A 111952-nucleotide genomic window follows, 5' to 3' on the forward strand; every position below is an offset into this window, starting at 1 on the left:
GCGGTCGTCGCGGTTGAGCAGCAGCGCCCCACCGATCAGGATGGCCGCGCCGAGCAGCACCGCGCGGAAGGCGTCGGTGACGATGTAGCCGAAGGTCGCCGCGACCAGGATGCCGAGCACGATCACGGTCACCGGGGACATGCTGGACCGGCCGCGGCCCAGCATCGACTCGATCGGGGAGGCGCTGTCGCCCTCACCCGGAATGATCAGCCAGGCGGCGACGTACACGAGGACGCCGATGCCGCCGAAGAAACCGAGGACGGCGATGATCACCCGCCAGAGCACCGGGTCGGTGTTGGTGGCCCGGCCGATCGCCGCGCAGACACCGGCCAGGTAGCGGCCGTCGCGCGGGCGGACCAGGCCGTACCGCGAGGTGAAGCCGGCGCCGGGCGGGGCGTACCCGCCGGGTGGCACCTGGTGGCCGGCGGCGCTCGCGCCCGGCGTGCCCGGCCAGTCGCCGGCCGGCAGCGGGTCGGCCGGGCCCCCGCCCGGTGGTGGGGCCGCGGCGCCGGTGGGGCCCGGCGCGGGTTCCGGCGGGTCGGCAGGGGTGGCCGCCGGCGGTGGTGGCGGTGGCCCGTCCGGTGGCGCCGCCCCGGGCAGGGGCGGGCGGGCGGCTTCCTCGGTCATGCCTCGATCCTGCTGCGCGGCGTGCCCGAGCGTCCTCCGGAACCGACCCTGACGCCACCCTGAGATCCCCGACCCGCGAATGTCCGGGGCGTCCCCGTGGTCCTCGCCGGCCAGCGCGTGTGACGATCGGTACCGGCGCCACCACCGGTGGACGCCGCCGCACCGCCACCCCGAACCCGGGAGCCTCCGATCAGCACGGTCAGCCAGCCACCCCGCCTCTACCGGGCGCCCGAGCACCGGATGGCGGCCGGCGTCGCCGCCGGCATCGCCGAGCATCTCGGCATCTCGGTGCTGCGGGTACGGGTCGCCTTCATGGTCCTGCTCGGGCTGAGCGGGCTGGGCCTGCTGCTCTACGCGGCCTTCTGGGCGGTGGTCCCGTTGCGCCCCGGCGAGCACGCCGCCCCGGCCCGCCGGGACATCGCCGAGCTGCTGCCGTTCGTGGCCATCGGGCTGGGTGTGCTGCTGGTCCAGGTGCTGGTCTTCGACTCGGTGGGCGCGGCCGGCACGGCCGGCTGGCTGGTCGCGATCATCGCGGTCGGCGCGGGGGTGATCTGGCACCAGTCCGCGCCGGAGCGGCGCCGGCAGTGGGGCGAGTCGATGCCGGTGCCGTGGCTGGGCGCGGTGGTGGAGGAGAGCGACCGGCGGGCCTTCGTGCTCCGGTTCATCGGCGGCGGCGTGCTGGTGGCGGTCGGCATCATCGGCGTGGTCGCCGTCTACTCGCCGGTGCAGAACTTCGACGCGGTGATCAACGGCGTGATCTTCGCGCTGGTCGGCCTGGCCGGCGTCGGGGTGGTGGCGGCACCGGTGCTGTGGCGGACCTGGAACCAGTTGCGCTCCGAGCGCGAGGGGCGCATCCGCGAGCAGGAACGCGCCGAGCTGGCGGCGATGGTGCACGACCAGGTGCTGCACACCCTCGCGTTGATCCAGCGCAACGCGGCCGACGTGAAGACCGTGCAGCGGTTGGCCCGGGGTCAGGAACGGTCGCTGCGCAACTGGCTCTACCGCCCGACCGCCTCGCCCACCGAGCGGTTCGCGGCGGCCCTGGAGCAGGCCGCGGCCGAGGTCGAGGACACCTTCGCGATCACCGTCGAGGCGGTGGTGGTCGGCGACCGGGAGACCGACGAGCGGGTCGGCGCGCTGATCGCCGCGGCCCGCGAGGCGCTGGTCAACGCGGCCCGGCACGCCGAGGTACGCACGGTCTCGCTCTACGCCGAGGTCGAGCCGGAGCAGGTGAGCGTGTTCGTCCGGGACCGGGGCAAGGGCTTCGACCTCGATACGGTGGAGGATCGCCGGCACGGGGTGCGTGGTTCGATCCTGGGCCGGATGAAGCGGCACGGCGGCCGGGCGGAGATCCGTTCCGGGCCGGGCGAGGGGACCGAGGTCCGGTTGATCCTGCCGATCACCGGCAACGGCGGCACAGCGGAGAGGGACAGATGACCATGGCCGAGCAGACTGCGGTACCGGACGAGGGCGCGGGCACGCCGGCCGGGCGCCTGCGGGTCTTCCTCGTCGACGACCACGCGATGTTCCGCGCCGGGGTCCGGGCGGAACTGGGCGGCCACGTCGACGTGGTGGGGGAGGCGAGCACGGTGACCGAGGCGGTCAGCCGGATCGCCGCGACCACGCCGGACGTGGTGCTGCTGGACGTGCACATGCCCGACGGGGGCGGCCGGGCCGTGCTGGAGGCGATGCGGCGTACCCACCCGCAGGTGCGGTTCCTGGCGTTGAGCGTCTCGGACGCGGCGGAGGACGTGATCGGGTTGATCCGGGCCGGGGCCCGGGGCTACGTCACCAAGACCATCTCGCCGGACGAGCTGACCGACGCGATCCGCCGGGTGGCCGACGGGGACGCCGTGTTCAGCCCGCGGCTGGCCGGGTTCGTGCTGGACGCCTTCGCCGCCCGGCCGGACGCGCCGGTGGCCGACCCCGAGCTGGACCAGCTCACCAACCGCGAGCGCGAGGTGCTGCGGCTGCTGGCCCGGGGGTACGCGTACAAGGAGATCGCCAAGGAGCTCTTCATCTCGATCAAGACGGTGGAGACACACGTGTCGAACGTGCTGCGCAAGCTCCAGATGTCCAACCGCTACGAGCTCTCCCGCTGGGCGGCGGACCGCCGCCTGGTCTGAAACCGGGGGGGTGCCCCAGCGGTCGCCGTCGATCTGATCGTTATCGGTCGGGCGGGGCGGCGGATTTCCCGACCGTCGGGTAACCTCGGACGGCCGGCCCAGCACCCCGGCTGCCCGGTCGAGCCGCCCATCGTCCGGACGGACAAAATCGGCCATCGAGTGGCTGACCCACGGCGGCTCAACGGGCTGGTGAGCGGCTGGGTGGTTTTCGCCCCACCGGCCCGCTCATGCCCGACTCCACGCCGTGTCTTTCCTGCTCAGACCGGTACGACCGCCTCGTTTCGTGATCTTTTCTCAGGTATCGGTGGCATGGCGGGCAACTAACGTCTTGATAACGGCACCTTCACGGAAGCGACCGGTCGGTGTCACAGTGGCAAGCACCTCACCCCCGGGTGAGGCACTCCGTACGGCAGCCGTGGACCATGGGACCCACCCCGAGGTGCGATTCCGTGGCCGTCTACCGTGCGGCGGTGCCGATGCCGAGGGGTGCTGGAAGCCCGGCGGATCGGTACATCAGGGGTGTCCCGATTTCACTGCGGTAGCCGGTGGTCCTTCGGGGCGCCGGCGGTGTCACCCCCCAAAGACGTGCGTGAAACCCACGACGGAACCAGGTCAGAAAGAGGAGGCCCCTCGGAATGAGAGTCTCGAAGCGGGCGAGCGCGGTCGCGCTGGGCGCGGCATTCGCGCTCATCGCGTCCGGCTGCTCGAGCGGCGGCAACGAAGGCGGCGAGGGCGGCAACAGCTCCGACGGCGCCGTCACCATCCACGGCGTCCAGCCGGAGAACCCCCTGGTGCCGGCGAACACCACCGAGACCGGTGGTGGCAAGATCATCGACGACCTGTGGACCGGCCTGGTCGAGTACCCGAACAACGGCGGCGCCCCGCAGAACGCGGTCGCCGAGTCGATCGAAACCACCGACTCCAAGGTCTTCAAGATCAAGATCAAGGAGAACACGAAGTTCCACGACGGCACCGTCGTCAAGGCCAAGAACTTCGTCGACGCCTGGAACTGGGCGGCCTACTCGCCCAACGGCGCGCAGAACGCCTCCTTCTTCGCCGACATCGACGGCTTCGCCGATGTCAACAAGGAGGACCCGGACGGCCCGGACGGCCCGCAGAAGGCCCCCGAGCCGACCGCCGACAAGATGTCCGGCCTGAAGGTCGTCGACGACTGGAACTTCGAGGTCACGCTCGCCGCGCCGACCGCCGTGTTCCCGACCAAGCTCGGCTACAGCGCCTTCATGCCGCTGCCGGACGCGTTCTTCTCGCAGAAGGCCGAGGACTTCGGCAAGAAGCCGATCGGTAACGGCCCGGTGAAGTTCGTGTCGTGGGAGGACGACGTCGCGATCAAGCTGACTCGCTTCGACGACTACAGCCTGCGCGACAAGATGAAGGTCAAGGACGTCACCGTCAAGCTGTACCAGGACGAGAACGCGGCCTACAACGACCTGCTCTCGGGCAACCTGGACTTCCTGGAGTCGATCCCGGTCTCCGCGCTGGCCGGTGACAAGTGGAAGTCCGACCTGGGCGACCGCGCGATGAACACCACCACGCCGACGACCGCCTTCATCGCCTTCCCGTTCTACGACAAGCGGTTCCAGAACCCGAAGCTGCGCAAGGCCGTCTCGCTGGCGATCGACCGGCAGGAGATCTCCGACAAGATCTTCTTCGGCACCCGTAAGCCGGCCGACAGCTGGGCCAACCCGCTCACCCCGGGCGCCAAGCCGGGCAACTGCACCGTCTGCAAGTTCGACGCCGCGCAGGCCAAGCAGCTGCTCACCGAGGCCGGTGGCTTCCAGGGCGAGATGGTCTTCTACTACAACGCCGACTCCAGCCACAAGGAGTGGATGGACGCGGTGGCGCAGCAGGTCAAGACCAACCTGGGCATCAACGCTCGCGCCGAGGGCATGCCGACCTTCGCGGTGTTCCGCGCGGCCGTCAACGCCCACAAGATGAAGGGCCCGTACCGCGCGGCCTGGCAGCAGGACTACCCGGACGTGGAGAACTGGGTGAACCCGCTCTTCGTCAAGGGCGGTTCCTCGAACGACGGTCTCTACAGCAACCCCGAGGTGGACCGGCTGGCCAAGGAGGCCAGTGGCGCGCCGAGCCTGGAGGCTTCGCACGAGAAGTTCGCCGAGGCCGTCGCGCTCGTCGACCAGGACGTTCCGTCCCTGCCGATCTACTTCTACGGCCTGCAGTCCGGCCACTCGGAGAAGATCAAGAAGATGGAGCTGAACAACGTGGGTGAGGCTGACATCACCACGATCGAGCTCTGATCAGCACCACGGTTTGACCCCCGGGTCGGGCTCGCCACCTCCGGTGAGCCCGACCTGGGGCCGTTCCGCGAGAGGGTGTAGCTTCCCTCGCGTTCGTCGCCACCCCGCGCGTTCGACGCCATCCCTGTCGGCCGCCCGACGCGCCCCCTTGTCAGGAGGACCACCCCATGGGCCGTTATCTGCTGAGACGGCTACTGCAACTCGTACCGGTCTTCATCGGTACGACGTTCATGATCTACTGGCTCGTCTGGTCGGTGCCGGGAGACCCCTTCGCCGGCAAGTGCGGCGAGCGGCGGTGTCCGGACACCTACATCGCGTTCATGACCGAGAAGTACCAGCTCGACCAGCCGGTATGGGTGCAGTATGCGACCTACATGAAGAACCTGCTCCAGGGGGACTTCGGCACGAAGTTCAGCGGCCAGTCGATCAACGACATCATCCTGACGTCGTACCCGAACACCCTCAAGCTGGCCCTGGTTGCCCTGGGCATCGAAGCGGTCATCGGTCTCGGCGCCGGTGTGCTGACCGGTCTGCGGCGCAACGGCTTCCTGGACAACCTGGTCCTGATCTCCACGCTGTTCCTCATCGCGCTGCCGATCTTCGTCATCGGCTTCGTCACCCAGTGGCTGTTCGGCGTCAAGTGGGGCATCGTCACCCCCACCGTGTCCAGCGAGATGCGGTTCTCGGAACTGATCCTGCCCGGCTTCGTGCTCGGCAGCGTCTCGATGGCGTACATCGCCCGGGTGGCGCGGACCAGCATCGCCGAGAACCGGCGGGGTGACTACGTACGCACCGCGATCGCCAAGGGCCTGCCCATGCGGCGGGTGGTCGGCGTGCACCTGCTGCGGAACTCGCTGATCCCGGTGGTGACCCTGCTCGGCACCGACCTCGGCGCCCTGATGGGCGGTGCGATCGTGACCGAGGGCATCTTCGGCATCAACGGCATCGGCCGGCAGGTCTACCGAGCGATCCTCACCAAGGAGAGCGCTACCGTTGTCTCCATCGTGGTGGTCCTCGTGCTGGTCTACCTGCTGATGAACCTGCTGGTCGACCTGCTCTACGCCGCCCTGGACCCGAGGATTCGTTATGAGTGACCCGAGCACCGCTTCGATCGTCAGCACCCCCCGCATCGAGGAGCCGGCGCAGACCGGCGCGCCGGCCAACGCCGGCCTGCCGGAGAGCGACCGCAGGAACAAGCCGCGCGGCCTGCTCGGCGACGCCTGGCGGGACCTGCGCCGCAAGCCGCTGTTCTGGATCTCGGCGACGTTCATCCTGATCTTCCTGGTGATGGCGGCCTTCCCGCAGCTGTTCACCTCGGGGGACGCGGTCAACGGCGCGCTGTCCCGCAGCCGGGTGGAGCCGTCGGCCGACGCCTGGTTCGGCTACGACGTGCAGGGCCGGGACGTGTACGCCCGGGTGATCTACGGTGCCCGCGCCTCGATCGTGGTGGCCGTCATCTCCGTGATCGGCACCCTGCTCATCGGCGGCACCATGGGCATCATCGCCGGTTACCGCGGCGGCTGGGTCGACGCGCTGCTGAGCCGGATCGCCGACGTCTTCTTCGGCCTGCCGTTCGTGCTCGGCGCGATCGTCATCCTGACCACCTTCAACGGCTCCGGCACCAGCAACAGCGAGTGGAAGATCATGGGGCTGGTCATCATGTCCCTGGTCGTGCTGAGCTGGCCGGTCGTGATGCGGCTGATGCGCTCCTCGGTGCTGGCCACCAAGGAGGCCGACTACATCGTCGCGGCCCGCGCGCTCGGTGCCGGCACCGGTCGGATCGTCCTCAAGCACCTGCTGCCGAACTGCCTGGCGCCGCTGCTGGTCTACGGCACGATCATGGTCGGCTCGTTCATCGGCGCGGAGGCGACGCTCTCCTTCCTGGGCGTCGGGCTGAAGAGCCCGGTCGTCTCCTGGGGCATCATGATCAGCGAGGCGCAGAACTACATCCGGGTCTCGCCGTTCCTGCTGTTCTTCCCCGCGCTGTTCCTCGTCGTCGCCGTGCTCAGCTTCGTGATGCTCGGCGAGGCGGTCCGCGAGGCCCTCGACCCGAAGCTCCGATAGGGGAGAACTGAAGTGTCCGACATTCTCGTCTCCGAGCAGTCCGCACCGGGCGCCGGCTCCGGCCGGCCCGCCGGCCGCCTGCTCGAGGTGGAAGACCTGCGGGTCGAGTTCCGCACCCGGGACGGCGTCGCCAAGGTCATCAACGGGGTCACCTACCACGTCGACGCGGGGGAGACCCTCGCCGTGCTCGGCGAGTCCGGTTCCGGCAAGAGCGTCACCGCGCAGACCATCATGGGCATCCTGGACACCCCGCCCGGGTTCGTCACCGGCGGCCAGGTCCGCTTCCACGGCAAGGACATGCTCAAGATGTCCGGCGAGGAGCGGCGGCGGATCCGTGGTGAAGGCATTGCGATGATCTTCCAGGACTCGCTCTCCGCCCTCAACCCGGTTTTCACCGTCGGCTTCCAGGTCGCCGAGCAGTTCCGCATCCGGCGCGGCCTGAGCCGCTCGGACGCCAAGAAGCGCGCGATCGAGATGCTCGACCAGGTGAAGATCCCCAACGCCAAGGGTCGGTACAGCAACTACCCGCACCAGTTCTCCGGCGGCATGCGGCAGCGCGCGATGATCGCGATGTCGCTGGCGCTCGACCCGGAGGTGCTGATCGCGGACGAGCCGACCACCGCGCTGGACGTGACCGTGCAGGCCCAGATCATGGACCTGCTCGGCGAGCTCCAGCGGGAGCGGCAGATGGGCATGATCCTGATCACCCACGACCTCGGCGTGGTCGCCGACGTCGCGGACCGGATCGCGGTCATGTACGCCGGCCGGATCGTCGAGGAAGCCGACGTGTACGAGCTGTACGGCAAGCCGGGACACCCGTACACCCTCGGCCTGCTCAACTCGATCCCGCGGATGGACGAGAAGGGTCAGGAGCTCCGCACCATCAAGGGGCTGCCGCCGAACCTGATGAACATCCCGCCGGGCTGCCCGTTCAACCCGCGCTGCCCGATGGCGCAGCCGGTGTGCCGGGAGAAGGTGCCCCCGCTGCTGCAGATCGGTGCCAGCCGGGCCAGCGCCTGCCACTTCGCCGAGGAGCTCGTGAGCCGTGACTGAGAACATCATCGAGGTTCGTGACCTGGTCAAGCACTACCCCGTCACCCGCGGTGTGGTGTTCAAGAAGACCGTCGGTCACGTCAAGGCGGTGGACGGCGTCTCCTTCGAGCTGAAGGCCGGCGAGACGCTCGGTGTCGTGGGCGAGTCCGGCTGCGGCAAGTCGACGCTGGCCCGGGTCCTGATGAACCTGGAAGCGCCGACCGCCGGTCAGGTGCTCTACAAGGGGCAGGACATCTCCAAGCTGCGGGGCGGCGCGCTGCGCCGGCTGCGGCGGCAGATCCAGCTGGTGATGCAGGACCCGTACACCTCGCTGAACCCGCGGATGACCGTCGGCGACCTGATCGGCGAGCCGTTCGAGATCCACCCGGACGTGGCGCCGAGGGGCAGCCGGCGGGCCAAGGTCCAGGAGCTGCTCGACCTGGTCGGCCTGAACCCGGAGCACATCAACCGGTACCCGCACCAGTTCTCCGGCGGTCAGCGGCAGCGCATCGGCATCGCCCGGGCGCTCGCCCTGCGGCCCGAGGTCATCGTCTGCGACGAGCCGGTGTCGGCGCTGGACGTGTCCATCCAGGCGCAGGTGATGAACCTGCTGGAGAAGCTCCAGGCGGAGTTCGGCCTGTCGTACGTGTTCATCGCGCACGACCTGTCCGTGGTGCGCCACCTCTCCGACCGGGTCGCCGTGATGTACCTCGGCAAGATGGTGGAGATCGGCACCGAGGACGAGATCTACGAGCGGCCGACCCACCCGTACACCCAGGCGCTGCTGTCGGCGGTGCCGGTGCCGGACCCGACGCTGCGGGACAACAAGGCGATCATCCGGCTCACCGGTGACGTCCCCTCCCCGATCAGCCCGCCCTCGGGCTGCCGGTTCCGCACCCGGTGCTGGAAGGCGCAGGACGTCTGCGCCCAGGAGGTGCCGCTGCTGGAGATCCGGCGCGGCTCGGACCACCCGAGCGCGTGCCACTTCGCGGAGCAGCGGGAGATCGTCCCCACCCACGAGGTGTGATCCATCCGGACCGCCTGCCGGCGTCAGCGTGACGCCGGCAGGCGGTTCGCCGTATCCGGGGCCCGGCCGCCGGGCCGCCCCCGCTCGTCCTCGACCGTCCCGGGTGCCTGTCGGGAGCACCGGTCGGTCGGCGCGGCCGGACATACGGCACGTCGGGTCATCAGCCAGCCCGGGATGGCCGGACATGCGGCATGCCGGCGCCGCGGCCCGGCCCGGGTCCACGCGGGCGGGGTCGGGCGGTGCGGGTCCGGGTCGGGGCGGTTCAGAGGGGGCCGCGGCCGGCCCGCAGCAGCAACAGGGCGAGCTGGGTGCCGTCGGCCCCCAGGGCCGCCCGGAACCGCTCCAGGATCTGCCGCTCGCGGGAGAGCACCAGCCGGGTGCCGCCGGAGGCCATCCGGGTGGCGCCGACCTCCTGGGAGAGGGCGGCCCGCTCCTGCCACAGCGCGATGATGCTGCTGTCGATCTCGTCGATCCGTTCCCGGATGGCGACGATCCGCTCGGCGGCGGCCGAGTCGTCGGTGCCGGTCGCCTTCGTGCCGCTCACCTCGGCGCCGGCCGGGCCGGCGGCGTCGGTGCCGTCCGCCGGTCGGGCGTCGGTGGGCTGGTCACCGGTCGCTGCCGGCACGCCGCCGCTGCACTCCGCCACGTCTGTCATCATCGCCGTACTCCTCGCCGCATTCGGGCCGGGCGCCGGGAACCGGGACCAAAAAGCCCCGGGCTCCTGGGGAGCCCGGGGCTTTTCGTAGGTCTGGTTGATCAGGCGCGACCCACGGCTGCCGGACTCCCGGTGCCGTAGTAAAAGTAGAAGCGCTGATCGAACACGCCGTCGAGTATGCCGGCCGGCCGGCGGGCCCCGCAAGGATTCCGCCAATTCGTGGGACGCCGGCGGCCGTCCGGGCCCGGCGGTGGCGCCGTGCGGCCGGGTTTCACCGGGGCTGGGCCCGTCGGCGCGTACGCGGGCGGGAAGTGTCCGCCCGGCGGCATAGACTCGCCGTGCGATGCATCCTCTCTTCGACATCCCCGCGTCCCCGCCCGCGTCCGAGCCCGCCCGCCCCGCGCCGCACCGGCCCGGGCCGGGCCGCGGCCAGCTCGACCCGCAGCAGCTGGTCGAGGGCCTCAACGGGCCCCAGCGGGACGCGGTGACCCACGCCGGTTCCCCGCTGCTGATCGTGGCCGGCGCCGGCTCCGGCAAGACCCGGGTGCTCACCCACCGGATCGCCTACCTGCTCGCCGCGCGGGACGTGCATCCCGGCGAGATCATCGCGATCACCTTCACCAACAAGGCGGCCGGCGAGATGAAGGAGCGGGTGGCCCATCTGGTCGGCCCGCGCGCCCGGCTGATGTGGGTGTCGACGTTCCACTCCGCCTGCGTGCGGATCCTGCGCGCCGAGCACGACCACGCCGGGCTGAAGTCGACCTTCTCGATCTACGACGCGGACGACTCGCGCCGGCTGATGCAGCTGGTGACCCGCGAGCTGGACCTGGACCCGAAGCGCTACCCGGCCCGCGGGCTGGCCGCCCAGGTCTCCAACCTGAAGAACGAGCTGATCGACCCGGAGACCTTCGCCGCCGGGGCCAAGGGGCCCAACGAGCGGGCGCTCGCCGAGGCCTACACGCTCTACCAGCGGCGGCTGCGCGAGGCGCACGCGCTGGACTTCGACGACCTGATCATGACGACGGTGCACCTGTTCCAGTCGCACCCGCACGTCGCGGAGACCTACCGCCGCCGGTTCCGGCACGTGCTGGTGGACGAATACCAGGACACCAACCACGCCCAGTACGTGCTGATCAAGGAGCTGGTCGCCGGCACCGAGGGGCTGGCGCCGGCGGAGCTGTGCGTGGTCGGTGACGCCGACCAGTCGATCTACGCGTTCCGGGGCGCGACCATCCGCAACATCCTGGAGTTCGAGCGGGACTTCACCGACGCCCGGACGATCCTGCTGGAGCAGAACTACCGCTCCACCCAGACCATCCTCAACGCGGCGAACGCGGTGATCGACCGGAACACCTCCCGCAAGCCGAAGCGGCTGTGGAGCGACGCCGGGGCCGGCGAGCGGATCGTCGGCTACGTCGCCGACACCGAGCACGCCGAGGCGGACTGGGTGGGTCGGGAGGTCGACCGGCTGGTCGACGCCGGCGAGACCCGCCCCGGCGACGTGGCGGTCTTCTATCGCACCAACGCCCAGTCCCGGGTCTTCGAGGAGGTGTTCATCCGGGCCGGCCTGCCCTACAAGGTGGTCGGCGGGGTGCGCTTCTACGAGCGCAAGGAGGTCCGCGACGCGCTGGCCTACCTGCGCGCGGTGGTCAACGACGACGACACGGTGAGCCTGCGCCGCATCCTCAACACGCCCCGCCGGGGCATCGGGGAGCGGGCCGAGGCGTGCGTCGAGGCGCTGTCCAGCCGGGACCGGGTCTCCTTCGGCGCCGCGCTGCGCCGGGCCAAGGACGCGCCGGGCATCTCCAGCCGGGCGGCGAACGGCATCGGCGACTTCGTCGCCCTGCTCGACGGCGCCCGCGAGCTGGCCGAGACCGGCACCCCGGAGGAGGTGCTGGAGGCGGTGCTGACCCGCTCCGGTTACCTCACCGAGCTGGAGGAGAGCCTGGACCCGCAGGACGCCGGCCGGGTGGACAACCTCCAGGAACTGGTAAGCGTCGCCCGGGAGTACACCGAGCGGGTCGAGGCGCTCGGCGAGGAGGGGGAGCGGGCCACCCTGGCCGGCTTCCTGGAGCAGGTGGCGCTGGTCGCCGACGCCGACCAGATTCCCAGCGACGACCCGGACCACCAGGGCGTGGTCACCCTGATGACGCTGCACACGGCCAAGGGCCTGGAGTTCCCGGTGGTCTTCCTGACCGGCCTGGAGGACGGCGTCTTCCCGCATCTGCGCTCACTGGGCGACACCCGCGAGCTGGAGGAGGAGCGCCGGCTGGCGTACGTGGGCATCACCCGGGCCCGGGAGCGGCTCTACCTGTCCCGGGCGGTGACCCGCTCGGCCTGGGGGCAGCCGGCCTACAACCCGCCGTCGCGGTTCCTGGAGGAACTGCCGCCGGAGCTGGTCCGCTGGGAGCGCACCGAGGGGTCGTACACCTCCTGGGCCGGCGGTGGCGGCGGCGTCGGCGGCCGCGCCGACCGACCGGGCGGCTTCGCCGGGGGTACGCCGAAGGCGGCCCAGCTGGCCCGCAAGCTCGGCGTGGACGGCAGCCGGCTGACCACCGCCAGCGAGCTGCCGCAGGCACCGAAGGTGTCGGCGGGGGACCGGGTCAACCACCAGCGGTACGGCCTGGGCCGGGTGCTGGCCGTCGAGGGGCACGGTCCGGGTGCGCGGGCGCAGATCGACTTCGGTGACCAGACCATGTGGCTGGTGCTCCGGCACGCGCCGATCGACAAGCTCTGAGCGATGGTGACGGGCTCGGCCTCCGCTGCCCCGCGAGGGCGTGCGGTGTGGTCGGGTCGGCGCTGGGTGCCGGTCTGGCGCGGGGCGGCCTACCTGCTGGGATCGCTGCTGTCCGGGGTCGCCACGGTGCTCGCGCTGCCGCTGCTGTGCCACCCGGCGCTGGCCCGGCGGTGGGCGGACCGGCACCGTGACCGCGCGGGCCGGCTGCTCGGCACGCCGGTGGCCGCGCGCCCTGTCCCGGGACGCCGCGGGTGGACCGATCCGGCCACCGGCCGGGACCTGCTCTGGTTGCCGGTGAACGCGGTGACCGGGGTGGCGCTCGGCCTGCCCGCGCTGCTGTGCGTGGGCAATGTCGTGGTGGCGGTGATCGCCACCCCCCTGTGGTGGGCATTCCGGCCGGCGGATCGGCCGCGGCTGTTCATCGACGTGCCGGTGACCGGCTGGCCGACGGCCCTCACCCTCGGCCCACTGCAGATCGTCCTGCTCGGCGCGGTGGCCTACCTGGGCGCCGGGCCGCTCGCCCGCGCACACGCCCGGATCTGCCTCGCGGTGCTGTCGTATTCGACGGCCGAGCAGCTCGCCGACCGGGTCGCCGTGTTGACCCGTACCCGGGCGGAGGTGCTCGACGCCCACGGTGCGGAGCTGCGCCGGATCGAACGCGACCTGCACGACGGCACCCAGGCCCGGCTGGTGTCCATCGCGATGCGGCTGGCCGTGGCCCGGCAGGCGTTCTCCGACGAGCCGCGCGACGAGCAGTTCGTGGCGGGACTTCTGCGGGACGCGCACCTGGGGATCGAAGAGGCGATGACCGAGCTGCGCGAGGTGATTCGGACGGTCTATCCGCCGATTCTCGCCGACCGCGGCCTCAGCGGCGCGCTGAGCGCCCTGACCACCCGGTGTGGCGTGCCGACCCGACTGCACATCGGCGACCTCGACCGGGTGCCGCCGGCCGTGGAAGCCGTCGTCTACTTCGCGGTCGCGGAGTCGCTCACCAACGTCGTCCGGCACAGCCGGGCGTCCACGGCCACCGTAGGGGTGAGCCGCGCCGGGGACCGGTTGTCGGTGGTGATCACCGACGACGGCACCGGCGGCGCGGACGACCAACTGGGCACCGGGCTGGCCGGGATCCGCCGCCGCGTGCTCGCGCTGGACGGCACCGTCGACGTCGACAGCCCGGCCGGCGGGCCGACGACCATCACCGTGGAGCTGCCGTGCGGGTCGTGATCGCCGAAGACAACGTGCTGCTGTCCACCGGCCTGGAACTGCTGCTCAATCGGGTGGGCGTCCAGATCGCCGCCATCGCCGACGACGCGGCGGGTTTCCTCTCCGCCGTGCGGGAGCACCGGCCCGACGCCACCATCGTCGACGTCCGGCTGCCGCCGACCTTTCGCGACGAAGGAATCCGCGCCGCGCTCCAGGCCCGTCGGGAGCACCCCGGCCTGCCGGTCCTGGTGCTGTCGCAGTACGTCGAGCGGCAGTACGCCGCCGAACTGCTCGCCACCAGCGGAGGCGGGGTGGGCTACCTCCTCAAGGACCGGGTCAGCCGGGTGGACGAGTTCGTCGACGCGCTGCGTCGGGTCGCCGCCGGCGGGACCGCGATGGATCCCGAGGTCATCGCGCAACTCGTCCAGCACGCCGGCGACCCGATCTCCGCCCTCACGCCCCGCGAACGCGAGGTGCTCGCACTGATGGCACAGGGGCACGACAACACGGCCATCGCGGACCAGCTCGTCGTCACCGACAACGCCGTGCAGAAGCACATCGGCAACATCTTCGCCAAGCTCGGCCTTGCCGTGACCGACAGCGGCCACCGCAGGGTCCTCGCCGTCCTCGCCTACCTCAACGCCGCGAGTCGGACCGGTGGCCGCTGACCCGGACCGACAGCGCCGGGTGAACGTCGTTCGTCACTCCCGACCGCCGATCGCATCGATCGGGCGCGGTCGCATGGCGACCCGGGTCGCGCTCATGATGGCGGCCCAGCCGAGCAGCGCGGCCACCGCGACGATCGCCAGGTAGGTGAGCGGCGAAACGGACGGCACCGGCGTCCTGGTCAGCCCGAGGCTCGTGCCGATCAGCGACGGGACCGCGGCCAGGGTGCCGACGAGAACCGCTGCGACGACGATCGTCCTCGTCTCGCCGAGCATCATCACCCGCACCTGCCGACGGGTGGCGCCGACCAGTTGGAGCAGGGCGAACTCGCGGAAGCGTGCGGCGGTCGCCAGCACCAGGGTGTTCACCACGGCGATCGCGAGGTAGCCGAGCAGGACCGCGTTGAGGATGAGGCCGACGGCCGAATCCCCGGCGGCGGCATCGCGCTGCGCGGCGACGAACGATTCGCGGTTGTCGACCCGGACGGTCGGGAGATGCCGGACGGCGGACCGCAACGCGTCGCCGAGCGCCCCGACGTCGGTTCCCGCGCTCGCCGCGACCAGCACCGCGAAGTCCAGGCGGTCGGTGGTGTGCTCCAGCACGAGGTCGTGTGGCAGCGTGACGTCCCCGAGGCCGAGTCCCCTCTCGTAGAGCGCCACCACGGTGGGTCTGACCGGCGTGCCGTCACCGAGCCGGAGGTCGACGGCGTCGCCGAGAGTGACACCGAGGGTGCCCGCCGCGATCCGGCTCAACGCGACCGTGTCGCCCCGCAGCTTCGCGACGTCCCCCGCGAGGACGGTGAGATCCATGGTCTCGGCGAGCCGGTCGCCGATGACCCCCTGTGCCGGGTAGTTCCTGAGCTGCGGGCTGTCGTCCGTGCCGAAGGTCACCAGCGTCCGGGTGCGTACGACCGGGGTCGCCACCGAGACGCCGGACACCCGTCGGAGCAGGTCGACGACCTCCGGCGACACGCCGGCGGAGGTCGCGGTGACGACGTAGTCCGCGCGTAGCCCGGCGGTGACCTGGCCCTGCGCGGCCGCGCTCGCGGTGGTCGCGCTGAAGAGCTGCCCGGTGGCCAGGGTGATGCCCATGATCAGCGGAGTGGTCGCCGCGGCGAGCCGTCGCGAGTTGGCCCGCGCGTTCGCGGTGGCGAGGAATCCGCTGACTCCAGACCTGCGGTTCAGCCACGGGCCGAGCAGCGTGACGGCACCGCCGAGCAGCCGGGGCCCCAGCAGCGCGACGGCGAAGACGAGCAGGAACGCCGAGAAGGCCGCGCTTTCGGCGGCCCCTTCACCCGGCAGCACCAACGGCAGCACGACCGCCATGAAGATGCCGGCGGGGATCAGCAGCAGGCCGACGGTCCACCGGAGCCACCCGAGTCCGGATGGCTCCGACGCGGCCTCGCCGAGCGCGTCCGCCGGCCGGAGCCGGGCCGCGCGCCGGGCGGCAATCCAGCCACCCAGGCGGACGGCGACCAGGCACAGCACCAGCGCCACGAGCACCGGCAGCGGACCGATCACCAGGGCGAAGTCGTCCGGTACCGCGCCGACCAGGGTGAAGGCCGCGCGGAACAGGAAGCTCAGCCCGATGCCCGGCAGCACCCCGAGCGCCGCCCCCAGCGTGCCCACCACCATGGCCTCGGCGGCGATCATGCGGAGCACCTGCTTCGGGGTCGCGCCGACCGCCCTCAGCAGCGCCAGTTCCCGCAGCCGCTGCCGAACCGACAGCGCGAGGGTGCTCCCCACGACGACCATGATCACCAACACCATGCTGGCGCCGAACGCCAGGGCGAGCTCGCTGAGGAACGACCGGGTGCCGCCGATGTCGAGGAACTCGGCCTCGCTTCGGTCGTCGCCGGAGTAGACGACCACGTCGGGGACCGCCGCCCCGATGGCGCCGGCCAGCTCGTCGGCACGGACACCGGGTGCGGCCAGCACCCCGATCGCGTCCACCCGGTCCGGTTGGCCGGTCAGCTCCCGGGCTCGGTCGTCGGTGAAGAACAGGGCCGACTGCCGGGCGAGTCCGCGGTCGGGCAGCCCGGCGATGCCGGTCACCCGGTAGCTGGAGGTGTCCGAGCCGACCGCGAGTCGCACCGACGCGCCGACGGTGACGCCGGCCCGCTCGGCCAGCGCGGAGTCCAGCACCACGTCGTCCGGCCCGGTCGGGGCCCGGCCGGCGCTGGTGACGAACGGGCCGAGCGCGGCCGACCGCCACCCATGCCCGAGCACGGGGGCGCCGTCCGGCCCGGCGAGCACCTCGGCGTCCGCCGTCAGCACGCTGACCGGCACGTTGACCTCGGCGATCGCCGCCCGGACGCCGGGCACCCGGGTGACGTCGTCGACCCGGTCGGCCGGCAGGGTGGCCCGCTCGGCGAACCGCGGATCCACGTCGTCGGCGACCGGCAGTGCCTGCGGGGCACCCACCACCAGGTCGGCGGCCCGGTAGCGCTCGGCCGGCACGCGTGAACGCTCGCTGCTCTCCAGCAGGATCCCGCAGGCCGTGATCACCGCCGAGCCGAACAGCACGGCGATGAACGCGGCGACGAAACCGCCCTTGCGGCCCCGGACGGTACGCCAGGCCAGTGCCAGCATGCGCCCCGACCGCACCCGGCGGCTCACGGCTCCCCCAGGTGGGTCATCCGCTCGGCGATCCGCTCGGCGGACGGCCGGGTCAGCTCGCCGGCCAACCTCCCGTCCGCGAGGAACACCACCGTGTCGGCCTGGGCGGCCGCGACCGGATCGTGCGTGACCATCAGCACGGTCTGCCCCAGGTCGTCGACGATCTTTCTGAGCAGGGCCAGGACCTGGCGGCCGCTGCGGCTGTCCAGCGCCCCGGTCGGCTCGTCGGCGCACACCAGGTCGGGCCGGGTGACCAGCGCCCGGGCGATCGCCACCCGCTGCTGCTGGCCACCGGAGAGCTGGCTGGGACGGCGGTCGGCGAAGCCGGCGAGCCCGACCGCGGCGAGGACGGCCGCCAGCTGCTCCCGATCGACCCGCTGCTCGGCCAACCGGAGGGGCAGCGTGACGTTGTCCGCCACGCTCAGCGCATTGAGCAGGTTGTACGCCTGGAAGACGAACCCGACCCGGTCCCGCCGGAGCTGCGTCAACTCGGTCTCCGACCGGCTGGACAACTCCGTGTCACCAAGCACGACCCGGCCGGACGTCGGCCGGTCCAGACCGGCCGCGCAGTTGAGGAACGTGCTCTTGCCGGATCCGGAGGGGCCCATGACGGCGGTGAACGTCCCCCGTCGAAAGCCGGCGGTCACCGCGTCGAGAGCGCGTACCGCGGTCCTGCCCGACCCGTACTCCTTCGACACCGAATCCAACCGCACCGCGTACGGCGACGTTCCGGGCTCGGGGGTGGTGAGCGCGGCCGGCGAGCCGGTCACCGTGGTCGCGGACCGGCTGACCCGCCATCTCGACGCGCCCCTTCGTGAACTCATGCCGTCCGACACTAGGTACGGCGGGGGCGTGCGCCGATACGGCGGGCCACCGGACCTGGGGTACAGCCAGCCGTACCGCCGGTGGCGCGAGCGGGTGCCGCCGGATCGCCGCGAAGCGGACGGATCCGGCCAGCGGTCGCGGTCAGCAGCCCACGTCGATGCCCCGGGCGCGCAGGAACGGCGCGGGGTCGATCTGGTTCCACATGCCGCCCTGGTGCACCTCGAAGTGCAGGTGCGGGCCGGTGGAGTCGCCGGTGGAGCCCTCGTAGCCGATCAGCTCACCCGCGCTGACCTTGTCGCCCTCGCCGACCACCAGCCGGCTCTGGTGCGCGTAGTGGGTGAGGTAGCCGTTGCCGTGGTCGATGAAGACCGAGTTGCCGTAGCCGTCGCCGGCGTCGCCGGCCTTCACCACGGTCCCGGCGGCGGCGGCGTGGATCGGGGTGCCGGCGGGCATCGCGAAGTCGATGCCGGCGTGCAGGGTGCCCCACCGCTGGCCGTAGCAGGAGGTGATCTCGGCGCCCTTCATCGGGATCACCCAGGCGGGCTTCGGCTTGGCCGTGCGCTTCGGGGTCGCCGTGACGGTCGGCTTCGGCTTCGGCTTGGGCTTGGTGGCGGTGCGGGTGGGGCGGGCCGACGGGCTGGCGGTCGGGGTGGCCGCGCTGGGGCTGGCGGTGGGGCTGACCGGGGTGGCCTGGTCGCGGGCGGAGCGGTCGGCCCGGGCGGCGGCGTCGGCCCGGGCAACCGCGTCGGCACTGGCTTGGGCGTCGGCGTCGAGGGACACCGCGGCGGACCGCGGCGCGTCCGGACGGCTCAGCGTGGCGGCCGAGACACCGGCGACACCGAGGGCGAGCAGCGTGACCGCGCCGACCACCAGCCGGCCCCGGCGGCGCCCGGCCGGCAGCCGGTGCCGGCCGTGGGTGGCGGTCGCCTCGGTCAGGTTGTCGCGATCTTGCTGACGGTAGCTGTCTTCCAGCACAACGGACCTTCGCAGAGTCGGGGCACGTGACCCGCAAATACTGGTGTCCGCGTGGTGACCGGCGGGTAGGGGTCCCCGGGAGGAGTGCGGGCCGGGGGAGGCGTCGGGCCGGATTTCTGCCCCGGTGCGCCCCATCGTCCGGGTAGGTGATCTTGCCGGCCGGTGGCGGGCGTCACACCTGAGGCTGTGGCCCAGGAGACAGCGATCCGCGTCGGGCGACGAAAAACCGCCCGGATCGATCGATCCGGGCGGTCAACGGGCGGTGCGCAGCGTCAGGACGCGGCTACCTCGCTGTAGAACGTGTCGATTTGCAGCTGGATGTTCACTCCACGGACATCCAGCCACGGCACCGGGTCGATCGGCTGGCCGTCGACGTGGACCTCGAGGTGCAGGTGCGAGCCGTACGAGTGGCCGGTGTTGCCGACCAGGCCGAGCTGGTCGCCCGCCTTCACCTGCTGACCCTCGTGGACGCTGACCTCGGAGGAGTGGCCGTAGATGATCTCGCTGCCGTCGGCGTGCTTCACGATCACGGCGTAGCCGTAGCCGCCGAACCAGCCGGCCTTGGTGACGGTGCCGTCGTGGACCGCCACGTACGGAGTGCCCTCCGGGGCGACCAGGTCGATGCCGGTGTGCAGCTTGCCCCAGCGCATGCCGTACGGCGACTTGAAGTCGTAGCCCTGCAGCGGCAGCAGCCAGACCTCGTCGCGCTTCGCCTGGCTGTCCCGGGCGTTGCTCCGGGAGGGCTTGTCGACGGAGGCGGCACGGTCGGCCACGTCCTGGCTGGTGATGGAGGCCTGCTTGAGCTCGTCGAGGACCGACGGGCTGACGCTCTTGGCGTCCGGCAGGGCGCCGGCGCCCAGCGCGACCACGCCGGCACCGACGAAAGCCGAGGTGACGACGGCGGCGTAGCGGCTCCGGGGTGGGGTGGGTACGCGGCGGCGGCCGCGATATCGATCGGGCTCAGACGACAGGCGCTGGCGCACGCACACCCTCCGTTGTCGGGGATCCGATGCGGTTACCGACCGTTCGGTGAAGCTCGTTCGAACGTCCGGTGGCCGCGTCGTCACCCGTCCGTGGACCTGATGACAACCGTGGACACGTTAGCCAACCCCCGCCCCGGTCACAAGCGGAAGCGCCGAATCGGCGTTTCCTTCTGTCCCTTTCCGTCCGACATTGTCATAGCTCGGTACCCCGGTCGGAGGTCCCCGATACTGCCCGTTCGTCGCCGACAGTGACCGTTCGGCGGAGGTGTCCGACTTCCTGGACGGCGGCCGAGGCGGTAGGGACCCGGCCCGGATTTCCCGGCTCCGGGCCGGCGGGTTACCGTTCGTTCAGGTGTTGAGTCGCGGAGCCCGTGAAAGGTGTGCGCTGATGAGCTCTCGAATCCGGGTCGTCGTCGCGAAGCCGGGCCTGGACGGCCACGACCGCGGTGCCAAGGTGGTCGCGCGCGCCCTGCGCGACGCCGGCATGGAGGTCATCTACACCGGCCTGCACCAGACTCCGGAGCAGATCGTGGAGACCGCCATCCAGGAGGACGCGGACGCGGTCGGGCTCTCGGTGCTCTCCGGGGCGCACATGACGCTCTTCCGCCGGGTGCTGGAACTGCTCGGCGAGCGGGACGCGCGGGACATCGTCGTCTTCGGCGGCGGGATCATCCCGGACGCCGACATCCCTGAGCTGGAGCAGCTCGGCGTCGCCAAGATCTTCACGCCGGGTGCGACCACCCAGTCGATCGTCGAGTGGGTCCGGGCGAACGTGGCGCAGCCCGTCGCCTGACCCGGCCGGCTCCGTTCCGGATCCGGACAGGGGGGAAGGGCCGGACGCACCCCTCACACGCCCGGCCCTTCTATGCACGATGCCCCGCCGCCACCCCTCGACCGACAGGGCATCGGCCGCTCCCGTCCTCGCGCCGTATCAGCGCTCCGACATCACACTCAACGACGCCCCCGACCGGCGGTTACGGGTACAAGGAGGGGCCCCTGTTAACGCATTCGGTAGTAGCGGGGCCCCCTGTTAACGCATGAGGCGATGCCGGGCCCGCTTGATGCCATGAGACGGTGCCGGGCCCCGTTTAAGGCCTGCCGGGCCCCGATTGACGCGCACGGCGGTCACGGCGGGTCACCGGGAATTGACGCTGGGTCGTAGGCTGGGCGCTACCGCCGCCCAGCCCCCGGAGGCCGCCGTGCCGGTCGTGCCGCAGCCCGGTCCGGAACCCGCCGTGCGCGTCGCCCGCCGCGTACCCGAGGGTCAGCCCTTCGTGGTCCGTCCCCGGGTGCGCCGCCGCGCCGCCCGGGTCGCCCTCCTGATCGGGGCGCTGCTGGGCGGGTTCTTCCTGGTCGCCGGGGTCAGCCGGCTCGGCGGCCCGCCGGCCGGCCCGCGTCCTGACGGGCTGGTGATCCCGCTCGCCGCCTGCTGCCTGCTGGTGGCGGTGCTGTTCTGGCTCGCCAACCCGGACGACCCGGTGCTCGCGGCCGGCCCGGACGGCCTCTGGATCCGGGCCCGGGTGTTCCGGGGCCAGGTCGTCTGGCTGCCCTGGTCGGAGATCGCCCTGGTGCACCGCCACCGGCACGGCCTGGAGCCGGTGCTGTGCGTGCAACCCCGGGACCGCGGCCTGTTCCGCCGGCTCGGCCTGCTGGCCTGGCTGGACACCCAGGTGCCCGGTCCGCCCGGGCCGGTGCGGGCGGCGCACCCGGGTTTCCTCGCCCGGCTGCGGCTCACCGACCGCGCCGAGCAGGAGGTCGTCGCGGCGCTGCGGCGGTACGCCCGGGGGCGCTGCCCGATCGACTGACCGGCGCCGGGCTGTGCATTACCGCACACCCCGCACCCGCTCGGTTGCCGCCCGTCCCGGTCTCGTTAGGCTGCGGCAAATGGCCTGTCTCATCTGATGACAGGCGTCAAACTGTTTATCTCAACGCTGGTGGCGGCGCGACGGCGCGCCGCGGAGACGGGACGGGACGCGCAATCGTGGACCTGTACGAGTACCAGGGGCGGGACCTGTTCGAGCGGCACGGCTTGCCCGTGCTCGCCGGCGGCGTCGCCACTACCCCGGAGGAGGCCCGCGCGATCGCCGAGCGACTCGGCGGCCGGGTCGTCGTCAAGGCGCAGGTGAAGGTCGGCGGCCGAGGCAAGGCCGGTGGCGTCAAGCTCGCCGAGGGCGCGGAGGAGACGGTGGCTCGGGCCACCGACATCCTCGGCATGGACATCAAGGGCCACACCGTCCACAAGGTCATGATCACCGTGACGGCGGACGTGGCCGAGGAGTACTACTTCTCGTACCTGCTCGACCGGGCGAACCGCACCTTCCTCTGCATCGCCAGCGTGGCCGGCGGCATGGACATCGAGCAGGTGGCCGCGGAGACCCCGGACAAGGTCGTCAAGGCCCCGATCGACGCGGTCAAGGGCGTGGACGAGGCGCAGGCCCGGGAGATCGTGACCGCCGCCGGCTTCCCGGCCGAGGTCGCCGACCAGGTCGTCGAGGTGGCGGTGGGTCTGTGGCAGGCCTTCGTGGCCGAGGACGCCACCCTGGTCGAGGTGAACCCGCTGGCCAAGACCAAGGACGGCAAGCTGCTGCTGCTGGACGCGAAGATCTCGCTGGACGAGAACGCCGCGTTCCGCCACCCGGACCACGAGGCGCTTGTCGACCAGGCCGCCGTGGACCCGCTGGAGCAGGCCGCCAAGGCCAAGGACCTCAACTACGTCAAGCTCGACGGCGAGGTCGGCATCATCGGCAACGGCGCGGGCCTGGTCATGTCGACGCTCGACGTGGTCGCGTACGCCGGTGAGCGGCACGGCGGCGTCAAGCCGGCCAACTTCCTCGACATCGGCGGCGGCGCGAGCGCCGAGGTGATGGCGAACGGCCTGGAGATCGTGCTCTCCGACCCGTCGGTGCGCAGCGTCTTCGTCAACGTCTTCGGTGGCATCACCGCGTGCGACGCCGTCGCCAACGGCATCGTGCAGGCGCTGGCGCTGCTCGAGCAGCGCGGCGAGAAGGCCACCAAGCCGCTCGTCGTCCGCCTCGACGGCAACAACGCCGAGGCCGGTCGGGCGATCCTCGACGACGCGAACAACCCGCTCATCCAGCGGGTCGACACCATGGACGGCGCGGCCGAGCGGGCCGCCGAGCTGGCAGCTGCGGGGGTCTGACAATGGCTATCTGGCTGACCAAGGACTCCAAGGTCATCGTGCAGGGGATGACCGGTTCCGAGGGTTCCAAGCACACCAAGCGGATGCTCGCCGCCGGCACCAACGTGGTCGGTGGCGTGAACCCGCGCAAGGCCGGCACCACTGTCGACTTCGACGGCACCGAGCTGCCGGTCTTCGCCTCCGTCGCGGACGCGATCAAGGAGACCGGGGCGGACGTCACGGTCATCTTCGTGCCGCCGCAGTTCACCAAGGCCGCGGTGGTCGAGGCGATCGACGCCGGCATCGAGCTGGCCGTGGTGATCACCGAGGGCGTGCCGGTGCACGACACCGCCGCGTTCTGGGCGTACAACGTGGCCAAGGGCGAGCGGACCCGGATCATCGGCCCGAACTGCCCGGGCATCGCCTCGCCGGGTGCGTCCAACGCCGGCATCATCCCGGCCGACATCACCGGCTCCGGCCGGATCGGCCTGGTCAGCAAGAGCGGCACGCTGACCTACCAGATGATGTACGAGCTGCGCGACATCGGCTTCTCCACCTGCGTCGGCATCGGCGGTGACCCGATCATCGGCACCACCCACATCGACGCGCTGGCCGCCTTCGAGGCGGACCCGGAGACCGACGCCATCGTGATGATCGGTGAGATCGGCGGCGACGCCGAGGAGCGGGCGGCCGAGTTCATCAAGGCCAACGTCACCAAGCCGGTGGTCGGCTACATCGCCGGCTTCACCGCCCCGCCCGGCAAGACCATGGGCCACGCCGGCGCGATCATCTCCGGCTCGGCGGGCACCGCCGACGCCAAGAAGGAGGCGCTGGAGGCGGTCGGCGTCAAGGTCGGCAAGACCCCGACCGAGACCGCCGAGCTGATGCGGGAGATCATGTCCGGCCGCTGAGCCGCGCGTGACACACGGAGGGGGTCGACCGGTGCCGGTCGACCCCCTCCGCTCGTCGTGCCCCGGCCCGGATCAGCGGTACCAGTACGGGTAGTAGTAGGCGCCCCGGGCGCGCACGATCGCGCTGACGATGAGGTTGACGATGCCCAACGCGATGGCCAACCAGCCGAGCAGCGGCGACTTCCCGAAGCGCCGGGCGTCCCGGATCGACAGGTAGCCGAACACGATGCCCAGGATGCCGCAGCACAGCAGGCCCAGGACGATCCCCAGGACGCCCCACAGCGTGGTCCGGTCCCGGCCGGCGGCCGGTGGCGGCGGTGGCGGCGGATAAGGAGCGTTCACGGCTTCCTCCGAGCGGTCGGTGCCGCGACGGAAGGTCGCGTCCCTGGCCCGAGGCTAAACCGGATCGGGAGCCAGATCCGGTGGATCACGGAACTCGCCGCCGGTGGTGGACCGATACCGGCCTGCCGTGACCCGCGCGGCATGCCAGAGTAGACGCGATGTCCTCCGTCACCCCTGACCAGCCGCGCCGCCCCGCCGCCGACACCCGACCGCCCGGCCGCCCCCGGGCCGGGGCCCGGGTGCCCGCGCCGCGCGCCGGCGAGCCGCCGCGCAGCCGGGCGCCGTTGCCCGTCGCCGCCGGGGTGGCGGCGCTCTGGGCCGCGCTCACCGGCTGGCTGCCGGTGGCCGTGGTGCTGGCCCTCGCCCAGCTGACCGAGGACGCCGGCTCGCTGCCCGGCGCGCTCGGCGCCGGGCTGGCCGGCTGGCTGCTCGGCCACGGGGTGCCGCTCGGCACGGCGGCCGGGCCGCTCGGCCTGAGCCCGCTGGCGCTCACCGGCCTGGTCCTCTGGCGGCTGACCCGGGCCGGCGTGCACGCCAGCCGGGCCGTGGGCGCCCGCGGTGGCCGTTCGCCCCGGGCGGCGCTCACCGTCGCGGCGGCGGTGGGCGTCGCGTACGGCCTGCTGGGCGCGGTGGCCGCCCTGCTGGTCGGGCTCGCCGGCCCGCAGGTCTCCCCGGTCCGGGCCGGGCTCACCACGCTGGCGTTCGGGGTGCCGGCCGCCCTGCTCGGCGCGGTACGCACCACCGGGGTCTCGGTGCTGCTCGCCGAGCGGCTGCCGCCGCCGGTGGTCGACGGCGTGCGCACCGGCGTGGTGGCCGCCCTGCTGCTGCTCGGCGCGGGCGCCGGGGCGGCCGGCCTGGCGGTGGCCACCGGGGGCGGGGACGCCGCCGACATGATCGGCGCGTACCGCACCGGGGTGGCCGGCCAGGCCGGGATCACCCTGGTCAGCCTGGCGTACGCGCCGAACGCCGCGGTCTGGTCGCTCAGTTACCTGCTCGGTCCCGGGTTCGCCGTCGGCGTCGACACGGCCGTGCGCACCAGCGAGGTCTCGCTCGGCGCGCTGCCCGCCGTACCCCTGCTGGCCGGCCTGCCGCGCGGCCCGGTGGGCGGGCCGGGGGCCGTGCTGCTCGCCATCCCGGTGCTGGTGGCGATGGCCGCGGGTTGGCTGCTCGCCCGCCGGTTGCTGCGGGCGGCGCCGGAGCGGCGGGCGGTGCCGGGCTGGCCGGCCCTGCTGGTGCCGGCGGCGCTCGCCGGTCCGGTGGCCGGCCTGCTGCTCGGCGCCGTGGCGGCGGCGGCCCGGGGTCCGCTCGGCGGCGGCCGGCTGGCCGAGGTCGGTCCGGTGCCCTGGCAGGTGGCCGCCGTGGCGACCGTGGTGGTGGCGGCGGGCGCGCTGCTCGGCTGCGCGGCCGGCAAGGTGCTCGCCCGCCCCGCCCCGTCCCGCTGACGCCAGCCCGCCCCGTCCCGCTGACGTCGGCCCGACAAACGGCGAGGGGCGCCCCGGTCGGGACGCCCCTCGGGCCGCGGTGCGGTGGTCAGGGGCTCGTCGGCAGGTCCAGGCCCTGCCCGACGATGGACAGGATGATGAGCAGGATGCCCAGGCCGACGGCGACGGCGCCGCAGATCAGACCGGCCTTGGCCTGGCCGCCGTTGCTGGCCAGCCCCTGGGCGGCCTTCTGCCGGCCGAGGTAACCGGTGATCACCGCGGCGATGCCCAGCGGGATGCCCAGGTAGAGGCAGCAGACCATCGGGATCGCGGCGATGCCGAGGATCATCGAGACCAGGCCGAGGGTGTTGTTCTGCCCCTGCGGCTGCGGGTAGCCGGCGTTCGGGTAGCCCTGGGCGCCGTACGGCTGCTGCGCGCCGTACGGGTCCTGGTAGGGCTGCTGCTGCCCGTACGGCTGGCCCGAGGTGGGCTGCTGGCCGTACGGCTGGCCGGAGGTGGGCTGCTGGCCGTACGGCGCCTGCGGCGGAGCCGCGTACGGGTCCGGCTGGCCGTAGGGCTGGCCCGAGGTGGGCTGCTGCCCGTACGGCGGCTGGGGCGCCTGCGGCGACTGGCCGTACGGGTCGGCGGGGAAGTGGGGGGCGGTCGGGTCCTGGTTGGGCTGCTGGCCGTACGGGTCCTGACCGGGCTGTCCGGGCTGCATGCGCGCGTACTCCTCGTTCTGACGGCACTGTCGGCGTGCCGTCCGTTGACGGTCCGGAGCCGGCCGTACGCCGGGCACCGAGCGATCGGCAGCGTATCGCGTCCGGGCCAGCACGGTGATCACCGCAGGAGGCGCACCGCCCCTGCGTCCGGCCCGCCGGCCGCCCGATAGGCTGGCCCGGTGACCGAGCCCGCGTCCAGCGCCCGCCTCGTCGTCCTCGTCTCCGGTTCCGGCAGCAACCTCCAGGCGCTGCTGGACGCCGCCGCCGACCCCGGCTACGGGGCGCGGGTGGTCGCCGTGGGCGCCGACCGGGACGGCATCGCCGGCCTGGACCGGGCGGCGGCGGCCGGGGTGCCGACGTTCGTGGAGCGGGTGGCGGACCATCCGACCCGCGAGGAGTGGGACCGGGCGCTGACCGCGCGGGTCGCGGCGCACCGGCCGGACCTGGTGATCAGCGCCGGCTTCCTCAAGCTGGTCGGCCCGCATTTCCTCGCCGCGTTCGGCGACCGCTACCTCAACACCCACAACACCCTGCTGCCGGCGTTCCCCGGCATCCACGGCCCCCGCGACGCGCTCGCCTACGGCGTCAAGGTCACCGGGGCCACCCTCTTCTTCGTCGACGCCGGCATGGACACCGGGCCGATCGTCGCGCAGGTCGCGGTGCCGGTGCTCGACGGCGACGACGAGGCGGCGCTCACCGAGCGCATCAAGACCGCCGAGCGGCGCCAGCTCGTCGAGCAGGTCGGCCGCCTGGTCCGTGAAGGCTGGACAGTCACCGGAAGAAAGGTCACCGTCGGAGTGAGTGCCACCGCAGACGAGCGCCGTCCGATCCGCCGGGCGCTGGTGAGCGTCTACGACAAGAGCGGCCTGGTCGAGCTGGCCCGGGCGCTGCACGCCGCCGGGGTGGAGCTGGTCTCGACCGGCAGCACCGCCACCACCATCGCCGGCGCCGGCGTGCCGGTGACCGCGGTCGAGCAGGTGACCGGTTTCCCGGAGATCCTGGACGGCCGGGTGAAGACCCTGCACCCGAAGATCCACGGCGGCCTCCTCGCCGACCTGCGCAAGGACGCGCACGCCGCGCAGCTCGACGAGCACGGGATCGGCGGGATCGACCTGCTGGTCTCCAACCTCTACCCGTTCCAGGACACGGTGGCCTCCGGCGCCGGCCCCGACGAGTGCGTCGAGCAGATCGACATCGGTGGCCCGGCGATGGTCCGGGCGGCCGCCAAGAACCACGCCTCGGTCGCCGTGGTGACCGACCCGGCGGCCTACCCGGCGCTGGTCGCCGCGCTGGCCGAGGGGGGCTTCACGCTGGCCCAGCGTCGGGCGCTCGCGGCCCGCGCCTTCGCCGACATCGCCGAGTACGACGTGGCCGTCGCCGAGTGGTTCGCCGGCACGCTGAACCCGGCCGCCGACGGGTGGCCGGAGTTCGCCGGGCTCGCGCTGCGCCGCCAGGCGGTGCTGCGCTACGGCGAGAACCCGCACCAGGGCGCCGCCGTCTACGCCGACCCGGCCAGCCCGCCGGGGCTGGCGCAGGCCGAGCAGTTGCACGGCAAGGAGATGTCCTACAACAACTACGTGGACGCCGACGCCGCGTGGCGGGCGGCCAACGACTTCGCCGACCAGCCGGCCGTGGCGATCATCAAGCACGCCAACCCGTGCGGCATCGCGGTCGGCGCGGACGTGGCCGAGGCGCACCGCCGGGCCCACGACTGCGACCCGGTCTCCGCCTTCGGCGGGGTCATCGCGGTGAACCGCCCGGTCAGCGTGGAGCTGGCCCGGCAGGTCGCGGAGATCTTCACCGAGGTCGTGGTGGCCCCGGGCTACGACGACGGCGCGGTGGAGATCCTCCAGGGCAAGAAGAACATCCGGCTGCTGCGGGCGCCGGAGTTCAACCCGCTGCCGGCCGAGTGGCGGCAGGTCACCGGCGGGGTGCTGGTGCAACTGCGGGACCGGATCGACGCCGCGGGCGACGACCCGGCCAACTGGCGGCTGGCCACCGGCGAGCCGGCCGACGAGGCCACCCTGCGCGACCTCGTGCTGGCCTGGCGGGCGGTGCGCGCGGTGAAGAGCAACGCGATCCTGCTGGCCAAGGACGGCGCCTCGGTCGGGGTGGGGATGGGCCAGGTGAACCGGGTCGACTCGGCGCGGCTGGCGGTCAGCCGGGCCGGCGCCGAGCGGGCGCGCGGTGCGGTGGCGGCGTCGGACGCGTTCTTCCCGTTCGCCGACGGCCCGCAGATCCTCATCGACGCCGGGGTGCGGGCCATCGTGCAGCCCGGTGGCTCGGTCCGCGACGAGGAGACCATCGCCGCCTGCAAGGAGGCCGGCGTGACGATGTACCTCACCGGCACCCGGCATTTCTTCCACTGACGACGGAACGGGGGCGGGACGCGGTCGCCGCGTCCCGCCCCCGGCTCACCTGAGCGCCTCGATCTTCAGCAGGTCGACCCGGTCGAAGAGGTCCATCTCGACGTTCCTGACCTTCGCCGAGTGGCCGAAGCTGTTCCGGCCGAACCGCAGCGGGATCACCGGCAGGTCCGCGGCGAGCAGGTCCTCCGCGGCCTGGTACTTCCGGATCGCCTCCTCCTCGCTGGGGGCCTTGGCGCCCTCGGCGAGGAGCTGGTCGAACCGCTCGTTGCGGTAGCCGTAGTAGTTCGACGAGCCGGTGGAGCTGTACAGCGGGCCGAGGTAGTTCTCCATGGACGGGTAGTCCATGACCCAGCCCATCCGGAACAGACCCACCGGCTCCTTGCGGCCCAGCTTGGTCAGCAGGTCGGCGAACTTCGGCTCCGGGGTGCCGACGCAGGTCACGCCGAGGTTGGTGGCGAGCTGGTCGCAGGTCGCGTCGACCCAGGCGCCGTGCGCGCCGTCGCCGTTGTAGGACAGCTCGATGGTCCGCGGGCCACCCGCGGCCTCGTACATGGCGCGGGCCCGGGCCGGGTCGTAGGTGCCCGCCTCGCCGATGGTGTCCTTCCGGTAGCCGGCGACCACCGGGGAGACGAACGAGCGGGCCGGCTGCTCCGCGCCCTTGAAGATCGAGTCGCTGATCCCGTCGCGGTCGATCGCCATCGAGATCGCCTTGCGCACCTCGGGCTTGCTGAACTCCTGCTGGAAGGTGGGGAAGGCCAGCAGCTGCAGCGACGAGGCCGGGCTCTGCCGGAACCGGTCGCCGAGGTCGTCCGGCGCCGTCGGCAGGTTCTCGGTCGGGATGGTCTTGATCACGTCGAGGTTGTCCGACAGCACGTCGGCGTACGCGGCGGTGGCCTGCTGGTAGATCCGGAACTCGACGCCGGCCACCTTCGGCTGCTGCCCGGGGAAGGCGTCGTACCGCTCCACCTCGACCTTCGCGTCGTGCACCCAGCTGCCCTTCATCCGGAACGGGCCCTGGCCGATGGGCGCGTCCTCGTAGCCCTCGTCGAGCACGCCCGGCGCGGTGAAGGCCGCCTTCGGCAGCGGATAGAACGCGGTGTACCCGAGCATGGTGCGGAACTCGGCGTACGGCTCGGCGAGCGTCACGGTGAAGGTCAGGTCGTCGACCTTGCGCAGCCCGGACAGGGTCTTGGCCGCGGGCGGGTCGCCCTGGAGGTCGTCGTACCCGGCGATCTTCTCGAAGAAGTAGCTGGAGTTCTGCTCGTTGGGACCGTAGGCGCCGTAGTTCCAGGCGTCGAGGTAGTTCTGGGCGGTGACCGGCTCGCCGTTGTGGAAGGTGTAGCCGGTCTTCAGCTTGACCGTCCAGACCCGGTTGTCCGTCGACTCGATCGACCGGGCCGCCACCTCGTACGGCTTGTTGTCCCGGTCGTAGTCGATCAGCGGGCTGAACAGGGCGCTGAGCACCTGCGAGCCGTTCGTCTCGGCGGTGTCGGTCGGCACCAGGTGCTGCGGCTCGGCGATCTCGATGCGGACGGCCGCGTCGGGGTCGGGCCGGCCCGGGCCGTCGCCGTCCGATCCGCAGGCCGCCAGGCCCAGGGTCGCCGCGAGCGATACAGCCGGCCAGATGGCGAGCCTACGAACACGCATTGGGGGGTCTCCTCATCTGCTCACGCTGCGCAGCCGGATCCGGCGTCGGTGACGCAGCGCAATGAACCGCAGCGGCGCGTCGCCGGGTGGGCGCGGCCGCGCGAGGGTTTCGCGCCGGCAGCGTACCGCCCGACGGGCGAGGCTATTTGTCCGACTTCGGCCCGCACCGTCCCGGCTCGGCGGGTGACCCGAGCCACAAGATGTGACTCTCGGTGACAAAGAACACCTCACGTACCGTGATGGCGGCCGGTCGTTCCGGAGCCCGACCGCGCCGGGTGGCGCGGTGCGCGCGGCGGCCGGCGCGGGCCGTGAGACGATCGGGAGGTGACGGCGACCATCCTGGACGGCAAGGCGACCGCGGCCGAGATCAAGGACGAGCTGCGGGCGCGGGTGAAGGCACTGGCGGAGCGCGGCATCGTCCCGGGCCTGGGCACGGTCCTGGTCGGGGCCGACCCCGGCTCCCAGGCGTACGTCAACGGCAAGCACCGCGACTGCGCGGAGGTCGGCATCGCCTCCATCCGCCGCGAGCTGCCGGCCGACGCCACCCAGCAGCAGGTCGACGACGTGCTGGCCGAGCTGAACGCCGACCCGGCCTGCCACGGCTACATCGTCCAGCTGCCGCTCCCCGGCCACCTGGACACCCAGCGGGCGCTGGAGATGATCGACCCGGCCAAGGACGCCGACGGCCTGCACCCGGTCAACCTGGGCCGGCTGGTGCTCGGCTACGACGGCCCGCTGCCCTGCACCCCGCGCGGGATCGTCGAGCTGCTGCGCCGGCACGACGTGCCGCTGCGCGGCGCGAAGGTGACGCTGGTCGGCCGGGGCAACACCGTCGGCCGCCCGCTCGGCCTGCTGCTCACCCGGCGCAGCGAGAACGCCACCGTGACCCTCTGCCACACCGGCACCCTCGACCTCGCCGCGCAGACCCGGGCGGCGGACATCGTCATCGTCGCGGCCGGCGTGCCCGGCCTGCTCACCGCCGAGATGGTCACCCCCGGGGCGACCGTGGTCGACGTCGGCATCACCCGGGTCATCGGGGAGGACGGCAAGGGCCGCTACACCGGCGACGTGGACCCGGAGGTCGCCGAGGTGGCCGGCAAGCTCGTCCCGATGCCCGGCGGGGTCGGCCCGATGACCCGCGCCATGCTGCTCACCAATGTGGTGGAACGCGCCGAGCAGGGCTGAGGCCGCCAACCATGTCATAACCGTCCGCCCCTGACCGGTTCGGTGCCAGGATGACTGATACGGTCCGGAAAACCGACTGGTATCAGGGAGTGGGACGACCATGGGTAAGAAGGTCACTGTCGTCGGGGCCGGATTCTACGGCTCCACCACCGCACAGCGCCTGGCCGAGTACGACGTCTTCGACACCGTAGTGATCACCGACATCGTGGAGGGCAAGCCGGCCGGCCTCGCCCTGGACCTCAACCAGTCGCGTGCCGTCGAGGGCTTCGAGACCAAGGTCGTCGGCGTCACCACCGGCCCGAACGGCGAGGGGTACGAGGCCATCGAGGGCTCGGACGTCGTGGTCATCACCGCCGGCCTGCCCCGCAAGCCGGGGATGAGCCGGATGGACCTGCTGGAGACGAATGCCAAGATCGTCCGCCAGGTCGCCGAGAACGTCGCCAAGTACGCCCCGAACGCCGTCGTCATCGTCGTCTCCAACCCGCTCGACGAGATGACCGCGCTGGCCCAGCTCGCCACCCAGTTCCCCAAGAACCGGGTGCTCGGCCAGGCCGGCATGCTGGACACCGCCCGGTTCACCAACTTCGTCGCCGAGGCGCTGAACGTGCCGGTGAAGTCGGTGAAGACGCTGACCCTCGGCTCGCACGGCGACACCATGGTGCCGGTGCCGTCGAAGAGCACCGTCGACGGCCGGCCGCTGCGCGACGCCATGCCGGCCGAGCAGATCGAGGAGCTGGTCGTCAAGACCCGCAACGGTGGCGCCGAGGTGGTCGCGCTGCTCAAGACCGGCTCGGCATACTACGCCCCGTCGGCCGCCGCCGCCCGGATGGCCAAGGCCGTGGCGGAGGACTCCGGCGACGTCATGCCGGTCTGCGCCTGGGTCGACGGCGAGTACGGCATCTCCGGCGTCTACCTGGGCGTCGAGGCCGAGATCGGCGCCGAGGGCATCAAGAGGGTCGTCGAGACCGACCTCGACGCCGACGAGCTGGCCGCCCTGAAGGAGGCCGCCGAGGCCGTCCGCAGCAAGCAGGCCGACGTAGCCAACATGTGACCCGCGTACCACCGCCGGAAGGGCGGGCCGGCTCCCGCCGGCCCGCCCTTCCCCGTCCCCGGCCCCAGACCGCGTTGATCATGAAGTTTGCGTCGCGCGCGAGCCCCAATTCCGACGCAAACTTCATGATCAACGCGTCTCAGGAGCGGGCGGGTGCGGGCGGTGGGGGGAGGGGGGTGAAGGGGGCGGTTAGGTGGGGGGTGGCGAGGGTGGTGGGGGTGGTGGTTTCGGCGAGGGTTTGCAGGAGGGTCAGGCGGGAGGCGCGGGCGGTCGGTGGGTCCTGCTCGTGGGCGTAGGGGAGGGTGGGGTCGACGAGTTGGATGGCGTGCACCAGCAGGTCGCCGGTGAGGAGTAGGCGCTCCTCGGGCGTGCCGACAAGCACGCACTGGTGGCCGGGGGTGTGGCCGGGGGTGCTCAGGGCGCGTACCCCGGGGGTGAGGTCGGTGTCGCCGTCGACCACCCGGAGCTGGCCGGCGGCGCGCAACGGCGCGATCAGGCCGGCCGGCAGCCCCGGGTTGATCGACTCGACGGCGTCCAGCTCGGCCCGCTGGAGCAGGTAGTCGGCGTTGGGGAAGTAGGGGCGGCCGGGGGTGCCGGTGACCGCCCAGCCGATGTGGTCGCTGTGCAGGTGGGTCAGGACCACGGTGCGGACGTCGGCCGGGTCGATCCCGGCGGCGGCCAGCTCCGCGGGGAGCCGGCCCGGCACGGGGGCCCAGCTCGCGGCGGGTGCGTCCGCCGGGCCGATGCCGGCGTCGACAAGCGTGACCGGCCCGTCCCCGGTACGCAGCGCGAAGGCGCGGAACCGCAGCCACCACCGGCCGTCGGCGGTGACCGCGCCCGGGTCGCGCCGGTCCGCCTCGCGCCAGTGTGCCTCGGTGGCGTCCGGGAACGCCTCGGCCCGGGGCTGGAAGAACGGGCCCTCGCCGTCGGTGAGGGCGGTGACCGTGATAGACCCGAGAGTGCGGCTCAGTGGCATCGGCTGATGATGCCAGTGATCTTCCCCGTCGGCGGTCCGGTTCTCCGGCCGGTCCGGGCCGGCTGGGGAGTGCCGGCGGGTTTCCAGTACGCTCGTACTGCTTGAGCACGTGTCCCCCGAGAGGAGCGCCGGCCGATGGCGAAGATCAAGGTAAACAACCCGGTCGTAGAGCTCGACGGCGACGAGATGACCCGGATCATCTGGAAGCAGATCCGGGAGCAGCTGATCCTGCCCTACCTCGACGTCGACCTGCACTACTACGACCTGTCGATCCAGCACCGCGACGAGACCGACGACCAGGTGACCGTCGACGCCGCCAACGCCATCAAGGAGCACGGCGTCGGCGTCAAGTGCGCGACCATCACCCCGGACGAGGCGCGGGTCGAGGAGTTCGGCCTGAAGAAGATGTGGCGGTCGCCGAACGGCACCATCCGCAACATCCTCGGCGGCGTCGTGTTCCGCGAGCCGATCATCATGTCCAACGTGCCGCGGCTGGTGCCGGGCTGGACCAAGCCGATCATCATCGGCCGGCACGCTCACGGCGACCAGTACAAGGCCACCGACTTCGTCGTCCCCGGCCCGGGCACGGTGACCATCACCTACACCCCCGCCGACGGCGGCACGCCGATGGAGATGGAGGTCGCCAACTTCCCCGGCGGCGGCATCGCCATGGGCATGTACAACTACGACGAGTCGATCCGGGACTTCGCCCGGGCCTCGTTCCGGTACGGCCTGGACCGCAACTACCCGGTCTACATGTCGACCAAGAACACCATCCTCAAGGCGTACGACGGCCGGTTCAAGGACATCTTCGCCGAGGTGTTCGAGGCGGAGTTCAAGGCCGAGTTCGACGCCGCCGGCCTCACCTACGAGCACCGGCTGATCGACGACATGGTCGCCGCCGCGCTCAAGTGGGAGGGCGGCTACGTCTGGGCCTGCAAGAACTACGACGGTGACGTGCAGTCCGACACCGTCGCGCAGGGCTTCGGCTCGCTCGGCCTGATGACCTCGGTCCTGCTCTCGCCCGACGGCCGCACCGTCGAGGCCGAGGCGGCGCACGGCACGGTCACCCGGCACTACCGGCAGTACCAGAAGGGCGAGAAGACCTCGACCAACCCGATCGCCTCGATCTACGCCTGGACCCGGGGCCTGGCCCACCGGGGCAAGCTGGACGGCACCCCGGCGGTCACCGAGTTCGCCAACACCCTGGAGCAGGTCATCGTGGAGACCGTCGAGGGCGGCCAGATGACCAAGGACCTCGCGCTGCTCATCTCGCGGGACGCCCCGTGGCTGACCACCGACGAGTTCATGAACGCGCTCGACGAGAACCTGGCGCGCAAGCTCGCCGCCTGATCCGCGTCGTCCCGTGCTCTGCCCGGAGCCCGTCGGCCATGGTGCCGGCGGGCTCCGTCGTCTCCGAAGTGGTCCCGGCTCCGTTACCCGCCACACCGTCCGGACAGCCCCACCAAGCGGCCCGGGCGGGCCCGACACCGCAGCCCGCGCCATCGTCACCGGCCGGCGGCTGGCTCGTTGTAACAGGTGGACGTGGTGCCAGTCGCGTCCAGGAAGGTTGACCGCGGTCGCCTCGCGGCACGAGTGCCGATCAGCCAGCCTTCCCGGCTGTCGTGCACAGCCAGCCGTCCCTTCCCTGCGGGGGGCCCTGTCCCGGGCCCCCCGCGCCCTGTTCCCACGCCGTCCGACCGCGATGCCGCGCGAGGGCGAGGGGCGGGCGCGGTCAGGCGGCGCGGAGGAGATCGGCGGCCCGCTCCGGGGCGATGTCGTTGATGAACACGCCCATCCCGGACTCGGAGCCGGCGAGGAACTTCAGCTTGTCCTTCGCCCGCCGGATGCTGAACAGCTGCAGGTGCAGGTGGCCCAGCTCGCGGTCGACGCGTACCGGGGCCTGGTGCCAGGCGGCGATGTAGGGCATCGGCAGGTCGAACAGCCCGTCGAAGCGGCGCAGCAGATCGAGATAGAGCGGCCCGAAGGCGTCCCGCTCCGCGTCGTCCAGCGCCGGGATGTCCGGCACCGGCCGGTGCGGGGCCAGGTGCACCTCGAACGGCCAGCGGGCGGCGGCCGGCACGTACGCCGTCCAGTGCTCGTTGGCCGCGACCACCCGGTCGCCGGCGGCGCGCTCGGCGGCGAGCACGTCCGCGTAGAGGTTGCGGCCGCCGGTGCGCTCGGCGTGCCGGCGCGCGGCCGCCAGCAGCGCCCGGGTCCGGGGGGTGACGAAGGGGTACGCGTAGATCTGCCCGTGCGGGTGGTGCAGGGTCACCCCGATCTCCACGCCCCGGTTCTCGAACGGGAAGACCTGCTCCACGCCCGGCAGCGCGCTCAGCGCCTCGGTGCGGTCGGCCAGCGCCTCCAGCACGGTGCGCACCCGGCGCGGCGGCAACTGCGCGAACGCGGCGTTGTGGTCGTCGGTGAAGCAGACCACCTCGCAGCGCCCGCGCCCGGGCCGGACCCGGGTGAACGGGGTGATCTCGGCCGGCTCGTCGGCCACCCGCTGGCTCAGCGCGGGGAAGCGGTTCTCGAAGACCGCCACGTCGTAGTCCGGCGCCGGGATCTCGCTGAGCCGGTCACCCCGGGACGGGCAGAGCGGGCACTGGTCGGCCGGCGGCAGGAAGGTGCGGGTCTGCCGGTGCACGGCCACCGCCACCCACTCGTCGGTCAGCGGGTCGTACCGCAGTTGGGAGGCCGGCGGTGGCGGGGGCAGCTCGCGCCGGTCCGGCTGGTCGCGGACCGCGTCGTCCCGCTCGTCGAAGTAGATCAGCTCGCGGCCGTCGGCCAGCTCGATCCGCGTACGTTTCACTGCGTCCCCTCGCTGCCCGTCACGATCACCAGTTCGCCGATCTTGTCGCCGAGTATCCGCCGGGCGTCCGGCGCCAGCCGGTCGTCGCTGATCAGCACGTCCGCCGCGGCCAGCTCGACGATCGAGGAGATGCCCACGGTGCCCCACTTGGTGTGGTCGGCGAGCACCACCAGCCGGTCGGCGGCGGCCACCAGCGCCCGGTCGGTCTCCGCCTCCATCAGGTTCGGCGTGGTGTAGCCGGCGCGTTCGCTGATCCCGTGCACGCCCAGGAAGAGCAGATCCAGGTGCAGCGACCGGACGGCGGCCACCGCGAGCGGGCCGACCAGGGCGTTCGACGGGGTACGCACACCACCGGTGAGCACCACGGTCTGGTCCGGCCGGCCGCCGGTGTGCAGCACCTCGGCCACCGGCAGCGAGTTGGTCACCACGGTCAGCCCGGGCACGTCGACCAGCCGGCGGGCCAGCTCGGCGGTGGTGGTGCCGGCGGAGAGCGCGATCGCGGCGCCGGGCCGGACCAGGGTCGCGGCGCGGGCGGCGATGGCGGCCTTCTCGGCCGGCTGCCGGACCGACTTCGCCGCGAACCCGGGCTCGTCGGTCGAGCCGGGCAGGGCCAGCGTGGCCCCGCCGTGCACCTTGGCCAGCAGCCCGCGTTCGTGCAGCGTGTCCAGGTCGCGCCGGATGGTCATGTCGGAGACGCCGAACTCGCCGGCCAGGTCGCTGACCCGGACCCCGCCGGCGGCCCGGACCCGGTCCAGGATGGCCGCCTGCCGCTGCCGCGCCAGCACCTTCCCCCACCCCCGGCTCCCGCGCACCGTCTCACGCGATCGAACGTGTTCCAACAAAGATGAACACTAGCGCGCGGCCGGGCGCGACGGAAGGCGGGCGGCCCGGTGTCAGGCCGACTGGAGGCGGGGCTCGATCCAGCCGTGCTCGGTGAGGTGCTCCATCACCACGCGGACCGCCTCGTCGACGGTCAGGTCCGTGGTGTCCACCACCACGTCCGCGTCGGTCGGCTCCTCGTACGGGTCGTCGATGCCGGTCATCCCGGTGAGCAGGCCGGCCCGGGCGCGGGCGTACAGGCCCTTGCGGTCGCGCTGCTCGCACACCTCCAGCGGGGTGGCCACGTGCACCAGCAGGAAGCCCGCCCCGGCCGCCAGGGCCATCTCCCGGGCGGTCGCCCGGGCCTGCGCGTACGGGGCGATCGGGCAGCAGATGCCCACCCCGCGGTGCCGGGCGATCTCGGCGGCCACCCAGCCGATCCGGCGCACGTTGGCGTCCCGGTCGGCCTTGCTGAACCCCAGCCCGGCGGAGAGCTCCCGGCGCACCACGTCGCCGTCGAGCAGGGTGGTCGTCCGGTCGCCCTGCTCCCGCAGCACGTCCGCCAGGCCCCGGGCGATCGTCGACTTGCCGGAGCCGGAGAGGCCGGTCAGGAAGATCACCATGCCCCGGTGCCGGCGGGCCGGCCGGGCCCGGGACAGCTCCTTCGCCACCGCCGGCGGGGTGTGCCACTCCGGCAGCGGGAAGCCCCGGTCCAGCAGGTCGTCGATCTCGGCCTGGGTCAGCGCCAGCCGCCGGTTGCGCGGCGGGATGTCCTCCCGCCAGCGCCACTGGCCGTCCCGGTTGTCGTAGGCCAGCTCCCGTGGCACCAGCACCCGCAGGCCCGCGCCGGAGAGCATCTCGCCGGTGGAGAGCAGGTGGGTCACCCCGTACGCGGCGGCGACCCGGGCCCGCAGCAGCGCGTCGCTGATCTCGTCGGCCCGGCGGGACAGCGGGACCGCGACGATGGTGGCCGGGGGCATCCGGTCCCGGGCGGCGAAGACGCTGCGGACCAGCGCCTCCGACGGCAGCCCGCCGCCCACGCCGTCCCCCACCGGGATCATCACCAGCAGGTGCGCGCCGATGGTGCGGGCCGCGTGCGCGATCTGGGCGAGCTGCGGGCGGTGCAGCGGGCGGTCCGCGAACACCCCGAGCACCCGGCCCGGCGGCAGCAGCGGCCGGACCTCCTCCGGCCCCCGGCGCAGCCGCTGAAACGGGCCGTGACCGCCGTCGCCGACCCGGCGGACCGGACCGCCGACGCCGACCAGCCCGTCCCGGGCGGCCCAGCGGTCGGTCACCTCCAGCCCGGCCACCGGGGCGCCCTCACCGTCGGTCAGCAGCAGCGCCCGACGCTCCGGATCCGCCGGGTCCAGCCCCTCGGCGAGCGCGGCCGGCACGTGCAGGGTGACCGGCACCGGCCAGGAAGTGCCGTCGGCGAGCCGGCCCCGCCGGGCGAGGGAGGTCAGGTCGGCGCGGGTCATGAAGCCGGTGAGCGGCGCGTACGCCCCGGAGAGCAGCAGCTCCAGATCGGCCAGCTCGGCGGGGCGCGGCGTGTACGCCTGCGCGCCCCGAAGCACCTCGTCGGGCAGCACCCACCCGTTGCTCATCGAACCCCCACTCCTGGTCGGCACACAGTCTCGCAGTCGGTCGTCGTTCGGTCGAGACCGCCACTCCTGTGGGCCGCGGGGGGAGTGCGGCGGGTCAGCCCGCCGGGGCGAGCGCGGCGGCGCCGAACGACACCGCGAACCGTTTGCACCAGATCGAGACGCTGGTCAGCGCGGCCAGGTCGGTGCCGGCCGGGATGTCGTACCCCTGGTCGCCCCGGTTGCCCTTCAGCCGGCCCAGTTCGACCCAGCGCCCGTCGTCGAAGACGCCCCAGCCGTCCCGGCCGGTGCGCACCGGCTGGTCGCTCAGCCACACCCGCAGGTCGGGTCCGTTGGAGGTGGCCAGCCCGACCAGTTCCAGCCGGTGGCTGCCGTCGGGGGCCCGGACGATCCGCGCGGTGCCCGAGGTGTCGTGTTCGTGGGTGACGAAGTCGCCCCGGCTGACCAGGGCCGGTCCGGCGGGTGCGGTCGGGGTGGCCGGGCCCGCGTCCCCCGTGGTCGGGGGCCCGGCCGTCGGTGGCGCCGACTCCGCCACCGGGGCGAGCCGCTCGGCGACCCGGGTGTCGGTCACCGCCTTCCACGGCTGGAACCAGTACAGGCCGAACGCGGCCCCGGCGCCGAGGACGGCGACCGTGACCCAGGTCAGGGGCTTGCGAAGCAGACGGCTCACCATGCGTCGAGTGTTCCGGCCCGGGCCGCCCCGGTCACCGGGCCGGCCGCTTACGGAAGCCTTACCGAAACCGTCCGGGCGGAATCAGGGGCAACCCCGAGCGTTTCCTGATGTCCCGTCTGGCGGCGGCTCCCTACGCTGAACCCCGTGGCACTGCTCGCGACCGAGTCGCTCACCAAGACGTACGGCGGACGGGTGACCGCCCTCGCCGACCTCACCGTGTCGGTCGAGCCGGGGATCATCGGACTGGTCGGCGCCAACGGCGCCGGCAAGTCCACCCTGATCAAGATCCTGCTGGGTCTGCTCCCGCCGACCAGCGGCCGGGTCTCCGTGCTCGGCCTGGACCCGACCACCGACCCGGCGGCGGTGCGCGCCCGGGTCGGCTACATGCCCGAACACGACGCCCTGCCGCCCGACCTCTCCGCCGCCGAGCTGGTCACCCACCTGGGTCGGATCAGTGGCCTGCCGCGCACCGTGGCCCGGGAGCGGGCCTCCGAGGCGCTGCGCCACGTCGGCCTGCACGAGGAGCGGCACCGGGCGGTGGGTGGCTACTCCACCGGCATGAAACAGCGGGTGAAGCTGGCCCAGGCCCTGGTGCACGACCCCGACCTGCTGCTGCTCGACGAGCCGACAAACGGCCTCGACCCGGCCGGCCGGGACGCCATGCTCACCCTGATCCACCGGATCGGCACCGAGTTCGGCATCTCCGTGCTGGTCTGCTCGCACCTGCTCGGCGAGGTGGAACGGATCTGCGACACCCTCGTCGCCATCGACGGCGGGCGGCTGCTGCGGGCCGACCGGGTGTCCGCCATGACCTCCGCCACCGACGTGCTCGCCGTCGAGGTCAGCGAGGGCACCGACGACCTGGCCATCCGGCTCGCGGCGCTCGACCTGCCGGTGGCCCGGGAGGGGCGGCTGCTGCTCGTCCCGCTCGCCGACGAGGCCACCTACGACCTGATCCTCGGCGCGGTCGCCGAGCTGGACCTGCCGCTGCACCGGCTGGACCAGCGGCGGCACCGGGTGGCCGAACTCTTCGCCACGAGGGAGCCCAGCCATGTCTGAGCTGACCGGCGTCATCCACGACATCGGCTACCAGCGCTACACCGGGCCGCGGCTGGGCCGCCGGCACGTGTTCGGCGCGCTCTACCTGCACGGCGTACGGACCGCGTTCGGTCTGGGCCGGTCCGCCAAGGCCAAGATCTTCCCGTGGCTGGTGGTGGCCATCGTGCTGGTCGTCGCCGCCGGGCTGACCGCGGTACGCGCCCAGTTCGGCGAGGTTGTCATGACGTACGCCCAGTTCGCCGACGCGATGAGCTGGCTGGTCATCTTCTTCGTCGCGGTCGCCGCGCCGGAGCTGGTCTCCCGGGACCTGCGCAGCGGCGTGCTGCCGCTGTACTTCTCCCGGCCGCTGCCCCGCGGCGACTACGCGCTGGCCAAGCTCGGCGCGTTGGCCACCGCGCTCTGGCTGCTGCTCGGCGCGCCCCAGCTGGTGATGTTCCTCGGCGCCGCGTTCACCACCGGCGACGGGATGAGCGGGGTCTGGCACGAGCTGCTCGACCTGCTGCCGGGCCTGCTCTACGCGGCCCTGTGGGCGGTGGTGTTCGCCTCGATCGGCCTGCTGATCGCCTCGCTCACCGGCAAGCGGGCGTTCGCCGCCGGTGGCATCGTGGCGATCTTCCTGATGACCACGCCGGTCGTCGGCGTGCTGTCGATCATGCCGTCGCCGACGATCAACGAGCTGGCCTTCCTCGCCTCGCCGTCGACCCTGGTGGGTGCGGTGGGCACCTGGGCGCTCGGCGACCTGCTGGTGCCGGAGGGGCAGGGCGGCGGGATGCCGATCGGCGACTTCGGGCCGGTCTACGCCGCCGCCGTCGTGCTCCTGGTGGCCGGCTGCGTCACCCTGCTGCTGCTGCGATACCGGAAGGTGGCCGCCCGATGACCACGATCAGCGCCCAGCCGGCGGCGCCGACCACGCCCGCCTCCACCCTCGACCTCACCGGGGTCTCCCGCTGGTACGGCAACGTGGTGGCGGTCAACGACGTCTCCATGCGCCTCGGCCCGGGGGTGACCGGTCTGCTCGGCCCGAACGGCGCCGGCAAGACCACCCTGCTGCACATGATGGCCGGTTTCCTCAGCCCGTCCCGGGGCACGGTCCGCCTCGACGGCGAGCCGACCTGGCGCAACCCGCAGGTCTACCGGCGGCTGGGCCTGGTAAGCGAGCGGGAGGCGGTGCACACCTTCCTCAGCGCGTACGAGTTCGTGCTGGCCAGCGCGAAGCTGCACCGGCTGCCCGACCCGGCGGCGGCGGCCCGACGGGCGATCGACCTGGTGGAGATGGGCGACGCGCAGGACCGGCGGATCGGCACGTACTCCAAGGGCATGCGGCAGCGCACCCGGGTGGCCGCCGCGCTGGTCCACGACCCGCAGGTGCTGCTGCTCGACGAGCCGTTCAACGGGATGGACCCGCGCCAGCGGCTGCACATGATGACCCTGCTGCACCGCCTCGGCGACGCCGGCCGGACCATCCTGTTCAGCTCGCACATCCTGGAGGAGGTCGAGCAGGTCTCCGGCACCGTGCAGGTGATGGTCGCCGGCCGGCTGGCGGCCTCCGGTGACTTCCGCACCATCCGTCGGCTGATGACCAACCGGCCGCACGTCTTCGCGATCCACTCCACCGACGACCGGGCGCTGGCCGTGGCGCTGATGGCCGAGCCGTCGGTCACCGGCGTGGAACTCGGCCGCACCGGCCTGAGCGTCAAGGCCGGCGACTACGGCGCCTTCACCCGGGCACTGCCGAAACTCGCGCTGCGCCACGGGATCCGGGTCCGGCAACTGCTGCCCGAGGACGAATCGTTGGAGAGCGTCTTCTCGTACCTGGTGGAGGCATGATGTCGACCGTTGGCTGGATCACCGCGCGCGGGCTGTTCGGCCGCCGTCGCTTCCTGATACTGCTGCCGCTGCCCCTGCTGCTGGTCGGGCTGGCCGTGCTCTGCCGGTCCCTGAACGTGGCGCCGAGCGACTGGGGCCCGGCGGTGCTGGTCGGGCTCGGCCTGGCCGTGGTCCTGCCGGTGGTGGCGCTGGTCGTCGGCACCGGCGTGCTGGGTGCCGAGATCGAGGACGGCACGGTGGTGCACATCCTCACCAAGCCGCTGCCCCGCTGGCAGATCGTGCTGCCGAAGCTGGCGGTGGCGACCGCGGTCAGCGCGGCCACCGTCGCCGTCCCGCTCTTCGTCGCGGGCCTGCTCGCCGATTCGGTACGCCTCGGTCTGGCGCTGGCCGCCGCGTCGGCGCTGGGCGCGCTGGCGTACTCGGCGCTGTTCCTGGCGCTCAGCCTGCTCACCCGCCGGCCGGTGCTGCTCGGCCTGGTCTACGTGCTGATCTGGGAGGGGTTGCTCGGCCGCTTCGCGGACGGCACCCGGGTGCTCTCCATCCAGCAGTGGGTGATCGCGCTGGCCGACCGGATGGCCCCCACCGACCTGCTCGGCACCACGGTGTCGGTGCCGGTCGCCGCGATCCTGACCGGGCTGGTGGCGGTGGGCTTCACCGTGCTCGCCATCGACCGGCTCCGCTCGTTCAGCGTCGCCGGCGAAACCAGCTGAGCTGCGGGAAGTGTTAAGAAGGGGCCCCTGCTATGCAGAATGCGTTAACAGGGGGCCCCTCCTTACACCTCAGAAGGCGCAGGCGATCACCAGCTCCGGCGTCCGGTCCGGGAGGAAGTCGAGCTTGGCGATCCGCCCCGCCGCGCGCACGTCGGCGGCGACCAGGCTGAGCTGGTCGAGCAGGGCGGCCGGGCCGAGCGCCTCGGCCAGCGGCACGTCCGCCTTCATGGACAGCTTCCGCTCCGACTTGGCCCGGCGCACCTGACCCAGCGCGTCGGCGGCCACGCGCAGCAGCGCCGGTTCACCCGGACCCTGGGTGGCCCGGCCCACCTCGTACGTGGTGGGCCAGGGGGCGCGGTGCACCGAGCCGTACCGCCACCAGGACCAGACCTCCTCGGTGACGAAGGGCAGCACCGGGGCGAACAGCCGCAACTGCACCGAGAGCGCGGTGGCCAGCGCCGCCCGGGCCGAGTCGGCCCCCGGCCCGGTGCCGTAGGCGCGTTCCTTCACCAGCTCGATGTAGTCGTCGCAGAACCGCCAGAAGAACGCCTCGGCGGCCATCAGCGCGGCGGTGTGGTCGTACCCGTCGAACGCGGCCGTCGCCGCCGCGACCACGCCGGAGAGTTCGGCGAGCATGGCGGCGTCCAACGGCTCCGTGGCCGGTGCGCGCAGCGCGTCGGCGGCGCCCAGCCCGAGGACGAACTTCGACGCGTTGAGCAGCTTGGTGGCCAGCCGGCGGCCGACCTTGATCTGCGCCGGGTCGAAGGCCAGGTCCATGCCGGGCTTGCCGCTGGCGGCCCAGTACCGGACCGCGTCCGAGCCGTTGCGCTCCAGCAGCTCCATCGGGGTGACCACGTTCCCCTTGGACTTGGACATCTTCTTCCGGTCCGGGTCGAGGATCCAGCCGGAGAGCACGGTGTCCCGCCAGGGCAGCACGTCGTGTTCCAGGTGGGCGCGGACCACGGTGGCGAAGAGCCAGGTGCGGATGATCTCCTGCCCCTGCGGGCGCAGGTCCATCGGGAAGACCCGGCGGAACAGGTCGTCGTCGGTCTCCCAACCGCCGACGATCTGCGGGGTCAGCGACGAGGTGGCCCAGGTGTCGAGCACGTCCGGGTCACCGACGAACCCGTCGGGCCGGCCGCGTTGGGACTCGGTGAAACCGGGGGGCGGCTCGCTGGCCGGGTCGATCGGCAGCGCCGCCTCTTCCGGTGTGAGAGGCTGGGACCAGTCCGGCTCGCCAGTGTTGTCGAGCCGGTACCACACCGGCACCGGCACCCCGAAGAAGCGTTGCCGGCTGACCAGCCAGTCACCGGTCAGGCCGCCCACCCAGTGCTCGTAGCGGTGCCGCATGTGCTCCGGCACCCAGCGCAGCTCCCGGCCGCGGGCCAGCAGCTCGTCGCGGAGCCGGCCGTCGCGGCCACCGTTGCGCAGATACCACTGCCGGGTGGAGACGATCTCCAGCGGCCGGTCGCCGCGCTCGTAGAACTTCACCGGGTGGCTGATCGGCCGCGGCTCGCCGTCGAGGTCACCCGCGTCGGCCAGCAGCTCCACGACCGTCCGCCGGGCACCGTTGACGGTCTGCCCGGCCAGCGCCGCGTAGGGCTCGGCCGGCACGCCGGCCGGCGGCTCGGGCAGCAGCCGGCCGTCCCGGCCGATCACCACCCGGGTCGCCAGCTCCAGGTCCCGCCACCAGGTCACGTCGGTCAGGTCACCGAACGTGCAGACCATCGCGACGCCGGTGCCCTTGGCCGGGTCCGCCAGCGGGTGCGCGCGCACCGGCACCTCGACCCCGAAGACCGGGGTACGCACCGAGGCGCCCACCAGGTCGGCGTACCGCTCGTCGTCGGGGTGGCAGACCAGCGCCACGCAGGCCGGCAGCAGCTCCGGCCGGGTGGTGTCGATAAGCACCGCCCGCCCGTCCGCCGCGTGGAACCGCAGCCGGTGGTACGCCCCGGGCCGCTCCCGGTCCTCCAGCTCCGCCTGGGCGACGGCGGTGGCGAACCCGACGTCCCACAGCGTCGGCGCCTCCGCCTGGTACGCCTCGCCCCGGGCCAGGTTGCGCAGGAACGCCCGCTGCGAGGTGGCCCGGGCCGCCCGCCCGATGGTGGTATACGTCAGCGACCAGTCCACCGACAGCCCGAGCCGCCGCCACAGCGCCTCGAAGACCTGCTCGTCCTCCACGGTGAGCACTTCGCACAGCTCGATGAAGTTGCGCCGGGAGATCGCCGTCGGGTGCTTGCGCGCGTCGTCGCCCACCGGGGCGGCCGGCGGCGTCCAGTCCGGGTCGTACGGCAGGGCCGGGTCGGGGCGCACCCCGTACACGTTCTGCACCCGGCGTTCGGTGGGCAGGCCGTTGTCGTCCCAGCCCATCGGATAGAAGACGGCCTTGCCGCGCATCCGCTGGAACCGGGCCACCGTGTCGGTGTGCGTGTACGAGAAGACGTGCCCCATGTGCAGCTCGCCCGATACGGTCGGCGGCGGCGTGTCGATCGCGTACACGTCCGAACGCTGCTTCGCGCGGTCGAACGCGTACGTGCCGTCCTGCTGCCAGCGGCGCGCCCAGCTCTCCTCGAGGCCGTCCAGGGTGGGACGCTCGGGGACGCCGGCGCGGGCCGTCCTCGCCGTGTCGGTCATCGCCCGATCGTAGGCAGCCCCGCCGGGCGGGACCACCGGGTTGCGCTCAGATCAGCGAGTCGCGCCACTGCCGGTGCAGGGCCGCGTACCGGCCGTCGGCGGTGATGAGCCGGTCGGGCGGGCCGTCCTCGACGATCCGCCCGCCGTCGACCACCAGCACCCGGTCGGCGATCTCCACGGTGGAGAGGCGGTGCGCGATCACCAGCGCCGTCCGGTCGCGCAGCACGGTGGCCAGCGCCCGTTGCACCAGCCGCTCGCTCGGCACGTCCAGCGACGAGGTCGCCTCGTCCAGGATCAGCACCCGGGGGTCGGCCAGGAACGCCCGGGCGAACGCGACGAGCTGCCGCTGCCCGGCGGAGAGCCGGCCGCCGCGCCGGCGTACCTGCGTGTCGTACCCGTCGGGGAGCGCGGCGATGAAGTCGTGCGCGCCGATGGCCCGCGCCGCGGCCGTCACCGCCGCGTCGTCGGCGTCCGGCCGGCCGAACCGGATGTTCTCCGCCACCGAGCCGCTGAACAGGTGGTTCTCCTGGGTCACCAGCACCACCGCCCGGCGCAGCTCGGCGTCGCCGAGGTCGCGCAGGTCCACCCCGTCCAGGCTGATCGTGCCGGTGTCCGGGTCGTGGAACCGGGCCACCAGCTTGGCGATCGTCGACTTGCCGGCGCCGGTCGGCCCGATCAGTGCCACCGTCTGCCCGGCCGGGACCCGCAGCTCCAGCCCGGACAGCACGGGCGTGTCCGGCCGGTAGCCGAAGGAGACCGACCGGAAGGCCAGCGCGCCGTGCCCGGGCCCGGTGGGCAGCGGCACCGGCCGGGCCGGCTCGGGCACCGCGGACCGCTCGTCGAGCACCCCGGCCAGCTTCTCCAGCGCCGCCGTCGCCGACTGCCACGAGTTGTAGAACTGGCTCAGCTCCTCCATCGGCTCGAAGAAGCGGCGCAGGTAGAGCAGGAACGCGGCGAGCACGCCCACCGCCATGTCGCCGCCGAGCACCCGGGCCCCGCCGTAGCCGAGCACCACCGCCACCATCACGTTGCCGACCGCCCGGATCCCCGGCGAGTAGAGCGCGCCCAGCCGGAAGGTGCGCAGGCTGGCCTCCCGGTAGTCGTCGTTCACCGCGTCGAAGATCCGCTGGTTGCGCCGCTCCCGCCGGTACGCCTGCACCGCCCGGATGCCGCGCAGCGACTCGACGAAGTGGACGATGACCAGGGCGACCGTCTCCCGGGTCTGCCGGTACGCGGTGGCCGACGCCCGGGTGAACCAGCGGGACAGCCAGAACAGCAGCGGGAAGGCGAGCAGGGTCACCCCGGCCAGCGGCGGGTCCAGCCAGAGCAGGATGCCGGCCACGGTGAGCATCGACAGCGTGGAGACCACCAGCCGGTCGATGCCGCCGTCGACCAGCTCGGCGATCGCGTCCACGTCGCTGGTCAGCCGGGACACCATCCGGCCGGAGGTGTACCGCTCGTGGAAGCCGACCGGCAGGTGCAGGAACTGGCCGTACACCCGGCGGCGCAGCTCCAGCAGGACGGCCTGGCCGATCCGGGCGGAGAGGGTGAGGAAGCCGCGCCGGGCCGCGTACTCGATCAGGGCGGCGGCGGCGAACGCGCCGGCCAGCGCGACCAGCGGCGCCGGGTCGCCGGCCCGCAGCGGGCCGATGCCCCGGTCGATGCCGAGCATGACCAGGTACGGCCCGGCCATCGCGGCGGCGTTCTGGGCCAGCAGCAGCGCGACCGCCCCGCCCAGCCGGCGGCGGTGCGGGCGCAGCAGGTTCCGCAGCAGTGCCCGGCTGCGCACCCGCAGCCGGGCCACCGCCTCGGGGGAGGCGTCCTCGGCGCGGCTGCGGTCCGCGTCGGGGTCGGTGGCCCGGCCCCGCCACCGGGCCAGCTCCGCCGCGCCCTCCCGGTCGCCGGTCACGAGCGCACCAGCCCGGCGCCGTCCGGCTCGCCCAGCCGGGGCGGCGGGACGGCCGGGGTCTCCGCCGCGGCGGAGAGCACCGCCCGGTACGCGGGTACGGTGGCCAGCAGCTCGGAGTGGCTGCCGGTGGCCACGATCCGGCCCTCGTCGAGCAGCGCCACCCGGTCGGCCAGCGCGACCGTGGACGGGCGGTGCACCACCAGCAGCGCGGTAGTGTCCCGCAGCACCCGGCGCAGCGCCGCCTCGACCTGCGCCTCGGTGTGCACGTCCAGCGCGGAGAGCGGGTCGTCCAGGACCAGCAGCGCCGGGTGGCCCAGCACCGCCCGGGCCAGCGCCAACCGTTGCCGTTGGCCGCCGGAGAGCGTCAGCCCCTGCTCGCCGACCCGGGTGGCCAGCCCCCACGGCAGCTCGTAGGCGAAGTCGGCCCGGGCCAGCGCCAGCGCGGCCCGGACCTCCTCCTCGCCGGCGTCCGGGCGGCCCAGGGTGAGGTTCTCCCGGACCGACATCGAGAACAGGGTGGGCTCCTCGAACGCCACCCCGACCAGCCGGCGCAGCGACCCCAGCCGGACGTCCCGCACGTCGTGCCCGTCCAGGGTGATCCGGCCGTCGGTCACCTCGTGCAGCCGGGGCACCAGCGAGAGCAGGGTGCTCTTGCCGGACCCGGTCGCCCCGACCAGCGCGAGGGTCTCGCCCGGTTCGACGGTGAGGTCGATCTGTCGCAGCACCGGCTCGGGGCTGCCCGGGTAGCGGAAGGAGACCGCCTCGAAGGCCAGCCGGCCGCGCACGGTGGTGCGGGACAGCTCCACCGCGTGCGGCGCGTCCACGATGGCCGGCAGGGTGTCCAGCACCTCGTGGATCCGGTCGGCGGCGGTGGCCGCCTCCTGCCCGTTGGCGATGATCCAGCCCAGCGACTGGACCGGCCAGATCAGCATCAGCTGGAGGCTGACGAAGGCGACCAGTTGGCCGACGGTCAGCGCGCCGTTCGCGACGGCGGTCGCGCCGGTCACCAGCACCACGCCCAGGGTCAGGTTGGGCACCAGGTCGAACAGCGCCGAGGTGCGGGCCAGCAGCCGGGCCTTGCCCACCCCGATGTCGTGCAGGGTGCCGGCGCCGGTGGCGAACCGGGCGGCCAGTTGCGGCCCCCGCCCGTACGCCTTCATGGTGCGCAGCCCGACGGCGGTCTCCTCGACCAGCGTGGCCACCTCGCCCTGCTGCTCCTGCATCCGCCGGGACGCCGCGTGGTACGTCCGGGCGAACCGGCGGCTGATCAGCACCAGCGGGACCGCGCTGGCCGCGACCAGCAGGCCCAGCGCCGGATGCAGCCGCACCAGCAGCACCACCACCGCCGCGTAGGTGACCAGGTTGAGCACCAGGAAGAGCAGGTTGAAGGAGAGGAACCGGCGGATCGCCGACAGGTCGCTGGTGATCCGGGACAGCAGTTGGCCGGTCTGCCACCGGTCGTGGAAGGCGGCCGGGAGCCGTTGCAGGTGGGCGTAGACGTCGGCGCGGATCGCCGCCTCCATGCCCACCGACGCGGACGACTGGGTCCACCGCCGGACGACGATCAGCGCGGCCTCGGCCAGCCCGAGCAGCAGGGCCAGCCCGCCGAGCCGCAGCACCCCGGCGGGGTCGCGGTCGGCGATCGGCCCGTCCACGACCCGCTGGGTGAGCAGCGGCACGGCGAGGCTGGCCCCGGTGGCGGCCAGCGCGGCGGCCAGCAGCCAGCAGTAGCGCGGCAGGTACGGCCGCAGGTAGGGACGCAGCCGCAGGAGGTTGCGAAGCGGCCGCCTGCGGGGGGTGAGGTCGCCGTCGCGGTGCGCGAGCACTACCCGACGGTAGCGGCAGAGTTCAATGGTTCTTCTGTCAGCTTGCCGTCATCGGCCGCTCATGGGCGAGAAGCCACTTCTTCACGGGCAGCCCCCACCGGTAGCCACCGAGCGTCCCGTCGGTGCGCAGCACCCGGTGGCAGGGGACGAAGAGGGCGACGGCGTTGCGGGCACAGGCGGCCGCCGCCGCCCGGACCGCCAGGGGCCGTCCGGCGCGGGCGGCGAAACCGGTGTACGTCACCGGCTCGCCCGGTTTCACCTCGCGCAGCACCTGCCAGGCGTGCGCCATGAACGCGCCGCCGGTGTGCTGCCGGACCGGTACCCCGTCGAGCGCGGTCAGGTCACCGGCCAGGTAGTCGGCGACCGCCCGGTGCACCGGCCCGAGGTCGGCCCGGTGCCGCAGGTCGCCGCGCAGGCTGGGATGGGCCAGCGGGAGCAGGGTCGCCGGGTCGGCGGTGAAGCCGGCGGCGCGGACCGCCCCGTCGGGTCCGGCGAGGACGCTCAGCGGGCCGGCGGGGGTGTCGATGACGGTGCTGTCCAAGGTGGTCATGCCGCTCTCCAGAGTCGGATCACCGCGTACGACCGCCAGGGGCGCCAGCGGTCGGCGTACGCGTCGAGGGTCGTGGGGGTGTCGGGCAGGCCGAGGGCGGTGGCGCCCCGGCGGACGGCCAGGTCGGTGGGGAGCAGGACGTCGGGGTCGCCGAGCGCCCGCATGGCGACGTAACCCGCCGTCCAGGCGCCGACCCCCGGCAGCGCCATCAACTGCCGAACGGTCTCCTCCCGATCCCCACCCGGATCAAGATCGAGCCGCCCCTCGGCGACCTCCCGCGCCAACGCCCGAACCGTCTCCCGCCGCGCCCCCGGCATCCGAAACCCCCCATCCCCCACCCCCAACACCTCCTCCGCACCGGCGAACGGCCGCAGCGCCCGTGGCCCGTCCGGTTGATCATGAAGTTTGCGTCCGGCGGAGGCCGTTTGCTCGACGCAAACTTCATGATCAACGCGGTTGGTGGCGGTGTGGGACAGGAGGTGGGTGAGGGTGGTTTTGGCGGCTGGTAGGGAGATTTGCTGGGTGGTGATGGCGCGGAGGGCGATCTCGAAGCCGTCTACCGCGCGGGGGAGGCGGACGCCTTGCTCCGCCGCGACCGCACGGGCCAGGGCGGGGTCGGTGGCCAGGGTTTCGTCGACGGCTTCGGGGTCGGCGTCCAGGTCGAGCAGGCGGCGGCAGCGGGCCACCGCGGGCGCCAGGTCCCGCATGTCGGTCAGCCGCAGGGTGGCCACCACGTGGCCGTCCGCCGGGGTCAGGGCCGCCTCGCCGGTGCCGCGCGGCAGCCGCAGCCCCCGGCGGTACGTCCCGTCGCGTACCTCCTCCACGCCGGGCAGCGCCCGCACCGCGAGGAAGTCCAGCAGGGCGGCGGCGTGCAGCGGCGGCCGGTACGCCAGGCGCAGCGTGATGGTGCCCGCCCCGGCCGGACCCGGCAGCCGGCCCCGGGTGATCCGCAGCTCGGACGGGGGCACCGCGTACACCTCGCGGATCGTCTCGTTGAACTGCCGGACGCTGCCGAAGCCCGCCGCGAACGCGATCTCCGCCATCCCCATCGCGGTGGTCTCGATAAGCGTCCGGGCGGTCTGCGCCCGCTGCGCCCGGGCCAGCGCGAGCGGCCCGGCACCCAGCTCGGCGTGCAGCATCCGGTGCAGGTGCCGTTCGGTGTAGCCGAGCCGGCCGGCCAGCCCCGGCACCCCGTCCCGGTCCACCACCCCGTCGGCGATCAACCGCATGGCCCGGCCCACCACGTCGGCCCGGACGTCCCACTGGGGCGAACCGGGTGCCGCGTCCGGGCGGCAGCGCCGGCAGGCGCGCAACCCGGCGCCCTGCGCCGCGGCGGCCGACGGGAAGAATCGGACGTTGCGCCGCTTCGGCGTCATCGCCGGACAGGACGGCCGGCAGTAGATCCCGGTCGACGTCACCCCGGTGTAGAACCAGCCGTCGAACCGCTGGTCGCGGCTGTCCACGGCCCGGTAGCACCGTTCGAAGTCCAACTCCATGACACCGATACTGCCTCGCAGGTGACGCCGTCGGCTGGCGGGATTCGGACCTGACCGTCCGGGCCCGGCGGACCCGGACAGCCGGTGCGTGTCCGCGCGCGTGACCGGGTCAGTGCCGCGGCCCCGGAGACTGGACCGCCGCCCAGCCGACGGCCCGATCGCCCCCGGCGGTGCCGGATGGCGTGAACAGCCACGAGCCGCTGGGGGAGGGTGGCGGGGTCGGGGTACCGGATGGCGTGAACAGCCACGAGCCGCTGGGGGAGGGTGGCGGGGTCGGGGTGTCGGACGGGGTAATCAGCCACGGGCCGCTGGGAGAGGGCGGCAAGGTGGGCGACGGGATCGCCGTCGAACCCGGGGCGAACGGCGGGGGCGCGTCGTCACGGCTGGCGGCGAGCGCGATCGGCGCGCCGAGGAGCACGGCGGCCGCCACCCCCGCCACCCCCAGCGTGACGGTGGTCCGCTGCCGGCTTCGGGCCCGGCGCTCCGCCGGGATCAACTGGTCCTGCACTGTCGGTGCCTCCTCGGCCAGGTCGGAGAGGGTGGCGCGGATGAGGTCCTCGATCGGCCCGGTCATTGCCGTACCTCCAGGAGTTCGACGTCCGGCAGGAGCTGGCGTAGCCGATGCACCGCCCGGTGGGTACGGCTGCGCACCGTGCCCACGGAGCAGCCCAGCGCCTCGGCCACCTGGGTCTCGGTGAGGTCCTCGTAGTAGCGCAGGACCAGCACCGTGCGCTGCGCCGGCGGCAACCGCCGCAACGCCGCCCGCATCGCCAGGCGTACGTCGGTGCCGCCGCTCGGATCCGGCTGGACCTCCTCGTCGGCGCCGGTGAGCGCCCGCTCCCGGCGCCGACGCAGTCGCCGCCACAGGCTCACCTGCTCCCGGTACATGACCGCCCGCAGGTATCCCTCAGGGTCGGCGTGCCGCAGCGTCCGCCACTTCGGGATCGTCCTGGCCAACGCCGACTGGAGGAGATCCTCGGCGGCGTGCCGGTCGCCGGTGAGCAGGTACGCGACCTGCATCAGCGCCGGCGTGCGGCCGGTCACGAACTCCGCCAGCCGCGCCCGTTCGTCCTCGTCCACCCACCCTCCCGCTCTTCTTCGTCACAGATACAGACGCCCCAGCTCAGGCCGGCTATCCCTGGCGCGGCAACGGATTTCGCGGCGAAAGTGTCGGTGGTGGCCGGTACCGTGCCGCCACCAACTCAAGAAGAAGGTGCGGGGAATGGCGAGCGTGGCCGGGCGGGGTGCCCGCTGATGCGGTCGGAGCGGGCCCGGCTGGACCGCGCGGTGGTGCAGGGCTTCTACGACCGGATGCGGGTGGTGGCGCCGGCGGCGTACGGCGCGATCGAGCGGGACCGGGCCAACGACCCGGGGCGTCCGTTCCCCGAGACCGCCTGTGGTCGGCTCGCCGGCTCGCTCGACGCCGCGGGGCTGCGCGCGCTGGGCATGTGGGCGCACCACTGGTGCATGCGCTTCTATGACGACGACACCCGGGTCGGGCTGCGCCTGGTGCGGGAGATCGCCGGCCGGCCCGGGTTGGGCTGGACGTTCGACGAGGTGCGCTGGCTGCTCGGCGAGTCCTACGCGGCCGGCCCAGCCGCCGCGCAGCGCTTCACGCTTCCCCGGGCGGCCGCCGCCGAGCTGCCGCCCGCCGACCTGCCGGAACTCGCCGCCGACCTGCCGCCGGGCGCGCTGCCCGAGCTTGCCGCCGGCGAGACCGACTGGCGCCTGGCGGGCTGAGCGGGCGTGGGCGAGATGGGCGTGGGCGAGACGGGCGTGGGCAAGACGGGCGTGGGCGAGGGCGCGACCGACTGGCGCCTGGCCGGTTGACCCGCGGTGCGCGGTGGGAGCTGAGCGACGATCATGGCCGCCACCGCGACGGCGAAGCCGCCGAGCTGGAGCGGGCTGAGCGCCTGCCCCAGCACCAGCCAGCCGAGCACGGCGGCGGTGAGCGGGCTCAGTGCCCCGAGGATGGAGACCTGGGTCAGCGGCAGCCGGGCCGCACCCCGGAACCACAGCGCGTACGCCAGCGCGCTGCCGACCAGCCCGAGCCAGGCGTACCCGAGCAGGGCCGGGCCGTCCGGTGCGGGCGGCGCTCCCTCGACGGCGACCGCGACCGGCGCGATGAGCAGGCCACCGGCGGTGAGCTGCCAGCTGGTGGCGGCGAGGCCGCCGATCCCGGCCGGGCGCCCCCACCGCCGGGTGAGGACCAGTCCGGTGGCCATCGCGGCGGTGGCGACGAGACCGGCGGCCACGCCGAGCGGGTCGGTGCCGGCGTCCGGCCGGAGCACGACCAGCGCGACGCCCAGCGGGGCGACCGCGGCGGCGAGCAACGCCCGGCGGTGCGGGCGGTCCCGCAGGGCGAGCACGGTCAGCCCGGCGACCAGCAGCGGCTGGACCGCGCCGAGCACCGCGGCGGTCCCGCCGGGCAGCCGGTACGCGGCGAGGAAGAGCAGCGGGAAGAACGCGCCGATGTTCAGCGTGCCGAGCACCGCGCTGCGCCACCACCAGGAGCCGTGCGGGGTGCGGCGGGTCACGGCGAGCAGCAGCAGGCCGGCGGGGAGGGCGCGCAGCGCCCCCGACCAGAGCGGCCGGTCGGCGGGCAGCAGCTCGGAGGTGACGAGGTAGGTGGTGCCCCAGGTGGCGGGGGCGAGGGCGGTCAGCGCGACGTCGGTGCCTCGGCGGCTCATCGGACGCTCGATTCTCTCGATGATAAGTAGCTTACTGCTAAGCTAATCACTGGCGAGTGAAGAAGGGAAGTGCGGCGTGCGGCACAATCCGGTGGTGACCGAGCGGGACGACGTCGACGCGATCGTCGAGCAGTGGCGGCGCGAACGACCCGGCATGCGACCCGAGCCGATGGCCGTCTTCGGCCGGATCTACCGGCTGTCCCGCCTGGTCGGTGACGCCCAGGAGAAGGTCTACGCCGGCTGGGGGATCAGCCGCGGCGAATTCGACGTGCTCGCCGCGCTGCGCCGCTCCGGTGCGCCGTACACGCTGGCGCCGAAGGCGCTCGCGGCCGGGCTGATGCTCACCTCCGGCGGGATGACCGGTCGACTGGACCGGCTGGAGCGGGGCAACCTGATCCGGCGTACCCCCGATCCGGCGGACCGGCGCGGGTTGCGGATCACCCTGACCGACGAGGGGCGGCGGGTGGTCGAGGAGTCGGTCGACGCCGGTCTCGCCGTGCAGCGGCGGATCCTGGACGCCCTGCCGGCGCGGGACCAGGAGCGCCTGGGTGACCTGCTGCGCGCCCTGCTCGCCGCCGCCGACCCCGGGGCCTGATCCCACCGTCGAGGCGACGTGCCGGAGGATGATCGTCGTCACCGACGGAGAGGACCGCCATGCCCGCCAGCGAACCGACAATCGTCGCCACCAGCATGGGCTACTCCCGCCGCAACCGCGGCCCCTGGGACGCCGCGCCCGGGCCGGTCTTCGACCTGATGGCCGAGCTGTCCGGCGCGGGCGAGCCGAGGATCTGCTATCTCAACCAGGCGGTCGGCGACCAGCCCACCTCGTACACCGTCTTCTACGGCGCCTTCGCCGGCACCCGGTACCGCCCCTCCCACCTGGCGCTGTTTCCGATGCCCAACGTCGACGACATCCGGGCCCACCTGCTCGGCCAGGACATCGTCTGGGTGGGCGGCGGCAGCGTCGCCAACCTCTGCGCGGTGTGGCGCACCCACGGCCTCGGCGACATCCTGCGGGAGTGCTGGGAGGCCGGCGTGGTGCTCGGCGGCGTCTCCGCCGGCTCGATCTGCTGGCACCTCGGCGGCGCCACCGACAGCTTCGGCCCGGAGCTGCGCGGCTTCACCGACGCGCTGGGCTGGCTGCCGTACGGCAACGGGGTGCACTACGACAGCGAGGAGCAGCGCCGGCCGCTGATGCACCGGCTGGTCGGCGACGGCACGCTGCCCACCAGCCACTGCACCGACGACGGGGTCGGGCTCGTCTACCGGGGCACCCGGCTGGTCGAGGCGGTCGCCGACCGGGCGGGCGCGGCCGCGTACGAGCTGAGCCGGGGCGCGGACGGCACCGTGCGGGAGACCCGGATCGAGCCCCGGCTGCTCACCGCCGGGACCCGGTGACCGGGCTCCCTATTCGGCCCCGGGTGGGGCTGGCTGCCCGGTCGGCCCGGCGGAGCGCGTAAGCTGGCTCGTCGTGAGTCTCACCATCGGCATCGTCGGCCTGCCCAACGTCGGCAAGAGCACCCTGTTCAACGCGCTGACCAAGAACGACGTGCTCGCGGCGAACTACCCGTTCGCCACGATCGAGCCGAACGTCGGCGTGGTCGGGCTGCCGGACGAGCGGCTGGGCAAGCTGGCCGAAATCTTCTCCTCGCAGAAGGTGCTGCCGGCGCCGGTGTCGTTCGTCGACATCGCCGGCCTGGTCCGGGGCGCCTCCAAGGGGCAGGGCCGGGGCAACGCGTTCCTGGCGAACATCCGGGACGCCTCGGCGATCTGCCAGGTGGTGCGGGCCTTCTCCGACCCGAACGTGGTGCACGTCGACGGCAAGGTCTCCCCGGCCGACGACATCGAGACGATCAACACCGAGCTGATCCTGGCCGACCTCCAGACCCTGGAGAAGGCGCTGCCCCGGCTGGAGAAGGAGGCCAAGCTCCGCAAGGACCGGGCCGCCGCCGTGACCGCCGCCAAGCAGGCCGTCGAGGTGCTCGACGGCGGCACCACCCTGTACGCGGGCGCCGCCGCCGCCAAGATCGAGCTGGAGCACCTGCGCGAGCTGCACCTGCTCACCACCAAGCCGTTCCTCTACGTCTTCAACGTCGACGAGGCCGAGCTGGGCAACGCCGAGTTCCTCGACGAGCTGCGGGCGCTGGTCGCCCCGGCCGAGGCGGTCTTCATGGACGCCAAGATCGAGTCCGAGCTGGTGGACCTGCCCGAGGACGAGGCCCGCGAGCTGCTGGAGTCGATCGGCCAGTCCGAGCCGGGGCTGGACCAGCTGGTCCGGGTCGGCTTCCGCACGCTGGGGCTCCAGACGTACCTGACGGCCGGCCCCAAGGAGGCGCGGGCCTGGACCGTTCCGGTCGGCGCGACCGCGCCGGAGGCCGCCGGGGTCATCCACAGCGACTTCCAGCGCGGTTTCATCAAGGCCGAGGTGGTCTCCTACGCCGACCTGGTCGAGGCCGGATCGATGGCGGCGGCCAAGGCCGCCGGCAAGGTCCGGATCGAGGGCAAGGAGTACGTCATGCAGGACGGCGACGTGGTGGAGTTCCGCTTCAACGTGTAAGGAGGGGCACCCTGTTAACGCATTCGGTATAGCAGGGGGCCCCTCTTAACAATGAGACCGGCCCTCCGCAGCGGCAGGCGTGCCGGCAGATGACGGATCCGGCGCGGAGATGATCAGCGGGTGCCGATCGCAAGCTGCGTGTTGACCTGACGCACCTGGCTCGGCAGCGTGAACAGGTCGATCAGGACACCCACCCCGAGGATGCCGAAGGTGAAAAGGTAGAGCAGGCCCCGTCCGATCTTGCCGAGGTAGAACTGGTGGCCGCCGAAGATGCCAAGCAGGAACCAGAACAGGTAGGCGATGCCGGTCTCCTTCTGGCGAACCTGCACGAGCATCGGTTGCGGCGAGGCGGTCGGCTGGGACATGGAGGTGCTCCTGATCTATAAGGCGGGTTCAGGCAGGGCCGGCGCGCAGGTGGTGGGTTGCCGGGCCGGCCGTGGTGCCCGATTCGGGTCATGCTTGCCGGGTGTCAAGCAATGCAGCCGACATTAGTGGGCAAGATCAATCCGGTGACATCGGCCGTAAGGGCCGCCGGACCCCAGAGAGCGGCGAGGCAAGATCATCCAGCAGGGTGGAAGGTGTGGACAGCCAGGCCGCATGGGCTGACTGCTCTACCGACGCCGGCCGAGGAAATTAGGCCCTGCCCCGAATGCGGGCACGCCGCGCAGGCCCACCCGAGGCAGGACCGTCGCGACCTCTCCATCTGTGCGGCCTGCATCCACGAGGAGGATGAAGGGCTACGCGATGCCGATGCCATGTGCGCCAGGGTCTTTACCGACGTTGCGGACGGGTGACGTCCTCCGCTTCAAGGTCTGGGCACGTCCAGGTCGCCTCCCGGTCAGGCGAAGACGAAGTGCACCTAGCGGTCCCGGTGGTGAGCATCGGTGCCGTACCGGGCGACCATGGTGCGGACGGCTTCTTCCACCACCGCGGTCGTGCGGGCGGGCGTCACCGTCCAGTCCGGGAGCAAGAGGTTCGGCCAGAACAGATAGTTGGAGATCATCCCGAGGAACTGCGTAGCGGCCAGTTCCGGGTCGGCGATGTCTGCGGCGCCCGCGTCGCGCTCGGCCAGCAGGTAGATCCGGACGGACTCGAAGTACGGCATCTTGCCCTGCGCGAAGTGTGCCTTGGCCAGCTCGGGGAAGCGTGGCAGTTCGGCGATGACGATGCGAAACAGGTCGGTCATCTCCGGCTGGCTCAACAGCGTCGCGTAGCGCCGTCCCAGCACGGTCAGGCCGGCCGTCAGGTCACCGGCGGGCGGCACGTCGGCGACGTCGTTCTCGGCCCACGAGGCGATGACGATGGCATCGAACAACGCTGCCTTGGTCGGGAACTGCTTGAACAGCGTCGCCTTCGACACGCCGGCACGGTCGGCGATGCGGGCCAGTGATGCCCGGTCGTAGCCCAACTCGAGGAAGAGCTCGGTGGCGGCCCGGACGATGAGCGCGCGCTTCTCCTCCGCCACGCGCTGGTGATAGGCCGACGGCGCTGGGGTCATCCGCCCATCATAGCGAGGTGAGTGGGTTGACTCACCATTCGCGAGAGCGTAGCGTCGGCGTGGTGAGTCGTCCGACTCACCACCCGGTTTCCGGGTGGTCGTCCCTCGTATCCATTCGGAGGAAACCGATGTCCCGCTTCGCCGATCAGACCGTGCTCGTGACCGGTGGCACCGGTGGGCAGGGGGCCAGCCACGTTCGCGCCCTGCATGCCGAAGGCGCCAACGTCGTCATCGGTGACATCGATGCCGAGGGTGGTGCCGGCCTCGCCGCCGAGCTGGGAGCCGGGGCGCTTTTCGTCCGCCTCGACGTGTCGCAGGAGGAGTCGTGGTCCGCCGCCGTCGCGGAGGCCGAGAAGGCCTTCGGTGCGCTCACGATCCTGGTCAACAACGCCGGGGTGCAGAACCCACCGGCCCTCATCGAGTCCACCGACCGGGCCACCTGGGCTCGCATCCTCGACATCAACCTCACCGGCACCTTCCTCGGCATCAAGGCAGCCGCCCCGGCGCTGCGGCGCGCGGGGGGAGGATCGATCATCAACATCGCCTCCACCATGGGCCTCGGCGGCACCGCCCTCTACGCGCCCTATGTCGCCAGCAAATGGGCGGTTCGAGGGCTCACCCGGACCGCTGCCCTTGAGTTGGGCCGCGACAACATCCGCGTCAACGCGATCCACCCCGGCGTTGTCGCCACTGCGTTCATCACCGAGCCGGCGGCGGGCAGCGACGCCCCGATCGCCGACTTCTACTCGCCCGAGCCGTTCGCCGTCCCGCGACTCGGGCAGCCCGCCGACATCACCGCGCTGCTGTTGTTCCTTGCGTCGCCGCACGCGGCCTTCGTCACCGGCGCCGAGTACGTCATCGACGGGGGGCTGCTCCTCGGCCCCGCATTGCAGAAGGAAGCCGCATGAACCCCGCAGACAGCGCCCGTGACCCGCTGGCGCACCTGCCGGACGAGATCAGGCGGGCCATCGAGATCACGCCGGCGGCCGGAACCCGCGAGCGAATCGTGGACATCACCACCACTGGCCGGCGTACCGGACGACCCCGGCGCATTGAGATCTTCTTCTATCGCGCCAACGGCGCAACCTATCTGTGCAGCGGGGCGGGCGGCGGCGCGACCAGTTGGTACGCGAACCTACGAGCGAACCCCGCCTTCACCTTCCACCTCAAGAACGGCATCAGCGCGGACCTGCCGGCGCGCGCGACCACCGTCACCGATCCCACGGAACGGGCCGCAGTGCTCGCGGCCATCGTCGACGACCTCAACCAGCCCCACGACCCCGGCACCATCAGGCCGACCCACCCAGACGACTGGGCCGCCAGCAGGCTGATGCGGATCGACTTCGACTGAGCTGCCGCTGAGCACGTCCTGCTCGCCGCCCGGTCAGGCGAACACGAAGTGCTGGTGACCGGGGAGGGTCGCCGCGCCGATCGTGCCGAGCAGGTGACGGTCGGCGTCCAGCCGGTAGGCGCACGGCCAGTAGGCCTGGCAGTCCCGGCAGCGCCGAGCGTCGTCGTCACACTGCCGGTGCCGCGCCGCCAGGTTCTGCCAGAGTTCGAGGTCGTTGTCCATTCCGTTCTGATACCCCGTGAACGGCCCGGTCAGCCCTTTTTCCGGCCCAATTGTCGGACGGACCCTCCCGACGGAGACCGGCGGCTCAGGAGAAGCCGAGGACGGGGTGCGGCCGGTAGGGGCCCTCCAGCGTCTCGTTCTCGTCGTCGGTGAGGTGCAGGTCGAGGGCGGCGACCGCGTCGGTGAGGTGGTGCGGCTTGGTCGCGCCGACGATGGGCGCGGTGACGCCGGGCCGGTCGGCCAGCCAGGAGAGCGCGACCTGCGCGCGGGGTACGCCACGGGCGGCGGCCACGGCGGCGACCGCGTCGACGACCCGCCGGTCGTCGTCCTCGGTGGCGGCATAGAGGGTACGGCCGAACTCGTCGGTGCCGGACCGGTCGGTGGTCTCCGCCCAGTCGCGGGTCAGCCTGCCCCGGGCCAGCGGGCTCCACGGGATGACCCCGACGCCCTGGTCGGCGCAGAACGGCAGCATCTCCCGCTCCTCCTCCCGGTAGAGCAGGTTGTAGTGCGGCTGCATGGACACGAACCGGGTCCAGCCGTGCGCGTCGGCGAGGAAGAGCGCCTTGGCGAACTGCCACGCGTACATCGACGAGGCGCCGAGGTAGCGCACCTTGCCGGCCTTGACCAGGTCGTGCAGCGCTTCGAGGGTCTCCTCCAGCGGGGTGACGTGGTCCAGCCGGTGGATCTGGTAGAGGTCCACGTAGTCGGTCCCGAGCCGGCGCAGGCTGTTGTCGATCTCGGTCATGATGTGCTTGCGGGAGAGGCCGGCGCCGTTCGGTCCGGGCCGCATCCGGCCGTGCACCTTGGTGGCGATGACCACCTCCTCGCGGCGGGCGTACTCGTTGAGGGCCCGGCCGACGATCTCCTCGCTGGTGCCGTCGGAGTAGACATTGGCGGTGTCGAAGAAGTTGATCCCCGCCTCGATCGCCTGGCGGATGAACGGGCGGGCCTGCTCCTCCGGCAGCGACCAGGGGTGCGGGCCGCGGTCGGGCACGCCGTAGCTCATGCAGCCGAGGCAGAGGGCGGACACCTCGAGGCCGGTGGATCCGAGGGTGGTGTAGCGCATCAGCGGTGACTCCGTTCCGGTCGCGTCCTGAATCCCCTACCCGGCGAGCGCCGGGGCGAACACGGTCTCACTAGGATGCGCACATGTCGCGGCCGGTGATCTTCGACCTCTTCCATACCCTGATTCACGGTGCCGACGAGGAGCGCGACCGGGTGGTCGGCGAGATGGCGGTCATGGTCGGGGTTGCCCCGGCCGCGCTGGTCGCCGCGTACCACGCCACCTGGCGGGACCGGCTGGTCCGATGGGACGTGGAGGAAACCGTCCGCATCCTCGCCGGACGTCTCGGCGGCGCACCCACCGACGACCAGGTGACCCGGGCCGGTGAGCATCGGCGAGCCCTCGGGCGCCGGGTGTTGGACAGTGTCTCGGCCGCCACCCTGGGCATACTCGACGCGCTGCGCGACGACGGGCATCCGCTGGCCCTGATCAGCAACGCCACCTCGGACACTGCCGAAGCGTGGCCGCGGAGTCGGCTCGCCCGGCGGTTCGACGTCGCGGTCTTCTCCTGCGATGTCGGTCTGTCCAAGCCGGACCCGGCGATCTATCGGCTTGCCGCCGAGCGCCTGGGCGTCGGGCCGGCGGAGTGCGTCTTTGTCGGCGACGGCGCGGACGGTGAGCTGGCCGGGGCGGCGGCGGTCGGTATGACCGTCTTCCGCACCATGGAGCACAACGACACCGACCCCGGTTGGGACGGGCCGGCTTTCGCTACCCTCGGTGAGCTGTCCGGGCTGCTCCGGCCAGGCTCAGTCGAGCAACCAGCGGTGTAGCTGCGTGCCGTACGGGGCCAGGGCGAGCACTGCCAGCGCGACCCACGCTCCCGTGCCGACGACGAGCCCGCCGAAGGTCTTCCGGTCGCCGACCCGCCGGGCCCGGGCGAGTGCGGCCGCCCCGAGGATCACCGTCAGGAAGGCGACGGGGTAGACGAACATCGCCACCACCCGACCGAGTTCGAAAACCCAGAGCAGCGGGTTCCACACCGAGTCCGGACCGACCGGCGGGAGGGAATCCTTCGGGTCGCCCAACCGCTCCAGCCCCGGGTCCCACACCGCCGGGAGATCGTTGACGCGCAGCGCGGCGACGAGCAGCACGCCAAAGCTGCCGATCAGACACATCACCAGCAACAGCAACTGCGCGGACAGCACCACGCGGCCGCCGCGCGAGGCGGCCGAGACCTGATCCGGTCGACTCATCGGCGCGACTATCCTCCGTTCGGGACAGGGGTGGGCTCGGCGTGCGGGCGGGCCGGGGCGGCCCGGGTCAGCAGGTGGCTGAGCGAGGCCAGCAGCAACCCGAGGGCCAGACCGCAGAAGGTCAGGGCGAGGTCGCTGTCGGCGCCGTTGACCGGCGGGTTGCCCGCCACCACCGTCATCGCGCTGCCGACCCCCATGCCGATCAGGTAGAGGGCGGCGAACGCGGGAAGCAGCGCCGCGCCACTGACGATCGCCACGGGGAGCAGTCGGGTCGGCGGGACGTCCCGGGCCGCCGCCACGGCGAGCGTGGCGCCGACGAACATGGCGGCCATGCCGAGCGGGTTGGCCCCGCCGTCGCCGCCCACGGCGAGCCAGGCGCCGAGCGCGGCCACCCCGACGAAGACGGCCACCCGGCGCACTTGGGCGGTGGTGCGCACGACGAGCGCGAGGGCGGTGACCACGAACATCACCACCAGCGCGGCCTTGAGGACCGCCAGCGCGTTCTCGACCGCGACCTGATCGGGTGCGGTGACCGGCTCGTCCCACGGCGTGCTGACCAGCATCGTGGTGACCGACAGCAGCGCGGCGACCGTCGCCGTCACGTGCCCGGCCAGCGGCGACCCGTCGGCACCGGCGGACGCCCGGTGCGCGAGGACGGCGGTCGCGGCGAAGACGGCGAGCCCGCCGGCCGCGAGCCACGCCGCGGTGGTGCCACCGGCCACGTCGATCCGGTCCAGCCACAGGTCCGCCCCGAGCCAGCCGACGGTGGCGACCCCGCCGACGGCCAGGCCGCGCGGATCGCTCCGACAGATCAGGAGTACGCCGCCGAGGGCGAGCAGGATCGCCAGCTGGCGGATGTCCCGCGGCCAGTAGGTGTTGTTACTGGCCAGCTCGGGCAGCGTCGCGCCGGTGGCGCTGTCGGTCCAGAACCCGTCCGGCTGCATGAACGGCTGATAGATCGCCGCGGCCAGCGCCCAGGTCACCGCGCCGGTGACACCGGCCAGCGCACCGACGGCGATCCGCCACTTTCGCCCCATGCCTCGTCCTCGCCGTCAACGGGTGTCCCGACCGGACGGTCACCGGTCCCGGACATCTGACCACGTTCGACCGGCCGGCGCTGCCCCCTTGGGCGGGGAGCGCGGTGTCAGGCGACGCAGAATTCGTTGCCCTCGGGGTCGAGCATGACGATGTGGCCCAGCTCCGGGCCGTAGGACTCCTCGCGTACGACGGTCGCCCCGTCCCCGGCGAGCTCGGCGGCCTTGGCGCGGATGAGCCGCTCGCGCTCGGCCGGGTCCCAGGGTGGTTTCCCGGCCGGGCGGATGTCGATGTGCAGCCGGTTCTTGGCGGTCTTGCCCTCGGGCACCCGCAGGAAACCGATGGCCGGGCCCACGCCGGCCGGATCAACGATCGAGGCGCCGTCCGGGTCGTCGTGGCCCGGCTCGATCACATAGCCGAGCGCCCGCGCCCAGAAGGCCGCCAGGCGCTGCGGCTCCTCGGCGTCACCGCCGAGGGTCCAGTGTGTCGCCATGACGGCACGCTACCGGGGAAACGGGCAGCCGGCACAGGCCGGAAGTCAACGCGCGGCCGGCCGCAGTTCGGCGAGCAGCGCCTCGACGCGACGCCGGATGTCGTCGCGGACGTCGCGGACCACGTCGAGCGACTGCCCGGCCGGGTCGTGAGCTGCCAGTCCTCGTACCGTTTGCCGGGAAAGACCGGGCAGGTGTCGCCGCAGCCCATGGTGACGATGACGTAGCTGCCGACCTCGACGGTGTCGCCGGCGAGGTGGCGCAGCCAGCCGGCGGCCATCTGCTACCGGCCGGCGTTGTGTACGCAGACGAACAGGACGGTGGGCTTGTCGCTCATGGGTTTCTCTCCGGTCAGCCCGCTCCCGGAGTGCTGCTACGCCCTCCAGGACAAGGTCTGGGTACGCGGTCCGGGCGACGAGCGCTGGGAGGTGTACGTGGTCAAGGGCGACGCCGACCGGCTCGACAAGGGCACCGACGGCGACTGCCGCTGCGGCGAACCGGTCGGGGCCGCCGCGGGCGGCTGCTGCTGACCGCCATCCCGCCCGGGACGATCGTGCGAGAGTCGCCAACCATGGTGACGCGGGAGCGGTCGCGCGAGGCCGGTGCGGTGATCGACACGGTGGCCGGGTGGGCCGCCGGCCATGAGGACGTACGCGGGGTGGTGCTCGTCGGTTCGTGGGCGCGCGACGCCGCGCGGATGGACTCCGACCTGGACGTCGTCGTCCTCACCGGCCAGCCGGGCCGCGCCGATCCGGCGGTGTGGGCCGGCCTGCTCGGCGGCGAGGTGATCCGCCTGGCGGACTGGGGCCCGTTGCGCGAGATCCGGTTGCGGCGCCCGTCCGGTTTCGAGGTGGAGGTCGGCGTGGTGCCGCTGAGCTGGGCGGACACCGACCCGGTGGACCCCGGCACGGGCCAGGTGATCAGCGACGGCCACCGCATCGTGTACGACCCGGTCGGCCTGCTCGCCGCGCTGTCGGCCGCCTGCCAACGGTGACGCCCGGCCGGGCGAGGTAGGTCGCGGCCGGTGGCGCTCGGTGCGGTGCTTCTCGCTGCGTCGTCGCTCGGCTGCCGGAGCTGACGTCCGGCCGGGCGTGGCCGGCGTGCCGGGCTGTTACGTGCGGGCCGGGCCGGGCGTGTCAGGCGGGGCGTGTCGGGCCGGGGGATGGGGCAACCGCATGAGCGTGATACCTCTGAGTCATATTGATGACTGAGAGGTATCACGCTCATTGGGGTCTGCTCCCGCTCCGGCATCACTGTCGGTGAGTGTCGCTGCCTTCCATCGGGGGGCGGTCGGTCAGCGCTCGGGCCGGGTCAGCTCCACCTCGTCGCCGGGCAGCAGCTCGACGTCGCCCGTCGGGCTCCGCACCTCCAGGACCGGCACGCCCTCGTCGAGCTGCATCGCCCGCCGCTCCCTGCCGTTGGGCATCCGCGCGACCACCGACGCGCCGGGCGTCAGCTCGACCGTTCTGCGTTGCGGTGTCTCTCGCACGCGGGTGCCGAGCGGACGGCTAGTGGTGACCAGGCCCTCCGACCTCAGTAGCGCGATCGCCATCCGGACCGCGTCCCGGCCGATGCCGTGCTCCTGGCTGAGCGACATCTCGCTGCCGACATTCGCGCCAGCGGGCAGCTCACCGGATTCGATCCGTTCCCGGATCAGCTCCGCGAGCTGCACGTATACGGGCGTGTGCGAATACGGATCGATGGCCATCCTCAAAGCCTTGTTGCCCTATGGCTACTAGCTATAGTGGGGTTGTGGCAACATTGCCACCTTGCTAGGTTGGGTGTAGCGAACCGTTCTCGCCCGGTAACCCTGCGGGTTCACCCGAGCGGGTTCGCTCGCCTCGTGCCCCGACCGGGAAAGGTGGAACCTTGCGCGTCTTCCTGCGGCGTACCGTGCGGAACCAGCGACCGGCCCGAGCGGCGAGGCCGGGGGCCAACTACCGCTCGTCGGCGTACCTTCCGTTGCTGCCCTGGCAGGTCCGGGAACGGCGGTTCCGCCGGACCCGGCTGGGGCGGCGCGGGCTCGACCCGGAGGAGGTGGGGCGCTTCCTCGACCGGGTCGCCGGGGACCTCGCCGCGGTGCACGAGGCGCTGCGGGACAGCCGGCTGGAGACGGCCAGGATCAAGGACGCGCTGCGGCGCTGGCAGTCCGAGCAGGCCCAGCGGGCGCACGCCGGCCGGCGCTGATGGCCGACCGCGAGCGCTTCGTCGTACACCTGCCGGTGGTCGCGACGGATCTGGCCGGCGCCCTGCGACTTGCCCGGGTGCTCGCGCGGTGGGCCGGCCTGCTGCCGGCGGCCGACCCGGGGGAGACCACCGTGTCGGCGGAGGACGAGCAGGGCGTACGCCATCGGGTCTTCTGCGATCTGCGGCTGCCCGGCGGGCGGCGCTGCCTGCTGCGGGCCGGCCACGACGGGTCGTGCACCCGTCGGCTGGCCCGGTGAGGGTAAGCACGCGGGCGGACGCGCGGCTACCCTCGCGGCATGTCGACCTTGACCGATGCCGAGCTGGCGATCGCCGGGGCGCGGGCGGGCGCCGCCGTGGTGCGGGCTCGTTACGGCACCCCGCTGACCCGGATCGAGAAGTCGGCGACCGACTTCGCCACCGCCGCCGACATCGAGGCGGAACGGGCCGTCCTGGACACGCTGCGGGCGGCCCGGCCCGACGACGCCGTGCTCGGCGAGGAGGGCGGCCGGACCGGGAGTGTGGACGCGGCCCGCACCTGGCTGGTCGACCCGCTCTGCGGCACCCTCAACTTCGCGGCCCGCACCCAACTGGTGGCGGTGAACGTCGCCCTGCGCGCCACCGCCGGCGTCACCGCGGCGGCCGCCGCCGACCCGTTCACCGACGAGGTCTTCTGGACCGACGGCGCGGGCGGGTACGTCCGGCGGGGCGACGCGGACGAGCCGCTGGTGCCGACGGCCGAGTCCCGGATCGTCGACGTCAACCTGGATCCGCCGTTTGCGAACGCGCCCGCCTTCCGGGGCGTCGACCTGCTCGCCGACGAGCGGTTCGTCGCCCGGTTCCGGCCGCGGGTGGTCTCCACGACGCTGGCGGTCGCCTGGGTCGCCGCCGGCCGCCGGGCGGCGTACGTGACCGACGGTCCACTGGTCGACACCGTGCACTTCGCCGCCGGGGTGGCGCTGTGCCGGGCGGCCGGCGCCGTGGTGACCGGCCTGCTCGGCCAGCCGCCGGAGACCGGCGTGGGCGGGCTGCTGGTGGCGGCGGACGCGGAGACGCACGCCGAGCTGCTTGCCCTGGTCCGCGACCGGTTCACCGGCTGAGCCGCCCGACCGGGGCGTTCCGGTCGGGACGGCTCGCGGTGGCGGTCAGACCGCCGCGCCGTACCGCTGGAGCAGGGTGGGCCAGCCGCCCTCCCCGGCCACCGACGCGCGCATGCCCGGCCAGCCGGGGCCGTGCGCGTCCAGCCGGTCGTGCACCAGGTCGACCTGCGTGCCGGTGTCGGTGGGGGTGAAGGTGACGGTCACCCGGCTGCTCGGCGCGTCCGGTGCGGGCGGCTGCCAGTCGGTGCCGATCAGCCAGGCGAAGGCGAAGGTGCGGGGCGGGTCCCAGGTGAGGACGCGCCCCCAGGCGCAGACCTCGCCGGCGTCGTTCTGCTCCCAGAGCCGGCCGCCCTCGTGCGGGTCGATGCCGACCTCCTTCAGCTCGCCGGGCAGTAGGTGGTGTTCGCGGATCCACCAGGTGTCGATGCCGCTGGTGAACACCTCGAAGGCACGTTCCGGCGGAACGGCGACGTGGATGCTGCTGCGTACGGAGCTGTCCTGGTCGGTGTGGGTCGTCATGGTTTCTCCTCTGCTGCCTTCTCGGCGGCCTGCGCGAACGCCGCCAGGGACTGGTGCCAGAAGCGGTCGAAGTAGGCGCGCACCGCCGCCAGGCCCTCCCGGTCGACCGCGTAGACGCGCCGCGTGCCCATGGCCGTGGCCGAGACGAGCCCGGCCTCCTTGAGCACCTTGAGATGTTGGGAGACCGCCGGTCTGCTGACCGGCAGGTCGTCCGCGATCTGCGCGACCGAACGGGGACCGGCGGCGAGGAGTTCGAAGATGGTCCGCCGGGTCCCGTCACCGAGGGCCTCGAGCATGCGCCCTTGGTAAGCCGTCACGAACGGTAAGTCTAGACTTTCCATTCGGGCTGTCAAGGAAACGGCGCCGGTCCGGGAGTCAGGCCTCGCGGCGGTAGACGGAGATGTGGGTCCGGCTCTGTGCGGTGAAGGGGGACCGGTCCCAGTCGGCGTACCGCTCGGCGAGCCGCAGCCCGGCCCGCTCGGCCATCGCGTCGATCTGCTCCGGCCAGGCGTAGCGCATCGCGAACGGGTGCAGGTGCACGCCGTCCCGGTCGAAGGTGATGGTCTGCCGGACGAAGGTCTGTGCCGCCCGGTCGTACTGGTGCACCCGGATGGTGGCCGAGTCCTCGGTGACCTCCCGCATCTGCACCTGCTCGTCCCGGTCGAAGTCCGCCGGGTCGGGCACGAAGGTCTCGATCACGAACGCGCCGCCGGGGGCCAGCACCCGGGCGACGTTGCGGAAGCAGTCCTCCTGCCGGCCCGCCCCGGTCAGGTTGAACAGCGTGTTGAAGACCAGGAAGACCAGGGAGTACGGCCCGTCGACCGGTACGTCGGCCATGTCGCCGATCGCCACCGGCAGCCGGTCACCGCCCGGCTTGTCCCGCAGCACCGCCACCATCTCCTCGGACGCCTCCACGCCCTCCACCGCCAACCCCCGCTCGGCCAGCGGCAGGGCCACCCGACCGGTCCCGATCGCCAGCTCCAGCACCGGCTCCGGGCCGGCGAGCGGGGCGAGAAAATCCACCGCCGGCGCGGGGTCCGGGTTGCCCGGATCGTCGTAGGTGGCCGCCCAGAGCCGGCCGAACAGGGCGGGATCGTCGAAGATGGACATCGTTTCCTCTCGATTGGCGTCATTCCAGCCAATCGGTGGCCGCCGGTCGGGGCAACCACTTTTCCCGACCGGCGGGCCAGCCAGGGCGGTCAGGCCGGGCGGTGCGCCAGCAGGTAGCAGCGGTCGGTCGCCGCCTCCTGCGGCAGGGGCGCCCGGTCCAGCCGGGCCCGCACCGTCAGCCCCGCCCCGCGCAGCGCCTCGACCACCGTCTCCACCGCGAAGAAGTGGAAGTCCACGTCGACCGGGTGGCCCCACCAGTCGTCCAGGTGCCGCACCTCGGCGCCGACGTGGAACGCGACCAGCAGCGGCGCGCCGGGGCGCAGCACCCGCCGCAGCTCGGCGAACGCCGGCGGCAGCTCGGCGGGGGTCAGGTGGATGACCGAGTAGAGCGCCACGGCCGCCGCGAACTCGCCGTCCGCGGCCGGCAGCGCCAACAGGTCACCCTCCCGGAACTCGACCTCCGGGTACGCCCGCCGGCCGGCGTCGAGCATGCCGGGGGAGAGGTCCACGCCGACCGCCCGGACGCCCTGCCCGGCCAGCCACGCCGCCACGTGCCCGGGGCCGCAGCCCAAATCCGCCACGGTGGCGTCCGCCCCGGCCAGCTCGACCAGCGCGGCGAGCAGCGCCCGGTCCAGCGGCTTGCCGTCGAGTTCGTCGCCGATCCGCTCCCGGTAGGAGTCGGCGACCGTGTCGTAGCTGCGGCGTACCCGGTCGTGGTCGGTGGCGGGCGGCACGGCCTCAGCCTGCCACCGGCGCGACCCGGGCGCGGCTCCCGGCCGTCACGAGGAGATGTAGTGCAGGATCACGTTGTGCACGTGGTGGCTCTTCTCCGCGCCGCGGAACTCCACCTCGTAGGTCTGGGTGCCGACGTGCACGGCGATCGAGCCGGTGGAGAAGAACGACCCGCCCCACGACTTGTTGCTCACCACGCTCACGCTGGTGATCTTGCTGTACGGGATGCTGGTGATCGCGTACTTCTTGCCGATGAACGAGCGGTCCTGGATGATCACGCGCCGGTCGGTGAGCCCGATGAACCCGGTGCCGGTCCCCACGGCGTCGTAGACGGCGATGATCCGTTCCCCGTCGAGCAGCCCGCTCTGGATCTGTTGGAACTGCTCCTTGCGGTCGTACGTCGCGTTGGCCATGCGTCCCACCGTACGAACCCCGGGCCACTTGCTCAGGTCAGCGGGTTCGCCTGGACCGCGGCCCGGACGAACTCCCGGACCCGGGCCGTGTCGTTGCCGGCCGACCAGACCGGCCCGCGCAGGATCGGCGGCGCGTCGTGGATCGGCACGTACGCCACGTCGGGGCGCGGGTAGTAGCGCCGGGTGTGCGCGCCCACCGGCAACACACCGCGGCCCATGGCGACCAGCGTCAGCATCTCGGAGAACGTGTTGCCGACCGGCCCCCTCGGCACCGCCCGGCCGGACGGGGTCGACTCCGGGGTGCGGTCCCGCTTGAAGGCCGCCGAGGTCACCGCCGGGTACTGCACCACCGGGTGCTCCGCGAGCACCTCCAGCGAGACCGAATTCGCGCCGGCCAGCGGATGGGTCGCGGCCACCGCGAGCACCCGGGGCTCCGACAGCAGCGGCGGGCCGCACCTCATCCCGTCGAACGGGTACGCCGCGACGAGGACATCGACCGTGCCGTCCCGAAGGCTCGACCGGGAGTTGGCCAGCTGCACCTCGGTCACCTCGACCGCACACTCCGGGTGGCGCCCGGTGAACAGGCCGACGGCTCGCAGCAGCACCGGCGCGGTCCACTCGCCGAGGAACGCAACCCGTAGCCGGCCGGTGATCCCGCGACCGGCCTCGACCGCCCGGCGTACCGCCTCGTCCATGCCGGCCACCAGCGGGGCCAGGTCGTCGGCGAGCTGCCGGCCGATCGGGGTGAGTCGCACGACCCGGCTGGTACGCGCGAACAGCGGCGCGCCGATCCGCCGCTCCAGCTTCCTGATCACCTGACTGACCCGACCGGTCGTCACCCGCAGCCGTTCGGCGGTCCGACCAAAGTGCAGCTCTTCGGCGAGGGCCAGGAAGGTCTCCACCTCGTGGCGTTCCAGCACGTCCGAACCCTTCGTTGAACCTGGCTCAACGATGGTAGAGCGTTCGGGTCTTGGTCGGCTCCGTCGCTCGGCGGAGGGTGGGAGCAGCAGAGACGAGCCCGAAAGGCAGCGTGAACCATGACGACCGTGAGCGACCAGTTGGCGACCCTCGACCCACCACTGCGCGAAATCGCGGAGGAACTGCGCAGCGTCATCGAAGCGGCACTGCCCGAGGCGTCCGCTGCGGTGTGGCACGGTCACCCGGTGTGGGGACTCGGTGACAAGCCGGGGCGGCAGCCGGTCTGCCTGGTCAAGGGATACTCCTCGCACGTCGCCTTCGGGCTGTGGCGGGGGCAGGACATCGAGGACCGGTCCGGACGGCTGGTTCCCGGGGCCCGGCGGATGGCGTCGGTGAAGCTGCGTGCCGCCGCCGACCTCGACGCCGCCCTGTTCGCCGGCTGGCTGCGCCAGGCGTACGCGCTGGAGGCGAAGTGAGCGCGGTCAGCGTCACCGGGCTCGACCACCTGGTGCTCAACGTGGCCGACGTCGACCGGTCACTGGACTTCTACTGCGCAACCCTCGATCTGGCCCCGGTCCGGGTCGAGCAGTGGCGGGCCGGGCGGGTGCCGTTCCCGTCGGTGCGGGTCGACGCGGGGACCATCATCGACCTGGTGCACGGCGATCGGGGTGGCACCAACGTCGACCACTTCTGCCTGGTCGTCGAGCCGTTGGACTGGCAACAGGTGATCGACTCGGGGATCTTCACCGTGCTGGCGGGTCCGGTCGAGCGGTTCGGCGCGCGAGGCAGCGCCATCTCGGTCTACGTCCGGGACCCGGACGGCAACTCGGTGGAGCTGCGCTGGTACCCGCAGGACGTGGCAGGCTGAGCGAGGTCAGGAGCCGGTGACGGCGCGGTACGCGTCCTCGATGCGGGCGGCCAGCAGGACCTCGCCCTCGCTCAACGGGGCGCCGTCGCCGTGCCCGACCCGGATCTGCGTCCGGTCGGCGCGCCGGCTGATGTCCGGGCGCAGGCGCAGGGCGTCCGCGACCACCTTGACCCGCTCGGTCAGGGCCGCGTGCTGGGTGTCGTCCATGACCAGGGTCCGGCGGATCTGTTCGCCTTCGCGCGTCCAACCGGACAGCAAGGTCAACGCGTCACTGAGATAGTCGTGTTTCGCTCGGCTTGCAAACAGCGCGCGCATCACCGCACCTCCCAGGCGTCGTTGCCGGCTTGTGGCCAAATCGTCGCCGTCCCGTGTCCTCGTCGGTTCCCCAAGTTTGGTCTCCCGCGCGTGGGTGTGTCCACGCCCACACTTCCCAGATCTATTGGCCTGGCGGCCGGCCAAGGTACCCAAACCGCCGATTGATCTGGCACCCTGGACGCCCGTGCGGACCGAACGGGCTAATGGGCATGGGCAGGCCGACCGACGCGACCCGAAGGTCGTCGTCGGGGCCGCGATCATCGTGGACGGGCGGGTGCTCGCCTGCGCCCGGGCCGCCCCGCCCGAGGTCGCCGGCCGGTGGGAGTTCCCCGGCGGCAAGGTCGAGCCCGGCGAGAGCGAGACCGCCGCGCTGGTCCGGGAGTGCGCCGAGGAGCTGGCCGTACGCGTGGAGGTCGGCGACCGGGTCGGCCGGGACGTCCGGATGGCCCACGGCCGGTCCGTGCTGCGGGTGTACGCGGCCCGGCTGCTGCACGGCGACCAGCCGGAGGCGCTGGAGCACTCCGCGCTGCGCTGGCTGTCGGCCGACGAACTGGACACCGTCGACTGGCTCCCCGCGGACGTCCCGATCGTGGCCGCGCTGCGGCCACTGCTCGCCGCGGACTGACCCGGACGCGCTGACCGGGGCCCAAGCGCCGGCTGACGCCGAAGCGCTGGCTGGGGCCGAAGCGGACACCCGGTCGGAAACGGGACGGGGGCCGCCGGCAGTCGCCGTGGCCCCCGTCATCGTCTGCGCCGGTGTGCTCAGTGCTTCTCGTCCTGCTGCGGGTGGGCGAAGTTGAGGTGCTCGGGCGGCAGCGGGAAGCTGACGTCGTCACCGAACGGCGACGGGGCCGCGGCCCGGTCGAAGGTCAACTCCGTCAGCGGGAGCTTGCCGCTGGCGTCGACGGCCGGGGCGGTCGGGTGGGGCACCTCGCGGTGCCAGTTGACGCCCTGCTGCGCCTGGCGCTCGGCCTGCGCGTCGTGCGAGCCGCCGGCGTGCGAGTGCACACCGCCGTGCGCGGCACCCGCGCGCACCGCACCGCTGGAATGGCCGCTGGTCACGCTGGTCTGAGGCACCTGACCCCTCCGGAAGATCTTGCTACCAAGCCACACAAGGGGATCGTACCTGCGGTCGACGACGCGCTCCTTCATGGGGATGATCGCGTTGTCTGTGATCTTGATGTGCTCGGGGCAGACCTCGGTGCAGCACTTGGTGATGTTGCAGAAGCCCAGGCCCTGCTCGGCCTGCGCGTACTCCTTGCGGTCGGTCTTCGCGTCGAGCGGGTGCATGTCCAGCTCGGCGGCCCGGATGAAGAAACGCGGGCCGGAGAACGCCTGCTTGTTCTCGTCGTGGTCCCGGATCACGTGGCAGACGTTCTGGCACAGGAAGCACTCGATGCACTTGCGGAACTCCTGCGAGCGTTCCACGTCGACCTGTTGCATCCGGTACTCGCCCGGCGCGAGGTCGGCCGGCGGCGCGAACGCCGGGGTCTCCCGGGCCTTCTCGTAGTTGAAGGAGACGTCGGTGACCAGGTCGCGGATCACCGGGAAGGTCCGCAACGGGGTCACCGTGACCGTCTCGTCCTCCTCGAAGGTGGACATCCGGGTCATGCAGCTCAGCCGCGGCTTGCCGTTGATCTCCATCGAGCAGGAGCCGCACTTGCCCGCCTTGCAGTTCCACCGGCAGGCGAGGTCGGGCGTCTCGGTGGCCTGGAGTCGGTGGATGACGTCGAGGACCACCTCGCCCTCGTTCACCTCGACCGTGTAGTCCTGCAGGTCACCGCCGGTGTCGTCGCCGCGCCAGATCCGGAACTGCCTCTTGGTTCCCATCAGTTGCCCGCCTCCTTCGCGAGGGCGTCGAACTCGGCGAGTTCCTCGTCGGTCAGGTACTTGGACAGCTCGGCCCGGTCGAACAGGCCGATCAGCTCCGCCCGCATCTTCGGCAGCGGCTTGTGGGTCAGCACGACGGCGTCCCCGTCGAGCTTGCAGACCAGGTTCACCTGGCGCCACCTGGGCTCCATCCCCGGGAAGTCCTCCCGGGTGTGCCCGCCGCGGGACTCCTGCCGCTCCAGCGCGGCCTTCGCGGTGCACTCCGACACCACAAGCATGTTGCGCAGGTCCAGCGCGAGGTGCCAGCCCGGGTTGTAGCGCCGGCCGCCGGCCGCGCTGACCTTCGCCACCCGCTCGCGCAGCTCGGCCAGCCGGGACATGGCGTCCACCAGCTCGCCCTCCCGGCGGATGATGCCGACCAGGTCGCCCATCACCGCCTGGAGATCCTGCTGCAGGACGTACGGGCTCTCGCCGGTGTCGCGCTGCAACGGCGCCAGCGCCGTCTCCACCGCGGCCTCCACCGCGCTGACCGACACCTGCGGCCGGGCGGCCAGCCCGTCGGCGTACGAGGCGGCGTGGCCGCCGGCCCGCTTGCCGAAGACCAGCAGGTCGGAGAGCGAGTTGCCGCCGAGCCGGTTGGAGCCGTGCATGCCGCCGGAGACCTCACCGGCGGCGAACAGCCCCTGCACGGTGCCGAACGCGGCCCCCGAGTCCGGGTCGACCTCGACGCCGCCCATCACGTAGTGGCAGGTCGGACCGACCTCCATCGGCTCCTTGGTGATGTCGACGTCGGCCAGCTCCTTGAACTGGTGGTACATCGACGGCAGCCGGCGACGGATCTCCTCGGCCGACTTGCGGGAGGCGATGTCGAGGTAGACGCCCCCGGCGGGCGTACCCCGGCCGGCCTTGACCTCGCTGTTGATCGCCCGGGCGACCTCGTCGCGGGGGAGCAGCTCCGGCGGGCGCCGGTTGTTGTCCGGGTCCTCGTACCAGCGGTCCGCCTCCTCCTCGGTCTCCGCGTACTGCTTCCGGAAGACGTCGGGGACGTAGTCGAACATGAACCGCTTGCCGTCGGAGTTCTTCAGGACGCCGCCGTCGCCGCGCACCGACTCGGTGACCAGGATGCCCTTCACCGAGGGCGGCCAGACCATGCCGGTCGGGTGGAACTGGAGGAACTCCATGTTGATAAGCGTCCCGCCGGCCCGCAGCGCCAGCGCGTGTCCGTCCCCGGTGTACTCCCAGGAGTTCGAGGTGACCTTGTAGGAGCGGCCCACCCCGCCGGTCGCCAGGACCACCGCCGGGGCCTCGAAGAGGACGAACTCGCCGGACTCCCGGTAGTAGCCGAACGCCCCGGCCACCCGGTCGCCGTCGAGCAGCAGCTCGGTGATGGTGGTCTCGGAGAAGACCCGGATCCGGGCCTCGTAGTCGCCGAGGTCGCGCTTGTCCTCCTGCTGGAGGGAGACGATCTTCTGCTGGAGGGTACGGATCAGCTCCAGGCCGGTCCGGTCGCCGACGTGCGCCAGTCGCGGATACTCGTGGCCACCGAAGTTGCGCTGCGAGATCTTGCCGTCCTTGGTGCGGTCGAAGAGCGCGCCGTACGTCTCCAGCTCCCAGATCCGCTGCGGCGACTCCTTGGCGTGCAGCTCGGCCATCCGGAAGTTGTTCAGGAATTTGCCGCCGCGCATCGTGTCGCGGAAGTGGACCTGCCAGCTGTCCCGGCTGTTCACGTTGCCCATGGCGGCGGCCGCGCCGCCCTCGGCCATCACCGTGTGCGCCTTGCCGAACAGCGACTTGGAGATGATCGCGGTCTTCTTGCCCGCCAGCCGGGCCTCGATCGCCGCCCGCAGGCCGGCGCCGCCGGCCCCGATCACGACGACGTCGTAGTGGTGTCGTTCGATTCGCGTCTCAGTCATGTCCAGGGGCCTCTAGTTGATGAACCGCAGGTCGTTGAACCAGCCGGCGGCGATGGCCATGACGTAGAAGTCGGTCAGCGCCAGCGTGCCGAGGGTGATCCAGGCGAGCTGCATGTGCCGGACGTTCAGCCAGGACACCCCGGTCCAGGCCTTGTACCGCACCGGGTGCTTGGAGAAGTGCTTCAGCCGGCCGCCGATGATGTGCCGGCAGGAGTGGCAGGAAATCGTGTACGCCCAGAGCATCACCACGTTGGCCAGCAGGATCAGGTTGCCGAGCCCGAAGCCGAAGCCCTTGGGAGAGTGGAAGGCGTAGATCGCGTCCCAGGTGTTGATCAGCGAGATGATCGCGGCGGCGTAGAAGAAGTAGCGGTGCAGGTTTTGCCCGAGCAGCGGGAACCGGGTCTCACCGCTGTAGCTCTGGTGCCCGTCCGGCACCGCGCAGGCCGGCGGCGACAGCCAGAACGACCGGTAGTACGCCTTGCGGTAGTAGTAGCAGGTCAGCCGGAACAGCAGCAGGAACGGCAGGGTGAAGGCCGCGTCCGGGATGATCCACCAACCGGGCAGGTACTGGCCGAAGTGCGAGGAGCCCTCCACGCACCGGTCGGTGACGCACGGCGAGTAGAACGGCGTCAGGTAGTGGTACTGCTCCACCCAGTACCACTTGTGCATGAAGACCCGGACCGTCGCGTAGCTGACCCACGCGCCGAGCCCGACGACGGTGATCAGTGGCGCCAGCCACCAGCGGTCGGTGCGCAACGTCTTCGCCGCGATGGCGGCGCGTGCTCGCGCTCCCCGCGGCTGCGATCTCGGCGTCTTGGCCGACGTTGTTGTCATTCGAGTCGTCTCCCTGACGTCGCTGCCCCGCCGGGCGGCGGATCACGTTCCGTTCGGCCGGCGGAGGCGGTGAGGCCGCGTCCGCCGGACCGGGTGCTGCACGCGTGCGACCGCGCCGCGAAAAGGGCGCAGCTAAGTGACACACGTTACGCCGATCTTCACGGCCCGGCCGTGCAACGCAGTGTCCCGTGTGTTTTCCAGCTTGGAAAGACCTTCCGCCAAGATCAATATTTGGCGCCCCTCATGGACCGACGGCGCGACATGCGGCAGCCCGGGGTGTCCGGGCGTCGGGATGGCGCGGGTTGCGGCGGTGCGGGGTGTCGGGACGCGCGTGGCTCGGGATGGTGCGGGTTGCGGTGGTGCGGGGTGTCGGGCGGTCAGCCGGAGGCGCCGCCGGTGAAGTGCCAGGACGCCAGGCGCACCGCCGGCGCCGCCCACCAGAGGCCGTCGGTCCGGTCCGGCTGGCGGACCGCCGCACTGCCCAGGCCGAGCACCGCACCCGGCCCCATCGCCCGCGGGTACGCCTCGGTGAACCGCAGGTCGCGCACCGCCCGGACGGGCACCCCGTCCTCGACCAGCCACACCCCGTTGCGGGTCAGCCCGGTCACCACCAGGCTCTTCGGATCGAGCACCCGGGTGTACCAGAGGTCGCTGACCAGCAGCCCGCGTGCCATCCCCGCCACCAGCGCGGCGGTGTCCGGGTCGGCCACCGCCCCCGTCACCGACCCGCCCGCCGGGACGCCGGCGCGACTGGCCGCCGGGTGACCCGAGCCGGTCGTCGGGTCGGCGGGGGCGGGCAGCAGGCGGAGGTTGTGCGGGAGCGGGCCGAAGGTGCCCGAGCCGGCCATCGCGTGCCCGGTCGACGCCCCGCCGGCCGCGCTGCGCCGGTCGTGCACCACCGCCCGGGTCACCCCGCCGTCCACCAGGGTCACCGCCCGGCGCGGCGTGCCCTCCAGGTCGAACTGGAGGTGGGAGCCGTGCAGCGGATCGTCCACCAGGGTCACCGCCGGGTCGAACTGGGCCACGCCCGGCTCGGCGAAGGACTGCCGCTCGGCGTACCGCTTGCCGTTGAAGCCGTACCAGGCGAGCTTCTGCAACAGGTCGCTCACGGCGGCCGGCTCGAAGACCACCTCGTACCGGCCCGGGGGCAGCTCGACCGGCTCGGCGGCGGCGCGGGCCTTGGCGGCGGCCCGGGCGCCCAGCACCGCGCCGTCCAGCTCGGCGAGGTGGTCGGCGTGCTGCCGGGCCACCCCGTCGGCGGTGCCGGTCCGGGCGATCCCGTCCATCGCCGCCTCCGCCGAGCGGCCGGTCGCCGAGTGGCCCGCCGAGTTGGCGAACGCCTCGTGCCGGGACGATGTACGGCAGTAGCCGGCCGCCTCCAGGCCACCCACCGCAGCCACGAACGCGCGGACCCGCTCCGCCCGGTCCTCGGGCCGGGCCTGCGCGGTGGCGTCGTCGGTGGGCGGGGCGGGCGGGACGGCGGTGGGCGGGGTCAGCCCCGGCCAGGCCGGGTCGGCCGGGGCGAGCCGGGCCGCCGCCACCGTCCGCTCGACCAGCGCGGTCAGCCCGTCGGCGTCGACCAGGCTGCCGCTGCCGCCCGCCGTCCGGCCGCCGAGGTGCAGCCGCAGCCGCACCGCCACCCCCACCTCGTCGACGTTCTGGTGGATGAAGGAGTTGGCGAACCGGGTCAGCGCCAGCTGGTGCCGGGCGACGGTGACCTCGGCCTGGGCGTCCGGTCCGGCCAGGCGGCGGACCAGCTCCACCACCCGGGCGGCGACGTCCAGCTCGCTGCCGGTCATGCGCGTACCCCCACTCGGACGTTGCGGAAGCGGGCCGGGGCGGCCGGATGGCCGGTGTGCCCGACCTGGCCGGGCTGGCCCTTGCCGCAGTTCGGCGTGCCCCAGGAGACGGTCTCGGCGGAGAGCATGTCCATCGAGCGCCAGAACAGCGGGCCGATGCCGGTGTAGGTGGGGTTGCGCAGCATCCGACCCCGCCGGCCCTTCTTGACCTCCCAGCCGACCTCGCAGCCGAACTGGAAGTTGAGCCGCTTGTCGTCGATCGACCAGGACCGGTTGATGTCCATCAGCACCCCGTCGTCGGTGGCGTCGATGATCTCGTCGAGGGTGTGCGGGCCCGGCTCCAGGCCGACGTTCGTCATCCGGACCATCGGCAGCCGGGACCAGCCGTCCGCCCGTACGCTGCCGCCGTAGTCCAGGCCGGCGACGGCGGCCGAGTCCCGGCCGGCGAGCACGCCCACCCAGCGTCCCTCCCGGACGGCGTCCCGGCGCACCGCCGGGGAGCCCTCGTCGTCGAAGCCGAAGCTGCCCAGCGCGCCGGGGATGGTCGGGTCGATGGTGACGTTCATCAGCTCGGAGCCGTAGCGCAGCGAGCCGAGCCGGGCCAGGTCCAGCCAGGAGGTGCCGGCGAAGGCGGCCTCCCAGCCGAGGATCCGGTCCAGCTCGATGGCGTGCCCGACCGACTCGTGGATCTGGAGGGCGAGCTGCTCGCCGCCGAGGATCAGGTCGGTCTCGCCGGCCGGGCACTGCGGCGCGGTGAGCAGCGCCCGGGACTCCTCGGCGATCTGTGCCGCGTGCGCGGCGAGGTCGAGGGAGGTGACCAGCTCCCAGCCGGTGGTGCCGTACTGGCCGCGGTAGCTCGGGTAGGACCGGCGCTGGGTCTCGCCGTCGCCGATCGAGGTGGCCGAGATGCCGCCGCCGCACTCCCGGATCCGCTGGTCGATCCGGTGCCCCTCGCTGGAGACGAACCACTTGGCGGTGTCCCAGATCTGGTAGAGCCCCTCGGCCAGGTCGGCCCCGTGCTCGCGGATCGTCGCGGTGGCCCGGACCAGCAGGTCGCCCTTGTCGGACAGGGCCACCCCGAGCGGGTCGACCACGCAGGTCGAGGCCCAGCTCGCGGTGGTCGGCGCGCTCGGCACCAGGTCGATCGGCGGGCCGGCGACCCGGGCGCTCGCGGTGGCGATCGCCGCGGCCCGCCGGCCGGCCGCGCGTGCCGCCGCGTCCGACAGGTCGGGTACGGCGTGGAAGCCCCAGCTCGACCCGACCAGCGCGCGCACCCCCAACCCGAGGCTCTCGTCCTGGGTCAGTTCCTCGATCGTTCCGTCGCGCGCCGACATCGACTCGTAGCGGCGGTGCATCACCCGGGCGTCCGCGTACCGGGCGCCGGCGTCCAGGGCGGCCTGCACGGCGGCGGTCGCCACGTCGAACTCGGTCATGGCCCGACCCTAGGCGAGCCGCCGACATCTGTCAGGGGACGAGATCCTCCGGGCGGATCAGGGCCCGCACGGGTTCGGTCAGCGCGAGAGTCTCGCCCCGCTTGACGGCGGACACCTCGGCGTAGTGCCGCCCACTGCGACGGAACAGGCTCATGACGCCGGTCCGCTGCTCGACCAGCAGATACCACTCGATGCCGGCGGCGGCGTAGTAGTGCATCTTGAGCACCTTGTCGGTGGCGGCGTTGCTCGGCGAGATGATCTCGCAGACCAGCCGCACCTGATCCGCCTCGATCATCGGCTCGTCGAGGTTGATCGGATCGGTGAGGACGAGGTCGGGCACGGGAACGCGGCCCGGCCGGAGCCGGACGTTCACGGCCTCGAACAGCTCCAATCCGGCGCTCTCGGCGGCGGATTCGAGGAGGTTGCCCAGCTTTCGAGAGATGCGCTGGTGCCGAGGGGTGGGACCTGGGGTCACGTGGATGCTCCAGTCGAAGAGTTCGACGCGATCCTGCGTCTCGCCGAGGGCGAGGTACTCCTCTTCCGTCCACGGTCCGTCGTGGTCGAACACCGCCGCGGTCATGGTCACCTCCACCTCGTGCCGACGGGCATCCTCACGTGGCTGACTCCATCATCGTCGCACCTGTGGTGCGGCCGGACGCGCGACCGGGCCATCGGGGGCTGCGGGTGGCGTTGTGGAGTCGTTACGCTCGGCCGTGCTGACACCGCCGGGCATGTAGCTTATTTTCACCTTCGGATCACTGCTGTAGGTTCTCTACAACCCGAGGGAGGCGGTCGTGGACGGTCCGGAAGCTGCGCGGTCGGACGACCGCCCCGACCTGCCGGCGCAGCGCGCCGCGGCGGACCCGTACCTGCGGGTGGACGACCTGCGGGTCCGGTTCGACACCCCGGACGGGGTGGTGCGGGCGGTCGACGGCGTGTCGTTCGCCGTGGCCCGCGGGCGCACCCTGGGCATCGTGGGGGAGTCGGGCTCCGGCAAGAGCGTCACCTCGCTGGCCGTCCTGGGCCTGCACGACGCCCGGCGCGCCACCATCACCGGTGAGATCTCCGTCGGCGGCCGCCAGCTGGTCGGCCTGCCGGACGAGGAGGTACGCCGGCTGCGCGGCCGGGACATGGCGATGATCTTCCAGGACCCGCTGTCGGCGTTGCACCCGTACTACACGGTCGGGCGGCAGATCGCCGAGGCGTACCGGGTGCACCACCCGCGCGCCGGGAAGCGGGAGGCCCGCAGCCGGGCGGTGGACATGCTCGGCCGGGTCGGCATCCCGCAGCCGGCCCGCCGGTTCGACCAGTACCCGCACGAGTTCTCCGGCGGCATGCGGCAGCGCGCGATGATCGCGATGGCCCTGGTCAACGACCCGGACCTGCTGATCGCCGACGAGCCGACCACCGCGCTGGACGTGACCGTGCAGGCGCAGATCCTGGACCTGCTGGCCGACCTCCAGGAAGAGTTCCACTCGGCGATCATCCTGATCACCCACGATCTGGGCGTGGTCGCCCAGGTCGCCGACGAGGTGCTGGTGATGTACGGCGGCCGGGCCGTCGAGCACGGCAGCGTCGAGCAGGTGCTGCGCTCGCCGCAGCACCCGTACACCTGGGGGTTGTTGTCGAGCGTGCCGTCGTTGCACGGCGACGCGGACACCGACCTGGTGCCCATCCCCGGCAGCCCGCCCTCGCTGATCAACCTGCCGGCGGGCTGCGCGTTCCACCCCCGCTGCCGGTACGCGGGCCGCAACGGCGACCGGTCCCGCACCGAGGTGCCGGTGCTCGCGCCCGCCGGGCGGCCCGGGCACCTGGTCGCCTGCCACCTGAGCGCCGAGGACCGCGACCGGCTGTACCGGGAGGATGTCGCCCAGGTGGGAGTCGCGCGATGACGGCCGACAGTGCACCGCTGCTGCGGGTGCGGGGGTTGACCAAGCACTTCCCGGTGCGGGACGGGTTCCGCACCCGGGGCCTGGTCCGCGCGGTCGACGGGCTGGACTTCGACGTCCGGCCGGGGGAGACGCTGGGCCTGGTCGGCGAGTCCGGCTGCGGCAAGACCACCACCGGGCGGATGCTGGTGCGGCTGCTGGAGCCGACGGCGGGGACGATCGAGTTCGCCGGGCAGGACATCACCCACGCCGGGCGGCGACAGCTGCGCCCGTTGCGGCAGGACCTCCAGATCATCTTCCAGGACCCGTACGCGTCGCTGAACCCCCGGCACACCGTCGGCCGGATCGTGGCGATGCCGTTGCAGGTAAACGGGATCGACCCGCCGGGCGGCATCCGCAAGCGGGTGCAGGAGCTGCTGGAACTGGTCGGGTTGAACCCGGAGCACTACAACCGCTATCCGCACGAGTTCTCCGGCGGGCAGCGGCAACGCATCGGCATCGCCCGCGCGCTGGCGCTGCGGCCGAAGCTGATCGTCGCCGACGAGCCGGTCTCCGCGCTGGACGTGTCGATCCAGGCGCAGGTGGTCAACCTGCTGCGTGACCTGCAACGCGAGCTGGACCTGGCGTTCGTCTTCATCGCCCACGACCTCGCCGTGGTCCGGCACTTCTGCCAGCGGGTGGCGGTGATGTACCTGGGGCGGATCGTGGAGATCGGCGACCGGGCCGACATCTACGAGCGGCCGCAGCACCCGTACACCCGGGCGTTGCTGTCGGCGGTGCCGGACGTGACGGCGCTCGGCCCGGCGGGGCGGATCCGGCTCACCGGTGACGTGCCGACCCCGCTGAACCCGCCGTCGGGCTGCCGGTTCCGCACCCGCTGCTGGAAGGCGACCGAACGCTGCGCCGCCGAGGAGCCGGCGCTGGTGCCCCGCGACGGCGGACGGCAGGCCACCGCCTGCCACTACCCGGAGGGCGGGCCGGTGGCGGCGCCGCCGGTGCCGGTGGGCGGCGGGAGCGACGAGGAGGTGGCGGAGTGAGCCTGTCCCCGGTGGAGGGTGTGGCGCTGGCCGAGATCGAGTCGTCCGGTGACGGCGACGCGCCCCGGGAAAAGGGCTTCGTCGGGCGCTCGCCCGGCCAGCTCGCCTGGGCCCGACTCAAGCGGGACCGGACCGCCCTGGTCAGCGGCGCCATGCTGGTCTTCTTCGTGCTGGTCGCGCTGGCCGTCCCGCTGATCGAGGCGGTCTACGGGGTGGGGCCGAAGGAGCAGTTCCAGCACCGCCTGGACGGCTTCGGCATGCCGCTGGGCTACGCCGGCGGGGTGACCGGCGAACACTGGTTCGGGGTGGAGCCGGGGCTGGGCCGGGACATCTTCATCCGGATGGTGCACGGCCTGCGTACCTCGCTGTTCATCGCGTTCGCCGCCGCGGTGCTCACCGCCGGCATCGGCGTCACGCTGGGCACCCTCGCCGGGTACCTGGGCGGCTGGCTGGACACGGTGATCAACTGGATCACCGACCTGACCCTGGCCATGCCCTTCCTGATCATCGCGCTGGCCCTGATGCCGACCGTCGCGCTGCGCTTCTACGGCCAGCGGGAGGCGGTGCCGGCATACTTCCAGATCAGCGTGCTCATCGCGATCTTCGCGTTGTTCGGCTGGACCAGCACCGCCCGGCTGGTCCGGGGCCAGGTCATCGCGCTGCGCGAGCGGGAGTTCGTGGAGGCCGCCCGGGCCAGCGGCGCCGGCCTGGGGCACATGCTGTTCCGGCAGCTGCTGCCCAACGTGTGGGCGCCGATCCTGGTCTCCTTCTCGCTGGCCGTGCCGCAATACATCACCAGCGAGGCGGCGCTGTCGTTCATCGGGGTCGGGCTCACCGACGAGACGCCGAGCTTCGGCCGGATGATCTACAACAGCCTGGACTACCTGCAGACCGACCCGGCGTACGTCTTCTTCCCCGGCATCACGATCTTCGCGCTGGTGTTCGCCTTCAACCTCTTCGGCGACGCGCTGCGCGACGCGCTCGACCCGAAGTCCTCCCGGTAAGGGGGTTTGCTGTGGCGCGATTCCTGGTCCGGCGGCTGCTCTCGGCCGCGCTCACCCTGTTCGCGGTGAGCGTGCTCAGCTTCCTGATGTTCTTCGCCCTGCCGCGCGACCCGGTCAGCGGCATGTGCCCCAAGAACTGCAACCCGGAGCGGCTGGAGCGGGTCCGCCAGGAGCTGGGCCTGCGCGACCCGCTGGTCAGCCAGTACGCCGGCTACATGAAGGGCATCGTGACCGGGCGGGACCTGGGCAGCGCCCAGGGCGGCCGGTGCGACGCGCCCTGCCTCGGCTGGTCGTACGTCTCCAACGAGGCGGTCTCGGACACCATCGCCCGGGTGCTGCCGGTGACGTTGAGCATCGTCATCCCGGCGGCGATCCTCTGGCTGCTGCTCGGGGTCGGCCTGGGCATGGTCTCGGCGCTGCGCCGGGGCACCTGGCTGGACCGGGCGGCGATCGGCTTCTCGCTGACCGGCGCCTCCCTGCAGCTCTACTTCGTCGGCGCGGTGCTGCTTATCGTCTTCGTCTACAACCTGCGGTTGCTGCCGGTGCCGAACTACACGTCGTTCTTCGACGACCCGCTGCGCTGGGCCAGCGGGCTGGTGCTGGCCTGGGTGGCGCTGGCCTTCCTCTTCTCCGCCATCTACGCCCGGCTGTCCCGGGCGCAGATGCTGGAGACGCTGTCGGAGGACTTCGTGCGTACCGCGCGGGCGAAGGGCCTGGCGAAACCCAAGGTGTACGGGCGGCACGCGTTGCGCGCGGCGATCACTCCGGTGGTGACCATCGCCGGGCTGGACGTGGGCGGGGCGCTGGGCGGGACGGTGATCACCGAGACCACCTTCGGCCTGAATGGGATGGGGCGTACCGCGGTGGACGCGGTCCGCTCCGGTGACCTGCCGACCATCATGGCGACCGTGCTGATCGCGGCGGTCTTCGTGGTGCTGGCGAACGTGGTGGTGGACCTGCTCTACGCCGCGATCGACCCCCGAGTGCGGCTCGGCTGAGGTGTAAGGAGGGGTGTAAGGAGGGGCCCCCTGTTAACGCATTCGGTAGAGCAGGGGCCCCTTATTAACACCTTCAGCCGGCCGACCGCGACGAAATTTATCGGCAACTGTTACCCAACTTGTAGGTTTTCTTCTTTACGATCCTCGGGACGTCGGCGGTTCCGCCCGGCGTACGGGTGGAGGAGGTAGGAGATGCGACCACGCGCAGCGGCCGCCGCTGGCGGCGCCATCGCACTGGTTGTGGCGTTGGGCGCCTGCTCGGAGAACACGGGCCAGGGCACCACCGTGGACACCAACCGGCAGCAGACCGGGGTCATCGCGACCGACCCCAAGGACTCGCAGGGGCCGGCTGCCGAGGTGGAGGGCGCCGCCAAGGGCGGCACGTTCACCATCATCCGGGAGACCCCGATCTCCCACCTGGACCCGCAGCGGACGTACTCGTTCGCCGGCCTGATGGCCAACCCGCTCTTCGCGCGGTACCTGACCACCTGGAAGGACGACGGCAAGGGCGGCCTGGTCCTGGTGGGCGACCTGGCGGAGACCCCGGGCACGAACGTCAACAACGACTGCAAGACCTGGGAATTCAAGATCAAGAACGGGGTCAAGTTCGAGGACGGCAGCCCGATCACGTCCAAGGAGATCGCGTACGGCATCGCCCGGTCCTTCGACCCGGACCTCACCGGCGGCCCCACCTACCTGCAGGAGTGGCTGGCCGACGACGCGCAGTTCGACACCAAGTGGGACTTCAAGAAGAACAAGACCTCGCTGCCGCCGGGCCTGACCACGCCGGACGACAAGACGCTGCGCTTCGAGTTCGCCAAGCCCCGCTGCGACCTGCCGTTCGCGGTCTCGCTGCCGACCACCGCCCCGCTCAAGCCGGAGCAGGACACCGGGGTCAACCTGGACCAGAAGCCGTTCTCGTCCGGTCCGTACAAGATCCTGAAGAACCAGGCGGGCGTCCAGCTCACCCTGGACCGCAACCCGAACTGGGACCCGGCCACCGACCCGGTGCGCCACCAGTACCCGGACCAGTTCGTCTGGACCTTCGGCCCGACCCAGGACGCCGCCAACAACCGGGTGATCGCCGACAACGGCGCTGACCAGAGCGCGCTGGCCTGGAACTACGTGCCCCCGTCGCTGGTCGCCAAGGTCGCCGGTGACGCCTCGCTGAAGTCGCGGACCATCCTGTCCCCGACGCCGAGCGCCAACCAGCTCGTGATCAACAACCAGCGGGTCAAGGACCTGAAGATCCGTCAGGCACTCAACTACGCCATCGACCGCGAGGGCCTGATCAAGGCGCTCGGCGGGCAGACGGTGGCCCAGCCGCTGACCACCCTGATGCCGCCGTCCACCATCGGCTACCAGGCGTACGAGGCGTACGAGGCGGGTCCCAACGGCAACCCGGACAAGGCCAAGGAACTGCTCGGCGGCCAGACCCCCGAGCTGGTGCTCGGCGTCGCCGACAACACCGACGAGCAGCAGATCGGCACCCAGCTCAAGGGGAACCTGGAGCGCGCCGGCTTCAAGATCACTCTGCGGAACATCCCGGACGACGCGAAGCTGGACGAGGTCAAGAAGAAGGACAACCCCTGGGACCTGTACATCGGCAACTGGGCGGCGGACTGGCCGAGCGGCGCGTCGATCCTGCCGGTGCTCTACGACGGCCGGACCATCAAGGCCGAGGGCAACAGCAACTCGTCGTACTTCAACGACGACGCGATCAACGCCGAGATGGACCGGATCCTGGCGATGCCCCCGGCCGACCAGGGCCCGGAGTGGGGCAAGCTCGATGAGCGGATCATGAAGGAGTTCGCCCCGGTGGTGCCGCTCTACGTCGACGTGGCGTACGCGGTGCACGGCTCGAAGGCCGGCGGCATCTTCATCTCGTCCGTCTTCGGCTACCCGAGCTTCGTCAACGCGTACGTGAAGCAGTAACCGCCCGGCGGTAAGGAGGGGCCCCTTGTTAACACCCGGTGTTAACAAGGGGCCCCTGCTATACCGGAGGCGTTAATAAGGGCACCCTCCTTACATCGAGGCGCGCACGAACTCCAGTTCGAGGCGGAGGAGGCGTTCGGCCAGCCCGCCGGCGGCCAGGTGGCTGGCGCCGGTGAGCGGCAGCACCGAGTGCGGGCGCCCGGTCGCCAGCAGCGCCGCCGACAGCCGTAGGGTGTGCGCGGCCACCACGTTGTCGTCCACCAGGCCGTGCACCAGCAGCAGCGGGCGGGTCTGACCCGGGCCGGTCACCGGCTCGGCGGCCAACTCGACAAGCGAGTGGTGGGCGTAGACGTCCATCCCGTCGTCCGGCAGGCCCAGGTAGCGCTCGGTGTACGCGGTGTCGTACAGCGCCCAGTCGGTCACCGGGGCGCCGGCGATGCCGCAGCGGAACAGCTCCGGGTGCCGCAGCACGGCGAGCCCGGCCAGCCAGCCGCCGAACGACCAGCCGCGCACCGCCACCCGGTCGAGGTCCAGGTCGGGATGCTTCTCGGCGAGGGCGGTGAGCGCGTCCACCTGGTCGCCGAGCACCACGTCGGCCACCCGCCGGTGGATCGCCTTCTCGAACGACGGGGACACCCCCGGGGTGCCCCGGTTGTCGATCGCCACCACCGCGAAACCGGCGTCGGCCCACCACTGCCGCTCCAGCCAGGCCGCCCGCGCGGCCACCACCTCCTGGTGGCCGGGGCCGCCGTAGACGTCCAGCAGCACCGGCAGCCGCCGACCGGTGACGTGGTTGTCCGGATAGAGGACCGCGGCCGGCAGCCGCCGGTCGGTGACCCGTTCCAGCAGCGGCAGCGGCTGGTATGGCGGGGTCGCCGCCAGCGACCGCAGCTCGGCCACCTCGTCGTCGCCCCGGCGCACCGTCCACCGGGTGCCCGGGTGGTCCAGCGAGGCGAACCCGACGGCCAGCACGTCCCCGCCCGCGGCGGCGGTGTGCCAGCCGGCGTCGGTGGTCAACCGGCGGGCGTCCACCCCGCCGCCGACGGCGGTCCGCACCCGGAACAGGTGCCGCTCGCTCGGCTCGCCGTCGCTCGCCTCCACCAGCAGGTCCGCCGGGGCGTTGCCGCTCGTCGGCAGCCGGCCCACCACCCGCCGTACGTAGAGCGAGGGCGGGGTGAGCAGGGTGCCGTCGGCGAAGAGGCAGCGGGCGTCGTACCCGTCGTGGGCCAGCTCCCCGCCGACCAGCACCCGGCCGTCGGGCAGGTGGGCCGGGGTGCCCGGGATCGGCTCCACCCAGCGCGGGTCGGCCAGCTCGGCGTGCACCTGCGTCTCCCCGGTACGCGGGTCCACCGCGAGCACCAGGCCGTGCTGCTGGGAGCGGCGCAGCACGGTGATCAGCGGCCCGCCGTCGGCCCAGTCCACCGAGGTCAGGTACGGGTACGTCTCCCGGTCCCAGTGCACGTCGACCCAGCCGTCGTCCAGGTCGAGCAGGTGCAGGCTGACCTCCGCGTTGGCCCCGCCGGCCACCGGGTACGCCACCGTCGTCGGCGGGGCGGCCGGTTCGGCCGGGTCGTGCAGGTGCCAGTGGGTCACCCGGGACTCGTCCACCCGGGCGGCCAGCACCGACCGGCCGTCCGGGGCCCACCAGTAGCCGCGGAACCGGTGGAACTCCTCGGCCGCGATGTGCTCGGCCAGCCCCCAGGTGACCCCGGAGTCCTCACCGGCCAGCAGGTTGTCGGTGCCGTCGGGCTCCACCACCCGCAGCTGCCCCCGGCGCACCCCCTCGGCGGCGTCGGTGACGTAGGCCAGCCGCTCGCCGGCCGGGTCGGGCCGGGGGTCGATCGCTGGCCCGACGGTGGCCACCTCGACCACGTCGCCGTGCACCAGGTCGGCCCGGAACACCCGCCCGGCCAGCGCGAACACCGCCACCCGGCCGGCCGCGTCCAGGGCGTACGAGCCGATGCCGGCGGAGCTGAGCCGCAACCGCTCGCGCAGCGCCCGCTCCCCCGGGGAGAGCGCCGCCGGGTCGGCGTCGGTGCCGAGCAGCGCCGCCGGGTCGGCGACCAGCCGTTCCTCCCCGGACGCGACGTCGAGCAGCCAGAGCGCCTCGACGGTGTCCTCGGGGCCGCCCGAGCGGAGGAAGACCACCCGGGAGCCGTCGTCGGTGACGGTGACGGCGCGCGGCGCCCCGAGGCTGAACCGACGGGTACGGGCGGCCAGCTCGGGAAAGTCCACAACCCGGATGTTAGGCGGGCGCCGGGCGTGATGTGGCCGACCTGCCTGGACGCGTCAGGCGTCCACGGGAAGGACCGCCGGTTAGAGTGACGGTCGTGACGAAGCTGCCCGATCGCCGACTGCTGCTGGTCCACGCGCACCCCGACGACGAGTCCATCGGCACCGGTTCGACGATGGCGCACTACGCCGCCGACGGCGCTCACGTCACGCTGGTGACCTGCACCCTCGGCGAGGAGGGCGAGATCCACGTGCCGGCGCTGGCGCAGCTCGTCGCCGCCGAGGCCGACCAGCTCGGCGGGTACCGGATCGCCGAGCTGGCCGCCGCCTGCGCCGCGCTGGGCGTCACCGACCACCGGTTCCTCGGCGGCGCCGGGCGCTACCGGGACTCCGGGATGATGGGCCTGGCCACCAACGACCACCCCCGGGCGTTCTGGCGGGCCGACCTGGACGAGGCCGCCGGGCTGCTGGTGGAGGTCATCCGCGAGGTCCGCCCCCAGGTCATGATCACGTACGACCCCAACGGCTTCTACGGCCACCCGGACCACATCCAGGCGCACCGGGTGGCGATGCGGGCGGTCGAGCTGGCCGAGGCGCAGGGCTGCGCCCCGGCCAAGGTCTACTGGACGGCGATGCCGCGCAGCGTGCTGGAGGCCGGCCTCCAGCACTTCACCGACTCGTCGGACAACCCGTTCGCCGGCATCGAGGACGTCGGCGAGCTGCCCTTCGGCACGCCGGATCCGGAGATCGCAGCCCGGATCGACGCCACCGACCAGCACGCCGCCAAGGAGGCGGCGATGCGCGCGCACGCCACCCAGATCCCGGCCAACTCCTGGCTCTACTCCATCGCCGGCAACTTCGGCGCCGAGTTCATGGGGGTCGAATACTTCACACTCGCCGTCGGCGAGCGGGGCCCGGGCGGCGGCCCGTACGGCTGGGAGGACGACCTCTTCGCCGGTCTGGCGCCCGACGGGTCCGACCGGTCCCCGGTCGGGGCGGTCGGGCTCCGGTGAGCCTGCCGGCCGCTGCCGTGACGGCCCCGCCGGAGGAGCAGACCGCCCCGCCACCCGGCCGGTCGGCGCGACTGCTCGACGTGCTGCTGCGGGTGGCCGGCGGAGTGGTCGCGCTCTCCGCCGGCGCGCTCGTCGCCGTGCTGGAGCTGATCCTCGCGGTCGCCGCCTGGGAGCAGGTCAAGGCCCGGCCCAGCACCTCCGGTGAGGTGCTGGTGGGGGTGGCGTCCGGGGTGGCCGGGCTGGTCCTGGTGGTGGGCGCGACGGTGGCGCTGAGCTGGTTCGCCCACGCGGCCGTCGGCACCCGCTGGGCGGCCCTGCTGCCCGCGCTGCCCTGGTTCGTGCTGATGGCGGTGGCCGCCGTCCGGACCCGGGAGGGCGACCTGCTGCTCGGCGGCGACAACCTGCTCGGGCTGGGGCTGATCCTGGCCGGCGCGGTCACCTTCGCGGTGATGCTCTTCCGCCAGTTGCTGGCGCCCGTCGCCGCGGTGCGCGGGTGATGACGCCACCCAGGTACGGGTGATAGACATTCCTGCCAGAAGGCCCGCCGCGCCCGGCGGGCGGAGCACGGCGGGAGACATGCGATGAGGGATCGGTGGCGCGTTATCGGCGCCCTCGCCGCGGCACTGTTCGCGGTAAACGTGGTGGCCCGGCTGGTCAGCAAGTTCGCCTTCGCCGGCGACGACACGGCCGCCGACCGGGTCTCGCTGGTGATGTTCCTGGTGATCGGCCTGATCCTCGCCGGGGTCGCGTTCCGGCGGGGGGCCACCCGGCCGCTCGCCGAGTGGTCCACCGACCTGGCCGCCGCGGTGGCGGTGGCGCTGGCGCTGACGGTGCTGGTCGGCCCGCTGCTGGTCGGTGACAACCCGTTCGGCGGGGGAGCGGGCCTGTTCTTCGCCCAGATCTGGCTCTACCTGGCCGCCGCGCTGGCCGGGGTGGCCATCGGCTACCTGCTGCTCACCGCGCTCGGCCGCGATTACCGCTCGCAGCAGCTCAAGCGGTACGCCGAGATCAAGGCCGCCAAGCCGCGCCGCGTCGTCCGCCGCTGAAGCCGGCGCCCGTCCGTGCGCCGCTGAGGGCGCCCGTTCGCGCTTTGTGCGGCAAGTTGTGCCTTCCCCGCGGCGGAAAGGCGCAACGTCCCGCATAACGCCCCCACGCCCCACGGCCCCACGCCCCACGGCCGGCCCTCACGCCCCCGCCCCGGCGGGGGCGTGAGGGCCTCGCGGCCGGCCGGTCAGGTCGGGGCGACCCGGGTCACGTAGGTGTGGTGGGTGGTGAAGCCGAGGCCGCGGTAGAGCGCCACGGCGGCGGTGTTGCGCTGCTCCACCTGGAGGAAGGCGTCGGTCGCCCCCAGGGCGGCGCCCCACTCGGCGAGCGCCCGGACGACCCGGCCGGCCAGGCCCTGGCGGCGGGCCTCGGGGACCACCTCGATCAGGCTCAGCCCCAGCCAGCGCCCCTGCCCGGTGACCGTGCCCCGGCCCATGGCGAGCAGCCGCCCGTCGGCGTACACGTGGGCGAAGCGGACCTGGTCCACGGCGGTGAGCACGTGCCGCGCGGCGTCCGGGAGGCCACCCTTGCGCCCGGCGGCGACGGCCAGCCAGTCCGCGGACGGCGTGCGGGCCAGCTCGACCGGCGGGCCGGCAGCCGGCTCGACCGGCGGGCCGGCGGCGGGCGCGGCCGGCGGCAGCGCGGCCAGGGCGGCGGTCTGGAACAGTACGAGCGGGCGGGCGGCCCAGCCGCGGGCGTCGAGTTCGGCGGCCACCGGGGTGGCCAGCGGCAGCGGCGTGTTGACCATCGCCGGCTGGCCCCGTTCGGCGTACCAGCGTTCGATGGCGTCCACCGCTGCCGGCAGCGGCCGGTCCGGGTCGCCGACCGGCAGCGCCGAGTTGGCCCGGCCGCTCCAGCCGGCGGCGCTGCGCAGCAGCCAGTCGCCCAGCCGGCCGCGGATCGCCGCCGGCCAGGCCTCGTCGGAGGCGAGTTCCAGCGCGACGACCGCGGCGGCGGTCGGTCGGCTGGCCGGCGGCACCCGCTTGGCCCGGTGCACCTGGGCCAGCGGCACCCGCAGCCGGCCCTGCCGGGTGGCCAGCGTGAGATGTGTCTCGCCCAGCTCGACCAACTCGCCCAGGGCGTCCGAGAAGAGCGGCCGGCCGGCGCGAACGCCCACTATCTGCCGCACCACGATCCGGTGGCCCACATCCTGCTGTCGGAGCACGATCGACCTCCTCCCCGGCGAGATACTAGGCTCTTACCCGTCGCGGAGATCGCGGCGAGTCTTGCGGAGGAGAAGACCGGTGACCTACATCATCGCCGAGCCGTGCGTGGATGTGCTCGACAAGGCATGCATCGAGGAGTGCCCGGTCGACTGCATCTACGAGGGCAATCGGATGCTCTACATCCACCCCGACGAGTGCGTCGACTGTGGTGCCTGTGAGCCGGTCTGCCCGGTCGAGGCGATTTTCTACGAGGACGACGTGCCGGAGCAGTGGAAGGACTACACCGGCGCGAACTACGAGTTCTTCGAGGAGCTCGGTTCGCCCGGCGGCGCGTCGAAGATCGGCAAGATCGAGAAGGACGCGACCTTCGTGGCGGCCCAGCCGCCGCGCGGAGAGGGCCACTGAACCGGCCCGCGCCGGTCTCGTCGCGGCTGCCCGACTTCACCTGGGACACGCTGGACGCCGCGGCCACCCTGGCCGCGGCGCACCCCGGTGGACTGATCAACCTGTCGATGGGCACCCCGGTCGACCCGGTGCCCCCGGTGATCCGGCAGGCGCTCGCCGACGCGTCCGACGCCCCCGGCTACCCGTTGACCGCGGGCACCCCCGCGCTGCGGGACGCCATCGCGGGCTGGGTGGCCCGGGCCTGCGGCGCCGGCGTCGACGGGCTCGGGGTGCTGCCCACCATCGGCTCCAAGGAGCTGGTCGCCTGGCTGCCCACCCTGCTCGGGATCGGGCCCGGTGACGTGGTCGTGGTGCCGTCCATCGCCTACCCGACGTACGAGGACGGGGTCCGGCTGGCCGGCGCGACGACCGTGCGCGCCGACTCGCTGACCGCGGTCGGGCCGACTTCCCGGGTACGCCTGGTCTGGGTGAACTCGCCCGGCAACCCGACCGGTCGGGTGCTGCCCGCCGCCCACTTGCGCAAGGTGGTCGACTGGGCGCGCGAGCGCGGCGCGGTGGTGGCCAGCGACGAGTGCTACCTGCCGCTGGGCTGGTCGGCCGACGCCGAGCCGGTGTCGGTGCTGGCCCCCGAGGTGTGCGGCGGCTCGTACGACTCGGTGCTGGCGGTGCACTCGCTCTCCAAGCGCTCCAACCTGGCCGGCTACCGGGCCGGCTTCGTCGCCGGCGACCCGGCGCTGGTCGCCGAGCTGCTCAAGATCCGCAAGCACGCGGGGATGATCGTGCCGGCCCCGGTGCAGGCGGCGATGGTGGCCGCGCTGGCCGACCAGGCGCACGCCGACGCGCAGCGCGAGCGCTACCGGGCCCGCCGCGAGCAGCTGTACGCGGCGTTCACCGGCGCGGGCTTCACGGTCGAGCACTCCGAAGCCGGGCTCTACCTGTGGCTGACCCGGGGCGAGGACTGCTGGGCGACGGTCGACTGGCTGGCCCGGCGGGGCATCCTGGTCGCCGCCGGCGCCTTCTACGGCCCGGGCGGCGCGCGGTACGTCCGGGCGGCGCTGACCGAGTCCGACGAGCACATCGCCGCGGTCGCCGGCCGGCTCGCCGAGGCCTGAGCCGGCCGCCGAGGTACGCGATGGGGGACAGGCCCGGCCCGCGGATCGCCGTGGTGGGCACCGGTCTCATCGGCGGCTCGATCCTGCTGCGGCTGCACCAGACGGGCGCCGACGTGCGCGCCTGGGACCCGGACGGGCCGACCCGCGCGGAGGGCGTACGACGGGGGCTGGACTTCGCGGACCGGCTGGCCGACACGGTCCGCGACCGGGACGTGGTCTTCCTCGGCGGCCCGCTGCCCACCCTGCCGGAGACCCTGCTGGCGGTGGCGGCGCACACCCCGCCCGGCTGCGCGATCAGCGACGTGGGCAGCACCAAGGGAGCGCTGGCCGGGTTCGCCGCCGAGCGCGGGCTGACCGACCGGTTCGTCCCCGGCCACCCGATGGCCGGCGCGGAGTTCGCGGGCCTCACCTCGGCGCAGCCGGACCTGCTCACCGACGCCGCCTGGGTGCTGTGCCCGAGCGCCGCCGGGCTCGCGCCGTTCCGCACCCTGGCCGCGCTGCTGATCGACGTGTTCGACGCCCGGGTCGTGCCGATGTCCGCGACCGGGCACGACGCCGTGGTGGCGCTCTCCTCGCACGTCCCGCACCTGCTCGCCGGCGGCCTGGCCGGGGCGGTCGCCGCCTCCCCGCTCCGCGACGCCGTGCTCGGGCTCGCCGCGGGCAGCTTCCGGGACGGCACCCGGGTCGCCGGCACCCCCGCCCGGCGTACGGCGGACATGCTGGCGAACAACCGGGAGCAGGTGCTGCGGCAGCTCGACGAGGTGCGGGCGGTCCTCGACGAGCTGGCGGCGGCGCTGCGCGCCGACGACCTGCCCGCCCTGGTCGCCCGGTACGAGCAGGCCCGCTCGGCGCGGCTGGCGCTCGCCGACCGGCGCCCGCGTCCGGGGCGGCGCGAGTTCCCACTCGCCGGGGACCCGGCGGACGAACTGGCGTACCTGTGCGAGCTGGGCGAGGCCGGGGGATACCTCACCGGCTGCCGGACCGGCGACGGCGTGGTCGCGTACGACGGGCGTCGTCCGGGGCCCGCGTCCCCCGGTTAGGGTGTGGTCATGGTGGACGGTCCGGTGGTGGCGGTGCGGGGCGAGGCGTACCGCGAGGTGCCGCCCGAGCTGGCCCGGTTCACGGTGACCGCGACGGCCCGGGACCGGGACCGGGAGGCCACGCTGGCCCGGCTCGCGGAGCGGGCCGCGGCGGTGCGGGTGCTGCTCGACTCGTACGAGGCGGTCGTGGCCCACCGGGAGACCGGTGACCTGCGGGTGCGCCCCGAGAGGCGGCGCTCCGGCGAGCGGGTGGTCGCCTACCACGGCAGCGTCGCCACCACGGTCACCGTCACCGACTTCACCGACCTGGGCGAGCTGATGCTGCGCCTGGCCGACCAGGACCAGGTCGAGATCGCCGGGCCGTGGTGGTCGCTGCGCCCGGACAGCCCGGCGTACCGGGAGGCCCGGCGGGCGGCGATCGCCGACGCGCTGTCCCGGGCCGGCGAGTACGCGGAGGCGCTCGGCGCCCGGGTGACCGCCCTGCTGGAGCTGGCCGACACCGACGGCGGTGGCCAGCCGATGTTCGCCCGGGCGGCGTTCGCCGGGGGCGGTGCCGGCGACGTCCTGCCGGAGCTGGAGCTGGACCCGCAGCCGCAGAGCGTGCACGCGGCCGTCGCGGCGCGGTTCACCATCAGCGAGCCGGTCCTGCGCTGATGCCCCCGGCGACGGTGCTTGCGCTCGACGACCTGGTGGCCCGGGCCAGGGCGCTCGCCGCCGACGGGCCCCGCCAGCTGCTCGGCATCGCGGGGGCGCCTGGTGCGGGCAAGTCCACCCTGGCCGAGCGGATCGTCGAGGCGGTCGGGCCGGCCGCCCGGCTGGTGCCGATGGACGGCTTCCACCTGGCCCAGGCCGAGCTGCGCCGGCTCGGCCGGGAGGCGCGCAAGGGCGCGGTGGACACCTTCGACGCGTACGGCTTCGTGGCGCTGCTGCGTCGGCTGCACCGGCTGGAACCCACCACCGTCTACGCGCCCCAGTTCCGCCGGGACCTGGAGGAGCCGGTCGCCGGGGCGATCGCGGTGCCACCGGAGGTCCGGCTGGTGGTGACCGAGGGCAACTATCTGCTGCTGCCCGAGTTCCCCTGGGACGAGGTCCGGTCGCTGCTGCATCAGGCGTGGTTCCTGGACCTGGACGCGGAGCTGCGGTTGCGCCGGCTGACCGCCCGGCACGAGGCGTACGGGCGGTCGCCGGAGCAGGCGCGGGCCTGGGCACTCGGCAGCGACGAGACCAACGCCGCGCTGGTCGCCGGCACCGCCGGCCGGGCCGACCTGGTGGTCCGGCTAGCTGACCCGCTGCCGGGGTGAGGGCACGGGCCGGCGCAGCAGCCGGGCCACCGCCGCCCGCTCCCGCAGGAACTCCCGCGCCTCCGGATAGCTGCCGTGGTTGCGGATCGGCGGGTCCGCCACCTCGCCCGCGCTGGGGTGCAGGGCCTCCGGGTCGGCCACCGGTACGTCCCGCTCGCCGGCGTCGACCGGCCAGCCGAGCGGGTCGGTGTGCCGCCAGAAGTTGCTCCACGCCACCGGCCCGCCGGGTGGGGTGAGCGCCACGGCGAGGGCGCGCAGCCGTTCCGGGCCGAAGTAGGCCGGGAAGACCCGCCCGTAGAGCCGGGTGAGCTGGCAGCCGTACGAGAAGAACCAGGTGCGCCGCCGCCACCGGGGCGGAAGTTGGAGCAGCACCGAGGCGCAGATGACGGTGCCCTGGCTGTGCCCGGAGAGGATCACCCCGTCCACCCGGCGGGGGTCGGCCCGGTCCAGCGCCAGCAGCCCGGCCACCCGGGTCTGCAACTCCGGCACCGCGCGTTCGGCGTAGCTGGGCGGGGCCAGCGGGTGCGCCGCCCGGGGCCAGAAGGTGCCCACGTCCCAGAACACGCCGACCGTGCGGCGCACGGTGTCGTTGCGGTAGACCAGCATGCCCACGCCCGCTACCACCACCGGCAGCCAGCCCAACAGCGCGTCGCCCACGCCGGCGATCCGGTCCAGCGCGCCGCGGTGGCCGGCGGCGAGGTCGGTGTGGGACAGGGCGGCGGCGCAGCTCAGCGTCACCAGCGCCGCGGTCGCCGCGGCGTAGCAGCCGATCAGCCGGATGGCGTGGTCGCCGACCAGCCGGTGCAGCGCCCGGAACCGGCTGACGTCGCGGCAGCGCCGCAGGTCGTGCGCGGAGAGCCCGGTCCCGGGACGGGTGAGGCGGGCGTACTCCCGGTGCCGTAGCACCTGGAAGACGATCCCGGCGCCGAGCAGGGTGCAGCCGAGGACGGCCAGCGCGACCACGAACGCCAGGCCGGCCCAGATCACCGGCTGGGGGAGGGTGACCGGGGAGGTGCCGCCGGGGCGTACCGCGCCGTCGAGGCGCGCGGCCACCCAGTAGAGCAGCCCCGCGCAGTAGGCGACCGCCATCAGCCAGCCGGCGCCGGCGATGAGGGCCGGGCCCCGGCCGCCCCAGGCCACGTCGGTGCCCGGGTCGGCCGCCTCCCGGACGGCCGTCTCCCGGTCGGCCGTCGGCCGTTCGCGGTCCGGGCCGCCCGGCTGCGGGCCGCCCGGGCCCGGGCCGTTCTGGTCCGGGCCGCCCGGGTGCCGGTCGGCCTGGTCCGGTTTGCCCGGATGTGGGTCGGCCCGGTCTGGGCCGTCCGGGTGTCGGTCGGCGTCGGGGTGTGCGCGGGGCAGCAGCAGGCCGGTGCCGGCCAGCGCGATCGCCGGCCCGGTGAGCATCCAGATCGACAGCGCGGCCGGGGCGGACGGGGCGCCGGGCAGGCTGCCGTCGACCCAGGCCCGGGCCAGCGGCAGCAGCGCGCCGCCCAGCGCCGGCGGCACCAACGCCCGCCGGCCGGACCGGGCGACCGCGCCGATCGCGATCAGCAGCAGGACCTGGTAGACGGCGAGCCAGGCGAAGATGGCGTCGTACCCCGGCAGGGACCGGTCCGCCCGGCAGCCCGGGACGGCGGCGTCCCGGACGCAGCCCGGCGGCGGGCGCAGCTCGGTCAGCGGGACGCCGGCGGGGCCGTCCGGCAGCAGCAGGATCAGGAAGGTGCCGGCCAGGCCGAGCCCGGTGAGCACGGCCACCGCGACGCTCCACGGGCCGAGCGGGGTGTACCCGGCGCGCCGGCTCAGGTAGGGGCGGCCGGCGGCGACCACCGCGATCACCAGCACCGCGCCGATCGCCGTCACCGTCGGCCAGGCCAGCGCCGAGCGGAGGCCGTGCGGCGGGTCCATCCGGAGCACCGCGACCAGCGGCACCGCCGCCGCGACCACCGCGCCGGTGCACAGGTGCAGCACCCCGGCCCGGCGCAGCTGGCCCTCGCCACACCAGAAGGTGGGATCCTGCAACGGGTTGCGCGGCGGCGCCGGTTCGTCCGGCTCGTCCGGTTCGCCGTGCGGGCCGCACCGGGACTCCCCGCCCCGGCTGGCAGCTCCGGCCGCCGGGTCCCGGGTGGCGCCCCCGGCCCGCCGGTCCCGTGGCGCCGGGCCGGGGCAGGGGTCGGCCGGCATCTCCGCCTCGTACTGGTAGGTGCGCCAGGCCATCAGGCCGAGCAGGACCAGCAGGGCCAGGGGGAGCAGCAGGCCGGCGGCGAGCGCCCGGGCGTCCTCCCGCCACCAGCCCTCGGCGAGGAACTCCCACGGACCGGGCATCCGGGCCAGGCAGTCGCGGTCCACGCACTGCCAGCCGACCAGGTCGACGCCGATCCCGGTCACGGTGAGCACCAGCGTCCCGGTGAGGCTCAGGCAGAACAGGCGGATCAGCCAGGCGGCCAGCCCCGAGCGGCTGCCCCAGCGCTCCTGGTCCGGCTCCGCCGGGATCCCGGGTCGGGCGTACAGGGCGACGTTGGCCAGCGTGAAGGGCAGCAGCAGGGTCCACAGCGCGCGTTCCACGTCGCGCGCGGTCCGCGCGCCCGAGGTCAACTGCCCCCAGCTGTACGCCTCGACGGTGACCGGATCGTGCGGCCGCGCGGTGGTGGACCGGTAGAAACCGGTCACCTCGCCGCCGGCGACCAGCCAGGGGCGTGGGCCCGTGCCGTCCGGCTCCGGCCGCAGTCCGAGGAGCTGCTGGGGCGGGGTGTTCGACACCCCGTGCACCCGCAGCTCCAGCACCCGCGCCGTCGCCATCAGTGCTCCCTGTCACCGTCTGATTACTCAGAGTGCACCCACTGGGCCGGTGTTGGCTATCCCTCAATAGCCGTTTCCGCAGGTGGCGCGAGTTCTACAGGGTGCGGACCGGGGCGGCCGGGCTACCGACGGCGACGACGTTCGGTGGCAGATCGCGGGTCACCAGCGCGCCCGCGCCGACCACCGTGTTCGCGCCGATCGTGACGCCGGCCAGCACGATGACCCCGCCACCGAGCCAGACGTTGTCCCCGATCGTGATCGGCGCCGAGCCCTCCCACTTGGCCCGGCGGGCCTCCGGCTCGACCGGGTGGGTGGCGGTGAGCAGCTGCACGTTCGGTCCGATCTGGACGTCCGCGCCGATGGTGATCCGGGCGACGTCGAGGAAGACCGCGTTGAAGTTCACGAAGCAGCGTGGGCCCAGGTGGATCTGGTAGCCGTAGTCGCAGTGGAAGGGCGGCCGAACCCAGGTGTCCTCGCCGACCGCGCCGAGCAGCTCGCGCAGCGCGGCCAGCCGCCCCTCGGGATCGGCGGCGGAGCTGGTGTTGAAGCGTTCCGCCAGCCGCGCGGCGCGGTCCAGGTCGGCCATGATCTCGGGGCCCTCGGCGATGTACGCCTCGCCCGCCAGCATGCGTTCCCTCATCGAACTCATGCCCCGAGCGTAAGGAAGGGCCCCTTCTTAACAGACGTCTGTTAAGAAGGGGCCCTTCCTTACACCTCAGTCGTTGGCGTGCAGGGCGGCGTTCAGTTCGATGCCCCGGCCGGTACGCGGCTTCGCCTCCAGCGCGCCGGTCACCGAGTTGCGCCAGAAGAGCAGCCCGTCGACGCCGGAGAGCTCGCGGGCCTTGACCACCCGCCCGTCCGGCAGGGTGATCTTCGAGGCGGCGGTGATGTAGCAGCCCGCCTCGACCACGCAGTCGTCGCCGAGCGAGATGCCGACGCCGGCGTTCGCGCCGACCAGGCTCCGCTCGCCGACGCGTACCTTGTCCTTGCCGCCGCCGGAGAGGGTGCCCATGATCGACGCGCCGCCGCCGATGTCGGAGCCGTCGCCGACGACCACGCCCTGCACGATCCGCCCCTCGACCATCGAGGTGCCCAGCGTGCCGGCGTTGAAGTTGACGAAGCCCTCGTGCATCACCGTGGTGCCGGAGGCCAGGTGGGCGCCGAGCCGGACCCGGTCCGCGTCGGCGATCCGCACCCCGGCGGGGACCACGTAGTCGGTCATCCGGGGGAACTTGTCCACCCCGTACACGCTCAGGTGGCGGCCGGCGGCCCGCTCGATGACCCGCAGCTCGTCCACCCGCTCCGGCGGGCACGGCCCGGCCGAGGTCCAGGCCACGTTGGCCAGCTTGCCGAAGATGCCGTCGAGGTTGAGCTCGTTGGGCCGCACCAGGCGGTGGGAGAGCAGGTGCAACCGCAGGTACGCGTCGGCGGCGTCCTTGATCGGGTCGTCCAGCGAGCCGATCACCGTGGTCACCTCGACCGTACGCAGGCCGGGCAGCGCCCGCTCGCCGACCGCCCCGGGCGGCAGGTCGAGTACGTCGGCCTCGTCCTCCCCGGGGACCAGGGGCAATTCGCCCAGGCCCAGCTTGCCGGTCGGGTACCAGGTGTCGAGCACCTGGTCGTCAGCGGTGATCGTGGCCAGGCCGATGCCCCAGGCAGACTGTGTGCTCCTCACGGTGCTGACGGTACCGTGCGAATCATGCAGAACCCGCTGACCCCCGAGGTGCTGGCCGATCCGGTGGCGCTGACCCGCGCCCTGGTCGACATCGAGTCCGTCTCGCTCAACGAGAAGGCGATCGCCGACTGCGTGGAGGAGGTGCTGCGCGCGGTGCCGCACCTGACCACCCACCGGTACGCCAACACGGTGATGGCCCGGACCGACCTGGGCCGGGCGCAGCGGGTGGTGCTCGCCGGCCACCTGGACACCGTGCCGCACAACGACAACTGGCCGTCGACCATGCGCGGCGACCTGATGTACGGCTGCGGCACCTCGGACATGAAGTCCGGGGTGGCGTTCGCGCTGCACCTCGCGGTGACCCTGCCCGACCCCCGGTACGACGTGACGTACCTCTTCTACGAGGCCGAGGAGATCGAGTCGAGGTACAACGGCCTCACCCTGCTCGCCGACGCGCACCCGGACTGGCTGACGGCCGACTTCGCGGTGCTGCTGGAACCGACGTACGGGATCGTCGAGGCCGGTTGCCAGGGCGTGCTGCGGGCGACGGTGACCACCACCGGCGCCCGGGCCCACGCCGCGCGTTCCTGGCACGGGGTGAACGCCGTGCACGCCGCCGGTGAGGTGCTGCGCCGGCTGACGGCGTACGAGGCGCGCCGGGTGACCATCGACGGCTGCGAATACCGGGAGGGGTTGAACGCGGTCGGCATCCACGGCGGCGTGGCCGGCAACGTGATCCCGGACCGCTGCGACGTCGAGGTCAACTTCCGGTACGCCCCGGACCGCGACCCGGCCGCCGCCGAGGCGCACGTGCGGGAGGTCTTCGCCGGCTTCGACCTGGTGGTCACCGACTCGGCGCCCGGCGCGGCGCCCGGGCTGGACGCGCCACCGGCGCGGGAGTTCCTGGCCGCCGTGGGCGCCGCCCCGATCGGCAAGCTCGGGTGGACCGACGTGGCCCGGTTCGCCGCGATGGGCGTGCCCGCGCTCAACTTCGGCCCCGGCGACCCCAACCTGGCCCACCACCGGGACGAGCACGTCGAGCTCACCAAGATCCGCGACGGCGCCGCCACCCTCCACCGCTGGCTCGCCCCCGCCTGACCCCGCCGGCCTCCCTCCCGGGTATCTCCTCGGTGATCAAGGGGTTTGCGTCACCGGAAGTACGTCCCGGCGACGCAAACCCCTTGATCGTCCCCGGGGCCGTTCAGCTGGGGAGGGCGCCCCGAGGGGCGGGGTGGGTGGTGGTCATGCGGTGGGGGTGAGGGTGGGGGTGGAGTCGGCCTCGATGGGGGTGGGCTGGGTGGTCGCGGGGTCGGGGTGTGCGGGCTGGGTGGGGATGGTGTGGAGGTCGGCGGAGCGGGCCTCCAGTTGGCGGGCGCGGCGGCGCTCGGCCACCACGTCCTGGATCCGGCGCTGCATCTGTCGCCGGATCCTGATCATCTCGGTGCTACTGATCACGCTCGCTCCTCCCCCGAAGTCGCGTACCCCGGCCATACCGGGTATGTGAATAAAGACGTACGGCAGGCCCGATCGGTTGCGTGCGGGCGCGAACTATTTCCCGGGCTCGCCGCCCCACGTCCCGCCAGCTGGCGGCTCCACTACCGTTGCCTCATGAGCCAGAGCAACGGGCGCCAGCAGCCCGGCCGGGATCCGGGGCGGGAACGGCACCGCGGCGCGGTGACGTTGCGCCGGGGCGCCATCCCGTCCAGCACCGCCGATCAGCGCCTGTTGGACTCCCGCAGCCGGGGCGACTGGAAGACCAGGGACGCCTGGCGCGCGCTGCGCATCCTGTCCGAGTTCGTGGAGGGCTTCGACACCCTGGCCGACCTGCCGCCGGCGGTCAGCGTCTTCGGCTCGGCCCGCAGCAAGCCGGAGAGCCCCGAGTGCCAGCTGGCCGAGGAGCTGGGCGCCGCCCTGGCCCGCGCCGGCTACGCGGTCATCACCGGTGGCGGACCCGGGGTCATGGAGGCCGCGAACCGGGGCGCCAGCGAGGCTGGTGGCCTCTCGGTCGGGCTCGGCATCGAACTTCCTTTCGAGCAGGGCCTCAACGACTGGGTCGACCTGGCCATCGACTTCCGCTACTTCTTCGCCCGCAAGACCATGTTCGTCAAGTACGCCCAGGCGTTCGTGGTGCTGCCCGGCGGCTTCGGCACCATGGACGAGCTGTTCGAGGCGCTGACCCTGGTGCAGACCGGCAAGGTCACCCGGTTCCCGGTGGTGCTGATGGGCGAGGCGTACTGGCGGGGGCTGCTGGACTGGCTGCGGAACAGCATGGCCGCCGACGGCAAGATCAGCCTGGTCGACCTGGAGCTGATCTGCGTCACCGACGACGTCCAGGAGGCGGTGCGGCACATCGTCAAGGCCGAGGCCACGCTCTCCGCCGAGCAGGAGGCGATCCGCGAGGAGTCGGTCGCCCGCACCGAAGCCGACCAGCGGGCCGCCGCCGAGGCGGCCCCGGACCGGGACGGCGGCGGTGGGTCCACCGAACGGTCCGTGTCCCGCCCGGGTGGGGAGATCTGAGCCGTGGCGGCGATCTGCGTCTTCTGCGCCTCCTCCCGTACCCTCGACCAGCGCTGGCTGGACCTCGCCGCCGCCACCGGCGCGGAGCTGGCCCGGCGCGGGCACACCCTGGTCAGCGGCGGTGGCTGCGTCGGGATGATGGGCGCGCTGGCGGACGGCGCCCGGGCCGCCGGCGGCCGGACCCTCGGGATCATCCCGCAGTCGCTGGTGGACCTGGAGGTGGCCGACCTCGCCTCCGACGAGTTGCTGGTCACCGACGGCATGGCCAGCCGCAAGACCCTCATGATCGAGAAGTCGGACGCGTTCCTCACCCTGCCCGGCGGCCTGGGCACGCTGGACGAACTCTTCGAGGTCTGGACCACGGCCACCCTCGCCCAGCACACCAAGCCGATGGCCCTGGTGGACGCCGACGGCTTCTACCGCCCGCTGGTCGACTGGCTCGCCGCCCTCGCCGACCAGGCCTTCCTCAAGCCCGCCGGCCTCGGCCTGCTGACGGTGGCCGACACCGTCCCCGCCGCTCTCGACGCCCTCGAGTCCCAGCTCACCTGAGGGCTCGTCGCCGCTAGGCCTCCCCACGGGCGAGGCGCGGTAGGCCGGCGCGTCGCCTCGATCGAGCGATTCGCGGGCCGGGGCGGTTCCCCGCGCAGGGGCGGCTGCCCGAGCGGCCGCGGCTCCCCGGGCGGCGACCGGCTCCCCAGGCGGCCCCGGCTGCCCGAGCGGCGACCGGCTCTCACCGGACGGGGACGGGCTCCCCAGGCGGGGACGGCTGCCCGGGCGGTCCCGGCTCCCCGGGCGGGGACGGCTCCCCGGGCGGAGGCGGGGGACGGGATCGAGCGTGATACCTGAGAGTCATATTGATACCTCAGAGTCATCACGCTCGCGGATGTCCTCGCCTCCTGGGAGACCACGGACGGTGACGGCTCCGGCCGGCGTCGCCCGGCTGCGCGTCGCCGTTCGCCGTCCGGTCGACGTGAGGTGTGGCGCGGCGGCGGGGGACGAGGACCCGGATGTCGTACCGGCGTGGTGGGATGAGGTGATGCAGGCGTACCGGCTGGTGCGTCGGCCTGCCGAGGCGGACCGGGGGGACCGCCCCGACGGCGGGGCGGCGCGGGGGGATGGTCGGTCCACAGGGGTGGCCGAGGCGGGCCGCGGACCGGAAGGGTCGGCGGGCACTGCCGCGCACCCCGAACCGGGCAGCGAACCGTCGGGCGCCGCAACGTCGGGTGCCGCAACGTCGGGCGCCGCCACGCCGGGCGACCCAACGCTGGGCGACCCAACGCTGGGAGCCCCAACGTCGGGAGCCGCAACGCCGGGCGGCGCAACGGCGGCCAGGGAGCTGTCGGGCGGCGCAACGGCGGGCGAGGCGACGCCCGGCCGCGCGAGGCTGGGCGGGGAGGCGGGCGGCCGGATCGCGGATCCGGTGCAGGCCGAGGTGGTCGCGCACACCGCCGGCCCGATGCTGGTCCTCGGCGGGCCGGGCACCGGCAAGACCAGCACCCTCGTCGAGGCGGTGGCCGCGCGGGTCGCCGAGGGGGTCGACCCGGAGCGGATCCTGGTGCTCACCTTCAGCCGGCGGCAGGCCACCGACCTGCGACACCGGCTGGAGGCCCGGATCGCCGCCGACGGTCACCGGGTGCTGCGCGAGCCGCTGGTGCGCACCTTCCCGGCGTACGCCTTCGGGTTGCTGCGCCGGGCCGCGGCCGGGCGGGGCGAGCCGTCCCCCCGGTTGCTCACCGGCCCCGAGCAGGATCTGATCATCCGGGAGCTGCTCGACGTGGTGGGTGAGGAGCCCGAGGACGACCCGGTCGGCTGGCCGGATGATCTGCGCCCGGCGCTGCGGACCAGGGCGTTCGCCGCCCAGCTGCGGGACCTGCTGATGCGGGCCGCCGAGCGCGGGGTCGGGCCGGCCGACCTGGCCCGGCTGGGTGAGCGGCTGGGCCGCGCCGACTGGCCGGCCGCCGCCCGCTTCCTCCGGGAGTACGTGGCCGTGCTCGCGCTGCGCGACGTCACCAACCGGGGCTCCGTCGCGTACGACCCGGCCGAGCTGGTCCGGGCCGCGACCGGCATGCTGCGCGACGACCCGGAGCTGCTCGATGCCGAACGCCGCCGGCTGGGCCACGTCTACGTCGACGAGCTGGCCGACACCGACCCGGCCCAGCAGGAGTTGCTGCACGTGATCGCCGGCGGCGGCCGCCCGCTGGTCGCGTTCGCCGACCCCGACTCCTCCACGTACGCCTTCCGCGGCGCCGACCCGGCCGTCGTCACCAGCTTCCCGCACCGGTTCCGGACGGCGTCCGGGGCGCCGGCGGCGCAGGTCGTGCTGCACACCTCCTACCGGGCCGGCCCGCGGCTGCTGGCCGCCAGCGGGCGGCTGGCCCGGCGGCTGCGCGGTCCGGCGGCGCACCGCCGGCTGCGCCCGCTGCCCGACGCGCCGCCCGGCAGCGTCGAGGTGCGCACCTTCCGCTCCAGCACCAGCGAGGCGGTCTGGCTGGCCCACGCGCTGCGCACCGCCCACCTGCTCGACGGGGTGCCCTGGTCGGGGATGGCGGTGCTGGTGCGCTCCACCGCGCTGCGCCTGCCGTCGCTGCGACGGGCGCTGCACGCCGCCGGCGTGCCGACCGTGGTGCACGGCGAGGACCTGCCGCTGCACCTGCAACCGGCGGTGGCTCCGCTGCTGCTCCTGCTGCGCTGCGCCCTGGAGCCGGACCGGCTCGACGAGGAGGCCGCGGTCGCGCTGCTGCACTCGCCGCTCGGTGGCGCCGACCCGCTGGCCGAGCGGCGGCTGCGGCAGGGCCTGCGCGCGCTGGCCCTGGCCACCGGCGACCGGCGTCCGTCCGGTGAGCTGATCGTCGACGCGCTACGCGACCCGGAGGAGCTGACCGGCATCGACCGGCGGTGGGCGGAGCCGGCGCAGGCCGTCGCCGGTCTGCTCGCCATCGCCCGGGAGACCGCCGAGCGGCCCGGCGCCGGCGTCGAGGACGTGCTCTGGGCGGTGTGGCACGCCAGCGGCCTGGCCGAACGGTGGGCGGGGGAGATCACCCGCGGGCGGGCGGCCACCGGCGAGCACGAGACCGCGCAGCGCTGGCGGGCCGAGGCCGCCGACCGTGACCTGGACGCCGTGCTGGTGCTCTTCGACGCGGCGGCCCGGTTCACCGACCGGCTGCCCGGCGCGCGCACCGAGGTCTTCCTCGACCACGTGCTCGGGCAGGACCTGCCGGCGGACACCCTGGCCGCCAGCGCGGACCGGGGCGAGGCGGTACGCCTGCTCACCGCCCACGCCGCGAAGGGGCTGGAGTGGGACCTGGTCGCGGTGGCCGGGGTGCAGGAGGGCGTCTGGCCCGACCTGCGGCTGCGCGGCAGCCTGCTCGGCTCGGAGCGGCTGGTCGACGTGCTGGCCGGGCGGGCCGACGGCGGCGGGCTGCGGGCCAGCCTGGTCGGCCAGACCTCCGCCCTGCTCGACGAGGAACGCCGGCTGTTCCACGTGGCCGTGACCCGGGCCCGGCGCCGGCTGCTGGTCACCGCGGTCGCCTCGGCCGCGGTCGGCGGCGACGACCACGAGGAGCAGCCGAGCCGCTTCCTGCACGAGCTGGGCGCGACCGAACCGCCCCCGATCGGCGGCGGGACGGCCCCGGTCGGCCCGCAACCCGGCCCCGCGCCGTCCGGGCCGCAACCCGGGACCCCGCCGTCCGGGCCGCAACCCGGGACCCCGCCGTCCGGGTCGAACCCCGCGCCGTCCGGGCCGCAGCCCGGGACCGGGCCGAACCCCGCGCCGTCCCGCGCGGACGGCGGCGGGCCGGGGGGCGGGCCGGTGGCGGTCGTCGACGAGGAGCAGGAGGACGGGCCGCCGGGGGAGTTGCCGGTCACCCTGCCGCCCCGGGCGCTCACCCTCTCCGCGCTGGTCGCCGAGCTGCGTACGGCAGTGACCGACCCGGCCGCACCGGCGGCCCGGCGGCAGGCCGCGGCGGCCGAGCTGGCCCGGCTGGCCGCAGCCGGCGTGGCCGGCGCCCATCCCGACCAGTGGTGGGGGCTGCGCCCGCTCTCCGACGACCGGCCGCTGGTCGACGAGGGGGAGCCGGTCCGGGTCACCCCGTCGGCGATGGAGAGCGCCCTGCGGTGCAGCCTGCGCTGGCTGCTGGAACGGCACGGCGGGAGCCCGCCGGCCAGCGCCGCCCAGGGGGTCGGCAACCTGGTGCACGCCGCGGCCATGCTCGCCGAGGACGCCAGCGCGGACCGCACCGCGCTGCTGGAGTACGTGGCCGCCCGGTTCGACGCGATCGAGCTGGCCGCCCGCTGGATGGCCGGCCCGGAACGGGCCCGCGCCGAGGCCATGGTGGACAAGCTGCTGCGCTGGCTGGCCGGCAACCCGCGCCGGCTGCTCGCCATCGAGCACGAGTTCGCGGTGCGCCTCGACGACCCGGCCCGCCCGATCGAGCTGACCGGCCGGGTGGACCGGCTGGAGGTGGACGCCGACGGCCGGCTCGTGGTGATCGACCTGAAGACCGGCAAGTCCACCGCGGTCACCGAGCGGGAGGTGGCCGAGCATCCGCAGCTCGGGGCGTACCAGGCGGCGGTGGAGGCGGGGGCGTTCGGCGAGTACGGCGACGCCTCCGGCGGTGCCGCGCTGGTGCAGCTCGGCACCGGGGCGAAGGAGGCCAAGGAGCAGGCCCAGGCCGCCGCCGGGGAGGGCCCGGAGGCCGGCTGGGCCACCGCGCTGGTCCGCCGGACCGCCGATACGATGGCCGCCTCGACCTTCGCCGCCGTCGCCAACGCCAAGTGCCGGGTCTGCCCGGTGCGCACCAGCTGCCCGGTCTCCGGCCGGGGGCGGCAGGTGGTCGAGCCGCCGGCCACCCGACCCGCCGCGGAGGACCAGTGAGCGTACGACCCCGACGCGTGGCCGAGGGCGGCCCGCGGTGACCCAGCCCGCGCTGTTCGGCGCCGCCGCCCCGGCCCCCCGGACCGCCGACGCCGGCCCCCGCTACACCCCGGTCGAGCTGGCCCGGCTGCTGAAGCTGCCCGCGCCGACCCGGGAGCAGGCCGCGATCATCGCCGCCCCGGTGGAGCCGCTGCTGGTGGTGGCCGGCGCCGGCTCCGGCAAGACCGAGACGATGGCCGCCCGGGTGGTCTGGCTGGTGGCCAACTCGTACGTCCGGCCGGAGCAGGTCCTCGGTCTCACCTTCACCCGCAAGGCGGCCGGTGAGCTGGCGCACCGGGTGCGTACCCGGCTGGGCCAGCTGGTGCGCCGGTTGGGCCGGCGCGGACGCGACCCGCTGGACGACCCCCTCGCCGGCGAGCCGACCATCTCCACCTACCACTCGTACGCGGGCCGGATCGTCACCGAGCACGGGCTGCGCGCCGGCTACGAGCCGTCCACCCGGCTGCTCACCGAGGCGTCCCGGTGGCAGCTGGTGGACCTGCTGGTGCGCAACTACGACGGGGACATGTCCGAGGTGGACCGGATGCCGAGCACGGTCACCGACGCGGTGCTGGCGCTCGCCGGCGAGCTGGACGAGCACCTGGTCGACCCGGACGACCTGGCCGCCTGGACCGGCCGGTTCTTCGCCGACGTGCAGTCCCGTCCCGGCCGGGTCTACGCCGACGTGCGCCGGGCGCTGGCGGTGCAGCAGACCCGGCTGCGGCTGCTGCCGCTGGTGCGCGCGTACGCCCGGCGCAAGGACGACTTCGAGGCGATGGACTTCGCCGACCAACTCGCCCGGGCCGCCCGGGTGGCCCGCGACCACCCCGGCGTCGGAGCCATCGAGCGGGACCGGTTCCGGGTGGTGCTGCTCGACGAGTACCAGGACACCAGCCACGCCCAGGTGGTGCTGCTCAACGCGCTCTTCGGCGCCGGCCACCCGGTCACCGCCGTGGGCGACCCCTGCCAGTCCATCTACGGCTGGCGGGGAGCCAGCGCCGGCACCCTGGAACGCTTCCCCACCGACTTCGCCGCCGTGGGCGGCACGCCCGCCCCGGCGCTCGGCCTCACCACCAGCTGGCGGAACCGGCCGGAGATCCTCGGGGTGGCGAACGCGCTGGCCACGCCGCTGCGCGCCGCCGGGGCCCAGGTGCCCGAGCTGCACGCCGCGTTCAGCGTGAAGGATCCGATCCCGCACCGCAGCCCGCGCGGCCACGCCGCCGGCACCGTGCACTGCGCGCTGCTGCCGACGTACGCCGACGAGGCCGACTGGATCGCCGACGGCGTCCTCGCCGCCTGGCGCGGGGCGGCCCGGATGCCCACCGCGCTGCCCGAGCACATCCCGGTGCCGCTGCGCCCCACCACCGCCGTGCTGGTCCGGCTGCGCAGCCAGATCCCGGCGATCGAGGCGGCGCTGCGCGCCCGGGGGCTGCCCGTCGAGGTGGTCGGCCTGGGCGGCCTGCTGGACACCCCCGAGGTCCGGGACGTGGTCTGCACGCTGCGGGTGCTCGCCGACCCGACCGACGGGGCGGCGCTGCTGCGGCTGCTCACCGGCGCCCGCTGGCGGATCGGGCCGCGTGACCTGGTGGCCCTGCACCGGCGGGCCCGGGCCATCGCCCGCGCCCGCCGGCAGCACACCGGCGAGGACGGGCCGGAGATCACCGTGGACGCGCTGGACGAGGCGACGCTGGTCGAGGCGCTGGCCGATCCCGGGCCGGCGCAGGCGTACTCCGACCAGGGCTACGCCCGGCTGCGGGCGTACGGGACGGAGCTGGCGCTGCTGCGCTACCGGCTGGACCAGACGTTGCCGGAGCTGATCGCGGACATCGAGCGGACCATCGGCCTGGACGTGGAGGTGGCCGTGCGGGCCGGCCGGGACGGCACCGGCGACGCCGGCCTGGCGCGCGGGCACCTGGACGCCCTGGGCGACGTGGCGGCCCGGTTCAGCGGGGAGACCCCGGGTGCCACGCTGGCCGGGTTCCTGGCCTACCTGGCCGCCGCCGAGGACGAGGAGCGCGGGCTGGCGCCCGGCGAGATCGAGGTGGTGGAGGGCGCGGTGCAGGTGCTCACCGCGCACGCCGCCAAGGGGCTGGAGTGGGACGTGGTGGCGGTCGCCGGGCTGACCCGGGGCGTCTGGCCGGGACCGGTGCGCAACTCCGACCACTGGCTGGGCGGGCTGGGCGTGCTGCCGTTCCCGCTGCGCGGCGACGCGGCCGGGCTGCCGGCGTTCGGTCTGGCGGAGGCCGAGGACCAGCGCGGCGTGGCCCGGGCGCTGGAGGACTTCACCGACGCCTGGCGGGCGCACGACGAGCGGGAGGAACGCCGGCTGGCGTACGTGGCGGTGACCCGGCCCCGGCGGTTGCTGCTCTGCTCCGGCTACTGGTGGGGGGAGGGGACCAAGCGGTTCCGCGGCGCCTCGGTGCTGCTGCGCGAGGTGCACGACGCCTGCCTGGACGGCGGCGACGGGTTGCTGGTCGACGAGTGGGCGCCCGAGCCGCCGGGTGACGCGGTGAACCCCACCGCCGAGCTGGTGCTGCGCGCGGACTGGCCCGCCGACCCGCTGGGCGCCCGCCGGCCGGCGCTGGCCGAGGCCGCCGCGCTGGTCCGCCGCTTCCTGGCCGACCCGGAGCCGGCGTCGGGCGCGGCCCCGGACGATCCGGAGGTGGCGCGCTGGCGGGGGGAGGCGGACCTGCTCCTCGCCGAGCGCGCGGAGCTGCTGCGCCAGGCGGAGGCGGTCGAGGTGGCCCTGCCCGACCACCTGTCGGTGACCCAGCTGGTCGCGCTGCGCCGGGATCCGGCGGCGCTGGCCCGGGCGCTGCGCCGGCCGATGCCCACCGCGCCCAACCCGTACGCCCGCCGGGGCACCGCCTTCCACGCCTGGCTGGAGCAGCGCTTCGGCGCCGACCGGCTGCTCGACGTGGACGAGCTGCCCGGCGCGGCGGACGCCGACGCCGCGCCCGACGAGGCGCTGGCCGAGCTGCAGGAGCGCTTCCTGGCCAGCGAGTGGGCCGACCGGGTGCCGGTGGAGGTGGAGGTGCCGTTCGCCACCGTGCTGGCCGGCGTGGTGGTGCGCGGCCGGATGGACGCCGTCTTCACCCGCCCCGGCGGCCGGTACGACGTGGTCGACTGGAAGACCGGCAAGCAGCCGACCGGGCCGGAGGCGGCGGCGGTGGCCGTGCAGCTGGCCGTGTACCGGCTGGCCTGGGCGGAACTGGCCGGGGTGCCGGTCGATCGGGTGGGTGCCGCCTTCCACTACGTCCGGGACGGGGTGACCGTGCGGCCGGCCGACCTGCTGGACGCCGACGGGCTCGCCGCGCTGATCGCCGGATTGCCGGAGTCCACCGTCGGGGGTGTCGGACGCCGGCATCCGTGATACGTTGATGACGTTGCAGTTTTGGTTTCCAGCAGACTTTGTGTGCGCCTGGCGGATTGTAGCCCCAGGCGCACTTTGTTGTGTCCGGAGTTCTCCGGGCGGGGCGACCAACCAGCGACATGCGTGACATGCCATCCGGTGTGACGCGCATCACGGTCCCGCAGCAGGTGCGGGACCGACGTTCCGTCGAAGGAGACGAAAAGCATGGCCATCGGCACCGTCAAGTGGTTCAACGCTGACAAGGGCTTCGGCTTCATCACCCCGGACGGCGGCGGCGCCGACGTCTTCGCCCACTTCTCGGCGATCCAGTCCTCCGGCTACCGCAGCCTGGACGAGAACCAGCGGGTCGAGTTCGAGATCACCCAGGGCCAGAAGGGCCCGCAGGCGGAGAACATCCGCCCGCTCTGATCTCCGGATCACCTGGCACCACCGCCGCGTCCTCAGGGCGCGGCGACGTGGCCGGTCCGCCCCGCCGTCACTCCCGCCGCCCAGCGCGTGCGGGTGCGGGCCCGACTCGTTCGGGCCCACGGCGTGGGCGGACCGCCCGTACCCCCTTCGGTTCGTGCTTGTGACCACCGGCACTTCTGTCCGCCGGTGACGGCGCCCTCGCCGGCGCCCTTCCTCGACACGTGCCGCGTCGAGGAAGGCATTCCGCATGACCATGACCATGTCCACTTTCGCCGCCACCGGTCTGGCTCCGGCCCTGGTCACCGAGTTGACCACGCAGGGCATCGTCGAGCCGTTCCCGATCCAGGCGGCCACCCTGCCGGACTCGCTCGCCGGCCGGGACGTGCTCGGCCGCGGCCGGACCGGCTCGGGCAAGACGCTCGCCTTCGGGCTGCCGCTGCTGTCCCGCACCGCCGGCCGCCGGGCCCGCCCGGGCCGCCCGCTGGCCCTGGTGCTGGTGCCGACCCGTGAGCTGGCCCAGCAGGTCACCACCGCCCT

105 protein-coding genes and 4 pseudogenes (1 of these 109 cut by a window edge) are annotated in these 111952 nt (G+C 73.2%); 59 read left to right on the forward strand and 50 right to left on the reverse strand.

The features are described from left to right. Positions 1-627, reverse strand: a 627-nt coding sequence (locus tag K7640_RS21025; RefSeq protein ID WP_222956592.1) for a PspC domain-containing protein, incomplete at its 3' end; no start/stop codon positions are given. A 240-nt stretch (positions 628-867) separates the two neighbouring features. Between K7640_RS21025 and K7640_RS21030 the strand changes: the two genes are divergently transcribed. From K7640_RS21030 to K7640_RS21060, 7 genes are all read left to right on the forward strand, one after another. Further along, a complete protein-coding gene (locus K7640_RS21030) occupies positions 868-2064 on the forward strand; it encodes a PspC domain-containing protein (protein ID WP_374198109.1) in 1197 nt (398 codons plus the stop codon). A gap of 2 nt (positions 2065-2066) precedes the next feature. After that, positions 2067-2753 carry a response regulator transcription factor gene (locus K7640_RS21035; protein WP_222956594.1) on the forward strand — a complete coding sequence of 229 codons (687 nt, stop codon included), beginning with the start codon at positions 2067-2069 and terminating at the stop codon, positions 2751-2753. A 635-nt stretch (positions 2754-3388) separates the two neighbouring features. Next, positions 3389-5029: an ABC transporter substrate-binding protein gene (locus K7640_RS21040; protein ID WP_222956595.1), complete on the forward strand. Its 1641-nt coding sequence runs from the start codon at positions 3389-3391 to the stop codon at positions 5027-5029. 167 nt (positions 5030-5196) lie between these two features. After that, entirely contained in the window at positions 5197-6123 is a 927-nt protein-coding gene (locus tag K7640_RS21045) for an ABC transporter permease (RefSeq protein ID WP_222956596.1), read from the forward strand. Continuing rightward, a complete protein-coding gene (locus K7640_RS21050; RefSeq protein WP_222956597.1) occupies positions 6116-7093 on the forward strand; it encodes an ABC transporter permease in 978 nt (325 codons plus the stop codon). Before K7640_RS21045 ends, K7640_RS21050 begins: the two co-directional genes overlap by 8 nt. A gap of 12 nt (positions 7094-7105) precedes the next feature. Then, positions 7106-8146, forward strand: coding sequence for an ABC transporter ATP-binding protein (locus tag K7640_RS21055; protein WP_374198108.1), 1041 nt, complete (start codon positions 7106-7108; stop codon positions 8144-8146). After that, positions 8139-9152, forward strand: a complete 1014-nt coding sequence (locus K7640_RS21060) for an ABC transporter ATP-binding protein (protein WP_222956598.1) — start codon at positions 8139-8141, stop codon at positions 9150-9152. Before K7640_RS21055 ends, K7640_RS21060 begins: the two co-directional genes overlap by 8 nt. A gap of 262 nt (positions 9153-9414) precedes the next feature. On the opposite strand, the gene K7640_RS21065 is transcribed toward K7640_RS21060, so the two are convergent. Continuing rightward, positions 9415-9810, reverse strand: coding sequence for a chorismate mutase (locus K7640_RS21065; protein ID WP_222956599.1), 396 nt, complete (start codon positions 9808-9810; stop codon positions 9415-9417). A 340-nt stretch (positions 9811-10150) separates the two neighbouring features. On the opposite strand from K7640_RS21065, the gene pcrA reads away from it, so the two are divergent. The 3 genes from pcrA to K7640_RS21080 all read left to right on the forward strand — a co-directional run bounded on the left by pcrA (position 10151) and on the right by K7640_RS21080 (position 14415). After that, positions 10151-12544 (forward strand): DNA helicase PcrA, encoded by a 2394-nt coding sequence (pcrA, locus tag K7640_RS21070; protein ID WP_222956600.1) that lies wholly within the window; start codon positions 10151-10153, stop codon positions 12542-12544. Positions 12545-12610: 66 nt separating this feature from the next. After that, entirely contained in the window at positions 12611-13768 is a 1158-nt protein-coding gene (locus K7640_RS21075) for a histidine kinase (protein ID WP_308042623.1), read from the forward strand. Beyond that, a complete protein-coding gene (locus K7640_RS21080; protein ID WP_222956602.1) occupies positions 13756-14415 on the forward strand; it encodes a response regulator transcription factor in 660 nt (219 codons plus the stop codon). The genes K7640_RS21075 and K7640_RS21080 overlap by 13 nt, the downstream gene beginning before the upstream one ends. A 33-nt stretch (positions 14416-14448) precedes the next feature. Here K7640_RS21080 and K7640_RS21085 read toward each other — a convergent pair whose 3' ends face one another. From K7640_RS21085 to K7640_RS21100, 4 genes are all read right to left on the reverse strand, one after another. Next, on the reverse strand, positions 14449-17004 hold the full coding sequence (locus K7640_RS21085; protein ID WP_222956603.1) for an FtsX-like permease family protein: 2556 nt from the start codon (positions 17002-17004) through the stop codon (positions 14449-14451). A gap of 23 nt (positions 17005-17027) precedes the next feature. After that, positions 17028-17855: an ABC transporter ATP-binding protein gene (locus K7640_RS21090; RefSeq protein WP_222956604.1), complete on the reverse strand. Its 828-nt coding sequence runs from the start codon at positions 17853-17855 to the stop codon at positions 17028-17030. 142 nt (positions 17856-17997) lie between these two features. Further along, a complete protein-coding gene (locus K7640_RS21095; RefSeq protein ID WP_374198110.1) occupies positions 17998-18792 on the reverse strand; it encodes a M23 family metallopeptidase in 795 nt (264 codons plus the stop codon). A 311-nt stretch (positions 18793-19103) separates the two neighbouring features. Continuing rightward, complete coding sequence (locus K7640_RS21100; RefSeq protein ID WP_222956606.1) at positions 19104-19814, reverse strand: M23 family metallopeptidase; 711 nt, start codon at positions 19812-19814, stop codon at positions 19104-19106. 388 nt (positions 19815-20202) lie between these two features. On the opposite strand from K7640_RS21100, the gene K7640_RS21105 reads away from it, so the two are divergent. From K7640_RS21105 to sucD, 4 genes are all read left to right on the forward strand, one after another. After that, on the forward strand, positions 20203-20607 hold the full coding sequence (locus tag K7640_RS21105) for a cobalamin B12-binding domain-containing protein (protein ID WP_222956607.1): 405 nt from the start codon (positions 20203-20205) through the stop codon (positions 20605-20607). Between the two features lie 442 nt (positions 20608-21049). Further along, complete coding sequence (locus K7640_RS21110) at positions 21050-21619, forward strand: hypothetical protein (RefSeq protein ID WP_222956608.1); 570 nt, start codon at positions 21050-21052, stop codon at positions 21617-21619. Between the two features lie 176 nt (positions 21620-21795). Further along, the gene (sucC, locus tag K7640_RS21115) at positions 21796-22974 is read left to right on the forward strand and encodes an ADP-forming succinate--CoA ligase subunit beta (protein ID WP_222956609.1); all 1179 of its coding nucleotides are present in this window, start codon (positions 21796-21798) and stop codon (positions 22972-22974) included. A gap of 2 nt (positions 22975-22976) precedes the next feature. Then, a complete protein-coding gene (gene sucD / locus K7640_RS21120; RefSeq protein ID WP_222956610.1) occupies positions 22977-23864 on the forward strand; it encodes a succinate--CoA ligase subunit alpha in 888 nt (295 codons plus the stop codon). A 72-nt stretch (positions 23865-23936) separates the two neighbouring features. On the opposite strand, the gene K7640_RS21125 is transcribed toward sucD, so the two are convergent. After that, the gene (locus K7640_RS21125; RefSeq protein ID WP_222956611.1) at positions 23937-24206 is read right to left on the reverse strand and encodes a DUF4190 domain-containing protein; all 270 of its coding nucleotides are present in this window, start codon (positions 24204-24206) and stop codon (positions 23937-23939) included. 158 nt (positions 24207-24364) lie between these two features. On the opposite strand from K7640_RS21125, the gene K7640_RS21130 reads away from it, so the two are divergent. Beyond that, complete coding sequence (locus K7640_RS21130) at positions 24365-25648, forward strand: DUF6350 family protein (RefSeq protein ID WP_222956612.1); 1284 nt, start codon at positions 24365-24367, stop codon at positions 25646-25648. An 88-nt stretch (positions 25649-25736) separates the two neighbouring features. Here the strand turns inward: K7640_RS21130 and K7640_RS21135 are convergent, their stop codons facing one another. Further along, positions 25737-26348, reverse strand: a complete 612-nt coding sequence (locus K7640_RS21135; RefSeq protein ID WP_222956613.1) for a DUF4190 domain-containing protein — start codon at positions 26346-26348, stop codon at positions 25737-25739. 180 nt (positions 26349-26528) lie between these two features. Here K7640_RS21135 and purN point away from each other — a divergent pair. Next, positions 26529-27146 (forward strand): annotated as a pseudogene (purN, locus tag K7640_RS21140) (phosphoribosylglycinamide formyltransferase); the annotation flags it as partial. Continuing rightward, positions 27147-28718 carry a bifunctional phosphoribosylaminoimidazolecarboxamide formyltransferase/IMP cyclohydrolase gene (gene purH, locus K7640_RS21145; RefSeq protein ID WP_222956731.1) on the forward strand — a complete coding sequence of 524 codons (1572 nt, stop codon included), beginning with the start codon at positions 27147-27149 and terminating at the stop codon, positions 28716-28718. Between the two features lie 45 nt (positions 28719-28763). Here the strand turns inward: purH and K7640_RS21150 are convergent, their stop codons facing one another. Further along, positions 28764-30365, reverse strand: coding sequence for an ABC transporter substrate-binding protein (locus K7640_RS21150; RefSeq protein WP_222956614.1), 1602 nt, complete (start codon positions 30363-30365; stop codon positions 28764-28766). Positions 30366-30689: 324 nt separating this feature from the next. On the opposite strand from K7640_RS21150, the gene K7640_RS21155 reads away from it, so the two are divergent. Together K7640_RS21155 and K7640_RS21160 are read left to right on the forward strand one after the other, a co-directional pair. Continuing rightward, complete coding sequence (locus K7640_RS21155; RefSeq protein WP_222956615.1) at positions 30690-31550, forward strand: bifunctional methylenetetrahydrofolate dehydrogenase/methenyltetrahydrofolate cyclohydrolase; 861 nt, start codon at positions 30690-30692, stop codon at positions 31548-31550. Positions 31551-31650: 100 nt separating this feature from the next. Continuing rightward, the gene (locus K7640_RS21160) at positions 31651-32601 is read left to right on the forward strand and encodes a malate dehydrogenase (RefSeq protein ID WP_222956616.1); all 951 of its coding nucleotides are present in this window, start codon (positions 31651-31653) and stop codon (positions 32599-32601) included. A 139-nt stretch (positions 32602-32740) separates the two neighbouring features. On the opposite strand, the gene K7640_RS21165 is transcribed toward K7640_RS21160, so the two are convergent. Then, positions 32741-33577, reverse strand: coding sequence for an MBL fold metallo-hydrolase (locus tag K7640_RS21165; RefSeq protein ID WP_222956617.1), 837 nt, complete (start codon positions 33575-33577; stop codon positions 32741-32743). Positions 33578-33712: 135 nt separating this feature from the next. On the opposite strand from K7640_RS21165, the gene K7640_RS21170 reads away from it, so the two are divergent. Continuing rightward, positions 33713-34930, forward strand: coding sequence for an NADP-dependent isocitrate dehydrogenase (locus K7640_RS21170; RefSeq protein WP_222956618.1), 1218 nt, complete (start codon positions 33713-33715; stop codon positions 34928-34930). Between the two features lie 382 nt (positions 34931-35312). Here the strand turns inward: K7640_RS21170 and galT are convergent, their stop codons facing one another. The 4 genes from galT to K7640_RS21190 all read right to left on the reverse strand — a co-directional run bounded on the left by galT (position 35313) and on the right by K7640_RS21190 (position 39482). After that, the gene (galT, locus tag K7640_RS21175; protein WP_222956619.1) at positions 35313-36389 is read right to left on the reverse strand and encodes a galactose-1-phosphate uridylyltransferase; all 1077 of its coding nucleotides are present in this window, start codon (positions 36387-36389) and stop codon (positions 35313-35315) included. Beyond that, positions 36386-37174: a DeoR/GlpR family DNA-binding transcription regulator gene (locus K7640_RS21180; RefSeq protein ID WP_222956732.1), complete on the reverse strand. Its 789-nt coding sequence runs from the start codon at positions 37172-37174 to the stop codon at positions 36386-36388. The genes galT and K7640_RS21180 overlap by 4 nt, the downstream gene beginning before the upstream one ends. A 108-nt stretch (positions 37175-37282) precedes the next feature. Beyond that, positions 37283-38812, reverse strand: coding sequence for an adenylyl-sulfate kinase (gene cysC / locus K7640_RS21185; protein WP_222956620.1), 1530 nt, complete (start codon positions 38810-38812; stop codon positions 37283-37285). A gap of 94 nt (positions 38813-38906) precedes the next feature. Continuing rightward, positions 38907-39482 carry a DM13 domain-containing protein gene (locus K7640_RS21190; protein WP_222956621.1) on the reverse strand — a complete coding sequence of 192 codons (576 nt, stop codon included), beginning with the start codon at positions 39480-39482 and terminating at the stop codon, positions 38907-38909. Between the two features lie 144 nt (positions 39483-39626). Here K7640_RS21190 and K7640_RS21195 point away from each other — a divergent pair, with 144 nt between their 5' ends. Genes K7640_RS21195 through K7640_RS21210 form a run of 4 tightly spaced genes read left to right on the forward strand, consistent with a single transcriptional unit; the run spans position 39627 to position 43078 of the window. After that, on the forward strand, positions 39627-40541 hold the full coding sequence (locus K7640_RS21195) for an ABC transporter ATP-binding protein (protein WP_222956622.1): 915 nt from the start codon (positions 39627-39629) through the stop codon (positions 40539-40541). Further along, positions 40534-41418 (forward strand): ABC transporter permease, encoded by an 885-nt coding sequence (locus K7640_RS21200; RefSeq protein WP_222956623.1) that lies wholly within the window; start codon positions 40534-40536, stop codon positions 41416-41418. Before K7640_RS21195 ends, K7640_RS21200 begins: the two co-directional genes overlap by 8 nt. Continuing rightward, a complete protein-coding gene (locus K7640_RS21205) occupies positions 41415-42368 on the forward strand; it encodes an ABC transporter ATP-binding protein (protein ID WP_222956624.1) in 954 nt (317 codons plus the stop codon). Before K7640_RS21200 ends, K7640_RS21205 begins: the two co-directional genes overlap by 4 nt. Further along, on the forward strand, positions 42368-43078 hold the full coding sequence (locus K7640_RS21210) for an ABC transporter permease subunit (RefSeq protein WP_222956733.1): 711 nt from the start codon (positions 42368-42370) through the stop codon (positions 43076-43078). Before K7640_RS21205 ends, K7640_RS21210 begins: the two co-directional genes overlap by 1 nt. Before the next feature lie 69 nt (positions 43079-43147). Here the strand turns inward: K7640_RS21210 and valS are convergent, their stop codons facing one another. From valS to K7640_RS21245, 7 genes are all read right to left on the reverse strand, one after another. Further along, entirely contained in the window at positions 43148-45712 is a 2565-nt protein-coding gene (gene valS, locus K7640_RS21215; RefSeq protein ID WP_222956625.1) for a valine--tRNA ligase, read from the reverse strand. A gap of 46 nt (positions 45713-45758) precedes the next feature. Continuing rightward, positions 45759-47621, reverse strand: a complete 1863-nt coding sequence (locus K7640_RS21220; protein ID WP_222956626.1) for an ABC transporter ATP-binding protein — start codon at positions 47619-47621, stop codon at positions 45759-45761. Continuing rightward, positions 47618-49447: an ABC transporter ATP-binding protein gene (locus K7640_RS21225; protein WP_222956627.1), complete on the reverse strand. Its 1830-nt coding sequence runs from the start codon at positions 49445-49447 to the stop codon at positions 47618-47620. Before K7640_RS21225 ends, K7640_RS21220 begins: the two co-directional genes overlap by 4 nt. 37 nt (positions 49448-49484) lie before the next feature. After that, positions 49485-49997: a methylated-DNA--[protein]-cysteine S-methyltransferase gene (locus tag K7640_RS21230; RefSeq protein ID WP_222956628.1), complete on the reverse strand. Its 513-nt coding sequence runs from the start codon at positions 49995-49997 to the stop codon at positions 49485-49487. After that, positions 49994-51493, reverse strand: a complete 1500-nt coding sequence (locus K7640_RS21235) for a DNA-3-methyladenine glycosylase 2 family protein (RefSeq protein ID WP_222956629.1) — start codon at positions 51491-51493, stop codon at positions 49994-49996. The genes K7640_RS21230 and K7640_RS21235 overlap by 4 nt, the downstream gene beginning before the upstream one ends. A 109-nt stretch (positions 51494-51602) precedes the next feature. After that, positions 51603-52067 (reverse strand): hypothetical protein, encoded by a 465-nt coding sequence (locus tag K7640_RS30630; RefSeq protein ID WP_222956630.1) that lies wholly within the window; start codon positions 52065-52067, stop codon positions 51603-51605. Next, positions 52064-52573: a SigE family RNA polymerase sigma factor gene (locus tag K7640_RS21245; protein WP_222956631.1), complete on the reverse strand. Its 510-nt coding sequence runs from the start codon at positions 52571-52573 to the stop codon at positions 52064-52066. The genes K7640_RS30630 and K7640_RS21245 overlap by 4 nt, the downstream gene beginning before the upstream one ends. A 174-nt stretch (positions 52574-52747) precedes the next feature. Between K7640_RS21245 and K7640_RS21250 the strand changes: the two genes are divergently transcribed. Next, positions 52748-53233 (forward strand): hypothetical protein, encoded by a 486-nt coding sequence (locus K7640_RS21250; protein WP_255609640.1) that lies wholly within the window; start codon positions 52748-52750, stop codon positions 53231-53233. A gap of 176 nt (positions 53234-53409) precedes the next feature. Here K7640_RS21250 and K7640_RS21255 read toward each other — a convergent pair. Continuing rightward, a pseudogene (locus tag K7640_RS21255) lies at positions 53410-54183 on the reverse strand (EamA family transporter); the annotation flags it as partial. Between the two features lie 76 nt (positions 54184-54259). Here K7640_RS21255 and K7640_RS21260 point away from each other — a divergent pair. The 3 genes from K7640_RS21260 (at position 54260) to ychF (ending at position 56740) form a co-directional block, all read left to right on the forward strand. Beyond that, a complete protein-coding gene (locus K7640_RS21260; protein ID WP_308042624.1) occupies positions 54260-54778 on the forward strand; it encodes a MarR family transcriptional regulator in 519 nt (172 codons plus the stop codon). A gap of 59 nt (positions 54779-54837) precedes the next feature. Further along, a complete protein-coding gene (locus K7640_RS21265) occupies positions 54838-55581 on the forward strand; it encodes a peptidase E (protein WP_222956633.1) in 744 nt (247 codons plus the stop codon). A 73-nt stretch (positions 55582-55654) separates the two neighbouring features. Continuing rightward, positions 55655-56740, forward strand: coding sequence for a redox-regulated ATPase YchF (ychF, locus tag K7640_RS21270; protein ID WP_222956634.1), 1086 nt, complete (start codon positions 55655-55657; stop codon positions 56738-56740). 113 nt (positions 56741-56853) lie between these two features. Here the strand turns inward: ychF and K7640_RS21275 are convergent, their stop codons facing one another. Beyond that, the gene (locus tag K7640_RS21275) at positions 56854-57105 is read right to left on the reverse strand and encodes a TM2 domain-containing protein (protein WP_255609642.1); all 252 of its coding nucleotides are present in this window, start codon (positions 57103-57105) and stop codon (positions 56854-56856) included. A gap of 494 nt (positions 57106-57599) precedes the next feature. Further along, a complete protein-coding gene (locus tag K7640_RS21280) occupies positions 57600-58238 on the reverse strand; it encodes a TetR/AcrR family transcriptional regulator (RefSeq protein WP_222956635.1) in 639 nt (212 codons plus the stop codon). A gap of 128 nt (positions 58239-58366) precedes the next feature. Between K7640_RS21280 and K7640_RS21285 the strand changes: the two genes are divergently transcribed. After that, positions 58367-59146 carry an SDR family NAD(P)-dependent oxidoreductase gene (locus tag K7640_RS21285; RefSeq protein ID WP_222956636.1) on the forward strand — a complete coding sequence of 260 codons (780 nt, stop codon included), beginning with the start codon at positions 58367-58369 and terminating at the stop codon, positions 59144-59146. Further along, the gene (locus tag K7640_RS21290; RefSeq protein ID WP_222956637.1) at positions 59143-59589 is read left to right on the forward strand and encodes a nitroreductase/quinone reductase family protein; all 447 of its coding nucleotides are present in this window, start codon (positions 59143-59145) and stop codon (positions 59587-59589) included. The genes K7640_RS21285 and K7640_RS21290 overlap by 4 nt, the downstream gene beginning before the upstream one ends. Positions 59590-59622: 33 nt before the next feature. Here K7640_RS21290 and K7640_RS21295 read toward each other — a convergent pair whose 3' ends face one another. Next, positions 59623-59811 carry a hypothetical protein gene (locus tag K7640_RS21295; RefSeq protein ID WP_222956638.1) on the reverse strand — a complete coding sequence of 63 codons (189 nt, stop codon included), beginning with the start codon at positions 59809-59811 and terminating at the stop codon, positions 59623-59625. Positions 59812-59896: 85 nt separating this feature from the next. Continuing rightward, positions 59897-60877, reverse strand: coding sequence for an aldo/keto reductase (locus tag K7640_RS21300; RefSeq protein WP_222956639.1), 981 nt, complete (start codon positions 60875-60877; stop codon positions 59897-59899). 83 nt (positions 60878-60960) lie between these two features. On the opposite strand from K7640_RS21300, the gene K7640_RS21305 reads away from it, so the two are divergent. After that, a complete protein-coding gene (locus K7640_RS21305; protein ID WP_222956640.1) occupies positions 60961-61644 on the forward strand; it encodes an HAD family hydrolase in 684 nt (227 codons plus the stop codon). On the opposite strand, the gene K7640_RS21310 is transcribed toward K7640_RS21305, so the two are convergent. From K7640_RS21310 to K7640_RS30325, 4 genes and pseudogenes are all read right to left on the reverse strand, one after another. Continuing rightward, positions 61621-62067, reverse strand: a complete 447-nt coding sequence (locus tag K7640_RS21310; RefSeq protein WP_222956641.1) for a hypothetical protein — start codon at positions 62065-62067, stop codon at positions 61621-61623. The two genes, K7640_RS21305 and K7640_RS21310, sit on opposite strands and share 24 nt — an antisense overlap. 8 nt (positions 62068-62075) lie before the next feature. Next, positions 62076-63104: a hypothetical protein gene (locus K7640_RS21315; protein ID WP_222956642.1), complete on the reverse strand. Its 1029-nt coding sequence runs from the start codon at positions 63102-63104 to the stop codon at positions 62076-62078. Positions 63105-63211: 107 nt separating this feature from the next. Then, positions 63212-63595 carry a VOC family protein gene (locus K7640_RS21320; protein WP_222956643.1) on the reverse strand — a complete coding sequence of 128 codons (384 nt, stop codon included), beginning with the start codon at positions 63593-63595 and terminating at the stop codon, positions 63212-63214. A 45-nt stretch (positions 63596-63640) separates the two neighbouring features. Beyond that, positions 63641-63873: pseudogene (locus K7640_RS30325) on the reverse strand (hypothetical protein). Positions 63874-63958: 85 nt separating this feature from the next. On the opposite strand from K7640_RS30325, the pseudogene K7640_RS21325 reads away from it, so the two are divergent. Further along, positions 63959-64123: pseudogene (locus K7640_RS21325) on the forward strand (glyoxalase/bleomycin resistance/dioxygenase family protein); the annotation flags it as partial. 41 nt (positions 64124-64164) lie between these two features. After that, the gene (locus K7640_RS21330) at positions 64165-64587 is read left to right on the forward strand and encodes a nucleotidyltransferase domain-containing protein (protein ID WP_222956644.1); all 423 of its coding nucleotides are present in this window, start codon (positions 64165-64167) and stop codon (positions 64585-64587) included. A 300-nt stretch (positions 64588-64887) separates the two neighbouring features. Here the strand turns inward: K7640_RS21330 and K7640_RS21335 are convergent, their stop codons facing one another. Next, positions 64888-65301 (reverse strand): winged helix-turn-helix domain-containing protein, encoded by a 414-nt coding sequence (locus K7640_RS21335; protein WP_222956645.1) that lies wholly within the window; start codon positions 65299-65301, stop codon positions 64888-64890. Positions 65302-65462: 161 nt separating this feature from the next. Here K7640_RS21335 and K7640_RS21340 point away from each other — a divergent pair, with 161 nt between their 5' ends. From K7640_RS21340 to K7640_RS21350, 3 genes are read left to right on the forward strand one after another with little or no spacing between them, the layout of a single operon-like run. Beyond that, entirely contained in the window at positions 65463-65780 is a 318-nt protein-coding gene (locus K7640_RS21340; RefSeq protein WP_222956646.1) for a DivIVA domain-containing protein, read from the forward strand. After that, positions 65780-66037, forward strand: a complete 258-nt coding sequence (locus K7640_RS21345) for a hypothetical protein (RefSeq protein WP_222956647.1) — start codon at positions 65780-65782, stop codon at positions 66035-66037. Before K7640_RS21340 ends, K7640_RS21345 begins: the two co-directional genes overlap by 1 nt. 39 nt (positions 66038-66076) lie before the next feature. After that, complete coding sequence (locus tag K7640_RS21350; RefSeq protein WP_222956648.1) at positions 66077-66877, forward strand: inositol monophosphatase family protein; 801 nt, start codon at positions 66077-66079, stop codon at positions 66875-66877. Positions 66878-66922: 45 nt separating this feature from the next. Here K7640_RS21350 and K7640_RS21355 read toward each other — a convergent pair whose 3' ends face one another. The 6 genes from K7640_RS21355 to K7640_RS21380 all read right to left on the reverse strand — a co-directional run bounded on the left by K7640_RS21355 (position 66923) and on the right by K7640_RS21380 (position 70571). Next, positions 66923-67396: an SRPBCC family protein gene (locus K7640_RS21355; protein WP_222956649.1), complete on the reverse strand. Its 474-nt coding sequence runs from the start codon at positions 67394-67396 to the stop codon at positions 66923-66925. Beyond that, positions 67393-67692 (reverse strand): helix-turn-helix transcriptional regulator, encoded by a 300-nt coding sequence (locus K7640_RS21360; RefSeq protein WP_222956650.1) that lies wholly within the window; start codon positions 67690-67692, stop codon positions 67393-67395. The genes K7640_RS21355 and K7640_RS21360 overlap by 4 nt, the downstream gene beginning before the upstream one ends. Before the next feature lie 79 nt (positions 67693-67771). After that, a complete protein-coding gene (locus K7640_RS21365; protein WP_222956651.1) occupies positions 67772-68506 on the reverse strand; it encodes a class I SAM-dependent methyltransferase in 735 nt (244 codons plus the stop codon). Positions 68507-68595: 89 nt separating this feature from the next. Beyond that, positions 68596-69240 carry a class I SAM-dependent methyltransferase gene (locus tag K7640_RS21370; RefSeq protein ID WP_222956652.1) on the reverse strand — a complete coding sequence of 215 codons (645 nt, stop codon included), beginning with the start codon at positions 69238-69240 and terminating at the stop codon, positions 68596-68598. A 45-nt stretch (positions 69241-69285) separates the two neighbouring features. Then, positions 69286-69651 carry a PH domain-containing protein gene (locus tag K7640_RS21375; protein ID WP_222956653.1) on the reverse strand — a complete coding sequence of 122 codons (366 nt, stop codon included), beginning with the start codon at positions 69649-69651 and terminating at the stop codon, positions 69286-69288. Between the two features lie 32 nt (positions 69652-69683). Next, a complete protein-coding gene (locus K7640_RS21380) occupies positions 69684-70571 on the reverse strand; it encodes a LysR family transcriptional regulator (RefSeq protein WP_222956654.1) in 888 nt (295 codons plus the stop codon). Positions 70572-70688: 117 nt separating this feature from the next. On the opposite strand from K7640_RS21380, the gene K7640_RS21385 reads away from it, so the two are divergent. Continuing rightward, positions 70689-71045, forward strand: a complete 357-nt coding sequence (locus K7640_RS21385) for a DUF1801 domain-containing protein (protein WP_222956655.1) — start codon at positions 70689-70691, stop codon at positions 71043-71045. Beyond that, positions 71042-71437 (forward strand): VOC family protein, encoded by a 396-nt coding sequence (locus tag K7640_RS21390; protein ID WP_222956656.1) that lies wholly within the window; start codon positions 71042-71044, stop codon positions 71435-71437. Before K7640_RS21385 ends, K7640_RS21390 begins: the two co-directional genes overlap by 4 nt. A gap of 6 nt (positions 71438-71443) precedes the next feature. On the opposite strand, the gene K7640_RS21395 is transcribed toward K7640_RS21390, so the two are convergent. Next, positions 71444-71752 (reverse strand): 4a-hydroxytetrahydrobiopterin dehydratase, encoded by a 309-nt coding sequence (locus K7640_RS21395; protein WP_222956736.1) that lies wholly within the window; start codon positions 71750-71752, stop codon positions 71444-71446. A gap of 184 nt (positions 71753-71936) precedes the next feature. On the opposite strand from K7640_RS21395, the gene K7640_RS21400 reads away from it, so the two are divergent. After that, complete coding sequence (locus K7640_RS21400; protein ID WP_222956657.1) at positions 71937-72377, forward strand: (deoxy)nucleoside triphosphate pyrophosphohydrolase; 441 nt, start codon at positions 71937-71939, stop codon at positions 72375-72377. Between the two features lie 137 nt (positions 72378-72514). Here the strand turns inward: K7640_RS21400 and K7640_RS21405 are convergent, their stop codons facing one another. The 6 genes from K7640_RS21405 to K7640_RS21430 all read right to left on the reverse strand — a co-directional run bounded on the left by K7640_RS21405 (position 72515) and on the right by K7640_RS21430 (position 80141). Beyond that, a complete protein-coding gene (locus tag K7640_RS21405; protein WP_222956658.1) occupies positions 72515-73582 on the reverse strand; it encodes a succinate dehydrogenase/fumarate reductase iron-sulfur subunit in 1068 nt (355 codons plus the stop codon). Beyond that, entirely contained in the window at positions 73582-75495 is a 1914-nt protein-coding gene (locus K7640_RS21410; RefSeq protein WP_222956659.1) for a fumarate reductase/succinate dehydrogenase flavoprotein subunit, read from the reverse strand. The genes K7640_RS21405 and K7640_RS21410 overlap by 1 nt, the downstream gene beginning before the upstream one ends. A 12-nt stretch (positions 75496-75507) precedes the next feature. After that, the gene (locus K7640_RS21415) at positions 75508-76329 is read right to left on the reverse strand and encodes a hypothetical protein (protein WP_222956660.1); all 822 of its coding nucleotides are present in this window, start codon (positions 76327-76329) and stop codon (positions 75508-75510) included. A 377-nt stretch (positions 76330-76706) separates the two neighbouring features. After that, on the reverse strand, positions 76707-78128 hold the full coding sequence (locus tag K7640_RS21420) for a TldD/PmbA family protein (protein ID WP_222956661.1): 1422 nt from the start codon (positions 78126-78128) through the stop codon (positions 76707-76709). Then, positions 78125-79561, reverse strand: coding sequence for a TldD/PmbA family protein (locus K7640_RS21425; protein WP_222956662.1), 1437 nt, complete (start codon positions 79559-79561; stop codon positions 78125-78127). Before K7640_RS21425 ends, K7640_RS21420 begins: the two co-directional genes overlap by 4 nt. 31 nt (positions 79562-79592) lie before the next feature. Then, positions 79593-80141, reverse strand: a complete 549-nt coding sequence (locus tag K7640_RS21430) for a Uma2 family endonuclease (protein ID WP_222956663.1) — start codon at positions 80139-80141, stop codon at positions 79593-79595. A gap of 214 nt (positions 80142-80355) precedes the next feature. Between K7640_RS21430 and K7640_RS21435 the strand changes: the two genes are divergently transcribed. The 5 genes from K7640_RS21435 (at position 80356) to K7640_RS21455 (ending at position 86424) form a co-directional block, all read left to right on the forward strand. Then, positions 80356-81453, forward strand: a complete 1098-nt coding sequence (locus K7640_RS21435) for an ABC transporter ATP-binding protein (protein ID WP_222956664.1) — start codon at positions 80356-80358, stop codon at positions 81451-81453. After that, entirely contained in the window at positions 81450-82487 is a 1038-nt protein-coding gene (locus tag K7640_RS21440; RefSeq protein WP_222956665.1) for an ABC transporter ATP-binding protein, read from the forward strand. The genes K7640_RS21435 and K7640_RS21440 overlap by 4 nt, the downstream gene beginning before the upstream one ends. Continuing rightward, positions 82484-83491, forward strand: a complete 1008-nt coding sequence (locus tag K7640_RS21445) for an ABC transporter permease (RefSeq protein ID WP_222956666.1) — start codon at positions 82484-82486, stop codon at positions 83489-83491. Before K7640_RS21440 ends, K7640_RS21445 begins: the two co-directional genes overlap by 4 nt. An 11-nt stretch (positions 83492-83502) precedes the next feature. Continuing rightward, positions 83503-84489 carry an ABC transporter permease gene (locus K7640_RS21450; RefSeq protein ID WP_222956667.1) on the forward strand — a complete coding sequence of 329 codons (987 nt, stop codon included), beginning with the start codon at positions 83503-83505 and terminating at the stop codon, positions 84487-84489. 192 nt (positions 84490-84681) lie between these two features. Beyond that, positions 84682-86424, forward strand: a complete 1743-nt coding sequence (locus tag K7640_RS21455) for an ABC transporter substrate-binding protein (RefSeq protein WP_222956668.1) — start codon at positions 84682-84684, stop codon at positions 86422-86424. Between the two features lie 90 nt (positions 86425-86514). Here the strand turns inward: K7640_RS21455 and K7640_RS21460 are convergent, their stop codons facing one another. Beyond that, entirely contained in the window at positions 86515-88659 is a 2145-nt protein-coding gene (locus tag K7640_RS21460) for a prolyl oligopeptidase family serine peptidase (protein WP_222956669.1), read from the reverse strand. 86 nt (positions 88660-88745) lie between these two features. Between K7640_RS21460 and mshB the strand changes: the two genes are divergently transcribed. The 3 genes from mshB to K7640_RS21475 all read left to right on the forward strand — a co-directional run bounded on the left by mshB (position 88746) and on the right by K7640_RS21475 (position 90715). Beyond that, positions 88746-89669, forward strand: coding sequence for an N-acetyl-1-D-myo-inositol-2-amino-2-deoxy-alpha-D-glucopyranoside deacetylase (gene mshB, locus K7640_RS21465; RefSeq protein WP_222956670.1), 924 nt, complete (start codon positions 88746-88748; stop codon positions 89667-89669). Between the two features lie 17 nt (positions 89670-89686). Beyond that, the gene (locus K7640_RS21470; protein ID WP_222956671.1) at positions 89687-90166 is read left to right on the forward strand and encodes a hypothetical protein; all 480 of its coding nucleotides are present in this window, start codon (positions 89687-89689) and stop codon (positions 90164-90166) included. 84 nt (positions 90167-90250) lie between these two features. Next, positions 90251-90715, forward strand: a complete 465-nt coding sequence (locus K7640_RS21475; RefSeq protein WP_222956672.1) for a hypothetical protein — start codon at positions 90251-90253, stop codon at positions 90713-90715. A 185-nt stretch (positions 90716-90900) separates the two neighbouring features. On the opposite strand, the gene K7640_RS21480 is transcribed toward K7640_RS21475, so the two are convergent. Beyond that, entirely contained in the window at positions 90901-91878 is a 978-nt protein-coding gene (locus K7640_RS21480) for a GNAT family N-acetyltransferase (RefSeq protein ID WP_222956673.1), read from the reverse strand. Between the two features lie 79 nt (positions 91879-91957). Between K7640_RS21480 and fdxA the strand changes: the two genes are divergently transcribed. From fdxA to K7640_RS21505, 5 genes are read left to right on the forward strand one after another with little or no spacing between them, the layout of a single operon-like run. Next, a complete protein-coding gene (gene fdxA, locus K7640_RS21485) occupies positions 91958-92284 on the forward strand; it encodes a ferredoxin (RefSeq protein WP_222956674.1) in 327 nt (108 codons plus the stop codon). Next, positions 92281-93396, forward strand: coding sequence for a succinyldiaminopimelate transaminase (dapC, locus tag K7640_RS21490; protein ID WP_305072237.1), 1116 nt, complete (start codon positions 92281-92283; stop codon positions 93394-93396). The genes fdxA and dapC overlap by 4 nt, the downstream gene beginning before the upstream one ends. Positions 93397-93416: 20 nt before the next feature. Continuing rightward, complete coding sequence (locus K7640_RS21495) at positions 93417-94436, forward strand: prephenate dehydrogenase/arogenate dehydrogenase family protein (RefSeq protein WP_222956675.1); 1020 nt, start codon at positions 93417-93419, stop codon at positions 94434-94436. A 9-nt stretch (positions 94437-94445) separates the two neighbouring features. Next, on the forward strand, positions 94446-95090 hold the full coding sequence (locus tag K7640_RS21500) for an SIMPL domain-containing protein (protein WP_222956676.1): 645 nt from the start codon (positions 94446-94448) through the stop codon (positions 95088-95090). Next, positions 95090-95737 (forward strand): nucleoside/nucleotide kinase family protein, encoded by a 648-nt coding sequence (locus tag K7640_RS21505; protein WP_222956677.1) that lies wholly within the window; start codon positions 95090-95092, stop codon positions 95735-95737. Before K7640_RS21500 ends, K7640_RS21505 begins: the two co-directional genes overlap by 1 nt. Here K7640_RS21505 and K7640_RS30330 read toward each other — a convergent pair. From K7640_RS30330 to dapD, 3 genes are all read right to left on the reverse strand, one after another. Beyond that, on the reverse strand, positions 95714-98530 hold the full coding sequence (locus K7640_RS30330) for a hypothetical protein (RefSeq protein ID WP_255609645.1): 2817 nt from the start codon (positions 98528-98530) through the stop codon (positions 95714-95716). The genes K7640_RS21505 and K7640_RS30330 overlap by 24 nt on opposite strands. Before the next feature lie 94 nt (positions 98531-98624). Beyond that, on the reverse strand, positions 98625-99179 hold the full coding sequence (locus tag K7640_RS21520; RefSeq protein ID WP_222956678.1) for a sugar O-acetyltransferase: 555 nt from the start codon (positions 99177-99179) through the stop codon (positions 98625-98627). A 66-nt stretch (positions 99180-99245) separates the two neighbouring features. Continuing rightward, positions 99246-100205 carry a 2,3,4,5-tetrahydropyridine-2,6-dicarboxylate N-succinyltransferase gene (dapD, locus tag K7640_RS21525; protein WP_222956679.1) on the reverse strand — a complete coding sequence of 320 codons (960 nt, stop codon included), beginning with the start codon at positions 100203-100205 and terminating at the stop codon, positions 99246-99248. Positions 100206-100229: 24 nt separating this feature from the next. On the opposite strand from dapD, the gene dapE reads away from it, so the two are divergent. Continuing rightward, positions 100230-101303, forward strand: coding sequence for a succinyl-diaminopimelate desuccinylase (gene dapE, locus K7640_RS21530; RefSeq protein ID WP_222956680.1), 1074 nt, complete (start codon positions 100230-100232; stop codon positions 101301-101303). A 144-nt stretch (positions 101304-101447) separates the two neighbouring features. Here the strand turns inward: dapE and K7640_RS21535 are convergent, their stop codons facing one another. After that, positions 101448-101660: a hypothetical protein gene (locus K7640_RS21535; protein WP_222956681.1), complete on the reverse strand. Its 213-nt coding sequence runs from the start codon at positions 101658-101660 to the stop codon at positions 101448-101450. Positions 101661-101813: 153 nt separating this feature from the next. Here K7640_RS21535 and K7640_RS21540 point away from each other — a divergent pair, with 153 nt between their 5' ends. From K7640_RS21540 to K7640_RS21565, 6 genes are all read left to right on the forward strand, one after another. Beyond that, a complete protein-coding gene (locus K7640_RS21540) occupies positions 101814-102722 on the forward strand; it encodes a TIGR00730 family Rossman fold protein (RefSeq protein WP_222956682.1) in 909 nt (302 codons plus the stop codon). 3 nt (positions 102723-102725) lie between these two features. Continuing rightward, positions 102726-103271: a TIGR00730 family Rossman fold protein gene (locus K7640_RS21545; protein ID WP_222956683.1), complete on the forward strand. Its 546-nt coding sequence runs from the start codon at positions 102726-102728 to the stop codon at positions 103269-103271. Positions 103272-103758: 487 nt separating this feature from the next. Beyond that, positions 103759-107595: a PD-(D/E)XK nuclease family protein gene (locus tag K7640_RS21550; RefSeq protein ID WP_255609700.1), complete on the forward strand. Its 3837-nt coding sequence runs from the start codon at positions 103759-103761 to the stop codon at positions 107593-107595. Between the two features lie 37 nt (positions 107596-107632). Next, positions 107633-111007 (forward strand): ATP-dependent DNA helicase, encoded by a 3375-nt coding sequence (locus K7640_RS21555; RefSeq protein WP_222956684.1) that lies wholly within the window; start codon positions 107633-107635, stop codon positions 111005-111007. A gap of 204 nt (positions 111008-111211) precedes the next feature. Then, positions 111212-111415, forward strand: coding sequence for a cold-shock protein (locus K7640_RS21560; RefSeq protein WP_007072850.1), 204 nt, complete (start codon positions 111212-111214; stop codon positions 111413-111415). 247 nt (positions 111416-111662) lie between these two features. Continuing rightward, a protein-coding gene (locus tag K7640_RS21565) for a DEAD/DEAH box helicase (protein ID WP_222956685.1) crosses the window boundary here: on the forward strand, positions 111663-111952 show its 5' portion. It continues 1093 nt past the right edge of the window; only the first 290 of its 1383 coding nucleotides appear in the window; the start codon lies at positions 111663-111665; the stop codon falls past the right edge of the window.

Source organism: Micromonospora sp. PLK6-60, from assembly GCF_019890675.1.
Taxonomy (GTDB): Bacteria; Actinomycetota; Actinomycetes; order Mycobacteriales; family Micromonosporaceae; genus Micromonospora.

What these genes read in the sequence shown, in the direction of transcription:
- K7640_RS21030 (WP_374198109.1), top strand. Translation starts at nt 868, where the DNA reads ATGGCGGCCGGCGTCGCCGCCGGCATCGCCGAGCATCTCGGCATCTCG.
- K7640_RS21035 (WP_222956594.1), top strand. Translation starts at nt 2,067, where the DNA reads ATGGCCGAGCAGACTGCGGTACCGGACGAGGGCGCGGGCACGCCGGCC.
- K7640_RS21040 (WP_222956595.1), top strand. Translation starts at nt 3,389, where the DNA reads ATGAGAGTCTCGAAGCGGGCGAGCGCGGTCGCGCTGGGCGCGGCATTC.
- K7640_RS21045 (WP_222956596.1), top strand. Translation starts at nt 5,197, where the DNA reads ATGGGCCGTTATCTGCTGAGACGGCTACTGCAACTCGTACCGGTCTTC.
- K7640_RS21050 (WP_222956597.1), top strand. Translation starts at nt 6,116, where the DNA reads ATGAGTGACCCGAGCACCGCTTCGATCGTCAGCACCCCCCGCATCGAG.
- K7640_RS21065 (WP_222956599.1), bottom strand. Translation starts at nt 9,810, where the DNA reads ATGATGACAGACGTGGCGGAGTGCAGCGGCGGCGTGCCGGCAGCGACC.
- pcrA (WP_222956600.1), top strand. Translation starts at nt 10,151, where the DNA reads ATGCATCCTCTCTTCGACATCCCCGCGTCCCCGCCCGCGTCCGAGCCC.
- K7640_RS21085 (WP_222956603.1), bottom strand. Translation starts at nt 17,004, where the DNA reads ATGCTGGCACTGGCCTGGCGTACCGTCCGGGGCCGCAAGGGCGGTTTC.
- K7640_RS21090 (WP_222956604.1), bottom strand. Translation starts at nt 17,855, where the DNA reads ATGAGTTCACGAAGGGGCGCGTCGAGATGGCGGGTCAGCCGGTCCGCG.
- K7640_RS21105 (WP_222956607.1), top strand. Translation starts at nt 20,203, where the DNA reads ATGAGCTCTCGAATCCGGGTCGTCGTCGCGAAGCCGGGCCTGGACGGC.
- sucD (WP_222956610.1), top strand. Translation starts at nt 22,977, where the DNA reads ATGGCTATCTGGCTGACCAAGGACTCCAAGGTCATCGTGCAGGGGATG.
- K7640_RS21130 (WP_222956612.1), top strand. Translation starts at nt 24,365, where the DNA reads ATGTCCTCCGTCACCCCTGACCAGCCGCGCCGCCCCGCCGCCGACACC.
- K7640_RS21135 (WP_222956613.1), bottom strand. Translation starts at nt 26,348, where the DNA reads ATGCAGCCCGGACAGCCCGGTCAGGACCCGTACGGCCAGCAGCCCAAC.
- K7640_RS21150 (WP_222956614.1), bottom strand. Translation starts at nt 30,365, where the DNA reads ATGCGTGTTCGTAGGCTCGCCATCTGGCCGGCTGTATCGCTCGCGGCG.
- K7640_RS21160 (WP_222956616.1), top strand. Translation starts at nt 31,651, where the DNA reads ATGGGTAAGAAGGTCACTGTCGTCGGGGCCGGATTCTACGGCTCCACC.
- K7640_RS21165 (WP_222956617.1), bottom strand. Translation starts at nt 33,577, where the DNA reads ATGCCACTGAGCCGCACTCTCGGGTCTATCACGGTCACCGCCCTCACC.
- K7640_RS21170 (WP_222956618.1), top strand. Translation starts at nt 33,713, where the DNA reads ATGGCGAAGATCAAGGTAAACAACCCGGTCGTAGAGCTCGACGGCGAC.
- cysC (WP_222956620.1), bottom strand. Translation starts at nt 38,812, where the DNA reads ATGAGCAACGGGTGGGTGCTGCCCGACGAGGTGCTTCGGGGCGCGCAG.
- K7640_RS21190 (WP_222956621.1), bottom strand. Translation starts at nt 39,482, where the DNA reads ATGGTGAGCCGTCTGCTTCGCAAGCCCCTGACCTGGGTCACGGTCGCC.
- K7640_RS21200 (WP_222956623.1), top strand. Translation starts at nt 40,534, where the DNA reads ATGTCTGAGCTGACCGGCGTCATCCACGACATCGGCTACCAGCGCTAC.
- K7640_RS21205 (WP_222956624.1), top strand. Translation starts at nt 41,415, where the DNA reads ATGACCACGATCAGCGCCCAGCCGGCGGCGCCGACCACGCCCGCCTCC.
- K7640_RS21210 (WP_222956733.1), top strand. Translation starts at nt 42,368, where the DNA reads ATGTCGACCGTTGGCTGGATCACCGCGCGCGGGCTGTTCGGCCGCCGT.
- valS (WP_222956625.1), bottom strand. Translation starts at nt 45,712, where the DNA reads ATGACCGACACGGCGAGGACGGCCCGCGCCGGCGTCCCCGAGCGTCCC.
- K7640_RS21230 (WP_222956628.1), bottom strand. Translation starts at nt 49,997, where the DNA reads ATGACCACCTTGGACAGCACCGTCATCGACACCCCCGCCGGCCCGCTG.
- K7640_RS21235 (WP_222956629.1), bottom strand. Translation starts at nt 51,493, where the DNA reads ATGGAGTTGGACTTCGAACGGTGCTACCGGGCCGTGGACAGCCGCGAC.
- K7640_RS30630 (WP_222956630.1), bottom strand. Translation starts at nt 52,067, where the DNA reads ATGACCGGGCCGATCGAGGACCTCATCCGCGCCACCCTCTCCGACCTG.
- K7640_RS21250 (WP_255609640.1), top strand. Translation starts at nt 52,748, where the DNA reads ATGCGGTCGGAGCGGGCCCGGCTGGACCGCGCGGTGGTGCAGGGCTTC.
- K7640_RS21265 (WP_222956633.1), top strand. Translation starts at nt 54,838, where the DNA reads ATGCCCGCCAGCGAACCGACAATCGTCGCCACCAGCATGGGCTACTCC.
- K7640_RS21275 (WP_255609642.1), bottom strand. Translation starts at nt 57,105, where the DNA reads ATGTCCCAGCCGACCGCCTCGCCGCAACCGATGCTCGTGCAGGTTCGC.
- K7640_RS21280 (WP_222956635.1), bottom strand. Translation starts at nt 58,238, where the DNA reads ATGACCCCAGCGCCGTCGGCCTATCACCAGCGCGTGGCGGAGGAGAAG.
- K7640_RS21285 (WP_222956636.1), top strand. Translation starts at nt 58,367, where the DNA reads ATGTCCCGCTTCGCCGATCAGACCGTGCTCGTGACCGGTGGCACCGGT.
- K7640_RS21290 (WP_222956637.1), top strand. Translation starts at nt 59,143, where the DNA reads ATGAACCCCGCAGACAGCGCCCGTGACCCGCTGGCGCACCTGCCGGAC.
- K7640_RS21295 (WP_222956638.1), bottom strand. Translation starts at nt 59,811, where the DNA reads ATGGACAACGACCTCGAACTCTGGCAGAACCTGGCGGCGCGGCACCGG.
- K7640_RS21300 (WP_222956639.1), bottom strand. Translation starts at nt 60,877, where the DNA reads ATGCGCTACACCACCCTCGGATCCACCGGCCTCGAGGTGTCCGCCCTC.
- K7640_RS21305 (WP_222956640.1), top strand. Translation starts at nt 60,961, where the DNA reads ATGTCGCGGCCGGTGATCTTCGACCTCTTCCATACCCTGATTCACGGT.
- K7640_RS21310 (WP_222956641.1), bottom strand. Translation starts at nt 62,067, where the DNA reads ATGAGTCGACCGGATCAGGTCTCGGCCGCCTCGCGCGGCGGCCGCGTG.
- K7640_RS21315 (WP_222956642.1), bottom strand. Translation starts at nt 63,104, where the DNA reads ATGGGGCGAAAGTGGCGGATCGCCGTCGGTGCGCTGGCCGGTGTCACC.
- K7640_RS21320 (WP_222956643.1), bottom strand. Translation starts at nt 63,595, where the DNA reads ATGGCGACACACTGGACCCTCGGCGGTGACGCCGAGGAGCCGCAGCGC.
- K7640_RS21330 (WP_222956644.1), top strand. Translation starts at nt 64,165, where the DNA reads ATGGTGACGCGGGAGCGGTCGCGCGAGGCCGGTGCGGTGATCGACACG.
- K7640_RS21335 (WP_222956645.1), bottom strand. Translation starts at nt 65,301, where the DNA reads ATGGCCATCGATCCGTATTCGCACACGCCCGTATACGTGCAGCTCGCG.
- K7640_RS21345 (WP_222956647.1), top strand. Translation starts at nt 65,780, where the DNA reads ATGGCCGACCGCGAGCGCTTCGTCGTACACCTGCCGGTGGTCGCGACG.
- K7640_RS21350 (WP_222956648.1), top strand. Translation starts at nt 66,077, where the DNA reads ATGTCGACCTTGACCGATGCCGAGCTGGCGATCGCCGGGGCGCGGGCG.
- K7640_RS21355 (WP_222956649.1), bottom strand. Translation starts at nt 67,396, where the DNA reads ATGACGACCCACACCGACCAGGACAGCTCCGTACGCAGCAGCATCCAC.
- K7640_RS21360 (WP_222956650.1), bottom strand. Translation starts at nt 67,692, where the DNA reads ATGCTCGAGGCCCTCGGTGACGGGACCCGGCGGACCATCTTCGAACTC.
- K7640_RS21365 (WP_222956651.1), bottom strand. Translation starts at nt 68,506, where the DNA reads ATGTCCATCTTCGACGATCCCGCCCTGTTCGGCCGGCTCTGGGCGGCC.
- K7640_RS21375 (WP_222956653.1), bottom strand. Translation starts at nt 69,651, where the DNA reads ATGGCCAACGCGACGTACGACCGCAAGGAGCAGTTCCAACAGATCCAG.
- K7640_RS21385 (WP_222956655.1), top strand. Translation starts at nt 70,689, where the DNA reads ATGACGACCGTGAGCGACCAGTTGGCGACCCTCGACCCACCACTGCGC.
- K7640_RS21395 (WP_222956736.1), bottom strand. Translation starts at nt 71,752, where the DNA reads ATGCGCGCGCTGTTTGCAAGCCGAGCGAAACACGACTATCTCAGTGAC.
- K7640_RS21405 (WP_222956658.1), bottom strand. Translation starts at nt 73,582, where the DNA reads ATGGGAACCAAGAGGCAGTTCCGGATCTGGCGCGGCGACGACACCGGC.
- K7640_RS21410 (WP_222956659.1), bottom strand. Translation starts at nt 75,495, where the DNA reads ATGACTGAGACGCGAATCGAACGACACCACTACGACGTCGTCGTGATC.
- K7640_RS21415 (WP_222956660.1), bottom strand. Translation starts at nt 76,329, where the DNA reads ATGACAACAACGTCGGCCAAGACGCCGAGATCGCAGCCGCGGGGAGCG.
- K7640_RS21420 (WP_222956661.1), bottom strand. Translation starts at nt 78,128, where the DNA reads ATGACCGGCAGCGAGCTGGACGTCGCCGCCCGGGTGGTGGAGCTGGTC.
- K7640_RS21425 (WP_222956662.1), bottom strand. Translation starts at nt 79,561, where the DNA reads ATGACCGAGTTCGACGTGGCGACCGCCGCCGTGCAGGCCGCCCTGGAC.
- K7640_RS21430 (WP_222956663.1), bottom strand. Translation starts at nt 80,141, where the DNA reads ATGACCGCGGCGGTGTTCGACCACGACGGACCGTGGACGGAAGAGGAG.
- K7640_RS21440 (WP_222956665.1), top strand. Translation starts at nt 81,450, where the DNA reads ATGACGGCCGACAGTGCACCGCTGCTGCGGGTGCGGGGGTTGACCAAG.
- K7640_RS21455 (WP_222956668.1), top strand. Translation starts at nt 84,682, where the DNA reads ATGCGACCACGCGCAGCGGCCGCCGCTGGCGGCGCCATCGCACTGGTT.
- K7640_RS21475 (WP_222956672.1), top strand. Translation starts at nt 90,251, where the DNA reads ATGAGGGATCGGTGGCGCGTTATCGGCGCCCTCGCCGCGGCACTGTTC.
- K7640_RS21495 (WP_222956675.1), top strand. Translation starts at nt 93,417, where the DNA reads ATGGGGGACAGGCCCGGCCCGCGGATCGCCGTGGTGGGCACCGGTCTC.
- K7640_RS21500 (WP_222956676.1), top strand. Translation starts at nt 94,446, where the DNA reads ATGGTGGACGGTCCGGTGGTGGCGGTGCGGGGCGAGGCGTACCGCGAG.
- K7640_RS21505 (WP_222956677.1), top strand. Translation starts at nt 95,090, where the DNA reads ATGCCCCCGGCGACGGTGCTTGCGCTCGACGACCTGGTGGCCCGGGCC.
- K7640_RS30330 (WP_255609645.1), bottom strand. Translation starts at nt 98,530, where the DNA reads ATGGCGACGGCGCGGGTGCTGGAGCTGCGGGTGCACGGGGTGTCGAAC.
- K7640_RS21520 (WP_222956678.1), bottom strand. Translation starts at nt 99,179, where the DNA reads ATGAGTTCGATGAGGGAACGCATGCTGGCGGGCGAGGCGTACATCGCC.
- dapE (WP_222956680.1), top strand. Translation starts at nt 100,230, where the DNA reads ATGCAGAACCCGCTGACCCCCGAGGTGCTGGCCGATCCGGTGGCGCTG.
- K7640_RS21540 (WP_222956682.1), top strand. Translation starts at nt 101,814, where the DNA reads ATGAGCCAGAGCAACGGGCGCCAGCAGCCCGGCCGGGATCCGGGGCGG.
- K7640_RS21550 (WP_255609700.1), top strand. Translation starts at nt 103,759, where the DNA reads ATGCAGGCGTACCGGCTGGTGCGTCGGCCTGCCGAGGCGGACCGGGGG.
- K7640_RS21560 (WP_007072850.1), top strand. Translation starts at nt 111,212, where the DNA reads ATGGCCATCGGCACCGTCAAGTGGTTCAACGCTGACAAGGGCTTCGGC.